Raw genomic sequence first — 115,067 nt, 5'->3', positions numbered from 1 at the left:
ACGATGACCGGCCCGACATCGGTACCCGCCGCACGCTGCGCGTCCAGCAGCAGTTGCCCATACGCGTCGCCGCCGACCCGCGCCAGCAGCGCGGTGCGCCCGCCGAGCCGGGCGGCGGCGGCCGCCTGGTTGGCGCCCTTGCCGCCGGCCGATTCGACCAGGTCGGTGCCGAGCACGGTCTCCCCCGCTCCGGGCCGCCGTTCCACCCGTACCGTCAGATCCGCGTTGGCCGAGCCGACCACCAGGACGTCATACATGCGCCGCTCTCCCATGTCCGTTCATCTCACCCTTCAGTGCCCGGTGGCCCCGGCGGAGCCGGACCGGGCCGCTGGTCTCAGCCGTCGAACTTCGCGGCGTTGTGCGGTGTCACGAGAACCACCGGCACCTTGATCTGTTGCGGCAGCTTCTCACCGCGCGACGCCTTCAGCGCCTGGTCCACCGCCTGCTTGCCCAGGAGTTTCGGCTGCTGGGCGACGGTCGCGGTCAGCGTGCCGTTGCGGACCGCGGTGATCCCGTCCGGCGTGCCGTCGAACGCCACCACCTTCACGTCCTTGCCGGACCTGCCACCGAGCGCCTTGGACGCGCCGAGGGCCATCTCGTCGTTGGCGGCGAACACCCCGCCGATGTCGCGATGCGCCTGGAGCATGTTGGACATCACGTCCATGCCCTTGGTGCGGTCGAAGTCGGCGGGCTGCCGGGCGACGACCTTGATGCCCGGGTACTTCTTGATGCCCTCCTCGAAGCCCTGGCCGCGCTCGCGGGCCGCGGAGGTGCCGGCCTGGCCCTCCAGGAACGCCACCTTGCCCTTGCCGTCCATCGATTCGGCCAGGGTCTTCGCGGCGAGCCGGCCGCCGGCGACATTGTCGGAGGCGATGGTCGAGCCGACCGTGCCGCCGTTGACGCCGCGGTCGATGGAGATCACCGGCACCTTCGCCCGGTTGGCGACGCCGACGGCCGGTACGGCGGCCTCGGAGTCGACCGGGTTGATGATGGCGGCCTTGACGTCCTGGCTGGTGAACGTCTCCATCTGGTTGATCTGCTGGGTGGGGTCGTTCTGCGCGTCGGTGATGTTGATGTTCAGGCCGCGGGCATCCGCCTCGGCCTGAGCGCCTTCCTTGATGCCGACGAAGAACGGGTTGTTCATCGTGGACAGCGCGAGCCCCAGGTCGGTGTCGCCGCCGCGGTCGCAGCCGGCCAGCCCGAGGGCCGCGGTCGCGGCGAGCCCGGCCGCCAGCGGCATCCTGACCCGGGCGCTCCACCGGATCGTCCGCCGGGCGCTCATCGCGTGCTCCGGCGGCGGAGCGTGTCCAGGAGCACCGCCAGCGCGATGACCAGACCGGTGGCGACCTGCTGCCAGAACGCCGAGACGCTCAGCAGGTTGAGGCCGTTGCGCAGCACCGCGAGGATCAGCGCGCCGATGAGGGTGCCGGAGGCCTTGCCGGAACCGCCGGAGAGGCTGGCGCCGCCGATGACGACCGCGGCGATGGCGTCCAGTTCGTAACCACCGGCGGCCTGCGGCTGGGCGGAGGTGAGCCGGGCCGCCAGCACGATGCCGGCGACCGCGGCGAACAGGCCGGACATCGCGTAGATGACGAGCTTGCGGCGCTTGACGTTGATGCCGGAGAGGCGGGCGGCCTCCTCGTTGCCCCCGATGGCGAACATCGCGCGGCCGGAGTACGTGCGGGCCAGGATCAGCGCGGCGATCAGCCCCATCGCGATCATGACGAGTACGGGGACCGGCAGCCAGCCGCCGAGGGTGTCGCCGAGCTTGCTGACGGAGCCGGGGAAGGGGATCGGCGAACCGCCGGAGATGACCAGGGCCAGGCCGCGGCCGATCGAGAGCATCGCCAACGTGGCGATGAAGGCGGGCAGTTTGCCGTACGCGACCAGGGCACCGGAGACCAGTCCGGCCGCTATGCCGACCGCGAGGCCGAGCAGTACCGCGATCCAGACGGGCAGGCCCTCGCCGGTGGCCGCCCAGGCGACGACCGTGGCGGAGAGGGCGGCGACCGAGCCGACGGACAGGTCGATACCGGCGGAGACGATCACGAAGGTGACGCCGAAGGCGAGGATCGCGGTGACCGACGCCTGGACGCCGACGTTGAGGAGGTTCTGCCCGTTGAGGAAGTCCTTGGACAGCACCGCCATGACGACGACGAGGGCGATCAGGCCGCCCAGCGGTCCGTTCTTGAGGACGGCCCTGGTGAACCACTGCCCGAGTTCGTGCTCCCGGCCCGGGGCCGCCGGCGTGTCGGCGGGGGTTTTCAGCAGATCAGTCATCGGAGCCCTCCATCGCGCTCTGACCGGGGGTGTTCTTGTGAAGGGCGGGTGGGGCGCCCTCGTTCGGGGATCGGACGGCCAGTTCCATCACCGCGTCCTGGGTGGCCGCTTCGGCCGGGAGTTCGCCGGCCAGCCGGCCCTGTGCCATCACCAGCACCCGGTCGCTCATACCGAGCACCTCCGGGAGGTCGCTGGAGATCATCAGCACCGCGCAGCCCGCCGCCGTCAGCTCGTTGATCAATTGGTAGATCTCGACCTTGGCGCCGACGTCGATACCGCGCGTCGGCTCGTCGAGGATCAGCAGCCTGGTCTCGGTCAGCAGCCATTTGCCGATGACGATCTTCTGCTGGTTGCCGCCGGACAGGGTGCGGGCACTCTGGCCCAGACCGCTCATCCGGACCTTCAACTGCGCGGCGACGGCGGCCGCTTCGCGCCGCTGGCCGCGCCGGTCCACCAGCCCGCCGCGGGTGTCCCGGTCCAGCCGGGCCAGCGTCAGGTTGTCCTGCAACGAGGCGTCCAGGACCAGGCCCTGGCCCTTGCGGTCCTCGGGCACCAGGCCGAGCCCGGCCCGCATCGCGGCGCGCACATCGCCGCGCGCCAGGCCCTTGCCGTCGACCTCGACGGTGCCGGAGTCGTAGCGGTCCACGCCGAAGATCGCCCGCGCGATCTCCGTACGGCCGGCGCCGACCAGCCCGGCCAGACCGACGACCTCACCGGCCCGCACCTCGAAGTCGATGCCCGCGAAGACGGGTTTGGCGGGTGCGCCCTTCGCGCCCTTGGCGCCGTGCCGGGTCAGGCCGCGCACCCGCAGCAGCGGCGCGCCCGGCGCGTCGGGGCGCTCGCGCGGGTACTGCTCGGCGATGTCCCGGCCGACCATCAGCCGGATCAGCTCGTCCTCGTCGGTGGACGCGGGCACCTCGGCGACCGAGCGGCCGTCGCGCAGGACGGTGACACGGTCGCCGAGGGCGCCGATCTCGTCGAGGTGATGGGTGATGAAGATGATGCCGACGCCGGACTCGCGCAGCTCGCGGACGATCCCGAAGAGGGTCTGCACCTCCTCGGAGGTGAGCACCGCGGTCGGCTCATCCATGATCAGCACGCGGGCGTCCAGACTGAGCGCCTTGGCGATCTCCACCATCTGCAGCCGGGCGATGCCGAGTTCGGCGACCGGGGTGTTCGGGGAGACGTCCAGGCGGACCCGGCGCAGCAGTGCGGCGGCGCGGGCGCGCATCGTCTTCCTGTCGACGAGACCGAGCGCGGTGCGCGGCTGCCGCCCCAGGAAGATGTTCTCGGCGACCGTCAGACCGGGGACGAGGTTGAACTCCTGGTAGATGGTGGCGATGCCGAGGCGTTCGGCGTCCTGCGCGGAGCGGATGTGCACCTCGCTCGGTGCGCCGGCCGCGGCATCCGGTCCGCCGGCCGGGGAGGCGGCTGAGGCGGGGGCGGGGGCGGCCAGGATGCGTCCCGAGTCGGGGCGGTGGGCACCGGAGAGCATCTTGATGAGCGTGCTCTTGCCCGCGCCGTTCTCACCGAGCAGGACGTGCACCTCGCCGGCGCGCAGACTCAGGTCCACGCCGTCCAGCGCGCGTACGCCCGGGAACGACTTCGTCACCCCCTCCACGCGCAGCAGTTCGCGGCCGCCCGGTACGTCGTCTTTGACGCCGGTCATGCGCTGCCCCTCTCTTCCTGGAAGTCGTTCTCGGGTCTCGGGTCTCGGATCTCGTTCATGGGCACGGATCTCGCTCGCGGCAGGGGTCTCGTTGACGGGCACGGGTCTCCTTGCGGTCTGCGTCCGGTCCGCCGCGGATGCCGTGCGGGGTCTGCGTCAGGTCTGCGTCAGGTCTGCTGTCCGGTGGGGCGGGGGCCTGCCCGGTGGGGCGCGGCGTACGGGGCGGTGGCGGCGGCCGGTTCGCCGCAGGAGCGGCGCGGGACGAGATGGGCCGGCAGCAGCACCGACTCGGGGTGACGGCCCTCGATCCGCTCCAGCAGGGTGTGCACGGCGGCCCGGCCCAGTTCGCGGGTGGGCTGCGCGATGGCGGTCAGCGGCGGGTCGGTGTGGGTGAACCACGGCACGTCGTCGTAGACCACCAGCGCCACGTCGTCGGGCACCCGCAGCCCCCGCGCCCGGAGTTCGTCCATCGCGCCGAGCGCCATCAGGTTGTCGGTGGCGAGCACCGCGTCCGGCGGCTCCGGCAGATCGAGAAAGCCGCTCATCACCCGCCGTCCGCCGGTGTGCTGAAGATCGGGGGTGGCGCCGACCCGCTCGTCGGGCAGGGCGATGCCGTGCGCGGCCAGCGCCGTACGGAACTGGTCGAGGCGTTCGTCGCCGGTGGGGGTGCCCGCCGGGGCGACGATGATCGCGGGGCGGCGGCGGCCGAGGGCGGCGAGGTGGGCGGCGAGGTCGGTGAGCGCGGCCAGGCCGTCGGCGCGTACACAGGGTGCGTCGATACCGGGCACCACCCGGTCCAGCAGGACCAGCGGTGTACCGGAGTCGACGACCTCGCCGATCATCGCGGATCCGGTGCCCGCGGAGCTGACCAGCAGGCCGTCGATCCGCCGGTCCAGCAGGGTGCGGATGTAGTCGTCCTGCTGCTCGGGGCGTTCGCCGGCGTTGCCGATCACGAGGCTGTAGCCGAGGCTGCGGGCCTCGTCCTCGACGGCGTCCGCCAGCTCGGTGAAGAAGGGGTTGGTGAGATCGCTGATGATCAGGCCGAGGGCGCCGGTACGTGCGGTGCGCAGCGCGCGGGCGACGTTGTTGGGGCGGTAGCCCAGCTCGCGCACGGCGGCGAGCACCCGCTCGCGGGTCTCGGCGACGGGGCTGTTGCCGTTGAGGACCCGCGAGACGGTGGCGACGGAGACCCCCGCCCGTTCTGCCACGTCCTTGATGTTCGCCATGGCGCCGTTGCCATCCTGTTCCTGCGATCGGTCGGGTCACGGCGGATGCGTGATGCGTCCGTGCTGCCCCGGTGCTTCCGGACGCGACCCGGTGCTTGCGGGTATGTCCGGCCCGCGGGACCGCGGGGGCCGCATTCGCCGTGTAATCGATTTCGTGGGGGATACGTAATCGATTACACGGCGGGCGCGTCAAGACCTCGCACACGTAGCCTGCGTCACATCGGGGCCGCCCCCGTCGCCGGCCGGGGACACGGCGGTCGGGGAACGGGCAACGGAGGACGGGGCAGCGCCGGGGGCACGACGGCCGGGGAGCAGGACGGCCAGGGACACGACAGCCAGGGGCGTGACCGTTGAAGCACACGACGGCCGGGGACACCGCGCCCGGGAACGCGACGACCGGGGGACGTGACGGCCGGGGGACGTGACGGCCGGGGGACGTGACGGCCGGGGACGCCGCAGCCGAGGACGCGACAGCCGGACGGCGTGACGGCTGAAGCACACAACGGCCGGGGACACCGCGCCCGGGCGACGCGACGACCGCGGGACGTGACGGCCGGGGACGCCACAGCCGAGGACGCGACAGCCGGACGGCGTGACGGCTGAAGCACACGACGGCCGGGGACACCGCGCCCGGGACGCGACGACCGCGGGACGCGACGGCCGGGGACGCCACAGCCGAGGACGCGACAGCCGGACGGCGTGACCGCTGAAGCACACAACGGCCGAGGGCCGCACCCCGGGTGGGGTGCGGCCCTCGGCTGGGTCTCGGCGGCGGAAGCGCCTCAGACGACGGTCAGCGTGACCTCGATGTTGCCGCGGGTCGCGCTGGAGTACGGGCACACCTGGTGCGCCTTCTCCACGAGGTCCTTGGCGGTGGCCGCGTCGACGTTCGGAATCGACGCGGAGATCTCGACCTTGAGGCCGAAACCGCCGGCCGGGGTCTTGCCGATGCCGACATGGGCGGTCACCCGGGAGCCGGAGACGTCCGCCTTCTCCTGGCGGGCGACGACGCTGAGCGCGCCCTGGAAGCACGCGCTGTAGCCGGCGGCGAAGAGCTGCTCCGGGTTGGTCCCGGCGCCGCTTCCGCCCTGCTCCTTGGGCGGATTGACGACGACGTCGAGCTTGCCGTCGTCGCTGGCGACGCGGCCGTCACGGCCGTTCTCAGCGGTGGCGACGGCGGTGTAGACGACGTCGACGGTCTGGATGGACATACAGAATCCTCCTGTGGTTCGCCGCGACTCGCGCCCACGGATCGCGACGGCTTACCGCTGAGCCTAACCGTCCGCCACGGACGTCAGTCGTCGAGGCTCACGATCATCTTGCCGGTGTTCTCGCCGCGCAGCAGGCCGAGGAACGCCTCGGCGCCGTTCTCGATCCCGGAGACCTTGGTCTCGGCGTACTTCAGCTCGCCGGAGCGGACCCAGGCGGAGACCTCCTCCACGAACTGCGGCTGCAGCGCGGAGTGGTCGCTCACCAGCAGGCCCTCCAGACGCAGCCGCTTGCCGATCACCATCGCGAGGTTGCGCGGGGCGGGGCTGGGCTCGGTGGAGTTGTACATCGAGATCATGCCGCAGATGGTGGCGCGGCCGTGCACCTTGAGGGAGCTGATGGCCGCTTCGAGGTGGTCGCCGCCGACGTTGTCGAAGTAGACGTCGATGCCGTCGGGAGCGGCCTCCTTGAGCTGCTTGGCGACATCGCCGTTCTTGTAGTTGAACGCGGCGTCGAAGCCGTACTCCTCGACCAGGAGCTTGACCTTCTCGTCGGAGCCGGCCGAGCCGATGACGCGGGAGGCGCCCTTGAGCTTGGCGATCTGGCCGACCTCGCTGCCGACCGCACCGGCCGCGCCGGACACGAAGACGGCGTCGCCCTCCTTGAAGGAGGCGACCTCCAGCAGGCCGGCGTAGGCGGTCAGGCCCGGCATGCCGAGCACGCCGAGGTAGGAGGTGAGGGGGGCCAGCGACGGGTCGACCTTGGCGGCGCGCTTGGCGTCCAGCACCGCGTACTCCCGCCAGCCGAGGCCGTGCAGGACGTGGTCGCCGACGGCTACGGAATCGGCGCGCGAGGCGATGACCTCACCGACCGCACCGCCGTCCATCGGCTCGTCCAGCTGGAACGGCGGGACGTAGGACTTCACGTCGTTCATCCGGCCGCGCATGTACGGGTCCACGGAGAAGTGGAGGTTGCGGACGAGGATCTGGCCTTCGCCGACCTCGGGGAGCGGGGCCTCGCGCAGGGCGAAGTCCTCCGGGGTGGGCCAGCCGTGCGGGCGGGCGACGAGGTGCCATTCACGGCCGGTCGTGGGCAGTGCGGACATAGCGCGATCCTCCAAAAGCTTCAGGTGCTGAAACAACCATGCGCCTCGATATTTCATGTTGTCAAGTAAATGGGTATCCTGGTGTGTATGAATCCGCGCGCAGACCCCCTGACCGTCGAGGTGGTGGACCTCATCGGCACCGTCGTCTCCCGTTACTACGAGGAGTACGAGCAGGCCGCGGCGGATCACTCCCTCACCGGCGCGCAGGCCCGGGTCCTGAGCCTGCTGTCCGTGGAGCCGCTGCCCATGCGGCGGATCGCCAACCGCCTCAAGTGCGAGCCGTCCAACATCACGGGCATCGTCGACCGCCTGGAGGCCCGGGGCCTCGTCGAGCGCCGCCCGGATCCGGCCGACCGCCGGGTCAAGCTGGCGGCCCCGACCGATGAGGGGGCGCGTACGGCCGAGCGGCTGCGCACCTCGCTCGACTTCGCCCGCGAGCCCCTCGGCCGGCTGACCGCCGCCGAGCGCACCCTGCTCAAGGAACTGCTCCAGCGGATGCTGGGCCTCGCGCCCGAGTGACGGCGGGCGCAGGCGGCGGGCGCAGGACGGCGGCCCCGGTGAGCCCGCCGCGGCACCCGCCCCCGTGAACAGCTGCTCCATCAGGCGGCGTTGGAGTCGCAGTCGCTCACCGGCCTGACGGGCGGCGGCCTCGGCGTAGCCGCGTACGGATTCGGCCACCAGCCCGTCGAGGTACTCGAAGCCGGATTCGGCGAGTTCGCACATCGCGGGGGCCGGGATGGCGACCTGCTGGCCGATCTCTGCGAGCCGCCGCCAGGCCAGCCGTACGCCCAGCCGGTACATGGCCTGGAGGGCGTTCAGGCTGCGGCCCTGGACGCCCTCGCCGCGGCCGAACTCCTGGAAGACCCGCGGGTGCACCTGCGGACGGTCCAGGCCGGCCGTCATGTGCTCGACGAAGTGCTCCAGCGACTGCCGGATACCGACCAGCGCCCGTTGTTTCGCCGAAGTCGTCCGGAACGAGAGGTAGTTGGGGGAACACCCGGCAGATCTCGCGCAGGATGTCCTGGGCCAGGGCCGGAACCTCCGCCAGGGCCAGGGGGCTGCCGCCGGACGGCCGGGGCGACCGCGGGGTCTCCTCGCTCGTACGCCGCGAACTGCACGGCGCCACCCTGGAGGTGCCCTGCCTCCCCCTGGACACACTGGAGTTGACCGAGTCACCCTCATCAAGATCGATGTGGACGGCGGGGAGCCGGCGGTGCTGCGCGGCGCCGCACACACCATCGAGCGTGAACTCCCGGCGCTCTTCATCGAGTTGGAGACCCGCATCCAGCCGCTGGCGCCCGTCCTGGACTGGACGGCCGCCCGCGGCTATCGCGGCTGGGTCCTGCCGCACGACCGCTGGACGCCGCTGGGTGACTTCGATCTGCCCGCCCACCAGTCCCGCGCCGCCCACGTCGCCGAGCACGGCCTGCTCCGCCGCTCCCTCACCCCGGGCCGCCGCTACGTCAGCTCCGGGCTGTTCCTCCCCGCCGGCCGGCGCCCCGCGTCCCTCGCGCCACCCACCGTCCACGACCATGTCCCTCATGAACCGCACCCCTGACCACGACCCGCCCGGCAGCTCCGGCACGCCGCCCGGCGGGGGCCGCGGCACCCCGTCCGACCTGCCGGGACCCGTCGCCTTCCAGCTCGTTCTGCTGCGCCGGATGGCCGACCACCACCCGGGTCTCGTCGAGGACGCCCTGCGCGAACTGGGTGTCTCCCGCGCACAGATGCGCGAGGCCAACCGCCGCTGGCAGGCGCGGATGCACGCCCCGCGGGCGCGCGGCGGTCTCCAGCCCTACCGCGGCTTGCTCGGCGCCCCGGAGGCCGTCACCCCCAAGCGCCTCGGTGACCTGACCTGCGAGGCCCTGACGTGGCCGGTGCCGCTCTGGCCCGAACTGCGGTTCGAGGTGCTCACCGCCGACCGCGGCGCCGTCTGGAACGCCTGGCTGGTCCGCGCCCCCGGCGCCACCGCCCCCGCACTGCACACGACCGCGGACCTCACCCCCTGGTCCTGCACCGTCGACGAGGCCGCCCGCGCCTACGCCCCGGCCCGCCCGATGGAAGGCAGCGCCCCCACCCGCTGGCGGCTGGCCTGCACCGCCCCCGACCCCGACGGCGCCCCGCACGACATCGTGCTGGAATTCACCTGGGGCCTGTTCCAGCGCCGGGTGGACTGACCGCCCCACCCGCAACACCTTCCCCGCCCCGCGCTCCGCACCGTGTCCTGCCCCTGCGCCCGTCCCCCGACCGGACCTCTCAACAGGCGGGCGCCGGGTCCTGCCCGCAGGATGGCGCACGAGCGGTCCCTCGCGAGCGCTCGCCCCATACCGGCCCATCGGGGAGGAACCTCCATGATCATCAGCCTCGCCCAACTCCGGCGCTGCTCGGTCGCCGTCGACCTCGGCGCGGCCCGGACCAGGGTGTATGTCAAGAATCAGGGCCTGGTCGTCGATGAGCCGACCGTCGCCGCCGTCAATATCCGCACCGGCGCGCTGATCGCCGTCGGCGCGCAGGCCGAGGTGATGGACGGGCGCACCCCCGACTACATCCGCGTCGTACGCCCGGTCTCCGGCGGCACCATCGTCGACATCGACATGGCCCAGCGGCTGCTGCGCTATCTGGTCGGTGACAAGCTCCGCAAGGCCTGGCGGCGCCGGCCCACGATGCGCGCCGCCGTCTGCCTGCCGCACGGCAGTGAGCCGCTGGCGCAGCGGGCCGCCGTGGAGACGCTCACCGGACTCGGTGCCCGCCGCGTCGAGCTGGTCGACACGCTGATCGCCGCGGCCGTCGGCTGCGGGCTCCCGGTGGAGCACCCCGAAGCGACCATGATCGTGGTGTGCGGGTCCGGAACCACGCAGGTCGCGGTGCTGTCCCTGGGGTCGATCGTGGCCGCCGAAACGGTTCCCGTCGGCGGCAACGCCATCGATCACGCCGTCGTCCAGCATCTGCGGCTGCACCACGCACTGATGCTGCCCGGTCAGGCCGTACGCCCGCTGCATCTGATGCTCTCCAGCAGCGGCGGGCTCACCCCGGGCTCGACGGAGGTGCACGGCCGGGACGTGGTCAGCGGCCTGGCGCGGTCCGTACTCGTCGACACCGAGCGGGTCCGGCACGCGATCACCACTCCCCTGACGTCGATCCTCGACGGCATCGGGGCGGTGCTGCGCCGCTGCCCGCCGGACCTGGTGGCGGACCTCGGGGAGCGCGGCATCATGCTCGCGGGCGGCAGCGCCCTGATCCCCGGCCTGGAGCCGATGATCCGTCAGGCCACCAACATGCCCGTGCACATCGCCGACCGGCCCGACACCTGCGCCGTCCAGGGCCTGGGCGCCATGATCGAGGGCAAGGTGGAACCCCTGCACCTCGACCCGATGGCCCCGTAGCCACCCGAGCGAGGACACCGCCGCCACCGGCGGACGGCACCACGGCCACCGGCGGACGGCACCACGGCCACCGGCGGCCGACGCGCCCGGCCCGACACATCAGACAGGCCGTCAGCCACGGGTGCCAGGTACGGACGTCCGATACGAGCGTCCGACCCGGAGCCGGGGCGGTCCGCCGGCCCACGACACACAGCAGGTCAGCTCGGGCATACGACAACGGGTGCCCGAGCCTGGCTCGGGCACCCGAAGGCGGAAAGCAGCACGCCCCCACTGCCCGGAGCCGCCCGGACTCCGGGCGCACCGGAGCAGGGCGCGACAGAATCCGGGCGCTACCGGCTCCGGGCGCTACCGGCTCCGGGCGCTACGGGCTTGGGTCCTCACAGGCTCCGGGCGTTCCAGGCGACCACCGCGGGGCGGCCGTGTTCGGTCCCGAGGACGCCGACCGCCCCGGTCTCGAAGGTGAACATCGCGCCCGCCGCGGCCGGCAGGCCGAGCCTGCGGGCGGTCAGCACCCGCAGGTAGTGCGCATGCGCCACCAGCGCCACATCGCCCTCATCCGCCTCAAGCCGGGAGGCGATGCGCGCCAGCACCCGGTCGGCGCGCGCCCCGACCTGCTCGGGCGACTCCCCCGGGTGCTCGGCGGGACCGGAGGCCGCACCGTCCCGGAAGAGAAACCAGTCAGGTGCGCTGCGGTGGATCTCGGCGGTGGAGATGCCCTCATAGCCGCCGTAGTCCCATTCCCGCAGGTCGTCGTCGATCTGCGGCTGCGCGAGGCCCGCCAGCTCGGCGGTGCGCAGCGCCCGCGTCATCGGGCTGGCGAAGACCTGCCCGATCTTCCGGCCGGAGAGCAGCGGGCGCAGTGCGCGCGCCTGCTGCTCTCCATTGGCGGTGAGCGGCAGGTCGGTCCAGCTGGTGTGCCGGCCGTCCCTGCTCCACTCCGTCTCGCCGTGCCGGATCAGCAGCAGCTCGCTCACTAGCCCTGCGCCTGCTGTCCCTGCTCGGCCTGCTCCTGCTCCTGGGCCTCGGTGACCGAGGACCGGACCTCGTCCATGTCCAGGCCACGGGCCTGGCCGATGACGTCCTCCAGGGCGGCCTCCGGCAGCGCACCCGGCTGGGCGAACACGGCGATGTTCTCCCGGACGATCATCAGCGTCGGGATGGACTGGATCTGGAAGGCGGAGGCCAGCTCGGGCTGCGCCTCGGTGTCGACCTTCGCGAAGATCAGGTCGTCGTGCTTGTCGGACGACCGCTCGAAGACCGGGCCGAACTGCTTGCACGGGCCGCACCACTCGGCCCAGAAGTCGATCAGGACGAAATCGTTGCCGGAGACGATCTCGTCGAAGTTTTCCTTGGTGAGCTCTACCGTGCTCATGCGTGCTTCCCTGCTTCCGGTCTGTCGTGGATGTCGATCCGTATCCAGCTGCGGTAACGGGTACAACCCGTGACGTATTCCGCGTGCCGGACCGTCCCGCTCCCCTGCCCACCGAATCCTGTCCTAGACATACGAATCTCGTGGGAATCCGCACGCCCCCCGCACGCCGCCCCTCCGGGCACCCGCGCCGACCATGTTCTCGACGATCCACCCCACGGCGGAGCCGGTGCCGCCCCCCTGAACACACAGGTCACTCACCCCCGACAGGACCCCACGAACCGCCTCACCGATCCCCCGATCGGCGCCCACACCGCGAGCCCGGCGACCCGCCACTCCTCCCCCGTTTCCCTCCCCCCTCGCGCCTCTTCACTCCTCAGACTTCACTCCTCAGTCCTTCGCCCGGCCGTAGTCCGTGGCCATGGCGCCGGCGAAGTCGTACACGATGACCTGCTCGTCACCCACGACCCAGGCCTCATGCCCGGGATCGCAGACGAAGACATCGCCGGGCCCTATTTCGGCCTCCGGGCCGTCGTTCATCCTGACGCGCATGCGCCCCTGGACCACCAGGCCGTTGTGGTGCACCTCGCAGGTTTCCGTCCCCGCGAGCGGACCGATCGACTCCGACCAGCGCCAGCCGGGCTCGAACGTGGCGACGGCGAAGTCCAGCCCGCTCATGTGCAGGGCTTCGAGGTGACCGCGCGGAAAATCGCGCCGCTCATCCGGCTTGTCGAGAGTCTTGACTTCCAACATGAGACTGCCTCCAGTCACCCCCCGGCCCCCGCCCTTCCATGGTGCGCCCGTACGGACCGGGCGACCACCAGGAAAGCCCCACCGGCCCTGCCGTCGACGTGGCAGCGTTCACCGCGATGCCCGACACCCCAACGGCCGCTCCCCACCCGCCCGCGGACGCTTCCCTTCGTCCCTCGCCCCGGGCGGCGAACAGATCCACCACCGCCGTGCACTCCACCTCAACACCCCCACCCCGCACGGCAATTGGGAGGCGCACGCGCCGTACGAGGAGGCGACCTGTGCCCCACCGCGACCGGATGACCCCATCAGTGGAGCCGCCGTCCGCGCAGACCACGACGTCGGCCCTACTGCGAACCCGGGGAGGGCGGCCGACCCCACGGTCCCTCCAGCGCCGCCCGCAGTGCGTCGACCGCCTCCGGGCCGATCCGCTCGGCGAGCCGTTCCTCCAGCCCTTCGAGGATGAGCCCGGCCTGGCGGTGCGCCCGCTCCCCTTCCCCGGTACGCCGGATCAGCCGCCGGCGGGCAGAGGTGGGGTCGGGGACCTGCTCGAGCAGACCGGCGCCCACCAGGCCGTGCACGGCCTGGTGGGCCGTCTGCCGGGTGACGCCCATGCGCCGCGCCAGTTCGGACACCGTGGAGCCCTGGTCGTCGAGTACGGCGAAGAGCTGGACCTGGGGTGGGGACACCAGCGTGGCTCCGGCCGCTTCCAGGGATGCCACCAGCCCTTCGTCGAACCAGCGTCGGGCGTCACCGAGCAACTGGGCGAGGTTGCGGTGGGTGGGCTGCATCTGGTCCTCACGACGACAGGGCGGGAAAGCCAGGATCGTATCCAGTGGCTTGCCTCCTCATGAACCCCTATGTCAGGCTACCTGACATTCGGAAGCGACCCACGGAGACCGCATGACCATCGAGTACGCCACCCGTTACCGGCAGGCCTCGCGCATTCCCGCGGCGCCCGGCAAGCCCTACTTCATCGAGAAGGGCGAGGGGGACCGCGCCCACCTGTTCGGCGACCTGATCACCATCTACGCGGGCGGCGAGCAGACCGAGAACACCTTCAACTTCTTCACCGTCGAAGGCCCCAAGGGCGACGTCATCCCGGCCCATCTGCACACCGACACCCACGAGGTCTTCTACATCACCCAGGGCGCCGTCCGGCTGTTCGTCGAGGACACCGAGGGAGAGCAGCAGGAGAAGCTGCTGACCCCGGGCGATTTCGGCTTCGTCCCCAAGAACTGCCGGCACGCCTACCGCATGGAACGCCACCACAGCCAGGTCGTCGGCGTCGCGGCCGGCCCCGGCGGCACCTTCGAGCGGTTCTTCGAGAACCTCGGCGCGCCCGCCGAACAGCTCGGCCTGCCACGCGAGCCCCTCGTCCCGGAACCCCATAAGTTCGCGAGCGTCCCCGAGCAGTACGACGTGCGCTTCCTGCCCGACCACCAGTGGCACACCCGATGACAGCACCCCGCCCCTCGGTGCGGGAACTGATCGCCGCACCCCACCCCGACCACGCTCCACTGCCGCCCGGCGCACCGAACGGATCCGGCGTGCGCGCGGTGCGCGGCGTCCCCTACGCAAACGTCGAGGGCAGCCGTCCACTGGAGCTCGACCTGTGGCTGCCCGGAAGCCGCCGGGCGGAGCCTGCTCCGCTGGTGCTGTTCGTGCACGGCGGCGCATGGCGAAGAGGGCGGCGCGATGACATGGGACTGCGGACCCGCGACTGGGACCCCGGGCCCTTCGCGCGCATCGCGGCGGCGGGCTTCGCCGTCGCCTGCGCCGACTACCGGCTCAGCGGCGAGGCCACCTTCCCCGCCCCGCTCGACGACCTGCGCGCCGCACTGCGCTGGCTCACCCTCCGCTCCGCCGAACTCGGTATCGACACCGGGAGGACGGTGGTGTGGGGAGAGTCCGCCGGCGGACACCTCGCCTCCCTCCTCGCCCTCACCCGCACCGACCCCGCACCGGTCGGCGCCGTGATCTGGTACGCACCGAGCGACCTGACCAGCGCCCGAGGCCGCTTCGCCCCGGAAGACCCCGCCACGCCTGAGGCGCTCCTGCTGGGAGCTGCCCCGGCAGCGGTCCCGGAGCGCGCCCGAGCGGCCGGCCCACTGGCCCAAGTCCACCCTGCCGCCCCGCCGTTCCTTCTCGTCCACGGCACGGAGGACACCATGGTGGCGTGCTCACACAGCGAATCCCTCGCCGCGGCACTGGAGAAGGCCGGGACCCCGGTCGAGCTGTGGACCGTCCCGGGTGCCGATCACGGCTGGTACGGGCTGCCCGACGCCCAGGTGCAGAAGATCTTCACCCGCTCCCTGACCTTCAGCCGCCAACACGTCGACGGACCGCGCCCGGGGACGCGGCCGTAGGTACGGCTCGGTGACGCGGCCGCGACACATCGGCAGCACGGGGGTCGCCGCCGCCGTCGCCGCCGAACCCGGCCGTCGGCCCCAAGACCCTGGAGGTCAGTCGCGGTAGTCCGGAGCCACCCGGTTCAGCAGCCGCAGCATGGCCGCCCACGCCAGGTCGTACGCGACATCGTCCTGAAAGTCCGCGTCGGCGCCGCCCGCGAGCTGCCGGGCGGTGTACTCGCACGTCTCGGCCGGCGGAACGGTCAGCGGTCCGCCGCCGGCCTGGGCGGTGACCTGGATCTCGCAGGCCTTCTCGAGGTAGTACATGCGCAGGAAGGCCTGGGCCGCGCTCTCGCCCACCGTCAGCAGACCGTGATTGCGCAGGATCAGCGCGGGGTGGTCGCCGATGTCGTCGACCAGACGCTTCTGCTCGTCGAGGTTGAGGGCCACGCCCTCGTAATCGTGGTAGCCCACCCGGTCATAGAACTCCATCGACATCTGGTTCAGCGGCAGCAGCCCGTCGCGCTGGGCGGCGACCGCGCAGCCCGCCCGGGTGTGGGTGTGCAGGACGCAGTGCGCGTCCGCGCGTGCGGCGTGGATCGCACTGTGGATGACGAAGCCCGCGGGGTTGACCGGGTGGGGGGTGGGCCCGACGGGATTTCCGGACAGGTCGATCTTGACCAGGTTCGAAGCGGTGATCTCCTCGAAGAGGAGACCGTAGGGGTTGATCAGGAAGTGGTGGTCGGGTCCCGGGAGTCGCAGCGAGATGTGGGTGAAGATCAGGTCCGTCATCCGGAAGTGCGCCACGAGCCGGTAGACGGCGGCGAGTTCGCGGCGCAGCCGGGTCTCTTCCTCCCGGTCCGGGTCGGGGGCGGACGGCGCTTCGGTCATGAGGAGGCTCCTTCGGATGCCGGTTGGACCACGGGGGTCAGCGGGCGCCCGGTCCGGTGCCAGGCGATGACGTTCTCGGCGGGCGCGCACACATAGGCCCGCCGGGAGGTATCGGACAGGTAGGCGCTGTGCGGGGAGAGCTGGATGCGCGGGTGGGTGCGCAACGGGTCGTCCGGCGCCGGAGGCTCCACCGGGAACACATCCAGGGACGCCGCCCGGAGCCGTCCACCCTCCAGTGCGGCCAGCAGCGCGGCGGCGTCGACGAGTTCGCCGCGGGCGACGTTCACCAGGTAGCTCCCTGCCCGCATATGGGACAGCAGCTCCGTATCGACCATGCCGCGGGTCTGCTCGGTCAGCGGGGTGTGCAGCGAGAGGATGTCGCAGGCGGCGACCAGCTCGTCCCTGCCCATCCGCTCGACGTCGGACGGCCACCCGGCCTCTGCGGCGTGCGGGTCGTACGCGGCGACGCGGCCGAAGACGGGGCCCGCGATCCTGGCCAGGACCCTCGCGATGCGCCCGAATCCCATGAGGCCGAGCGTCAGCTCACCTGCCCTGCGCGGCAGTTCGGCGAAATCGGCGTTCCAGCCGCCGCCGCGCACGGTGGCGTCGGCCTGGGGAAGGGCGCGTACGAGCCCGAGCGCGGAGGCCAGCGCGTGTACCGCGACGTCCTCGGTCGCGGCATGCGGGAGGTTGCTCACCCACACACCGCGCCGACGCGCGTGCGCGGTGTCGATCATGTCGTATCCCGCGGACATGGTGGCCAGCATCCGCACGCCGGGGAGGCGGTCGAGCAGCGCGGCATCCACCGGGGCGTAGCCGACGATCAGCGCCACTGCGTCCTGTGCGGCCGCAGCGATCGCGTCCGGGTCGCGACTGCCCACGACCCGGGTGGCGAATCCCGCCTCGGTCAACAGCCGGGCCCCCGGGCCCACGTCCAGTTCCTCGGGGTCCGTGAACACCACCATGGGCCGACTCATCCCATCCTCCTTGAGCTCCTCAAGCCCCTCAAGACCTTCAGCGGTAGCGAAATGACGATTCGACCGTACGGGCCGCGCTGAACTTACGTTTCATTCAGTAAAATTGTCCAGAGGCGGCGATGCGTATGCCAGTGAGGCGTGCCACCCGGCCCGTACCCCGGAGCCCCGGCGCTCCGGTGGTCAAGAATGGACCCCGCCCGGGTGCGCCCGCGCCCGGACGACCGAGCCGAGGGGAAACGCCAGGTGGATCTGGACCCGACCGATCTGACCGTCGTCCGTGAACTGCAGTCGGACGGCCGCCTGACGTACGAGACGCTGGCCCAACGCGTCGGACTCTCCCGCCCCGCCACCCGCACCCGCGTGCAGCGGCTGCTCGCCGGAGGCGGCGTCCGCGTGGTGGCCGTCGTTCATCCCGCCGTACGGGGCCTGACCGCCTCGGCCCATCTGTCGATCGGCGTGCGCGGCCCGGCCGAACCGGTGGCCCGCGCGGTCGCCGCCATGCCGCAGGCGCCTTTCGTCACCCTCACCGCGGGCAGGCACGCGATCATGGCGGAGCTGCGCACCGCGGGGCTGGCGGAGCTGGACCGGGCCATCGAGTCGATCAGATCCCTGAAGGGCGTTGACGCGGTGGACCCGCTGATCTCCCTCCAGCACCTCAAGGATCCGTACCTGCCGGCAGGCCGGCCCGATATGCCGGAACCGGACGCGACGGACCGGCTGATACTCGACGAACTGGAGCGCGACGGGCGGCTCCCCTTCGCCGAACTCGCCGAACGCGTGGGGATCTCACCCGGCGCCGCCCGCGCACGCACCCTGCGCCTCCTCGACGGTGGCGTCGCCAAGGTGCTCGCCCTGGTCCGCCCGGAGCTGCTGGGGCTGGGCTTCCTGTGCGGATTCGCCGTGCGCCTGGACGGCGAACGGGACGAGGTCGCGCGGCGCATCGGCGAGTGGGACCGGGTCTCCTTCCTGTCCGCCTGCATGGGGCGCGCGGAACTCGTCGGAACGATCAGCGCGGAGTCCCTCGGGGCGGTGCGCGACACGCTGGAGGACATGCGGGCGTGCGCGGGCGCCCGCGGCGTGGAGAGCTGGGTCCATCTGGAGCTGGTCAAGGAGCGGTACGACCTCACCGCCCCCAGCCCCTGAGCGCCACGTCAGACGATACGTAAGTCAAAGCCGTCATAACTTTCCGAAACATTCGCAAGTCAGAGGTCTAGGCAAGACATCGTCTGCTGCATATCGTCCATGCGAACGAATCAGCCGTCACGGGCTCTCCGTACGCACGGCTCCCTCATGGACGCCCAGGTCGAAAGCAGGCCCCCTCATGCACCACCCCCTCGACGGCATCGGCCGCACGCTCCTGGTGACCGGCGCTGCCGTCGCCGCCCCCGGGACCCCCGATCGAGCCGAGGCACTGGCCGTCCGCGGCGGTCGGGTCGTCCATATCGGGACCACGGCCGACGCCCGCGCCGCACTCGGCGGCCGGGCCGACGACACCCTCCACCTCGACGGCGGCCTCGTCCACCCCGGCTTCGTCGACGCCCACTGCCACCCCGTGATGTACGGGCAGGCACTCGCCTGGGTGGACTGCCGCCCTGAGCGCGTACCGGACATCGAGACGCTCGTCGCGGTCCTCACCGAAGCAGCCCGCGAACTGCCCGCCGGGGTCCCGGTGCGCGGCTTCGGTTACGAGCACCGCCGCCTCGCCGAGCGCCGCCACCCCACGTGCCACGACCTCGACCGCGTCGCCACCGACCGCGAGGTGTACGTGATGAACGCCTCCGGCCACGGCGGCGTCGTCAACTCCCATGCCCTGCGCACCTGCGGCGTCACCGCGGGCACCCACGACCCCGAGGGCGGCAGCATCGGCCGCTCCGCCTCCGGCGAGCCCGACGGCCGGCTCTGGGACGCCGCATGCGACCTGCTCACGGGGCCCGGCGGCGTGAAGATCGGCAATCACGGCCCGAACTTCCATCTCTCCGAGCCCGACGCCATCATGGCCGACCACCTCCAGCGCGCCCAGGAGGTCTTCCTCGCCGCCGGGGTCACCACCGTCGGCGACGCCCAGGCATCCCGCCGCGAGATGGAAACGTACCTGCGCGCCCGCGCCGACGGCTCACTGCGCCTGCGCGTCTCCGCCTACCTCACCTCCGCGCTCCTGGACACCGCCCTCGAACTGGGCATCGTGCACGGCTTCGGCGACGACCATTTCCGCGTGCAGGGCGTCAAGTTCTACGCCGACGGCACCCTCGGTGGCTGGACCGCGTACTTCCCCGACGGGTACGCCGCCGACTGCTGCCACCACGGGCAGCTCTACCACTCCGCCGAGGAGTACGCCGAGCTCGTCGGCCGCGCCCACCGCGCCGGGCTGCAGACCGCCACCCACGCCCAGTCCCCGTACGCCATCGGCATGGTCCTCGACGCCGTCGAGAAGGCCCAGGCCGACCGGGAACGCCCCGGGATCCGCCACCGCATCGAGCACTCCGGCCTGCCCACCGACGAACAGATCGCCCGCATGGACCGGTTGGGCGTCATCCCGGTCATGCAGCCCCAGCACCACCTGCGCACCGGCGACGGCACCCTGACCGCCGTGGGCGACCTCGGCCACCGCTACAACCCGGCCGGCAGCTGCCTGGCCGCGGGCGTCCCCGTCGTCTTCAGCTCGGATGCGCCCGTCGCCCCGCCGGCCCCGCTGGAGGCCGTCTCCGCCGCGGCGACCCGGCGCACCGTGCTGGGCACCGTCCTCGGCGACGCCTCCCTCCGGATGCCGGTGGCGGACGGGCTGCAGGCACACACCGCCTCGGCCGCCCGCGCCCTGCACCGCGAACACGACGTCGGCGCCCTGGCCCCCGGCATGCTCGCCGACTTCGTCGTCCTGGCCGACGACCCGCTCACCGCCGACCCGGCCGAGCTCTCCTCCATCGACGTACGCGAAACCTGGATCGGCGGCACCCGCGCCTGGGCAGCCCCCGGCCGCTGACCACCGCCCCTCGCCCCTCCCCTGACAAGCCCCCGGAGGCCCCGTGTCCCCCTCCTCTTCCCCGCAGCCCGCCGCCGGGCCGAGCCCGTACAGAGCCGCCGTCGCGGCGCTGGCCGGCACCTCCATCGAGTGGTACGACTTCTACGCGTTCGCCACCGCCGCGGCGATCGTCTTCAACGACGTGTTCTTCCCACCGGACATGTCGCCGTACCTCAGGACCCTGTCCGCCTTCGCGACGTTCGCCGTGGGCTTTCTGCTGCGCCCGCTCGGGGGCATCATCTTCGGGCACATCGGTGACCGGGTCGGGCGCAAGAAGACTCTGGTCATCACGTTGGTGATGATGGGAGCCGCCTCGTTCGCCATCGGTCTGCTGCCCACCTACGCCCAGGTCGGCGCGCTCGCCCCGATCCTGCTGATCGTGCTGCGCCTGGTCCAGGGCATCGCGATCGGCGGGGAGTGGGGCGGCGCGGTACTGATCGCCGTCGAGAACGCCCCGCGGGGCAGGGCTGCCTTCTTCGGCTCGTTCGCCCAACTCGGCTCCTCGGTCGGCGCGTTGCTGTCGACCGGCGCCTTCAGCCTGATGAACCTCTTCGGTCACGACACGTTCATGAGCTGGGGCTGGCGCGTGCCGTTCCTGGCCTCCGCCGTGCTCGTGATCGTGGGCCTGGTCGTCCGGGTCACGCTGGAGGAGTCCCCGGTCATGGAAGAGATGCGCAAGGAACAGCAGATGACGGACGGCACGGTGGCCGAACTGCCCGTCATCGAGGTCTTCCAGAAAGCCTGGCGCACGGTCCTCATCGGCGTCTTCGCCCTGGCCACGGCGACCGGCGGCTACTACGTCGTGACCAGCTTCCTGCTCTCGTACGGCACCGGCAACCTCCACCTGTCGGAGTCGATGCTGCTCAACGGCCTCACCCTGGCCGCCTTCCTGGAACTCGCCGTCACGCCCGGGCTGTCATGGCTCGCCGACCGCGTGGGATCGCACAAGGTCGTCATCGCCGGCCTCGCGGGCGTCATCGTCCTGGCCGTGCCGCAGTTCATGGTGCTGGGCACCGGCAGCGTCTTCCTCATCTGGCTGATGATGCTGGCCATGCGCCTGGTCATGTCCGCGCTGTACGGGCCGATCGCATCGATTCTCGTCGAGGGCTTCGCACCACACGTCCGCTACACCGGCATCTCCCTCTCCTACCAGGTCTGCAACATGGTCTTCGGCGGCCTCGCCCCCCTCGCCGCGGTCTCGCTCACGGCTGCCGCGGGCGGTCACTACTGGCCGTCGGCCGCCGGCCTGATGCTCATCTCCGCGATCGGCATCGTGTGCACGGCCCGCCTCCACCGCATCGGCACAGCGCAGGCGTACGACGGACGAACCGAGGGCCCGGCAGCACAGAAGGCGGTGCCAACCGCCTCGTAGCAACGGCTGTCGGGCACAGCTCGTGGAGCTACCACCGGGCGCCCCGGACCCAGCCATTCGTCCACGGCACCTCGCCGCCACTGCCCCTGCTCGCCGGCACCGATCTCAGGGTGGTCCGGTCGAGAACGTCAACGACCGCTACCCGGAGGGTGACAACCGCACTTCTCACCCGTCCGCTTCATGATCGCCCGCCCTGGAGCTCCGGGCGTCGAAGGGTGGGAGCTACCGCCAGGCTGTCGCCCGGGACGAGGTGGGGCGCCGGCAGAGCCGCAACACCCGTTCGAAGGCGGCCCGGGTTCCCCCGCGCCCCGACCCCGTCGCCCGTGTCCCCTGTGTGTCCCCTGGATCTTGGTCTGAACGGATGAACGGGGGCCGCCGCGCTGACGCGGTGGCCCCCGTTCTCACGTTTCCCCAGGTAGAAAGGGGCTTCGCCCTGGGCGGTGCGGTGGGGCGGGTGGGACTCGAACCCACGGCCGACGGATTATGAGTCCGCTGCTCTAACCGGCTGAGCTACCGCCCCCTGACGGCGCGCCGCGTACATTTGTGCGCGCCGTCTGCCGCAGCATAGCCGCTCATACGATCTGTTGCCTGTGAGGGCCATCGTCGTGCGACCTTGCCTGTCCAAGAGGACTTCGATCACCGGCGGTTCGGTTCCCTGGCACAAGAAATTCGGTTCCCTGGCACAAGAAAAAGGACCCCTTGCGGGGTCCTCGTTCCTTCTGCTCCCCCGACTGGACTCGAACCAGTAACCCTCCGGTTAACAGCCGAATGCTCTGCCAATTGAGCTACAGGGGACCGAGCTCCCCCGACTGGACTCGAACCAGTAACCTGCCGGTTAACAGCCGGCTGCTCTGCCAATTGAGCTACAGGGGAATGCTCTGTGTGCCTCGAATGCACTCCTGTCCGGGCTTCCGGACGGCGCGCGTTCGCTGCGACACATACATTAGCGCAAGCAGGGGGGTGCTCCGCCAATCGGTATCGCCTCGGTGATCTCCGGCCCGGCTGGGTAGGCGAGGTGCACAGCCCGGCGGTCCGGTGCGTAGGGGCATCGGGCGGGATCGTGTCCGGGAGGGAGCGGCTTCGGTGCGAACCGGGGCGGCACTCCCGGTACCGACGAGCGGGACCGACGAAGAGGGAAGGCGGAGCGATGCGCTACCGGCTCACGTTCATCTTGGGACTGGCCACCGGATATGTGCTCGGCACCCGGGCAGGCCGGGAGCGGTATGAGCAGCTGCGCAAGGCCGCTCAGCGGGTCGCGCAGAATCCGGCGGTGCGCAATACCGCCGAGTCGGCGGCGCTGAGCGGGCGGGAGGCCGCCTCGAAGGCGTTCGGGACGGTGTCGGCGAAGGTCGGTGACCGGCTGCCGGACTCGGTCACCTCCCGGGTGCGCTCGCTGCGCGAGCAGCGCTCGCCCGACGCGGACGACTGGGGCACCAGCAACACCTGAGCCGCGCCGGCCGCCCTCACCCGTGTGCGCCGTGCCGGGCAAACCCTGACTCTCCTCCTATGCGTCGCATGGGGCATCATCTGGGGCCATGGGGATAGTCGCCGGGTTGGACAGTTCGTCCGAGAGCACACGGATCGTGGTCTGCGATGCGGACACGGGTGCCGTCATCAGGCAGGGGTATGCGCCACACCCTGTCGAGAAGGGCCCCGAGGTCGATCCGCAGGCGTGGCTGATGTCGCTGGGCGAGGCCGCGGGCAGCGGGCTGCTCGAAGGGGTCCAGGCCATCGGGGTGTCGGCGCAGCAGCACGGTCTGGTGCCGCTGGACGCCGACGGCAATCTCGTACGGCCCGCGCTGGTCGGCAATGACCGGCGCGCGCAGAGCGCCGCCGCGGATCTGGTGGATTCGCTGGGCGGGCGTACGGCGTGGGCGCAGTCGGTCGGGGCGGTGCCGCAGGCGGCCCATCCGGTGACCAAGCTGCGCTGGCTGGCGCGTACCGAGCCGGCGAATGCCGCCCGGATCGCCGAGGTCATGCAGCCGCACGACTGGCTGGCGTGGCAGTTGCTGGGCCGGCCGGCGCGGCGTACGACGGACCGGGGCGGCGCGTCGGCGACCGGGTTCTGGTCGGCGGCGACCGAGTCGTACCGCCCGGAGCTGGTGGAGCTGGCGCTGGGCCATCAGGTGCGACTGCCGGAGGTGCTGGGTCCGTCCGGGACCGCCGGGTTCACCCCTGAGGGGCTGCTGATCTCCGCGGGTACGGGCGAGACCATGGCGGCCGCCTTCGGGCTGGGTGTCGGGGAGGGCGATGCCGTGGTGTCGCTCGGGGCCTCGGGGTCCGTCTTCGGCATCCACCATGAGGCGCTGGCCGACCCGACGGGGACGATCACCTCGTTCGCCGATGCGACGGGGATGCATCTGCCGGTCGTGCACACGACCAACGCGGTGCGGGTGCTGCGGGGTGCCGCGGAGCTGCTCGGGACGGATCTGGCGGGTGTCTCGGAGCTGGCGCTGAAGTCGTCGCCGGGTGCGTACGGCATGGTGATGCTGCCGTATCTGGAGGGTGAGCGGACGCCGCATCTGCCGCACACCGCCGGGTCGTTGCACGGTATGCGGCGCGAGAGCATGAAGCCGGAGCATCTGGCGCGGGCGGCCGTCGAGGGCATGCTCTGCGGGCTCGCGGACGCGCTGGACGTGCTGCGCGCGCGGGGGGTGGCGGTGCGCCGGGTGTTCCTGCTGGGCGGGGCTGCCGAGCTGGGTGCGGTGCAGGCGGTGGCCCCCGGGCTGTTCGGGGTGCAGATCGTGGTGCCCCAGCCGGCGGATTACGCGGCGCTGGGTGCGGCGCGGCAGGCGGCCTGGGCGCTGGGGGTGGCACACGGCACGCTGGCGCCGGCCGCCGGCGCCGAGCCAGGACACGGCGGCGGATCGGGATGGGTCGACCCGCCGGTGTGGCCGGCGGCGGCGAGTCAGGTGTTCGAGCCGGGCGAGGAGCTACCGGTGGGGCAGGCCGTGCGCCAGCAGTACACGACCGTGCGGGACGAGGCCTATCCGGGGGCGTTCCACCGGGAGGGTTGAGCGGCCCGCCGCAGGGGCGGGCCCGGTGAGTGTGTCAGTCGAGGTAGCCGCGGAGCTGGTCGGCGAAGGCGTGGTCGCGGAGTTTGTTGAGGGTCTTGGACTCGATCTGCCGTATGCGTTCGCGGGTGACGCCGAAGATGCGGCCTATCTCCTCCAGGGTGCGGGGCCGGCCGTCGGCGAGGCCGTAGCGCAGCTGGACGACCTTGCGTTCGCGTTCGCCGAGGGTGGACAGGACGGCTTCGAGGTGTTCGCGCAGCAGCAGGAACGCGGCCGATTCGGCGGGTGAGGCGGCGTCGCCGTCCTCGATGAGGTCGCCGAGGGAGACCTCGTCCTCCTCGCCCACGGGGGCGTGCAGGGAGACCGGCTCCTGGGCGAGCCGCAGCACCTCGCTGACGCGTTCCGGGGTGAGGTCGAGGTGAGCGGCGACTTCTTCGGGGGTCGGTTCGTAGCCGCGTTCCTGGAGCATCCGGCGCTGGACGCGGATCACGCGGTTGATCAGTTCGACGACGTGGACCGGGACGCGGATGGTCCTGGCCTGGTCGGCGAGCGCGCGGGACATCGCCTGGCGGATCCACCAGGTGGCGTAGGTGGAGAATTTGTAGCCGCGGGCGTAGTCGAATTTCTCGACGGCGCGGATCAGGCCGAGGTTCCCCTCCTGGACGAGGTCGAGCATGGTCAGGCCGCGGCCGACGTAGCGCTTGGCGACGGAGACCACGAGCCGGAGGTTGGCCTCGATGAGGCGGCGTTTGGCGATCCGGCCGAGCACCACCAACTTGTCGAGATCAGAGGCGAGTTGGGTGGCGAGGTCGGGGGTGCTGGTGAGTTTCTCCTCGGCGAAGAGACCGGCTTCGACGCGTCGTGCGAGGTCGACCTCCTCGACGGCGGTGAGCAGCGGGATGCGGCCGATCTCGCGGAGGTACTGACGGAAGAGGTCGGAGGAGGGGCTGCCCGTTTCGGGGCGGGGCGGCGGCTCCGGGGTGATCTCCTCAATGATCATCTCGGCGTCAGGTGCGTCGCCCTGCTGCGGCACCACGGCCGCCTCCGGGGGCACCGGATCGAGCGTGGCGGGCGCGGGCGGGGCCGTCTCGGGCAGGGCCGGTGCGCCGGCCGGCGGCGCGTCGGGGAGGGTCTGGGTCTGCACGGGGGCGACCTCCAGGGTGATCGCAGCTGAGGCGGCAGAAGGGTCGGGAACGGCTGCGGCCGAGCCGCTGTCCGTCCCGTACGTCACGAGCGGCTGCGCGGGGGATTCGCGGTCCGTACAACCGGACCCGCCGCGCTCCGAGGACTCAGGCACCGCTTCTCAGTGTGGAGTACGACACATGCCCGCCACGAGGGGCGTGCGTCCACTTTTTGAGTCCGTTCCGTGACCGGACGGCTACGGCGGGGTGGGATCCGCTGTGCGGGGCCGCGCGCTACAGCGCGGCGTAGCCGCGTTCGCGGAGCGACTGGCCGTACTGCTGGAGGACCCAGAGTTCGTTCTGCACCGCGGCGAGGTGCTCGGGGTCGGCGGCCGGGCCGAGGCGCTGGAGGGTGCCGCGGACCTCGGAGACGCGGTGGTTGACGGCGGCGAGGCGGACGGCGACCAGTTGGACTCCGGCGTAGGCGTCGTCGGGGTCGCGGCGGGTGTGCAACGGCTCGACGGTCAGCTCGGTGACCATGGCGCGGACGGTGTCGTCAGGGGCGGCCTCCCGGACCCGGGCGACATATTCGCCGTCCGAGGCGCCTGCCGCGGCGCCGCCGGCGTCCTCGATGCACTGGCGGACCGTGGCGTAGGGCGGGGCGGTGAACTCGTCGGCTCCGTAGGCGTCGAAGGCCGGGGAGACCAGGTCGGGGCGCTGCAGGGCGAGCTTGAGCAGCTCCCGCTCGACGCGGTGGGCGGGGCTGCGGAGATTCAGGGCGGGGCCGCGCGGGCCGGGGGCGGGGCGGCTCTGCTCGGGGCCGGGGGCCGGGCCGGGGCGCTGCCTGCGGCCCTGGTCGGGGCCGCCGTCGCGGCCGCGGTCGCGGGCCCAGCGGGCGAGCTGGCCGACGCGGCGGACCACGAACTGGGTGTCCAGGATGCCGAGCATGCCGGCCAGCGAGACGGCGGATTCGTGCTGGATGGAGCTGTTCTTGATGTTCGCGACGATGGGCGCCGCCTCGTCCAGGGCGGCGGCGCGGCCGACGGTGGTGTCGAGGTTGTGCTGGGAGATCACGTGGCGCAGGGCGAACTCGAAGAGCGGGGTGCGGGAGTCGACGAGGCCGGCGACGGCGGCGTCGCCCTTGGCGAGCCGCAGGTCGCAGGGGTCCATGCCGCCGGGGGTGATGGCGATGGAGGTCTCGGCGGCGAACTTCTGGTCGTCCTCGAAGGCACGCAGGGCGGCCTTCTGGCCGGCGGCGTCGCCGTCGAAGGTGAAGACGACCTCGGAGCGGGCGTTGTCCATCAGGAGCCGGCGGAGGATCTTGATGTGGCCCTCGCCGAAGGAGGTGCCGCAGGTGGCGATGGCGGTGGTGACGCCCGCCAGATGGCAGGCCATCACGTCGGTGTACCCCTCGACGACCACGGCGCGGCTGGTCTTGGCGATCTCCTTCTTGGCGAGGTCGATGCCGTACAGGACCTGGGACTTGCGGTAGATGGGGGTCTCGGGGGTGTTGAGGTACTTGGGGCCGTTGTCGTCGTCGCGGAGCTTGCGGGCGCCGAAGCCGACGACCTCCCCGGAGATGTCGCGGATCGGCCACATCAGACGGCCCCGGAAGCGGTCGATGGGACCGCGGCGGCCTTCCTGGGAGAGGCCGGACAGGACCAGCTCCTTGTCGGTGAAGCCGCGGCCGCGCAGGAAACGGGTGAGGTGGTCCCAGCCCGCCGGGCTGTAGCCGACGCCGAAATGCTGGGCGGCGGACTGCTCGAAGCCGCGCTCGGCGAGGAACTTGCGGCCGATCTCCGCCTCGGGGCCGTCCAGCTGCTCGGCGTAGAACTGGGCGGCGACCTTGTGGGCCTCCACCAGGCGGGTGCGCTCGCCCTGCTGCCGGCCGGGGGCGTAGCCGCCCTCTTCGTAGCGCAGGGTGATGCCGGCCTGGGAGGCGAGCCGCTCGATGGTCTCGGCGAAGGAGAGGTGGTCGATCTTCATGATGAAGTCGACGGTGTCGCCGCCCTCCTGGCAGCCGAAGCAGTGGTAGAGCCCCTTGGCGGTGCTGACGTGGAAGGACGGGGACTTCTCGTCGTGGAAGGGGCACAGGCCCTTGAGGTTTCCGCCGCCGGCGTTGCGGAGCTGGAGGTATTCGGACACGACGGCGTCGATCGGGACCGCGTCCCGAACCGCCTTCACATCGTCATCGTTGATCCTGCCTGCCACGCGTGAATTCTACGGCCGGGGTCGGACACTCCCCGCCGCGGCTGCCCGCAACGCCCCGGCCGGCGCCGAGAACGCGCCGGAGGGGCCCTGCCGGATGCCCTAGGGAAGCAGCGATTCGAGCGGGATGTCCGGGTTGGCCAGTGCGTCGGCGTCCAGCTGCCGCCCGGAGCGGATCAGCTGCTGGAGGGGTTCGGCGACGTCCCAGACGTTGACGTTCATCCCGGCCAGCAGCCGGCCCTCGCTCAGCCAGCAGGCGATGAACTCCCGCTTGCCGACGTCGCCACGGCAGACGACCTGGTCGTACGAGCCGGGCGGGGCGTAGCCGGAGTACTCCAGGCCGACGTCGTACTGGTCGGAGAAGAAGTACGGGATGCGGTCGTAGGCGATGTCCTGGCCGAGCATGGCGCGGGCCGCGGCCGGGCCGCCGTTGAGGGCGTTGGCCCAGTGTTCGACGCGGACCCGGGTGTCCAGCAGGGGGTGATCGGCGGCCGCGACATCGCCGGCGGCGTAGATGTACGGGTCGGAGGTGCGCAGCGCGGCGTCCACGGCCACGCCTCCCCCGGCGGAGGGCTCGACGAGGTCCAGTCCGGCCTGTTCGGCGAGGCCGGTGCGCGGGGCGGCGCCGATCGCGGCGAGGACGTCGTGGGCGAGGTGTTCCTCGCCGTCGTCGGTGCGCACGGCGAGCACCATGCCGTCCTGGCCGATGATCTCGGTGAAGCGGGCGCCGAAGTGGAAGCGGACGCCGTGTTCGCTGTGCAGGTCGGTGAAGAGACCGCCCAGCTCCGGGCCCAGGACGCCGTGCAGGGGTGTCGGGGCGGCCTCGACGACGGTGACCTCGGCGCCGTAGGAGCGGGCCGCCGCCGCGACCTCCAGGCCGATCCAGCCGGCGCCGGCGATGACGAGATGGCCGTTGTCCCGGCCGAGGGAGGCCAGGACGCCGCGCAGCCGCTCGGCGTGGGCGAGGCGGCGCAGGTGGTGGACGCCCGCGAGGCCGGTGCCGGGGATGTCCAGGCGGCGCGGTTCGGCTCCGGTGGCCAGCAGCAGCTTGTCGTAGACGATCAGGGTGCCGTCGCCGAGGCGTACGGTCCTGGCCTCGGGGTCCAGATGGACCGCCGGCTGGCCGAGATGCAGCTCGATGTGCGCCTTGGCGTACCAGGCGGGTTCGTGGACGAAGACGCTGTCCCGCTCCTCCTTGCCGAGCAGGTACCCCTTGGAGAGCGGGGGCCGCTCGTACGGGTGGTCGCGCTCGTCACAGATGAGGATGACCCGGCCGGTGAAGCCCTCCGAGCGGAGAGTCTCGGCGGCCTTCGCCCCGGCCAGGCCACCCCCGACGATGACGAACGTCTGGTGTGCGTCGACCACTTGCTTCCTCCTCGTTGCGGTGCCGTACGTCGGCTTTCGCGTCCGTGAACGCCCCCGGTGGTGCCCCGTCAGATATGCCCGCGCCGGTGTGCTCTTTCCCGCTCCTGGCCTGGGGGGTCGGTCCCCCGGCGGAACGGTGGTGTGAGTCGTGGTGCGGAACAGTCGTGTTCGAGCGTCCCGCACGGAGCGTGATGGGGGAAGGGGGTCTTTCCCCTTGGTGACCTCCGGGGTCCCCCTCAGGGTTCACCCTCGGTTGCCCCGGGTTCTGCCCGGTGGCCGGGTGAGCCGGGCGTGCAGGGAGCGGGCCGAGGTGTCCGTGAGGGCCGCGATCTGGTCGATGACGGCACGCATCCGGGCGGTGTCGTCAGCGGCGGTGTCGAACAGTGAACGGAACTGCGGGTCAAGGCCGTCGGGGGCGCGGGCGAGCAGCGCCTCGGCCAGTTCGGCGATCACCACGCGCTGGTCGGCGCGGAGCGCTTCCTGGTCGGGCCGCTGCATGACGTATCGGTCGGCGACGGCTTTCAAAACGGCGCATTCCAGCCGGGTTTCGGCCGGAACCACTAGCTCCGCTGCGTAACGGGTGAGCCGCCCGGTGCCCCATGCGGCGCGTGTGGCGACCTCGGCCGCCTGGCAGAAGCGGCCGATCAACTGACTGGTGGCGTCCTTGAGGCGGGCCTGGGCGAGTGCGGAACCGTCGTAGCCGTGCGGCCACCACTCCTGCTCCAGGAGGCGGTCCAGCGCCTCGGCCAGCTCCTGCGGCCCGGCGCCCGCCGCGTAGCGCTCGCCGGCGACCGCGAAGATCTCGGCGCGTTCGGCGTCGGCCAGCAGGAGATTGGGGTCGAGGTGCCCGGCGTGCAGCCCGTCCTCGACGTCGTGCACCGAATACGCCACGTCGTCGGACCAGTCCATGACCTGCGCCTCGAAGCTCCGTGCCGAGGCCGGCGCCTGGCGGCGGAACCACGCGAAGACCGGCAGGTCGTCCTCGTACACACCGAACTTCGGGGAGCCGGGGTCGGTGGGGTGCGCCCCGCGCGGCCACGGGTACTTGGTGGCGGCGTCGAGGGCGGCACGGGTGAGGTTGAGGCCGACGCTGACGTTCGAGCCGTCCGGGGCCGGGACGAACCGCTTGGGCTCCAGACGGGCCAGCAGCCGCAGCGACTGGGCGTTGCCCTCGAAACCGCCGCAGGACGCCGCGACCTGGTTGAGCGTCTGCTCGCCGTTGTGGCCGAAGGGCGGGTGGCCGAGATCGTGCGCCAGGCAGGCGGTCTCGACGAGGTCCGGATCGCAGCCGAGCGCGGCGCCGAGCTCGCGGCCGACCTGCGCGCACTCCAGGGAATGGGTCAGGCGGGTGCGCGGGCTGGCGTCCCAGGCCGGGGTGAGGGCGCCGGGCGTGACGACCTGGGTCTTGCCGGCGAGGCGACGCAGCGCGGCGGAGTGCAGCACCCGGGCACGGTCACGCTGGAAGGCGGTGCGGCCGGGGCGTTTGTCGGGTTCGGAAACCCAGCGTTCGGCGTCGGCGGCGGTGTAGCCGAGGGGGTGGGCGGGGGCGTGGCCAGGGGTGTGGCCTGAGGTGTGCGCCGTGCCGGAAGCGCGGGGGGAACCGTTGGCCCGGGTGGATCCGGTGGCGTCGTGGCCGGGGCCGGGGTCGCCCGCGTCCCGGTCGTCGGTCGGTGATGTGCCCGTCATACAGCGACGGTAGCCGCCCTGATGCCGTCCGGGTCGGATGCGGTACGCGCCAGGAGCACCTGGTCGAAGCGGTGCAGTACGAGACGTGCCAGCGCGGGGTGATCGCCCAGCGGCGCGGCGGCGATCCCGGGGGCGGCGTCCGCGCACTGGGCCGCGAAGCGTCCGGGCGCCGTGAAGCAGGAGGCGACGGCTATCCGGTCGTGGCCGCGGGCGGTCAGTACGCGGACGGCTTCGGCGACGGTGGGGGCCGCGGCGGAGGCGTACGCGGGCAGCACGGGGATGCCGCCGAGCCGCCCGGAGAGCAGCCGCGCGGTGCGCGCCGTGTCGTCGGCGGAGGGCGCCGACCGGGACCCGGCGGCGGCGAGGACGACGGCGGGGCGGGAGGGGGCCGGGGCATGGGAGCAGGAGGTGCGGGAGGAGTGGCTGGTGGGGGCGGTGAGGGCGTGGGGACGGTGGGGGTGGCGGGTCGCTGGGGCGTGGTCCGCCGGATCGCCGCCGGCCCGGAATCCCGCCTCCTCCAGGCGGCCGTGCAAGGCCTCCGCCAGGAGGGCGTGCGGGCCGAGGGGCGGGGCGATCCGGCCGGTCAGGTGGGGTGCGGCGGCGAGCGCCGCGGGCAGATCGCGGGTGACGTGGTGCCCGCGGCCGAAAAGCAGCGGTACGAGGACCACCTCACCCGTCAGTGCGTCCAGGGTGTCGGCGAGCAGCGGCCGGTTCAGCTCGATATGGCCGAGCCGTACGGGCAGGCCGGGGCGCAGCGCGCGTACCCGGTCCAGCAGCGCCCGGATGGTGCGTACGGCGCGCGGATCGCGACTGCCGTGGGCGACGGCGACCAGCGTGGGACCGCCGGGGGCCACGGGGTCCGCACCGGGGTGCGGGGCGGCGCTGCCGGGTCGGGGCGCGGCGCCGGGGCGGGCGGCGGTCGGCCGGTGGAAGGTGCGCAGGCGGACGCTGCCCAGCTGGGTGGCCAGCTGGGCGGTGATCTCGGTGGCGAGCCCGGCCGCGGTCGGGGCCGGCGCCGCGGCGCAGGCGGGATCGTCGCAGGGCCGTCCCCGAGGGGCTCCGCGCACCTCGCCGGCACGACGGCCGGTGGTGGGCGGGGCCGCCGGGGCGGGGGTGCGCGGGCCGGCCGGGGCGGGGCCGCCGGGGCCTGTCGCGGGCAGGTCGACCGTGGCCGGGGTGGGCAGGTGCGGTATCGACTCCGTCATGAGCAGAGCGTGGCAGCCGGGCGTTGCGGTGCCGTTTCGGCGCGGGGAACTCCGTGTGCCGTCGGACCTCCGCCGCCCCGCGCTCCGGTGGGAGGTGTCCGCCCCGCGCCCGAAACAGCGGCGATCCGTGCACGTAACACCGGCGTACCACGGTGGCAGCCATGAACGCCGCGACGGTCGACACCCACTGCCCCTACTGCGCTCTCCAATGCGGCATGGGGCTGCGGCCCACGGAACGCGCGGTCACGCAGGCCGGGAGGGCGGGCCCGGAGGCCCGCACGGCAAGGGGCGGCACCGCAGGGGACGACACGGCGGAGGGCGGCACGGCAGGCGCCGGGCAGCCGCCCGGCCCCCTGGTGGAGGTCGTCGAACGCCCGGCGTTCCCGGTGAACCGGGGGGCGCTGTGCGGCAAGGGACGGACGGCGGCCGAGGTCCTCGCGCCCGGTGCACGGCTGACCACTCCCCTGGTGCGCGACGCCGCCACCGGGACCCTCGAACCGGCCACCTGGGACACCGCCCTGGCCCGGGTCGCGGAAGGGCTGCGAAGCACCGGCACCGCATACGGCAAGGACGCCGTCGGCGTCTTCGGCGGCGGCGGGCTGACCAACGAGAAGGCCTACACCCTGGGGAAGTTCGCCCGGGTCGCACTCGGCACCTCACAGATCGACTACAACGGCCGCTTCTGCATGTCGTCGGCCGCGGCGGCGCACGGCCGGGCGTTCGGACTGGACCGGGGCCTGCCGTTCCCGCTGGCGGATGTGGCACGGACCGGCTGCGTCATCCTGGTCGGCTCCAACCTGGCCGAGACGATGCCACCGGCGCTGCGCTATCTCACCGAGCTGCGGGAGAACGGCGGCCGGCTGATCGTCATCGACCCGCGCCGCACCCGCACCGCCGAGCAGGCGGATCTGCATCTCGCGCCCCGGCCCGGCACGGATCTGGCGCTGGCGCTGGGGCTGCTCCACCTGGTGGTGGCCCAGGGGCGTACGGACGAGGAGTTCATCGCCGCGCGCACCAGCGGCTGGGAGGAGGCGCGGGCGGCGGCGATGGCGCACTGGCCGGAAATGGTCGAGCGCATCACGGGAGTGCCGGTGCCCCAACTCCGTGCGGCAGTCGGGATGTTCTGTGACGCGGAGTCCTCGATGGTGCTGACGGCGCGCGGGCCCGAGCAGCAGGCGAAGGGCACGGACACCGTCGGCGCCTGGATCAACCTGTGCCTGGCGACCGGCCGGGCGGGCCGGGAACTGTCCGGCTACGGCTGCCTGACCGGCCAGGGCAACGGCCAGGGGGGCCGCGAACACGGCCAGAAGGCCGACCAGTTGCCCGGCTACCGCAAACTCGACGACCCGGCCGCCCGCCGGCACATCGCGCAGGTGTGGGGCGTCGACCCGGACACGCTCCCGGGCCCCGGACGCAGCGCGTACGAGCTGCTGGACGCGCTGGGCGGCGAGGTCCGCGCCCTGCTCCTGATGGGTTCCAATCCGGTCGTCTCCGCGCCGCGCGCCGCCCATGTGGAGGCGCGCATACGGTCGTTGGACTTCCTGGCCGTGGCGGATGTGGTGCTGTCCGAGACGGCGGCGCTGGCTGATGTGGTGCTGCCGGTCGCCCAGTGGGCGGAGGAGACCGGGACGACGACGAACCTGGAGGGCCGGGTGCTGCTGCGGCGCCGCGCGCTGGAGCCGCCGCCCGGCGTCCGCACGGATCTGGAGGTGCTGAGCGGGCTGGCGGCGCTTCTGGGGTGGGAGAAGGGTTTCCCGACCGCCCCCGAAGAGGTCTTCGACGAGCTGCGCCGGGCCTCGGCCGGCGGCCCCGCCGACTACTCGGGCATCACCTACGCGCGGATCGCGGCGGAGGACGGGGTGTTCTGGCCCTGCCCCGAGAGCGGAGAGGACGGCGGGAAGGCGGAGAGGGAGGAGAGGGAGGAGACAGGCGGGAAGGAGGAGATGAGGGGGACCGGGAACATCGGGGAGACGTGGGAGGACGAGCATCCGGAGCGCCACGGACAGAGCGCGGGGGAGGCGGGGAGCTCGGGCAGCGCCGGGAACGGTGCCGTCAACCCGCCGCATCCGGGGACGCCCCGCCTCTTCCTGGACCGCTTCGCCACGCCCGACGGCCGGGCCAGGTTCGTCCCCGTCACGTACCGGCCGTCGGCCGAGGAGACCGATGGCGCCTACCCGGTGGTGCTGACGACGGGTCGGGTGCTGGCCCAGTACCAATCGGGCGCGCAGACCCGCCGGGTCGCCGAACTGAACGCCGCCGAGCCGGGCCCGTTCGTCCAGCTCCACCCACGGCTGGCGGACCGGCTCGGCATCGCGGACGGCGAGCCGGTCGCGGTGACCTCGCGGCGTGGCCGGGCGGTCGCCCCGGCACGGGTGAGCGCCGCGATCCGCCCGGACACCGTCTTCATGCCGTTCCACTGGCCCGGTGAGGGCCGCGCCAACACCCTGACCAACCCCGCGCTCGATCCGACGTCCCGGATGCCCGAGTTCAAGGTGTGCGCGGTACACGTGGAAGCGGCGGGACGGGAAGAGCAGGGGGGCTTGGAGGAGCAGAGGGACGTGGAGGAGCAGGCGAGCCGGGCGGGCCTACCGGCGGGGTGACGGGGTGAGGAGCGGGGTGACGGGTGACGGGTGACGGGCAAGGTGACCGGCCGGGTTCGCCGTCTGCGTGGTTCTCCACCTGCTGACGAAGTGACGTCCTGGCGCCGACGGCGCCCGATTGGCGCGACGTCCGACTCCACGGCGCGCCCGACTCCACGGCGCCCGACTCCGCGCGGCCTCGCCGCCGCGCGGTGACGAGCCCCGCCCCGCGAACTACGCCTGGTGCGCGTCCACTTCCTTCAGGTACTTCTCGCGCGTCGCCTCGTCGAGGAATGACGCACGGAAGGAATTGCGGGCCAGCCGGCGCAGCGTCTCCGCGTCGAGCCCGAGGGCGTCCCGAACGGCGGTGAAGTTGTCGTCCGCGTAGCCGCCGAAGTAGGCGGGGTCATCCGAATTGACGGTGACCAGCAGTCCGGCGTCCAGCATCGCGGGCAGCGGGTGATCGGCGAGGTCGTCGATGACCCGGAGCCGGACGTTGGACAGCGGGCAGACGGTGAGCGGCACCTGGTCCGCCACCAGGCGGGCCACCAGCTTCTCGTCCTCCAGGGAGCGCACTCCGTGGTCGATCCGGTCCACCCCGAGGATGTCCAGGGCTTCCCACACGTAGGCGGCGGGGCCTTCCTCGCCCGCGTGGGCCACGCACTTGAGCCCGGCCTCCCGCGCCAGCGCGTAGACCTCCTTGAACTTCGACGGCGGGTGCCCGACCTCGGCCGAGTCCAGGCCGACGGCGGTGATCCGGTCGAGGTGCGGACGAGCCGCCTCGAAGGTCGCCAGGGCCGATTCGGCGCTCTCGTCGCGCAGGAAGCACATGATCAGGCGGGTGCTGATGCCGTACTTCTGCGGGGCGGCGTCCAGGGCGCGGGCCAGACCGCCGATGACGGTGCCGATGGGGATGCCGCGTGCGGTGTGCGCCTGCGGGTCGAAGAAGATCTCGGCGTGCCGGACTCCCTGCTCCCGGGCGCGCGCCAGGTAGGCGTCCGCGAGATCGGCGAAGTCGTCCTCGGTGCGCAGCACGGCCATCAGCGCGTAGTAGAGGTTGAGGAACGACTGCAGGTCGGCGAAGGAGTAGGCGCGGCGCAGCTCGTCCTCGGTGGCGTACGGCAGCTGTACGCCGTTGCGTTCGGCGAGCGCGAACGCCAGCTCGGGCTCCAAGGTGCCCTCGATGTGAAGGTGCAGCTCCGCCTTGGGCAGCGGGGTCTGGGGAGCGGATGCGGCGGAGGAGGAGGAAGGCACGCGGGTCACACCTGTTCTGCGGTACGGGATGGGGACAGGGGATGGGGATGGGGATAGGGGTGGGGATGGGGAAGCGGAGGCCTTGAGCGGCCATGGGCTGGTCAGTTACGGGTTACGGGGTCCCGGAGCGGGGCTCTCGATGCGGGTTTCGGTTTCGGTTTCGGTTTCGGGTCAAGTCGTCCAGGTTAGCCGGGGCATGATCGCGTGCGGCGGCGGCCGAGCCGACCGGGCGCCCGGCGCGTTCCGCCGCCTCGGGGCGCAGCCAGTCGCCGCCGGCGATGACGGTGCCGGTGGCGCGTAGCCGGGCGGCGAGCGATTCGGCCGCCAGATAGACCCAGGCCCGTACGGCCGTGCCGTCCGGACGGACGGCCACGGTGGGCACCCGCTCGTAGACGTTCGCCGGGTCGTTGGGGGTGTAGCTCTCCAACCGGTCGAGCACCGCGCGCACCTCGGCGTAGTCGGCGTCCCGCGGGCGGATGAGCGTGCCGTGGATCTCGGCGTCCGGGGGGCCGGCGACGGCGTACGGGTATCCCGGACCGTCGTAGAGCAGGGCGCCGGTGATCCGGGCCGGCTCTTCGGAGGTGGTTCGGCCGCGCAGGGTCCAGGCGTGGTTGGCCTCACCGGGGCGCAGGGTTCCGTAGACGAAGAACGGGAGGCGCTCGGTATCGGGCTCCCACCTGGTGCGCGGCTCGGGTTCGCGCGGGAGCGGGCGCTCGGGCTCGATGATCATGTGCGCGGACTCCTCTCCGGACTCCTTGGAGACTGCCGGGACGGGCCTGCGGCCGACCCGGCTGCCCACCCGGCACCGGCTCCCACTGTGGCCCTCACTGCAACCATGCCAGGCCCCACGGCGTCGCTTCCTCCGAGGTCGATCACCGTCGATCACCGTCAACCCCATCGATCACGTCGATCACGTCGATTCACGTCGGGTGGCCGCCTCCGTAGTCGGCGTCGGCGGTCGGGACCCATCGAGACGCCGTCGGGAGGATCGAGACAGGTGACAGCGGGACGGCGCGTCGGCAGGACGGCGGGACGACGAGTCGGCAGGACGGCGGGAAGAGGCGGGGCAGCGGGCTGTGACGGCGCAGGCTCGCCGAAGGGCACCGGGCCCGGATCGCCCGGGTCACCCGGATCGCCCGGATAAGGCACCACCCAGGTCAGGGGGCTCCCAGGCCAGGCAGCACCGAGGTCAGGACGCCAGGCCCAGGGGCGGCCAGGGGCAGAAGAGGGGGAGTACGGATGCGAGGGCTGCGGTGTGCGCGGCGGATACGGCGGCTGTGGCCATGGCTACGGCCGCGGCTCCGGCTGCCGAGGACCCGGCGAGGGTGGCGCCGTGCCTACCAGGCGGTCATCGTGCTGACGGTGCTCGCGCTCGCCCCCGCGACGTGGATGAACGCGACGGCCGGCCCCCGCGTCCGCACCGTCGCCGACGCCCCCGGCGCACCGGTCGCGGTGGTCTTCGGCGCGGGTCTGTGGAACGGCGGGCCGTCCCCGTATCTCGCCCACCGGCTGGACACGGCCGCCGAGCTGTACACCCGGGGAACGGTCCGCGCGATCCTGGTCTCCGGCGACAACAGCCGGCACGACTACGACGAGCCGGACGCGATGCGTGGCTATCTGCTGCACCACGGCGTCCCCGCCCGGAAGATCGTCAGCGACTACGCGGGCTTCGACACCTGGGATTCCTGCAGCCGCGCCCACCGGATCTTCGGCGTGGACCGGGCGGTGCTGGTCAGCCAGAGCTTCCACATCCGGCGCGCACTGGCCCTGTGCGCGGCGGCGGGAGTCGAGTCGTACGGCGTCGGGGCCCCCGAGCCGCACGACGTGACCTGGGCGTACGGCGGCGTCCGGGAGATCTTCGCAGCCGGCAAGGCCGCGGCGGACGCCCTGCTGCGGCCCGACCCGCACTTCCTGGGCCCGCGGGAGAAGGGGCTGGCGCGGGCGTTGCGCTAGGCGGGGGCACGACGGTGGGGCAGCGGAGACGCGTCAGGCCACGGCAAGCGTCGGGTGCTCGGGCGTTGGGAGTTTCGGGGTGTTGGGGTGTTTCGGGCGTTGGGCGTTGGGCGTTTCGGACGTTGGGCGTTTCGGGCGTTGGGCGTTTCGGGCGTTGGGCGTCCCCGCCGTCACGCCTGCGTGGCACGTCCGTAGAGGGTGAAGACCTCCGTGCCGAAGTACGGGCTGTAGGAGATCCGGTCGCTGTGCGGGCCACTCGGCCCACCGCCGTTCAGGCCGCCGATGACGCCGATGACATGGCCGGTCCCGGTCCGCTCGTCGAAGCCGGTCAGCCAGGGGCCTCCCGAGGTGCCGCCGTAGAACCCGCCGCACTCCATCCGCAGTTGGCGAGTGCCGGCGAGCCGGGTGGTGCTGGTGGCGCAGCGTACGGCCCGGTCCTTCGGGTCGTTGCGGACGCTCGGATAGCCGATGACGGTGACCTTGTTGGTGTAACCGGGCGTCGGGGCGAGGATGTTGCCGCCGACGACCGCCTCGATCTCATGGCCCTGGGCGTCCGGCTCGACGGTGGCGAAGGCGAAGTCGAGGTCGGAACCGGCGCCGGTGGTGCCGTGCCCCGGGTAGGTGAAGGTCTCGTCGATCGCCCAGACCCCGTGCGGCTGAGTGGCCGCTCCCGACCGGTACTGCGGCACGAAGGCCGCTCGCGTGCCCGGTTTGCAGTGCCCTGCGGTCAGGATGACGTTGCGCTGCGGGCTGCGCACCACACTGGCCGTGCAGTGGTGCGCCCGCGCGTCGCCGTCGACGGAGAACAGCACACCGACGGATGGAATGCCGTCGAAGTGCTCTGCGTTCGGGGCCTGTTGGGCTGCCGTCACGGCGGTGGCCTCGGGGGTGGGAGTGAGCGCGGGGGAACGGGTTGCAGTCGGGGTGGAGGTGGGAGTGGTGGTGGGCGTGGGAGTGGCGGTGGGGGCCGTCGGGGTCGGGGTCGGAACCGCAGTGGCAACCGGGGCCGGGACCCGGGTGGGGGCAGGCTTGGTCTCGGATCGTGCGGTTGTGGGCCGCGCGGTTGTCGGCCGTGAGGTTGGGGGCCGCACGGTGTCGGGGGACGGCGGAATGGGGGCGGCGGCGGCCATCCGGTCCGCCGTCCAGTAGGCGGCGGCATCACGGCTGGTCCATTGCGTGTCCGTGTCCGGGACGGCGTCGGGGGAGCCGGCCGCTCGGCTCAAGGGCGGCGCCAGGGCGAGGAAGATCGTCACCCCCAGTACCGGAACGGCCCCCCTCCCCCATCGCCGCCATCGTGCCCACCGCCGTCGGACGCCCGCTCGCCGCAGGCCGCCCACCCGTGGTCCGCTGCCCGGCGGCTTCAGCTCACCGGCTCGCCGCCCCGCGTCGTCCCTCAGGTCACCGGCTGACCGCCGCATGCCGTCCCCCGTATCGCCGTTTGGCCGCCGCGTGTCGTCCCGCCGCGCACCGCCTCGCCACCGCATGTCGTCCCGCTGCGCACCGGCTCGCCGCCGCATGCCGTCCCGCCGCTGCCTTGCGCCTCGCCGCCCCACGTCAGCTCGTCTCCTCTGCCACCCAGGCCAGATACCCCGCGCCACCGTGGGTGATCGGCGTGGCGATGATCTCGGGGGTGTCGTAGTCGTGCGCGCCGAGGAGGTAGGCCTCCAGCGCCTCGTACCGCGCGGTGGCCGTCTTGAACAGAACCTGCCACTCCTGATTCGTCTCGACGGCACTCTCCCAACGGAACACCGAGGTCACAGGCGCACTGACCTGCGCACACGCCGCGAGCCTGCCCTCGATCGCACCACGCGCCAGCCGCTCGGCCTTCTGTTCGCTGTCGGTGGTCGTCATGACGGTCAGGAACCGGGTCCCCCGCCCGCCGGAGGGGTCGGCAGGGCCCGACGGGCCGGGCAGACCGGACAGCTCGGCCGGGCCGGGAAGGTCGGAGGGGACGGCCGGGGCGGCTGTTACGGGCGGGACGTTCGGGGAGGTCGGGTCGACCACGGTGCGCACCCTTCGGTGAGTGGGTCTGATCGATCAGCTCGCATCGTACGGATGGCGTTGATCATCGCCATCATGCCCGGCCGCCCGCTCCCCGCACCGACCCCTCGTCCCGGCACTCGCGCCCCGGTTGCATCCCTGCGGGCACCGGCAAGGATGGAAGTGGATCCCCGCCATCGGTACGCACCGAAAGGCCCGCCCCATGGACGACCTCAATGCCCTCACCCGAGACCAGCTGGACGACGCCAGGGCCTCCGCGCACGGGCGCAGCGCTCACCTCTTTCTGCACGACGGCCCGCTACGCCAGACCGTCATCGCCCTGACGGCGGGCTCCGCGCTGGACGAGCACAACGCACCCCCGGCCGCGAGCCTCCAGGTGCTGCGGGGCCGGGTGCGGCTGACCGCGGCCAGCGGAAACCGCGAGTTGATCGCCGGTCAGGTCACCGTCATCCCCCACGAGCGGCACGGACTGCACGCCGTCGAGGACGCGGCGGTCCTGCTGACGGCGGTCACGGCGGTGCCCGAACGGATGCGCGGCGCGGCTCTCGCAGCGGTCCAGCGCGGGTGAGACCGCCCGCCATCGACGACAGCAACAGCAACAGCGACAGCGACAGCGACAGCACGGACCTTTCCGAGCCGCTCCCCCCTCTTCGCGGTAGGCGGGGCGGGCTCTTGAGTCGGTGAGTTCTTGAGCACGGAGGGTTCTTGAGCGCGGAGGGTTCTTGAGCACGGAGGGTTCTTGACCGCGGTGGGCGGGGCGGAGGCCTGAGCGCCGCGGGCGGGGCCCGGATGCTGGAGCGCCGAGGGCGCCTCGAAGGCGAGGGCGGGTGCCCCGAGCACCCCGAGCACCCCGAGCGCCATGGCGTAGCGCCTGCTGCCCGCCGTCGGCCGAGGGCGCCCGGCCGGTTGCGCAGACACCACCCCGGCGGGCCCGGCACAACCCTTTCCCGGTTCGCCGGTCACATCTGCCGAGACGAACGCCTCGCGCACGGCTCATCCGAGGCGCCGCACAAGACCCCTCACTCCAACCTTCACATTTTTATGAATGTTCTGTAGTCTCTACACATGACCACGGCCAACCCGAAACCGAAGGTGCACCTGACCAAGGAGAAGGAAACCCTTCTCGCGACGCTCTACGGCCGCGCGGTGGACAGCCGCGCGAAGCATCCGATCCTCGGCGACACCATGGCCGCCGAGACCGTCCGGCGACTCGACTACGACTTCAAGAGAATGCGGCTGGGGCCGGGCGATTCAGCCGGGGTCGCCCTGCGAGCAAAGCAGTTGGACGACTGGACGGCGCGCTTCCTCGCCACCCATGAGGAGGCCACGGTGGTCCATCTGGGCTGCGGCCTGGACACCCGCGTCCACCGCCTCGACCCCGGCCCCGGCGTGCGGTGGTTCGACGTCGACTATCCCGAGGTCATCGACCTCCGGCGACAGCTCTATCCCGAGCGCGACGGCTACACCACCATTCCCTCGTCCGTCACCGACCCGGCATGGATAGCGCAACTGCCGTCGGACCGGCCGACGATGATCGTGGCCGAGGGGCTGCTGATGTATCTGACCGAGGAGGACGGCACGGCGACGCTGCGACGCCTGATGGCGCATGTGCCGAGCGGCGAGCTGGCGTTCGACGCCTTCAGCAAGTTCGCGATCCGCAGCCAGCGGATCCAGCGCGTCGTGGTGAAAGCCGGCGCGACGCTGCACTGGGGCACGGACAGCGCAGGAATCAGGGCGCTCAGCCCGAGGCTGCACATTGTCGAGAACATCAGCGCGGTGGAGATAGCCGGCATGGACAATCTGCCGCCTGCCTACCGGCTGGCGGTCCGGCTGACGGCGCGGGTGCCCGGGGTGCGGGACATGGCTCGGATGTACAACTGCCGCTTCTGACATCCGGCGTCAGGCGCGGACACCCGACGGCGCTCTCGCGCGGGTGACGGCGGGCGGTTCAGACCGCCAGCCACTGGTCGAACGCCAGCTTGCACAGCAGCGCGACGACCACGACCACCAGCACTCCTCGCACGAACCCGACACCGCGCTTGAGGGCCATCCTGGCCCCCACCAGGCCGCCGGCGAGATTGAACAGTGCCAGCAGAGCACCGAGTTGCCACAACACCGTGCCCTGGATGGCGAACATCGTCAGCGCGCCGATGTTGGTGCAGACGTTGACGACCTTCGCGGTGGCGGAAGAGGCGACCAGGTCCATGTGCAGCACTGCGGCGAGGGCGATGACGAGGAAGGCGCCGGTCCCCGGGCCGATCAAGCCGTCATAGAACCCGATCCCCAGACCGGCGATGAGGATCGCGGCCAGCACCCGCTGCCGAGTGACGGGCCCCGAGGGCGCGGGGGCCGTCCCGAAGGCGGGCCGGAAAAGGACGAAGGCGAGGACCGCGACGAGCACAGCCATGATCAGCGGGCGCAGCACCTCGCTGTTGATACCGGCCGCGAAGAAGGCCCCGACCGTCGAGCCGACGAGCGCGGCGAGCCCGATGCGCAGCGCGTTCCGCACGTCGATCGGGGACTTGCGGACAAAGGTGACGGCGGCAGCGGTGGTGCCGACGATGGCGGTGGACTTATTGGTGCCGAGGACGTACGCGGCGGGTGTGTGCGGAAGGCCCACGAGCAGGGCGGGAAGCAACAGCAGTCCACCGCCGCCCACGACGGCATCGATCCAGCCCGCGGCGAGAGCCGCGAGACAGAGAAGAGTCAGGGTGAACAGCGATATGTCAGGAGGCACCGACTGATCTTATGAGGGGTACCACCAGCCTGCGGCACGGATGTTGATCGTGCGCGGACGGAGGGTGACCGTTGCCCGGAAGTCGGCAGTCGGCAGTCGGCAGTCGGCAGTCGGCAGCGTCAGCTTTGACTGCCGATGCCGGAGGTCCTCCACGGGCCGCCCTCTAGGCTCCGGTTCCATGACTACGGAAACTCACTTTCCGCTCGGCGGAAACCTTCCGGTCCGGCGGCTGGGCTTCGGGACCGGAGGTCTCGCAGGGCCCGGCTACTGGGGCCGACGGCACGACGATGCCCGGGTCTCCGTCTCGGTGCTCCGGCGAGCCGTCGAACGCGGAGTCACGCTGATCGACACCGCGGACAACTACGGCCCCGATGTGGCCGAGGAGCTGGTGGCACAGGCCCTGCATCCGTATACCGAAGGGCTGGTGATCGCGACGAAGGGCGGGGTGGTCCGCACCGGCCCTGACATCTGGCACATCGCGGGGCGCCCGGAGCAGTTGCGTGCCATGTGCGAGGCCAGCCTGCGCCGGCTGCGCACCGAGACCATCGACCTCTACCAGCTGCACCGGCTGGACCCGGAGGTGCCGATGGCCGACCAGATCGGCACGTTGGCGGAGCTGCGACAGGCCGGGAAGATCCGGCACATCGGGCTGGACAGCATCAGCGCCGAGGAGTTGGAGCGAGCGCAGGACATCGCCCCGATCGCATCCGTACAGAACCGCTACAACCTGCTGGACCGTGGATCGGAGGAGCTGCTGCAACTGTGCGAGAAGCGGGGGACGGCCTTCCTGCCGTGGTTTCCCCTGGGGAACGGCGCCCTGACCAGCCGTCGCGACACCGCCGGCGGTGACCACTCGGAAAACTCCCGCGGTTCCGCTGGCGCAGGCGGCTTCGCGGGCTCGGAGGACTCCAGACACCCGGGCGGCGCGGACAGGTCGGATAGGTCGGATAGGCCAGACGGATCGGACAGGCCCAACAGGAAAGGGGACCCCAACGACTCAGGAGGGGCTCTCGCCGCGATTGCCGCTCGGCACGGTGCGACCACCGGGCAGATCGCCCTGTCCTGGCTGCTGCACCGCTCCCCCGTCCTGCTGCCCACCCCCGGTACGGGCTCGACCGCCCACCTGGACGAGAACCTCGACGCGGCACGGATCGCCCTCACGGGGGAGGACATGGCACAGCTCAACTCGGCGGCATAGAGGCGGTGCGAGAGGGAGGGGTGTAGGGAGCAAGGGATGTAGGTAGCGAGGGATGTAGGGAGCGGGAGTTGTAAGCCCATCGGCGTAGGCGCGAAGAGGTAGCTCAGGCACCGGAGGCACGGTGCAGGGGAGGCAGGGTGCAGGGGAGGCAGGGGAGGTACCGGCGGACCGGAGGCACCGACGCGCGCCAAGGGGCTGCCACCGCAGGGCTACAGATGCCGGTAGGGGGAGGCGGCGACGGTAAAACGGTAAAGGTGTCGGGGTGCTGCGAGTGGTGCGCGTGCTGCCGATACTGCTTGGTGGGCGAGGGAGTTACGGGGCCGCCTGCGGCTCCGGGAGAGTGCGGCCCGTCGGTGCCCGGTCGGGAGCGGGCGGGGCGGTGGGGGTGACCGTCAACGACAGCAGGGTCGCCGTGAGGGCACTCGCCCCCACCAGGCAGCTCGCGAGCTGACGACGGGCCCGGAGAGTGGCGGCCGGGATGGCGTGCGGTTTGCGATGTCTGGCCATGGCGCGGCAGGTCCTTGATGAGTTGGGGCCGAGTTTCGGGTCCGGGGTTCGGGTTCCGGGCTCGGGAGTCGGGTTCGGAGTTCGGAGTCGGGTTCGAGGCTCGGAGTCGGGCTCGGGATTCGGGGGTACTGAGTCGGGTCGTGGAGCCGGAGTCGCGACATCGGAGGTGCCGACACGGAGTGCGACGCCGGCAATCCGCGTCGGGATCCTGGGCGGGGCTTGCTGCGTTGGAGGTGCGACGGCGGGTTGGCGAACTCCGGCTCCTGGGCCTGTTTTTGGAGTGCGGGTGGGTGGGGGGCGGGGGCGGGGCGGGGGCGGGTAAGAGGCCAGGACAGCGGAAGCCGGCCCCGCTTCGCTCTCGTATCGCTCCCGCCTCGCTCTCGTATCGCTCCCGCATCTCCCCCGCCTCGCGACGTGCGCAGCTCAGCCGCCCCTCCGCGCCCGGCGGTTCGTCCTCATGGCGGGGTCGGGTCACTCCCACCGGTCTCTCCTCCCCCCTCCCGCGGCACCCCCCGCCGCGCCCCAGCGCCGCCCAAGGTCGCCCCCAATCCCCCGACCTACCACCCCTCCCCACCACCCCCCTCCAGCAGCACCCCGACCTCCCACCCAGCCGCGAATGTGCCGCAGTGCCGCCATCAGAAAGCAAAGTGCTCGGTGTGGATATGGGAGCCCGGGACCCCGGCTCGTTTCAGGGCGCCGGCTGCGGCGCTGGACATGCCGGGCGGGCCGCACAGGTAGACGTCGTGCTCGTCCAGATCGGGGACGAGCCGGCGCAGAGCGTGCGGGGCCAGCGGGTCGAAGGGGTCGTCGGAGGGGCCGAGGAGGTAGTGCAGGGCCGCGCCGCGCGAATCGGCGATGGCTTCCAGCTCCTCGCGCAGCACCAACTGGGCGGCGTCGCCGGCCCGGTAGAGGAGCGTGAGGTCACCGGGGTTGCCCGGCAGCGTCTCGAAGAGGGCCCGCAGCGGGGTGATGCCGACCCCGCCGGCGAGCAGCAGCACCTTGCGCCGGGTGCGGCGGTGGGCGGTCAGCGCACCGAACGGTCCGGTCGCCAACACCCGTACGCCGGGCCGTAGTCGGCGAATGCGGCGGGTGTGGTCGCCGCACGCCTTGACGGTGATCCGCAGTGTGTCGTCCCGCACCGGCGCGGAGAGGGAGAACGGCAGGGACGTACGCCAGAGCCGGCGGTGCAGGAACCGCCAGCGGAAGAACTGTCCGGGTTCGGCCCGCAGCGCGTCCAGGCCGAGGCCCTGCATGACGACGGAGACGACGCCCGGCCCCTCGGTGCGGACCTCGATGACGCGCAGGCTGTGCCGCAGTGCTTGCCGTACCGGGACGACCAAGCGGTACCAGACCAGCAGCACGCCGACGGTGCTGTGCAGCATCGTCCACAGCCAGGCCGCGAGCGGGCCACCGGCCAGGTCGGGCCCGGAGAGCTGGTGGGCGAAGGCGAGGCCGGCGCCCAGGTAGGTGAGCAGATGGAGGGCGCGCCAGGTCTCGTGGCGTACCCGGCGGCGCACAGCTCGGGCCGATGAGGCGCCGACGGCGGTCAGCAGGGCGGTGCCGGCGGCGGCCGCGGCCAGGCCGGGGTAGCGCATCAGGTCGAGGGTCGTGGTGAGGATGTCCGTACCGGTGTGGGCGGCGTAGCCGCAGAGCGCGAGGGCGGCGTGGGCGAAGCAGAGGCCGAGGACGTAGCGGCCGCCGAGAGCGTGCCATCGGGCCAGCCGGTCGGCGCCGACGCCGTGCTCGATGGCCGGTACGCGTGCCATCAGCAGCAGCATGGTCAGGATGCCGTAGCCCGCCAGCAGGCCGCTGAGGTGCGCGAGGGTGGCGAAGAGCGCGTCGAGCCGGAGCGAAGGCTCGGCCTGCACCAGCCAGAGCGTGACGGTGAGCGCCCCGCCGGCCGCCAGCCCGGTCACCAGGGCGCGCGGTGAGGTCCGTAGCGGGGGCGCGGGGGCCGGAGGTATGCGTGGGGCGCGGGTCGGCCGCGGCGGCACCGCCTGCGGGGTGATCCGCGAGTAGAGCGGGTGCGCGGGGAAGGAGCGGGTGGGGGTGTCGGCCGGGCTGGTCACAGCGTCGAAGCTACGGGCATGAGCGCGGCCGAAACAGCAGGTCAGCCCGTAATTCCCGTTCCTTAAGGCGCCCTTGAGGAACGGCTGATCGAGGGTTAAGGCAGACCGCCGGGAGTCGCGCGGCGGCGCGGAAGCGGGTCCGGGGTGGCGCGGGAAACGACTCCGGCGGGCGGCGTGGGACACGGGTCCGGGGCGGCGTGCGAAACGGATCACGGGGGCGGCGCAGGAAACGAGTCCGGGCGGCGCGGGGAAACGTGTCCAGCGCGGCGCGGGAAACAGGTCCGGGGGGCAGCGCAGGAAAACGGGCCCGGACCGCTGCTGGGGCGGAGGGGGCGGCTCAGCCCCGTACGCCCGCCCACGGGTCCACCGGGACCGCGCCCGCCGACCGGCCGCGGTCGTCCAGCACCCGCCCCATCAGTTTGGTCTGGCGGAGCACGATCGAACGGTCCTTGAGCCGGAGCTGCGGCAGCCGCTCGCCGAGCTGGGTCTCCAGTCGCTGGACGTCCTGGATGGTGTGCAGCCACACCGTGAAGAGCAGGTTCTGCGGCCCGGTCACCGACGCGCACAGCCGCACCTCGGGGAGGGTGAGCAGGACCCGCACGGCCTCCGCCAGCCGGTCGGCGGGAACGCCCGCCCAGAGCGTCGCCGACACCGGCCATTCGGTCAGCTCCCGGGCCACCTCGCAGCGCAGTGCCAGATCGTGGTCGGCGATCAGCCGGCCCACCCGGCGGCGGACCGTGGGAGCGCTCAGCCCGACGGCCCGGCCCAGCTCGATGGCGCTTCCCCGGCCGTTGCGGGACAGTTCCGGCAGCAGGGCCCGGTCCGGCCCGTCGAGCCCGCCCGCCCCCGTGCGGGGCGGTGGCGAGGTGAGCCGCAGCCGCTCGCTCTGCAGGGTGTTCAGGGCGCGCAGCCGCCATCGGCTGCCTTCCCCGTAGAGGCGGGTGCCGATGGAGGCGCGGGTGGCGGTGACGCCCGGCAGCGCGGCGATCCGGCGCAGCAGCAGCTCGGACAGCTCGCCGAGTCCGGGCACGAACACGGTGATCAAGAGGTCGCGGCCGCCCGCCATGTGCTCGATGGTGGCGACCTGCGGCAGCTCGACGAGGGTGTCGGCGACGGATTCCACGCTGCCTGCCCGGCAGTCGATCTCGACGAAGGCGATGCACAGCCGCTCGATGAGGCGGCGGCCCGGGTAGCCGGTCACCCAGGCGAGACCGGCGGTTTCCAGCCCCTTCCAGCGACGGGCGGCGGTGACGGGGTCGATACCGAGGACGGGGGCGAGGGTTTGCCAGGACGCGCGCGGGGCGATCTGCAAGGCGTGCACCAGCTGCGCGTCGAGACCCCCGATGACACCGGATTCCTGCATGACGTCCGTCCTGCTGAGGTTTTCCTGCGGCCCAAGGGTATTTCGTTTGCCCCGGTCGCGCCGCTGAGCAGCATGTCCTCCCATCCAGGCACCGCCGGAAACCGGGCGTTCCCCGGGCACCATCGGAAGAGGTTGGTTGGCGATGACTTCAGCGGTCTCAGGCAGCGCGGCGGACGACGCCCGCGGCGCGCGCCCCGGCACAAGAACCGGCACGGATGCGGGTACGGATACGGGTGCCGGCACGGGTACAGGTACAGGTACAGGTGCCGCGCCGGGTGCGGGAGCAGAGGCAGGAGCAGGCATCAGCACGGATACGGGCACGGGCAGGGGCACCGGCGTGGGCACCCACACCGGAGCAGGCCGCACGAACGGCCGCAAGGCGCTCCTCGCCGCCACCGTCGGCGGTGTCGTCGAATCCTTCGACTGGACGATCTACGCGGTCCTCGCGCCGTTCTTCGCCGCCCAGCTGTTCCCGGGCGACGATCCGGTCACCGCGCTGATCGGCGCGTATCTCGGCTTCGCCGTCGGGTTCGTCGTCCGGCCCTTCGGCTCGTACGTCATGGGCCGGCTCAGTGACGCGCGGGGCCGCCGCTTCGGGCTGACGCTGAGCATGACGATCATCTCGGCGGCGAGCGTACTGATCGCGGTGCTGCCCACGGCCGGCGTGATCGGGGTCGCCGCGCCCGTGCTGCTGGTGGTCCTGCGGCTGGTGCAGGGACTGTCGATGGGCGGTGAGAATCCCAGTGCCGCCGCGTACGTGACCGAGACCGCGCCGCGCGGGCTGCGCTTCCTCTACAGCTCGATCTCGTACTCCGGTGTCGTCATCGGCAACATCCTGTCGTTCGGCGTGCTGACGCTGCTGCTGGCCACGTTCGGCAAGGACGGGGTGACCGGTGGCGGCTGGCGGATCGGGTTCCTGGTGGCGGCGGCGCTCGGGCTGCTCGCGCTGTGGATCCGGCGCAGCGCCGAGGAGAGCGAGGAGTTCGCCGAGCAGGCCGCGGCCGGGCCCGGCACGGCCACCGACCGGCGCGCGCTCTACCGGGCGAGTGCGCGCAATATCGGCGCGGTGTTCCTCATCTCGGTCGGCGCGACCATCGGCTACTACTTCGGCACCACCTACCTCCCGCAGTACGCCGCCCAGTTGGGCGTCGCCTCGGACACCGAATCGGCGGCGACGATGCTGCTGCCGCTGCTCCTGCTGATCGCGGCGATGGTCGGCGTCGGCCGGCTCGCCGACCGGCTGGGTGCGCTGCGCACCCTGCGGGCGGGGCTGGGACTGCTGGCCCTGGCCACGGTGCCGCTGATGACGGCGCTGGCGCACCGCGCGCTGCCGATGTGGGCGGTCACGGTGGTCTATCTGGTGCTGATCGCGGCGCCCATCGGGCTGGCGAACGTGCTGTTCGCGCAGCTGTTCCCGGTGGCGGTACGGGTGGTGGCGATGGGGGTGCCGTTCACCATTGCCACCGGCCTCTTCGGTGGCACGTTCCCGCTGCTCGCGCAGGCGCTCGGCAAGGCCGGTCATCTGACGGTGGTGCCCTGGTGGGCCGCCGGCGCCGCGACCGTTTCCTTCCTCGGCACGTTCCTGATCCGCCGCCCGGCGGGCAGAACACGCGGGGAGGGCAAGGAAGCGCCGGAATCCCCCGACGCCGGAGCGGGCACCTCTCGGACGGACGACCCCGGGGTGGACACCCCTCGGGTGGGCACCGCCTGGACGGACACCACTCAGGCAGGCACCGCTCGGACGGACACCACCCAGGCGGACACCGCTCGGCCGGCCAACCCCGGCACGGCCGTTCCGGCTGCCGCCTCCTCCCTACCTCCGCGCAATCCATCCCACCTCTCCAAGGAGCTTTGATGAACCTGCGAGACGATGCCCGCGCCCTGTCCGACGACCTCGTACGGATGCGCCGCTCGCTGCACCGCATACCCGAGGTCGGACTCGAACTGCCGCGCACGCAGGAGGCGGTCCTCGCCGAACTGGACGGCCTTCCCCTGGAGATCGGCACGGGTGACGGGCTGAGTTCGGTGACAGCCGTGCTGCGCGGCGGGCAGCCGGGCCCGACCGTGCTGCTGCGCGGCGACATGGACGCGCTGCCGGTCGCCGAACGCACCGGTCTGGACTTCGCCGCCGACACCGGCCGGATGCACGCCTGCGGCCATGACCTGCACACCACGATGCTGGCCGGCGCCGCCAAACTCCTCTCGGCGCACCGCGAACGGCTGGCCGGCGATGTGCTGTTCATGTTCCAGCCCGGCGAGGAGGGCTTCGACGGGGCACGCCACATGATCGCCGAGGGGCTGCTGGACGCGGCCGGGCAGCGCCCCGATGCCGCGTACGCGATCCATGTGATGTCCGCGGGCCTGCCGAGCGGCGTCTTCGGCACCCGCGGCGGCCCCGCGCTCGCCGCGTCGAACGTGCTGCGGGTGACCGTACGGGGCGAGGGCGGGCACGGTTCGATGCCGCACCGCGCGAAGGACCCCATCCAGGCCGCGTGTGCGATGGTCAGCGCCCTGCAGACATGGATCACCCGGACGTTCGACGTCTTCGACCCGGTGATCCTCTCGGTGGGCACCTTCCACGCCGGCACCAAGCAGAACGTCATCCCGGAGACCGCGGTCTTCGAGGCCACCGTCCGCAGCTTCTCGCCTGCGGCGCAGTCCCGGGTCAAGGACGGCACGGTGGAGGTGTGCCGGGGCATCGCGGCGGCGTACGGAGTGGGCGTGGAAGCGGACTTCGCCGAGCTGTACCCGGTGACCATCAACGACCACGCGGAGGCGGACTTTGTCGCGGATGTCGTCCGCGATGCCATGGGCGAGGAACGGTACGAGCCACTGGCGCAGCCGCTGCACGGTTCCGAGGACTTCTCCCGCGTACTGGCCGAGATCCCCGGCGCCATGCTGACGCTGGGCGCCCCGCCCGCCGGCGCGGACCCCGAGCGCAGCCCCAACAACCATTCGCCGCTGGCCGAGTTCGACGACGCCGTACTGGCCGATGGCGCCGCGGTGTACGCGGAACTGGCGGCGAGGCGACTCACGGCGGCCGGCGTCGGTGGCGTGGGCGCGATGGCGTAGGCGGGTGGCCTGAGCGCGGTGGCCTGAGCGCGGTGGCGTAGGGGCCGTGGCGTAGGGGCGGTGGCGTAGGGGCGGTGGCGTAGGCGCACCGCCTCCCGGCCGGTGAGTGGTGGCCTGCTCGCCGGAACTGCCAGCGGCAAGGCGGTTCCGGCGGGCGGCCACTGCCGGCGGCCATGGATGGCAGCCACGGACAGCGACCTTGGGGGCGGCCTTGGAGGACGGCCTTGGAGGGCCGCCTTGGATGTCAGTTGGCGCCACGCCCCGGTCGGTTGCCGCCCGCGTGCGCACACGGGCGGCGTCCCCTCGGCACGCGGCGTCGGCACACGGGCTGGGTCACGTCGGCACACGGGCTGCGTCACTTCGGCACTCGGCCTGCGTCATGTCAGCACTTGGTCGGCACCCTCGTCCGGCCTGTGCCTTAGAAAGTTCTTAGACCTGGTGACTATTCACATCACCATGGAATCCACGATGGCAGCCGGGGCCGTGCCCGGCAGTTCACCGGCAGGCCGCCACCGCCCCCGCCCGGCCACACGGGTGCTCGCCGCCTCCCTCGCCCTGACTGCCACCACACTCGGGGTCGCCGGATGCGACAGCGCCTCGGCCGGGACCACGCTGCGGGGCAACCGGCTCGAACTCCCCGTGACCGGCGGCACGGCCGTGGTCGACACCCACTCGCTCGCGGTGACCGCGCGGACCGGCGACGGCCAGAAACTGGTGCTGTCGGGACCCGCAGCCGGCGGGCTCGGCAAGCCGGGACGCGTGACCCGTACCGCCGACGGGGCCCGCTGGAGCTACCCCGCCAAACAACTGACCGTGAGCGCCCATTCGGAAGACGGCCGACTGCGTTTCGCGATCCGCGCGGACCGCAAGCAATCCGTCAACTGGCCGGTCACCGGCACCGATCCGGCCGCGTCAAGCCTCCAGCTCCCACGCGGCGAGGGCCTGGACATCCCCGTACGTGACCCCTTCTGGAACTCCGGGAAGAACGGCCTCGCAGGGAGCACGGTCGATGTAGGCGCCGACCTGACACTCCCCCTGTGGGGCTACCGCACGACGGGCGACAGGGCGGCCGGCAGCCCGGCTACCGGCAGCAAAGCCACCTCAGCCAGCAGCTCCAACTCCAGCTCGGAGCCAGGGCCCGGGGGCGAACCCGGGTCCAGGTCCGGGTCAGGGTCAGGGTCCGGGTCCGGTGGTTCCCGTCACGGCGTCAGCTACCTCACCCCCACCGGCCTGGGCACCTCTCTCCATTTCGTGTCCACCGGCGGACGACTCCGCACCACGGCCACCCACGCCTTCGACGCCGGCGAGGGCACCCGTGACTACTCCGTCTCCTTCGCCCTCACCGACGGCAACCCGGTCGCCCCGGCAGCCGACTACCGCTCCTATCTCTCCGAACACGGCCAACTCGGCAGCCTGCGCGAAAAGATCAGGAAGAACCCCGCCAACGGCAAGCTGCTCGGCGCCTTCCACGCGTACCTCTGGGGCGACGCACGCACCGCCGCAGGCGTCGGCAAACTGAAACAACTCGGCATCGACCGGATGTGGCTCGGCTACGACTCCGGCCCCGGCCCGATGGGCGCCGCGGCCGTGAAGACCGCCAAGCGCGCGGGCTATCTCGTCGGCCCGTACGACTCCTTCGCCAACGGCCAGGACCCCAAAACGTCCGACAGTCCCACCTCGACCTGGCCGGGCCGCGTCTACCCCGATTTCTGCGTACGGAAGGCGGACGGCACACCGGAAGCCGGTTTCCATGACCGCGGCTGCTACCTCAGCTCGCGCGCCTTCGAGAAGGCGGAACCGCAACACCACTACCTCGCCGACCGCACCCGCTCCATGGTCGCCAACGGGGCGGACAGCTACTTCCTCGACGTCGATGCGACCGGCGAGCTGTTCCGGGACCACTCCGCAGGCCACGAGATGACCAAGGCCGGCGACCGCAAGAGCAGGCTCGCCCGTATGCAGCGGCTGTCCCAGCACCTCGTGCTCGGCTCGGAAACCGCCCAGCCCTGGGCCAACGAGGTACTCGCCTTCAACCACGGCGCCGGCACCCCCGTCGCCGACGACCTGTGGAAGCTGGAACGCGACAAGCCCAACTGGGGCGGCTACTACCCGGAGAAGGCCCCGAAGATCTTCTTCAAGCCGGTGCAGCTCCCCGCTGACGTCGCGACCGCGATGTACGACCCGAAGTACCGCGTCCCCCTCTACGAGACCGCGCTGCACAGCTCGCTGGTCAATGCGGAACGCTGGGAGCTGCCCTTCGACAAGCTGCCGGAGCAGAAAACGGCGCGCGCCCTGCTCGCCATGCTCTACAACACTCCCCTCAATTACGTTCTCGACGGCCCCACACTGGCCAAGAACGGACCCGAACTCGCCTCCCTCCAGGGCTACTTCTCTCCTCTGCACCGTGCCGCAGGCACCGAGAAGATGACCTCCTTCCGATGGCTGACCGCCGACCGCAGCGTCCAGCGCACGGTCTTCGGCGACGGCACCCTGACCGTCACCGCCAATTTCGGCGCCAAGCCCCACGACGGCCTCCCGGGCGGCTGCGTCGACGCGAAGCTGCATACCGACACCAAGCCCCGCCGCCTCTGCCCGACCCAGGCGAACGGCTAGCAGGCACCGGGAAGCGGGCGGATGGCACCGGGCGGCGGACGACGGACGACGGGCAGCCAGCGCCTGCACACGCCGGGCAGCGAGGGATAGCCGGGTGAGGCGGCCGGCCGGACCGGGCGAGTGCAGCCCGGCCGTTCGGCAGCCGCCGGCCGCCCGGCAGTCCCGCGGCAAGGCGGCTATGCGGCACGGCGATCCGGCAGTTCCCGCGGCCCGCTGGTCCGGCGACCCGGCCGTTTTCGCGCCCCCCTGGCCCGGCGGGCGCCCTGAGCCCGGTTGGCCAGTTGTGCCCGGCGGGCCCGGTGGCCCGTCGGGCCCCTCGGGCCGGATGCGGATCCACACAGTTCCGCACGAGGATCCCTCATCCACCAGGGTCCCCTCATGCACCAGGATCCCCTCATGCGCCAGGGTCCCCTTATGAGGGATGCGCATAAGGGCTCCCCCCATAAGGGCTCCCCTAAGTGCTCCCATAAGGACTCCGCTGACTACACCATCCGCTGTCCCCCGGTCTCCAGATAGCGCAGCACGGCCAGGACCCGGCGGTGGCCCGTGTCGGAGGGCGGGAGGTCGAGCTTGCCGAAGATGTTCGCGATGTGCTTCTCGACCGCCCGCTCCGAGACCGACAAGGACGCCGCGATGGACTGGTTGGTGCGCCCCTGCGCCATCAGCGACAACACCTCGCGCTCGCGCGGGGTGAGGGAGTCCAGTGCCCGCGCCCGCCGGCTCGCCCCGAACATCTGGGAGACCACATCCGGGTCCAGCGCGGTGCCACCGGCCGCGACCCGCTCCAACGCGTCCACGAACTCGCCGATGTCCACCACCCGTTCCTTGAGCAGATAGCCGACCCCGGCGAACCCGTCGCCGAAGAGCCGATCGGCGTACTTCGTCTCCACATACTGGGAGAAGATCAGCACGCCGGTGCCTGGATGCTCCCTGCGCAGCGTGACGGCTGCCCGCAATCCCTCGTCGGTGTGGCCGGGCGGCAGCCGGATATCGACCACCGCGGCATCCGGGCGGTGTTCCGCCACGGAGGCGAGCAGCGCCTCGGCATCCTCGACGGCCGCGGCGACCTCCACCCCGCGCAGCTCCAGAAGTTGGACGAGTCCATCGCGCAGGATCGCGGAGTCCTCGGCAATCACGACACGCATGGCATGGCCCCTGTCTCGTCTCTACTCATGTGGTGGGTAGGGGAGTCGGACGGCGACCACCGTAGGCCCTCCTACGGGGCTGTCGCAGGTCAGCGTGCCATCGACGGTACGGATCCGGGCGAGCAGTCCGGTGAGACCACTCCCCGCACCGATCTCCGCGCCGCCTCGTCCGTCATCCCACACGGACAGCCACAGCGCATCGTCCGCACAGTCGTCGCCGGCAGTCCACGCACCCCGGCCGCCGCCACCGCTGCCGGTCGCGCCTCCGTCACCCTTGCCGCCTCGGTCACGGGCCTCGCCCCCGCCCCCCTCCCCCAGCCCTGCCTGCCCCACCACCTCTGCCGTCCCTCCCTCCCCCTCCCTCCCCGCCCTCCCGCCTCTCCCTGCCTTCTCCCTCTCGGCGTTCTCCTGCTCCGCCTTCTCCCTCTCGGCGTTCTCCTTCGCCTTCGCCCGTGCTCTGTTGGCCCGCTTCCCCCTGTCCGTGACCACGTCGATGGTCGCGCGGGAGGCCCCGCTGTGTTTGACCACGTTCGCGAGCAACTCGGCGGCGCAGAAGTACGCGATCGTCTCCAGAGCCGGGGACGGGCGCCGGCCGATCTCCGTGCCGACCATGACGGGCAGTGGGGCATCGGCGGCGAGGGTGGCCAGTGCGGTGTTCAATCCCTGGTCCAGGACGGGTGGATGAATGCCGCGGACCAGATCCCGGAGATCGGCGACTGCCTGCTTGGCGTTGCCCTGTGCGGTCTCGACCACGGCCAGCAGCCGGTCCTGCTCGGCTCCCTTGGTGATCAGCTCCCGGATCAGCGTGAGATGCATGCCGAGTCCGACGAGCCGGGCCTGGGTGCCGTCGTGCAGATCGCGCTCGATACGGCGAAGCGTGGCGGCGGCGTCATCGACGGCTTGTGCGCGGGTCACCTCCAAGGTTCGTATACGTGTGGCCGCGGCATTCGGCCCGAGCAGGCCGCGGAGCAGCAACAGGTGCGGTACGCCCGCCTTGCGCATCAGCCACGGGGCGAGCGTCAGGAGCAGCACCCCGGCGACCACCACCACGATCCAGCGTGGCCAACTGTCGAACTGCACATCGGCTATCTGAAGCGAGACCCGCCGCACGGAGCCGTCGCGGTCATGAAGAGTCAGGAAGTTCCAGTGCTTGAGGACGGGGTGCAGGAACAGGAGCAGGCCATAGACATACGCGACGACGGCAGCGGCCAGCGGCAGGACCGCGGTCAGCGGTGCGAACAGCGCACAGGCGACGGCGCGCCAGCCGGCCCGGTCGCCGAGCACCGCCCGACGCCAGCCGAACGCGCCCGGCCCTCTCCGCCGCGCAGCCGGCTCGATGCGCACTCCCAACAGGGCACGTGCCAGGGCCCGTTGGAGGTCCCCCAGGAGGAGCGCGCCCCGTACGGTCAATGCGATCAGCCACGGCCCGAGCGTCGTCCACGACAGCACCGCGCCCAGCGCCAGCCCCGCAGGCACCAGCACCAGGCCGAGGACGGCCAGCGGCAACACCAGCAGCGCGTGCAGCAACGCGGCGAGGCTGCGCGGGCCGAAGGGCGCGGTGGGACCAGCGGCGAGGGGCGAGGACAAGATGCGGGTGCGGAGCGTGTGCGGACGCTGCGGCGAGCGGGCCATGCGGGTCAATTTAGGGCGGCCTCCCGGTCGGATGGGCGGGTAAGGGGGATGAGGTCCCTGACGTGGGTTCGGCGCGTGCGGTTCCTGGCGTGGGTTCGGCGCGTGATGTGCCTGGGTGATGTCCATGAGGTGATTTCCGTGCGATCAGTTCCGTGAGACGTCTGCGGGCGGCTCCGGCTCGCCGGGTCTCCATGGCTGTTCTCCTTGCTCGATGCGTCTCCACGGCTGTTCGCCTCGCTCGATGCGTCTCCACGGCTGTTCGCCTCGCTCGGTGTGGCTCCATGCTCGCGTCCTTTCATGAACCCCTTGGCTCCGCACGTCTCTCAGCGGCTCTCCCTGGGATCTCGGTTGCCCTCGGATGCCCTCGGTCGCCCTCCGTCGCCTCGGCTGCTCTCCGTCCTCTCGGCTGCTCTCCGTCTCCTCGGTCGCTCTCCGTCGCCTCGGTCGCTCTCGGTGACTTAAGAATCTCGGCTGCGCGCCCGCGCCGCGAGGGTGCCAGTACGGAAATCGGGGGTTCGGTTTACCCCACCCCCATGCCTCGCGGGCGCCGCCGGCCCCTCACACAGCGGCCGTCGCCTCGCTGAGGGCAGCGTTCCGCACGGGAAACAGTGGGGATGCGGGCGGGTAACAGCCGGACCGCAGGCTTACCACCATGACCTCGACAATGCGTGTGGTGGTGATCGGCGGCGGGATGGCCGGCGCCCGGCTCGCCCGCCAGCTGACCGCAGCGCCCGCCACCACGGCCGGCGCCGGCCCCGTCGACGTCACCGTCATCGGCGAGGAGCCGCACCCGCCCTACAACCGCGTGCTGCTCGCGGAGGTCCTCGCCGGCCGGTACGCACCGCAGGTCATCGCGCTGCCCGCGCCGGGCAGTGACGTGCGCTGGCTCGGCGGAGTACGGGCCATGCGCATCGACCGGGACGCGCGGCGGGTGCTGTGTGATGACGGCCAGGACATTCCGTACGACGCGCTCGTGCTGGCCACCGGCGCCAACCCCGTACTGCCCCCACTGCGCGGCCTGTTCGCTCCCGGCCGGGGAGATCTTCCCGACGGCGTGCACCCCTTCCGCACCATGGACGACTGCCAGGCGCTGGCCGCCGCCGCGCGTCCCGGTGCGCCGGCCGTGGTGATCGGCGGCGGACTGCTCGGCGTTTCCGCGGCCCGCGCACTGGCCGCGCGCGGCGTACAGGTGGTCCTCGCCCACCAGGGCGAGCACCTCATGGAGCGGCACCTCGACAGGGACGCGGCGGCATTGCTCGGCAGGCACCTGACCGCGCTCGGCATCGAGGTGCACAACGAGTGCCGCGTGCGGGGCATCGAGACCGGGGCGCCGACCGCGTCGGACGGCTCCGCCGCACGCGCCGTACGGGCCGTTGAACTCGCCGACGGCTTCCGGCTCGACGCGGAGCTGGTCGTTCTCGCCTGCGGCGTCCGGCCGCGCACCGGTCTCGCCGGCGCCGCCGGCCTGGACCTCGGCCGGGGCATCCGCGTGGACGACGCGCTGCGTACCAGCGATCCGTACATCTACGCCATCGGGGACTGCGCCGAACACAACGGCACGGTGTACGGCCTGGCGGGCGCCGCCCAGGAACAGGCCGACGCGGTCTGCGGCGTCCTGACCGCAACCGCCGCCGCATTCTCGACCGCACCCGGCGCACCAGGCACACCCGGCATGTCTGGCACACCCGGCGCACCAGCCACCCCGCAGGCAGCGCGCCCCGGGCAGCCGGCACCGGCTGGACAGGCGGCACCGGCCGGACAGGCGGCGCAGGCCGGCCTGCAGGGCCCTCCCGCCCCGTACACCGGCACCCGCGCGCTGACCCGCCTGACCCTGGCCGCCCCGGAGGCAGCCAAGGGCGCCCCTCCCCCGGACCGGCCCTCCGACGGCGGCACCCCCGCCGCCCCCGTCGGCCCCGCCACCCCCGGCCTCTCCGTCCCCTCCGGCCCGCACCTCGCCGGCGCCCCCCTCGACCTCTCGGCCTTCGATCTCGCCTCCTTCGGCGAGACCACTCCGCTTCCCGGCGACGACGTCGTCCGCCTCTCCGATGCCACCCGGACGTCGTACCGCAAGGTCGTCGTCCGCGGAGACCGGCTGGTCGGCGGCATCCTGCTCGGCGATCTCGGCACCGTCGGCGCGCTCGCCAGCACCTGGGAGGGCGACGAGCCGCTCCCCGCAGCCCCGCTGCTCCACCTGCTCACCACCGATGGAGGCTTCTGACCATGGCCGCAGCCGCCACCCCGCCCCAGCCCCACCCCCAGAACACAGGCACCCCCGGGGACACGCCTACGGGCACGCCCACGGAATCGCCCGCCCCGGGTGCCGCCCCCACCATCGTGCTCGTAGGACACGGCATGGTCGGACAGCGCTTCCTGGAGGAGCTCGCCGACCGCGGCGTCACCGAGCGGGCCCGGGTGGTCGTGCTCTGTGAGGAGCCCCGCCCCGCCTACGACCGTGTACAGCTGACGTCGTACTTCGCCGGCCGCACTCCGGAGGACCTGAGCCTCGTCGAGTCGGACTTCATGACCCGGCACGGCATCGAACTGCACCTCGGCGATCCGGCCACCGCGATCGACCGCGCCACCCGCACCGTCACCGCCCGCTCAGGTCTGACGGTCACCTACGACACCCTGGTGCTGGCGACCGGCTCGTATCCGTTCGTGCCGCCGGTCCCGGGCAAGGACAGCACGGGCTGTTTCGTCTATCGCACGATCGAGGACCTGCTCGCCATTGAGGAGTACGCGAAGAGCGCCGGCACCGGTGTGGTTGTCGGCGGCGGACTGCTCGGGCTGGAGGCAGCCGGCGCCCTCAAGGGGCTCGGACTGCACACCCACATCGTGGAGTTCAACCCGCGGTTGATGGCCCTCCAGGTGGACGAGGGGGGCGGCGGCGCACTGCGCCGTACCGTCGAGGACATGGGCCTGGAGGTGCACACCGGCGTCGGCGGCAAGGAGATCGTGGCTGACGACGGCGGCACGGTCAGCGCCATGGACCTCTCCGACGGCTCCCGCATCGACACCGATCTGGTGATCTTCTCCGCCGGCGTGCGCCCTCGTGACCAACTGGCCCGCGACTGCGGCCTGTCCGTCGGCGAACGAGGCGGCATCGGCGTCGACGAACAGTGCCGGACCAGCGATCCCGATGTCTACGCGATCGGTGAATGCGCGCTCGCCAGCGACGGCCGTGTCTACGGCCTGGTCGCGCCGGGCTACGACATGGCCCGTACCGCCGCCGACACCATCGCCGGCCGGACCGGCACCGCCTTCACCGGCGCCGATCTCTCCACCAAGCTCAAGCTGCTCGGTGTGGACGTGGCGTCCTTCGGGGACGCACACGGGACCACCGAGGGCTGCCTGGACGTCGTCTACGCCGATTCGCGCAGTGGTGTCTACAAGAAGCTCGTCATCGGCTCAGAAGGCGAACTGCTCGGTGGCGTACTCGTCGGCGACGCCGAGGCGTACGGCATGCTTCGGCCGCTGACCGGCAGCATTCCCCCGCTGGCACCGGAACAGCTGGTCCTGCCGGCCGGGTTCGCGTCCGATGGCGGCGGTGCCGCGCTCGGCCCGTCCGCGCTCCCCGACAGCGCCGTGCTGTGCAACTGCCACAACGTCACCAAGGGGACGGTACGCGCCGCCGTCACCGAGCACTCCTGCACCACCCTCCCCGAGGTCAAGAAGTGCACCAAGGCCGGTACCGGGTGCGGCAGTTGCGTCAAGATGCTGACGGCCGTCGTCAATGACGAGCTGGCCGCGTCCGGCGCCACCATCGACTCGGGCCTGTGCGGCTGCTTCCCGCACACCCGCGCCGAGCTGTACGAGATCGTCCGTACGCTGCGGCTGACGACCTACGCCGAGCTGCTGGACTCGCACGGCCGCCCCGAAGCCAGGGACGGCGACGGGTGCGAGATCTGCAAGCCCACCGTCGGTTCGATCATCGCCTCCCTCGCACCGGCCGTCGGAGCCGACGGCTACGTCCTCGACGGCGAGCAGGCCGCCCTCCAGGACACCAACGATCACTTCCTCGCCAACCTCCAGCGCAACGGGTCGTATTCGATCGTGCCGCGCATCCCCGGTGGCGAGATCACCCCCGAGAAGCTGATCGTCATTGGTGAGGTGGCCCGCGACTTCGGCCTCTACACCAAGATCACCGGCGGTCAGCGGATCGACCTGTTCGGCGCCCGCGTCGACCAGCTCCCCCAGGTGTGGGCCAGATTGGTGGACGCCGGCTTCGAATCGGGGCACGCGTACGGCAAGGCGCTGCGCACCGTGAAGTCCTGCGTCGGCCAGACCTGGTGCCGCTACGGCGTCCAGGACTCCGTCCGTATGGCCATCGATCTGGAGCTTCGCTACCGGGGGCTCAGGTCTCCGCACAAGCTCAAGTCCGCCGTCTCCGGTTGTGCGCGCGAGTGCGCGGAGGCGCGCGGCAAGGACTTCGGTGTCATCGCCACGTCCAATGGCTGGAATCTCTATGTCGGCGGCAACGGCGGCGCCGACCCCCGGCACGCCGATCTGCTCGCGCAGGATCTCTCGGACGCCGAACTGGTCCGCCTCATCGACCGGTTCCTGATGTTCTACATCCGCACCGCCGACCGGTTGGAGCGCACCTCCGCCTGGCTGGAAAGGATCGACGGCGGCCTCGACCACGTACGCGACGTCGTCGTCCACGACTCCCTGGGCCTGTGCGACGAACTGGAGACCCTGATGGCGGCGCACGTTTCCCACTACCGCGACGAATGGGCCGAGACCCTCGACGACCCCGAGCGGCTGGCCCGCTTCGTCTCCTTCGTCAACGCGCCGGACGCCCCGGACCCGTCGGTCCAGTTCGTCCCGGAGCGCGACCAGGTCAAGCCGGACCTGACGCTCCTCGCCGGCCCGACCCTCCCCGTACGCACCCTGGAAGGGACCTCCGCCTGATGGCCACCGCACCGATCACCGCACCGATCGCCATGCCGACCACGCCGCCCGTATCCGACTCCGGCGCCGCGACCGCGGCAACCACGGTCGAGGTGCTCTGCCCGCAGGGCTGGTTCGCGGTCTGCGCGCTCGACGACCTCACCCCGGGCCGGGGCGTCGCAGCCCTGCTCCCCGACGGCGCCCAGATCGCCCTCTTCCAGGACCGCGCGGGTCAGGCGTACGCCATCGACAACCGCGATCCGTTCACCGGCGCCTACGTCCTCTCGCGCGGCCTGACCGGATCGGCCGCCGACCGGCCGTTCGTCGCGTCGCCCCTGCTCAAGCAGCGTTTCGATCTCGCCTCCGGCAGCTGCCTGGACGACCCCGACGTCTCGGTTCCGGCCTACCCCGTCCGCACCCGGAGCGCGCCCCGCGCCCACTGAGCGGCCACCGGACCACCGCACCACCCTCCCCCCATGCGCAACCTGCCGGTTGCATCATTCGCCGCTACGTGCAACCATCGAGTAGCACGTAGCGGAAAGAGTGCGCGCCTGGCGCACCTGCCGAGAAACGCGCGCACCTGAATGATCAGGAATGCGCACGGGCAGACAGCAACAACTGGCGGGAGGTCTCACCCATGAGCAAGGACCGCATCGAACGCGACATCACCATCGCAGCGCCCGTGGAGCGCGTCTGGGCGGTGCTGACGGAGCCCGAACACGTCGGCAAGTGGTTCGGGCAGGGCGCGCCGACCCCGGTCGACCTGCGACCGGGCGGCGTCATGCACCTCGACCACGGGGAGTACGGCCAGTTCCCCACCACGATCGTGAAGGTCGACCCGCCGCACTTCTTCTCCTACCGGTGGGCGAGCGCCTTCCCCGGCGAAGTGGCCGTCGAAGGCAACTCCACCCTGGTGGAGTTCACCCTCACCCCGGAGGGCGACGGCACCCACCTGCGCGTGGTCGAGACCGGCTTCGCCGCCCTCACCATCCCCGAGGACAGGCAGGCCACCGCGTCGTACGAGAGCCACTCCGGAGGCTGGACCGGTCAGGTCGACAACATCCGGCAGTACGCGGAGCAGCTCGCGGCATGACGGAGAGAGAGCAGCGGCGCGGGGCGAAGGGGGGCCCGGACGGGCCCGGACGGGGGCGCCGCCATGGGCTCGGCGACAAGGAGGTAACGGGGCAGCCGGCAGGGCAGGGGGCGGCCGGTCACGAGGCCGGGGGCGACGACCAGGAAGCCTTGGCGGAGGTGCTGTCCGCGCTGGCGGATCCGACCCGCCGCCGGATACTCGACGCCCTCGCCGCGCACGGCGAGGCCACCGCCACGGTCCTGGCCGCGGAGCTGCCGGTCAGCCGCCAGGCCATCGTCAAACACCTGGGCGTCCTCGACCGGGCCGGTCTCGTCGCCGGCCACCGGGAAGGACGCGAGGCGCGGTACCACGTCATACCGGAACGGCTCGGAGTCACCGCCCGGTGGATGGACCGGGTCGCCGCCCGTTGGGACACCCGCCTGACGGCCATCAAACGCCTCGCCGAAGGCGACTGACAGGCGCCTCGGGCGTCGTCATCCTTCCGGCGGCCGACCTTTGCGACGGGTGCGACCGGTGCGACCGACGCAAAGGTCACCCAGAGGCCGCCGGAGGGCCGACGGAAGTCCGACGACGACAGGCAGCGGCCCCTTCCCGCAACCACCCCCGCTGTCCGCCCCCCTCAAGTCCACCCACCATCGAATTCACGCCAAACCCTGGGCGTACCCTGATGCTCCCCCTACGGAGGAGTACAGCTGTGACCCGGTGGAACACCAGCCACATCCCCGACCAGACAGGCCGCTCAGCCGTCGTCACGGGCGCCAACAGCGGCATCGGCTACGTCGCGGCACGCGAACTGGCACGGCGCGGCGCCCGCGTACTCCTGGCCTGCCGCAACGAAGCCCGCGGCATCGCCGCCTTGGAGCGGCTGCGCTCCGAAGTCCCCGACGCCAAGGTCGAGTTCCGGCCACTCGACCTGGCCGACCTCTCCTCCGTACGCCGCTTCGCCGCCGGCCTCGACGACTTCGACGGCGACCGGCTGGACCTGCTCATCAACAACGCAGGGGTGATGGCGCTGCCGTACCGCACGACGGCGGACGGCTTCGAGATGCAGTTCGGCACCAACCACCTCGGCCATTTCGCCCTGACCGGAATGCTGCTGCCCAAGCTGCTCGCCACCCCGGGGGCCCGCGTCGTCAGCGTCTCCAGCATGCTGCACACCCTCGCCGACGTGGATCTCAACGACCTCAACAGCGAGCGCAAATACGGCCGTTGGATTGCCTACGGCCGGTCGAAGAGCGCCAACCTGCTGTTCGTCCACGAACTGTCCCGGCGTCTGGCCACGGCCGGTTCGCAGGTCATCGCCGCCGCCGCGCACCCCGGCTACGCCTCCACCAACCTGCAGACCGCGGGCGCCCGGATGGAGGGCCGCAGGTCCGCCGAACGGCTCATCGAGCTGGGCAACCAGGCCATCGGGCAGTCCCCCGACGGCGGCGCGCTGGGCACGCTCTGCGCGGCCACCGCCCCGCACATGAAGCCGGACTCCTTCATCGGCCCCCGCAACGGGCTGCGCGGCGCCCCGGCCCCGTCCTTCCGCGCCCCGTGGACCAGGAACGACTCGACCTCCGAGCGCCTGTGGACCACCTCGGAACAACTCACCGGCGTCCGCTACGACTTCTCACCGGATGCGACGCGCTGACCTGCCACATCGTGAAAAGATCCGCACCCATGTACGACCACTCCATCCCGCAGCAGCCCCCTCCACCACAGCCGTACGGGCAGCAGCCCCCTTACGGACAGTCCGCGTACGGACAGCCCCCGTACGGAGAGTCGCACGGACACCCCGGCGCGCAACGGGACCAGCCGCACCACCAACCGCAGCAGCAGCACTACCAACAACCGCCGCAGCACCCCTATCAGCAGCAGCCGGCGCCTCCGTACCAGCAACAGCCGCCGTACCACCAGCACCCCTACGCTCAGCCGGGCTACACAACCCCCGCGCCCATCCCACGGCACGCCAACGACCTGCGACGCATCGGCGCCTTCCTCCTCGACGGAGTGCTGGCCCTACTCGTCTGCGTGATCGCCCTGCGCGCCGCTTCCCGCGCCGATCTCCCGTTCGCGAAGGAGCTGCTCACCGTCGCCGGCTGCGGCTTCGGTTTCTCCTTCCTCAACCACGTCGTCCTGACCCGCCTCACCGGTGCGAGCATCGCCAAGTTCGCCACCCGCACCCGCGTGATCCTGGAGAAGACCGGTGCCCGCCCCCGCATGCCCCGGCTGTTCAAGCGCTGGCTGGGCGGCTACCTCGTCGTCGTGATCTGGCTGATCGCCGCGCTCTTCGACTCCGCGGACGACGACGGCCCGGACGACTTCTGCGGCATCCGCCTGGTACGCCGCCGCGACCTCCAACAGCCCGCCAGGACGTACTGACCGCCACAGCGGACCGACCGCGCGGTGAGCGACAGAACCGCAGCCGGCAACGCCATCCCGCTCACCTCCGGGAGCTGACGGTGTCACCGTCGCTCACCCGCGTCGCGCACCGGCATGGTCAGTGGTGCCGGCGAGACCGTCACCGTCCCCAACTTCCCGACGGAGTCCGCCATCGCCCGCTACCGGCAGCAGCGCGAAACGCCCCCGTAGAGCGGGATACGCACACGTAGCAGGTCCGGGGTCTGGAAGGCGCGAGCCCGGGGGCTCAGGAGCGGGACGGCCCGGTCCTGAGGGGGCGCCGGGAAGATGCGTACGGCGGCTCGGCGGACGGCCGCCCGTGCAGGTGCCCGGCCGGATTCGTCAGGGTGCAATGCGCTTGTCACGCTGGTGCGGCAAAGTGGTCGGGCGCACCGTGCGGTGATCGACGATCACCGCGGAGCTACGACCCTGGGGGGCGACCAGCCATGACCGGTATGGGGAACGGCATCAACAGGCGGCGGCTGTTCGCCGCCTCCGGCGGCATCGCGCTCACCGGTGCGCTGGCGGGTGCACTCGCCGCCTGCGGCTCCAACACCGGTCGTGGTGGCGGGGGTTCGGGAGCCGGGATCAGCCAGTGGTATCACCAGTACGGGGAGCCCGGTGTCCAGACGGCGGTGAAGCGGTATGCCGCCGCGTACGAGAAGGCCGACGTGCGTGTGCAGTGGCGGCCGGGGGACTACGACCGGCAGACCGCGGCGGCGTTGCTGACCGATTCCGGGCCGGACGTCTTCGAGGTCAACGGGCCGCTGCTGGACCAGATCCGTGGCGGTCAGGTGGTCGATCTCACCGCTGAGGTCGAGCCGGTCAAGGACGACTTCAACCAGGCCGTGCTCGCGCCGAAGATCTGGCAGGACAAGATCTGGGGCATTCCGCAGGCCGTCGACACGCAGTTGCTGTACTACCGGAAGAGCATGCTGCGGGACGCGGGCGTCGAACCCCCGCAAACACTGGACGAGTTGGTCGACGGGGCGAAGAAGCTGACGGGCAAGAAGACGAAGGGGCTGTTCCTGGGGAACGACGGCGGGGTGGGGGTGCTCGGCGGTACGCCGCTGTTCGCCGCCGGGCTGAGTCTGATCGGGGAGGACGGGAAGGTGGGGTTCGACGATCCGGCCGCCGCCCGCACGCTCGGGAAGATCCGGCAGCTGTACGCAGACAAGTCGCTGCTGCTGGGGGCGCCCGCCGACTGGTCGGATCCGTCCGCGTTCATTCAGGGGCTCACCGCCATCCAGTGGTCGGGGCTGTGGGCGCTGCCGCAGGTCAAGAAGGCGCTGGGGGACGACTTCGGGGTGTTGCCGTTCCCGAAGGACGGGGCGGCCGGCAAACCGTCCGTTCCCGTGGGCGCGTACGGATCGGCCGTCAGTGCCCGGAGCAAGCGCCCGGCGGAGGCGAAGGCGTTCGCGAAGTGGCTGTGGATCGACCGCAGCGACTACCAACGGGACTTCGCGCTGTCGTACGGGTTCCACATCCCGGCTCGGATCTCCCTTGCGAGGAAGGCCGGGCAGCTCCGGTCGGGGGCCGCGGCGGATGCGGTGCGCTTCGCGACCGATCACGGCTACGCCGAGCCGCTGTTGTGGACGACCGCCGACCGTACCGCCTACCAGGACGCGCTGAGCCGGATCATCAAGGACGGCGCCAACCCGGAGAGTGAGTTGAAGACCGTCGTGCGCAAGGTGAATGCCGAGCTTCAGCGGGTCAAGAAGAAGTGACCGACAGGACCACGGCAAGGACCACCGCCCAGAACGCGGCCGGGACCACGGCCGAGCCCGCGCCGGCCTCCCGGACCGAGCCGGTGCCCCGGCCGGCGGAGGGGCCGCGTCCGCGCGCCTCGCTCTCCTCCCGGCTGCTCGGTCCGCAGCGCCGCAACCTCTGGTTCTGGGTGTTCGTCGGGCCCTTCGCGATCGGGCTGGGGCTGTTCACGTACGTGCCGTTGGCGTGGAGCGTGTACCTCAGTTTCTTCGACGCGCACAACACCGTGAACCCCACGGACTTCGTCGGGCTGGACAACTACGGGGCGATGCTGTCCGATGACGCGTTCCTCGGCAGTCTGGGGACGTTCGCGCTGTTCAGCGCGTTCATCGTGCCGGCGACGTACGCGCTCTCGCTCGCCCTGGCGCTGATGGTCAACCGGCTGCGGTTCGCCCAGGCGTTCTTCCGCTCGGTCTTCTTCCTGCCCACCGCCTGCTCGTATGTGGTCGCGTCGCTGATCTGGAAGCTGTCGATCTTCAACGGCGTGCGGTTCGGGCTGGCGAACACCGTCCTGGGATGGTTCGGGACGGATCAGACAGCGTGGCTGTCGACGACCGACCCGCCGTGGTACTGGCTGGTCATCGTGACGGTGCGGCTGTGGTTGCAGGCCGGGTTCTACATGATCCTTTTCCTGGCGGGACTGCAGCGGATCTCACCGCAGTTGTACGAGGCGGCGGCGGTGGACGGGGCCAGGCCGGGCTGGCAGACGTTCCGCTTCATCACGTTCCCGCAGTTGCGGGCCACGTCCGTGGCGGTGGTGCTGCTTCTGGTCATCAACGCGTTCCAGGCGTTCGACGAGTTCTACAACCTGCTGAGCGATGCGCGGGGCTATCCCCCGTACGGCAGACCGCCGTTGGTCTATCTCTATTACACGGCGCTGGGCCGCGAGCAGAACCTCGGGCTGGGCAGTGCGGGCGCCGTGATCCTGGCGCTGATCATCGCGGTGGCGACGATCGTCCAGGCCCGCTGGTTCGGCCTCGGCCGCAAGGAGGATTGAGCATGGTGCGCGCGAGGGCCGACGGGGATGCTCTGACCAGGGCGGGGCGCGGGTTGCGGGTGGTGCTGCTGATCGCGCTCGCGCTGCTGTTCCTGATCCCGTTCTATCTGCTGGTGCGCAACGGACTGGCGACGGAGCAGGACATCACGGCGCCCGACTGGACGTTCTTTCCGCACGACGTCCGGTGGTCGAATCTGACCGAGGTGTTCCGGGACCCGAATCTGCCGATGGGCCGGGCCCTGCTCAACTCCACGCTGATCGCGGTCTCGACGACGGTCGGCACGGTATTGCTGGCCTCGCTCGCCGGCTACGGCCTGGCGCGGATCCCCTACCGCCACGCCCCTCTCGTCTTCTACGCGATCCTCGGCACCCTGATGGTTCCGGCCGCCGTCACCTTCGTGCCGAGCTTCGTGCTGGTCTCGTCGCTGGGCTGGATCTCCACGCTGCGCGGCCTGGTCATCCCGACGCTCTTCAGCGCGTTCGCCTGCTTCATCTTCCGGCAGTACTTTCTGGGCTTCCCCAAGGAGCTGGAGGACGCGGCCCGGGTGGACGGGCTCGGCTACTGGCGGACGTACTGGCGCATCGTCGTCCCCAATGCCCGGCCGGTCTTCGCGGCTGTGGGCACCATCGTCTTCATCGGTGCCTGGAACGCGTTCCTGTGGCCGCTGGTGATCGGGCAGGACCAGGAGGCCTGGACGGTACAGGTGGCGCTGTCGACCTTCACCACGGCGCAGAACGTCAACCTGCACGCGCTGTTCGTCGCGGCGGCCGTGTCGATCGCACCGCTGGTGATCGTCTTCCTGTTGCTGCAGCGGTACATCGTGGCGGGGGTGGAGCGGAGCGGGATCGACGACTGACGGGCAGGTCCTGGCCGGCGCCCGAGGCCCCGGTGACGGCTGTTGTGCGATGCGGTACGGTGCGAAGCATGACCACGCACCAGAATCCCCGTGAGGCGGCGCCGCGACACCGCGGCCCCCACGGCGTGTGCGTACCCCGCGGCATGAGCTTCCTGCGCCGCCGCGGCCGGGTGGGGTCTCCCCCGGCCGGCATTCTCACGTCCTGTCGCTGACCCGACCGCGCCGACCGTGCGCACACCCGATCACCGCCGGTCATAGCCGCTGACCGGGTCGCCTCGGCCGCGCCGGATTCCGTCGGAACCCTCGCCTCGGCCGATCGCCTCCCTCACGCCGGATTCCCTCGGATACCGGCAGACACCGGCAGCGGTGAGCGTTTCGTCGGCCGGTGACGTCGCCGGGCGACGGCTCTCGGCTCAGCCCTCAGGACGCACCCTCGGTACGCCCCTCCCCCGCCCGCGCCATCCCCCGTTCCAGGAGGACCCGTTGACCGTCATCGCCGATTCCACCCCCGCAGCCGCATCCGTGGCACCCGGCTCGCCCGCCCCCGCCGACGCCCCCGTCCTGCGCCCGCACCGCATCCCCGCCGACGGGCTGTACGAGGGTCACCGCATCCTGCGCCGGACGCCCGACGACTGGGACGGGCGTCCGTACGAACTCTTCGAGGTGGTGCCGCAGGCCGCCACGATCGGGGCCGAAATCCGCGGTCTTGACCTGTCCCGGCCGCTGTCCGCCGCGCTGCGCGCGGAGCTCAACCGTGCCCTGCTGGAGTGGAAGGTGCTGTTCTTCCGGGCCCAGCATCTGACGTCCACCGCGCAGCGTGAATTCGCTTCCCATTGGGGCGAGTTGGAGACGAATCCGCTTCTCGCGCGGGGCGATTCGAAGGATGTGGTGCGGTTCGACAAGGCGGTCGGCGGGGTGCCGACGTTCGAGAACGTATGGCATACGGACGTGACGTTCCGCGAACGGCCCGCGCTGGGCGCGGTGTTGCAGCTGCGCGAGGTTCCGCCGTCGGGCGGGGACACGATGTGGGCCGATATGGCGGCGGCGTACGACAATTTGCCGCTGGAAATCCGGGAGCGGATCGATGGGGCGCGGGCGGTGCACGACTATCTCCCGGGCTTCGCGCGCTTTTACTCAGCCGCTCAACTGGCCCCGTTCCAGGGTGAGTTCCCTGCCATTGAGCATCCGGTGGTACGGCGGCATCCGGAGACCGGGCGGCGGATGCTGTTCGTCAACGCGTCCTTCACCACCCGGATCGTGGGGCTGGACGAGGCGGCGAGCGACCGGCTGCTGCGCCTGCTGTTCCAGCAGGCGCAGGTGCCCGAGTTCCAGGTGCGGTGGCGCTGGCAGGCCGGGGACGTCGCCTTCTGGGACAACCGCGCCACCCAGCACTACGCGGTGAACGACTACGGCTCCCACCGGCGGGTCGCCGAGCGCGTCGCCATCGCGGGCGACCGCCCCTACTGAGCCGCCCCCTCCCGCACCGTGGCCGCTCCCTCACCCCAGCCGCTCGTACGCGTCCGCCTCCTCCTCCGCCTCCGCCGGGCGGGTGCCCCTCAGCAGGGCCGCGCCCAGCGGGGTGAGGGTGTGGAGTACGGCGTTGCCCTGGCGCAGGGTGACCAGCAGACCGGCCTCGCGGAGGACGGTCGCGTGCTGACTCGCGGAGGCGAGGGAGACGTCGACGCGGCGGGCGAGTTCGCTGGTGGTGCAGCCGACACCGACGCCGTGCAGGATCGCGGAGCGGGTCTGCCCGACGAGCCGCCCCAGGGAGCGTTGCAGCGAGGGGGGCGGCGCCAGGCGGGCGGGGTGGTGCTCCACGGGGTAGACCAGGACGGGCGTCAGATCCGGGTTGTGGAAGGTGACCGGGGTGCGGCGGCAGAAGTAGGACGGCAGCAGGAGCAGGCCCCGGCCGCCCAGATGGAGGTCGCGGTCCACCGGATAGTCGGCCTCCAGCACCGGGGCGCGCCAGCGCATCATCGGCGGCAGCGAGCTGAGCAGCCGGTCGGCCCCGCCGTCCAGGAGTGCCCGGCCGCGGGCGGCCCGGTCGGCCTCTATTCGGCTCTGCACGCGCGGCCAGTGCGGGGCGACGGCGACCTCGTAATAGCGCTGAAGCGTTCCTGCGAGCCGGCCGAGCGGTCGGGTCTCGCCCTCCGCCATGGCCCGTATCCACGGCGGGAGCGGGCGGGCGACGGAGAGCCGGGACAGCTCGTCGTGGAGCCGGGCGGCGGGTGTCTCGCGCAGCGCGGACAGCGCCTCGTCCATGCCGAGGAGCCCTTCGGCGGGCGTCAGGAAATCGGGAAAATAGCCACGGGTGGGAACGAGCGGCGCCAGCAGCCGCGATTCGCCATTCAACTTTCCGCGTGTTTCCGTTCGCCATTTCCCGAACGCCGATTCGTCACGCCGGTCGCGCAGCCGGTGAAGGCTGAGGACCGTCTCCCACAGTGCGTCCGGGCGTGCCGCAATGCGCACACGGGCCAGATCGGGTCCACTGAAATGGACGCGTAACACCGAACCCCCACCCTTGGTTACCTCGCTCGACCCCCGGCACGCCTGAGTATGCACGCCAACACGCGCGGTCACCATGCCCTTTTGGCCACAGTTGAAAAGGGTCGCGCGCCCCCACGGGCTGCAGGAATGCTGTAGTCAATTCAACGGCGGCGCGCACGGAACGGATTGCTCGATCCCGTGGGGGGTGATGAGCAAAGGCCGGCCGCTCAGCGCTCCGTTGAAGGCCGCCTTCCCGCGCCGACTGGGGTGGCGGCAGCTCCCGAGGGGGGAGTCCGGAGAAAGGCGAGGGCGGCACCTCCGCACAGGTGCCGCCCTCGTTGGGTTCCGGAGCCGTCAGCGAGGCTGAGGGTTGGGGGCCGGGCCACCGGCTCCGGGTGGTTCGTCAGCGGCTGTCGCTGCCCTTGGACTCGGCCGCCGCACGGCCCGCTTCCAGCCGTGCGACCGGGATGCGGAACGGCGAGCAGGAGACGTAGTCCAGGCCCACCTCGTGGAAGAAGTGCACCGACTCCGGGTCGCCGCCGTGCTCACCGCAGACGCCGAGCTTGAGGTCGGGGCGGGTGGCCCGGCCGGCCGCCGCGGCGTTGCGGACCAGGGCGCCCACGCCGTCCTTGTCGATGGTCTCGAACGGGCTGACGCCGAAGATGCCCTTCTCCAGGTAGGCGGTGAAGAAGCTGGCCTCGACGTCGTCGCGGCTGAAGCCCCAGACCGTCTGCGTCAGGTCGTTCGTGCCGAAGGAGAAGAAGTCGGCAGACTCGGCGATCTGCCCGGCCGTGAGGGCGGCACGGGGCAGCTCGATCATGGTGCCGAGGGTGAGCTTGAGGCTGACGCCGCGGGCCTTCTCGACCTCGGCGATGACCCGCTCGGCCTCCTCGCGGACGATCTCCAGCTCCTGGACGGTGCCCACCAGCGGAATCATGATCTCCGCACGCGGGTCGCCCTTGGCGTTCTTCCGCTCGGCCGCCGCCTCCGCGATGGCCCGCACCTGCATGGCGAACAGACCGGGGATGACCAGGCCGAGGCGTACGCCGCGCAGGCCCAGCATCGGGTTCTGCTCGTGCAGCTTGTGCACGGCCTGCAGCAGGCGCAGGTCGTTCTCGTTGGCGTCCTTGCGGGCCTCGGCGAGCGCGACCCGTACCGACAGCTCGGTGATGTCGGGGAGGAACTCGTGCAGCGGCGGGTCCAGCAGGCGGACGGTGACCGGCAGGCCGTCCATCGACTCGAACAGCTCGGTGAAGTCGGCCTTCTGCAGCGGCAGCAGCTCGTGCAGGGCTGCGTCCCGGTCGGTCTCGGTGTCGGCCAGGATGAGGCGCTCGACCATCTCCCGGCGCTCACCGAGGAACATGTGCTCGGTGCGGCACAGGCCGATGCCCTGGGCGCCGAACCGGCGGGCGCGGGCGGCGTCCTCGGCGTTGTCGGCATTGGCCCGCACGCGCAGCCGGCGGACCCGGTCGGCGTACGCCATGATCCGGTGGACGGCCTTGACCAGCTCGTCGGCGTCGTCGGCGCCGGCGTGCATCCGGCCCTCGAAGTACTCCACGACGGGGGACGGTACGACCGGCACCTCGCCGATGTAGACCTTGCCGGAGGAGCCGTCGATGGAGACGACGTCGCCCTCCTCGATGACGGTCCCTTCCCGGGTCGTCATCCGGCGGGCCTTGGTGTCGACCTCCAGCTCCTCGGCGCCGCAGACACAGGTCTTGCCCATGCCGCGCGCGACGACGGCGGCGTGCGAGGTCTTGCCGCCGCGGGAGGTGAGGATGCCCTCGGCGGCGATCATGCCGTTGAGGTCGTCGGGGTTGGTCTCCCGGCGGATGAGGATGACCTTCTCGCCCGAACGCGACCACTTGACGGCGGTGTACGAGTCGAAGACGGCCTTGCCGACCGCGGCACCCGGCGAGGCGGCGATGCCGCGGCCGATCATCTCGGACTGCGCGCCCAGGTCGAAGCGGGGGAACATCAGCTGGGCCAGCTGCGCGCCATTGACCCGCTGGAGGGCCTCGGCCTCGTCGATCAGGCCCTGGTCGACGAGCTGGGTGGCGATCCGGAAAGCGGCACCGGCGGTGCGCTTGCCGACGCGGGTCTGCAGCATCCACAGCTTGCCGCTCTCGATGGTGAACTCGATGTCGCACAGGTCCTTGTAGTGCGTTTCGAGCGTTTCCATGATCTGCATCAGCTCGTCGTACGACGACTTGTCGATGCCTTCGAGGTCGGCGAGCGGCACGGTGTTGCGGATACCGGCGACGACGTCCTCACCCTGCGCGTTCTGCAGGTAGTCGCCGTAGACGCCCTGGTGGCCGCTGGCCGGGTCGCGGGTGAAGGCGACGCCGGTGCCCGAGTCGGGGCCGAGGTTGCCGAAGACCATGGAGCAGATGTTGACCGCGGTGCCGAGGTCGCCGGGGATGCGCTCCTGGCGGCGGTAGAGCTTGGCGCGGTCGGTGTTCCACGAGTCGAAGACCGCGCGCACGGCGAGGTCCATCTGCTCGCGGGGCTCTTGCGGGAAGTCGCGCCCGGTCTCCTTGGCGACGATCTGCTTGAACTGGTCGACCAGCGACTGGAGATCGGCGGCGTCCAGATCGACGTCGACGCTGACACCCTTGGCCTGCTTGGCCTCTTCGAGCGCCTCCTCGAAGAGCTCGCCGTCGACGTCCAGCACGGTCTTGCCGAACATCTGGATGAGGCGGCGGTAGGAGTCCCAGGCGAATCGCTCGTCGCCGGCCTGCGTGGCGAGGCCGGAAACCGACGCGTCGGAGAGCCCGATGTTGAGGACGGTGTCCATCATGCCGGGCATGGAGAACTTCGCTCCGGAACGCACCGATACGAGCAGCGGGTCGTCGGCCTGGCCGAGCTTCTTGCCCATCTTCTGCTCAAGCGCGTCGAGGTGCTGGGAGACCTCGGCACGCAGTGCCTTCGGCTCCGTGCCGCTGTCGAGGTAGACCTTGCAGGCTTCAGTGGTGATCGTGAAGCCGGGAGGGACGGGGAGTCCCAGGTTGGTCATCTCGGCGAGGTTCGCTCCCTTGCCACCGAGGAGGTCCTTGAGGTCCCTGTTGCCCTCGGTGAAGTCGTAGACGAACTTCGCAGTGGTCTCGTGCTGGGTTACGTGGGGATCTTGTGTTTCCGACACGGAACTGGACTCCTCGCGGACGGCTGCCCTGACGGCGAGGAACATACCCAGATCGAAGGCTCATGGGTACGTCCACTTGGTCGACATGCCTGCGTAACCAGCCGTCCGCCAGCGGATCGAAAGAGGCGTGCCGTTGGAGGGTGAATTTAACAAGTGAAGACATGGTTGCGGAGAGCGATGAATATAACGCTTATCGCTACGCAGAGCAGGGAAAGTCCTTCATGATTCGAAGGCGTGTCGCGTGGCACCCAGTGCCACCGTTGGAGAGATGGAATCGCCACGGAACGCTCATCTGAGCGGTACCCCTATCAGGGGTGGCGAGAATCACGCGCTCGGAAGGGCTCCAGTCCCATCATTCGAGCGGGCGCGGGGGTGACGGAGACCTCACCCGGTGCCGTCCTCAGCCCGGGGCGGACACCTGGCCGAGGATGCCCAGGAGGGCGCCCCGGCCCCGTGGGCACCGCGGAGCGGGCGCCGCTCGGCCTCGATCCAGCCATTCACCCGGCCGACCGGCCACGGGGCGCCCGAGAGGCGGGATCAGGTCATAGTTGCCACACGGCAGGACGGTGGCGTCGGCATCCGGGCCCGTAGGGCACCGGGGGCGGGGCGGGCGGGCGAAGGATTCGCCTGCGGACGGGAGCCGCCGCGCGGCGCGGCGACGGCATCGCCGTTGCCGGTCGAGATCGCCGGTCGAGATCGCTGGTCGAGGTGCCCCTCGCCTGCCCGGCCCGGCCCCCGGCCGCCCCGGGCAGGGCCCGCCTCAGCCGCCCGAGGTGTCGAGTTCCGCTTCCTCGCTGATGCCGGCGCAGTCGTTCGGGTCCTTCAGCCAGCCGTCCGGGAGCACCACGCGGTTATTGCCGGACGTACGGCCGCGCGGCCCGTCGGCCCCCTGCGGCCACTCCTGGTCGAGTTCCAACTCGCCGAGCCCGTCCTCAAGTTCGGCCAGCGAGGAGGTGATCGCCAGCCGCTTGCGCATCTCGGAGCCGACCGCGAAGCCCTTGAGGTACCAGGCCACGTGCTTACGGAAGTCGATGACGCCGCGCGTCTCGTCGCCGATCCACTCGCCGAGCAGGGTCGCGTGCCGGAGCATGACGGCGGCGACCTCGCGGAGGCCGGGAGCCTTGGGTGCGCCGTTGCCCTCGAAGGCGGCCACCAGGTCGGCGAAGAGCCACGGGCGGCCCAGGCAGCCACGTCCGACGACGACGCCGTCGCAGCCGGTCTCGCGCATCATCCGCACCGCGTCGTCCGCCGACCAGATGTCGCCGTTGCCGAGCACCGGGATCTCCGGGACGTGCTCCTTGAGGCGGGCGATGGCGTCCCAGTCGGCGGTGCCGCCGTAGTGCTGGGCCGCGGTACGCCCGTGCAGCGCGATGGAGGTCACGCCCTCCTCGACGGCGATCCGGCCCGCGTCGAGGAAGGTGAGGTGATCGTCGTCGATGCCCTTGCGCATCTTGATCGTCACGGGCAGGTCCCCGGCGCCGCTGACCGCCTCACGCAGGATCGCGCGCAGCAGCGGGCGCTTGTACGGGAGGGCGGAGCCGCCGCCCTTGCGCGTGACCTTGGGGACCGGGCAGCCGAAGTTGAGGTCGATGTGGTCGGCGAGGTCCTCTTCCGCGATCATGCGGACGGCCTTGCCGACGGTGGCCGGGTCCACGCCGTACAGCTGGATCGAGCGCGGCTTCTCGGTCGCGTCGAAGTGGATCAGCTGCATGGTCTTCTCGTTGCGCTCGACCAGCGCCCGCGTCGTGATCATTTCGCTGACGAACAGGCCCTTGCCCCCGCTGAACTCGCGGCACAGCGTCCGGAACGGGGCGTTGGTGATCCCGGCCATCGGCGCGAGCACGACGGGCGGCTGCACCGCGTGCGGGCCGATCTGCAGCAAAGTCATGGGAGCGGGTTCCTTCGACGGCGGATGGCGGACGGGCGGTCGCCGCACGGGCCGGGCTGGACCACCGGCCGCGTACGACCTCCCATTGTCCCGCATCGCGCGACCGGCCCCGCCAGGGCCGGAGGTCCCGAATCGTTGTAGCGTTCAACCATGCCTGAGCTGAGCCACCGGCGGCGCCTGCTGGTCCTGGCGATCTGCTGTATGAGCCTGCTGATCGTCAGCCTCGACAACACCGTCCTGAACGTCGCCCTGCCGTCGATGCAGAAGGAATTCCATGCCTCGGTCTCCGGCATGCAGTGGACGATCGACGCCTACACGCTCGTCCTCGCGGCGCTGCTGATGCTCTCGGGCTCGACCGCCGACCGCCTGGGACGACGCCGGATCTTTCTGACCGGGCTGGTCGTCTTCGCGGGCGGCTCACTGCTGTGCAGCCTGGCGCCCAGCCTGGAGTGGCTGGTGATCTTCCGTATGGTGCAGGCCGTCGGCGGTTCGATGCTCAACCCCGTCGCGATGTCGATCATCACCAACACCTTCACCGAGCCCCGCGAACGGGCCCGCGCCATCGGGGTGTGGGGCGGCGTCGTCGGCATCAGCATGGCGGCCGGTCCGGTCGTCGGCGGGCTGCTGGTGCAGACCGTCGGGTGGCGCTCGATCTTCTGGATCAACGTCCCGATCGGTGCCCTCGCGCTCTTCCTCACGCTGCGCTACGTGCCGGAATCGCGCGCGCCGAAGCCGCGCCGCGTCGACCCGGTGGGGCAGCTGCTGGTGATCGCGCTGCTCGGCTCGCTGACGTACGCGATCATCGAGGCCCCCGAGGCGGGCTGGACCTCAGCGACGATCCTGGCGTTCGTGCTGGTGGCGCTGGCCTCTCTGGTGGGCTTGATCGGCTACGAGCGGCGCCGCAGGGAACCGCTGATCGATCTGCGCTTCTTCCACAGCGCGCCCTTCAGCGGGGCGACGGTGATCGCGGTCTGCGCGTTCGCCGCACTCAGCGGCTTCCTCTTCATCAACACCCTCTACCTGCAGAACATCCGCGGCCTCTCCGCCCTGGACGCCGGGCTCTACATGCTGCCGATGGCGAGTATGACGCTGATCTTCGCGCCGCTGTCCGGGCGGCTCGTCGGCAGCCGCGGCCCCCGGCTCTCGCTGCTGCTCGCGGGGGCGGCGATGGGCGCGAGCGGACTGCTGTTCGCGGCGTTCGACGCCGAGTCGGCCAACCCGCTGCTGTTCACCGGCTACGTCCTGTTCGGCATCGGCTTCGGCCTGGTCAACGCCCCGATCACCAACACCGCCGTGTCCGGTATGCCGCGTGCCCAGGCGGGTGTGGCGGCCGCGGTCGCCTCCACCAGCCGGCAGGTCGGGCAGTCGCTCGGCGTCGCGGTGATCGGCGCGGTGCTGGCCGCCGGGGCGGGGGCGGGAGCGGGCAGCGCGGAATTCATCGCGGCGGGCCGCCCGGCCTATTGGATCATCGCCGGCTGCGGCGCCGCCGTGCTCGTCCTGGGCGCGCTGACCTCCGGCCGCTGGGCACGGGCCACCGCACGCCGCACCGCGGCCCTCTTCGAGGAGGGAACGCCGCGCGGCCACGCCCCGGCGACGAACGCCGGGCCCTGACCAGGGCGCCTGGGGCGGCGCCCAGAGGATGTCGGCGTCGGGGCCCCCTTGAGGGACCACCCCGGGGCCTCACGCCATACAGCCCTCACGCCCTGCGGGCCCTCGCGCCTTTGGCCCCCTCATGCCTGTGGCTTCCGCTCACGCCTTGGCGAGCGCGATCTTCTCCAGCTCCGCCAGCCGCTCCCGGGACATCTCGTCCATGGGGGTGTAGGCCAGTACCTTCGGCCCCGGGTTCGGTCCTGCCCAGAGATTGGTGGCCGTGAGCTGCAGCGTTCCCACCCGCGGGTGCCGGAAGACCTTGACGGCGCTGACGGGGCGGACGACCTCGTGCTGCGCCCAGATCTCGCGGAACTCCGGCGACGCCTCCGTCAGCCGCGCGACCAGGGCCTTCCAGGTCGGCTCCGCGACATGCTCGGCCATCGAGGCGCGGAACTTGGCGGCCATGATGCGCACCGTGGCGTCCAGATCGACCATGCTCGCCCGCCACTCGGGGTGGGTGAACGCCAGCCACATGCAGTTGCGGTCCTCCTCCGGCAGCGCGTCGAGGTCGCACATCAGCTGCCCGTAGGTGCGGTTGTAGGCGAGGATGTCGAACCGGCTGTTCTGGACGACCGCGGGGAACGGCGCGAGCTGGTCAAGGATCGCCCGCAGCGCCGGCGAGACGCCCGTGCACTCCGTATTGGGCAGCGGGTCGGCCGCCCCGGCCAGCGCGAACAGATGACTGCGCTCGGCACGGTCGAGCAGCAGGGCGCGGGCGACGGCGTCCAGGACCTGCGGGGAGACGTGGATGTCCCGGGCCTGTTCGAGCCAGGTGTACCAGGTGACGCCGACCGCCGAGAGGTGCGCCACCTCCTCACGGCGCAGCCCGGGGGTGCGGCGCCGGGCGCCGCGCGGCAGCCCGACCTGCTCGGGCGTGATCCGCTCCCGGCGGCTGCGCAGAAAGGCGGCGAGCTCGGCCCGGCGGACGGCGGCGTCGCCACGCGGGGCGGCGGGGGCCGCAGCTGTGCGCGGCCCGTCCGCCTCCCCCTTGCGTGCCGTGCGAGCCGGGGTCTTGTGCGTCGTGGCTGCCTGCGTCATGGTCACGTCCACGGTCATGACTCCAGGGTGCCGGACTTCCCATCCGGTTGCCAGGTAGCACGGGTACCAGGATAAGAAGACTCTGGTACCCGTCTGAGCTTCGGACGATCGTCGTCCCTGTGAGCGATACCCGAGTACCGACCGCCGCCCCCACCACCCCGTACGAAGCGGCCACCACCGCATCGGCCGCATCCGTGCCGGGCGCCTCCGCACGCCCTGCCGGCGCCTCCCCGATGCTGACCCCGCTGGGCCTGCTGACCGTCCTGCTCGGCGCGGCTCTCCCCATGATCGACTTCTTCATCGTGAATGTCGCGCTGCCCACCATCGATCGTGATCTGCACGCCGGACCGGCCATGCTGGAGATGGTGGTGGCGGGCTACGGCGTCGCCTACGCCACCCTCCTGGTGCTCGGCGGACGACTCGGCGACATGGTCGGCCGCCGCCGGCTCTTCCTGTGGGGTCTGGCCGCTTTCGGCGTGACCTCGCTCGCCTGCGGACTGGCCCCGGACGCCTGGACGCTGGTGATCGCCCGGGTCGCCCAGGGCGCGGCATCCGCACTGCTCCTGCCGCAGGTGCTGGCCACCATCCAGGCCACGACCACCGGCAAGCGACGCGCGAAGGCCGTCAGCCTGTACGGCGGTACGGCGGGCGTGTCCAGCGCCGTCGGCCAGGTGCTCGGCGGGCTGCTGGTCTCCGTCAACCTGGCGGGAACCGGATGGCGCGCGGTCTTCCTGGTCAACGTACCGATCGCCGTCGCCGCCTGGCTGCTGGCCGCGCGTACGGTCCCCGAGACCCGCTCCCCGCACCCCACCCGGGTCGACGGCCCCGGCACCGCGCTGCTCGCCGCGACGCTGATCACCCTGCTGCTGCCGTTGACCGAGGGCCGGGCGGCCGGCTGGCCGCTGTGGTCCTGGCTGCTGCTCGCCGTCTTCCCGTTCGTGGCGGCCGCGTTCGCCGTCGTCGAGCGCCGGGCCGAACGCGCGGGCCGTACACCCCTGGTCCCGCCGTCCCTGCTGCGCATCCCCTCCGTGCACAGCGGCCTGTCGATGATCGTGCCGTTCTCGGTCGGCTTCGGCGGCTTCATGTTCGTGGTGGCCGTGGCGCTCCAGACCGGCCTCCACTACGGGCCGTTCGCCGCCGGGCTGTCCCTGGCGCCGCTCTGCGCGACCTTCTTCATCGCCTCACTGGCCGGTCCGCGCCTGGTGGCCCGCTTCGGTCGCCGGGTGGTGGTGACCGGTTCGCTGATCCAGGGCGTGGGGCTGGTGGCTCTGACGCTGACGGTCGGGGCCGGTTGGCCGGACGTGTCGGTGGCGTCTCTCGCACCGAGCATGGCGGTGCTGGGCATCGGTCAGGGCATGGTGCTGCCGGTGCTGCTCCGCATCGTGCTGAGCGAACTGCCGGTGACGCAGGCGGGGGTGGGTGGCGGCGTCATGGTCACCACCCAGCAGTCGGGCCTCGCGCTCGGCGTCGCCACCCTCGGCACCCTCTTCCTCTCCCTCCTCCCCTCCCTCGGCATCCGCGACGCGCTCCTCGCCGCCCTGCTGGCACAACTGGCGATCGTCCTGTTCACCACCACGCTCGCCTTCCGCCTGCCCCGAACGGTGCGCTGACCTGCGGTGACCTGTGCTGTGACCTACGCCGATCTGTACTGACCTGCGGTGACCTGCCCGGCGGACTCCGACCTGCACGGGACGGCCCGGGGGCTGGCTTCGGGGGTTGAGGGCTTGGGGGTTGGGGGCTTGGGGTGGCCCGTCATGGCGGGCTTGAGGGACAGGGTCATCATGACGGATGACAGATATTGAAATCTGTCATCCGTCATGCCATAGTTCTTACATCACCTTTCCCGGCCCTCCCCCTTCACTCCCCTCCGCCCCGCTCTCCCCGCCTCCACCTCTCATTGAGGAGCACCCCGTGCAGACGCGCACCCTGGGCACCACCGGCCCGCAGACCTCCACCCTCGGCCTCGGCTGTATGGGTATGTCCGCCCTCTACGGCGACGCCGACCGCGCCGAGTCCATCGCCACCCTCCACGCCGCCCTCGACGCGGGCATCACCCTGCTCGACACCGGCGACTTCTACGGCATGGGCCACAACGAGCTGCTGATCGGCGAAGCCCTGCGCTCGGCCCCCGCCGCCGCCCGCGAAAAGGCGCAGACCAGCGTGAAGTTCGGCGCGCTGCGCACCGTCGAGGGCGCCTTCACCGGCTATGACGGCAGGCCCGCCGCGGTCAAGAACTTCGCCGCGTACTCCCTCCAGCGCCTGGGCCTGGACCACATCGACATCTACCGCATCGCCCGCATCGACCCCGCCGTCCCGGTCGAGGAGACGGTCGGCGCCATCGCCGAGCTGGTCGAGGCCGGACACGTCCGCCATATCGGCATGTCCGAGGTCGGCGCGGAGACCCTGCGCCGGGCCGCCGCCGTCGCCCCGATCTCCGACCTCCAGATCGAGTACTCCCTCATCTCCCGCGGCATCGAGGACCGGATCCTGCCCACCGCCCGCGAGCTGGGCATCGGCATCACCGCCTATGGAGTGCTGTCCCGCGGCCTGATCAGCGGCCACTTCACCCGGGACCGCAAGCTCGCGGCGAACGACTTCCGCGGGATGAGTCCGCGCTTCCAGGGCGAGAATCTCGACCGCAACCTCGATCTGGTGGACGCCCTGCGCAAGATCGCCGAGCAGAAGGGCGTCTCGGTCGCCCAGACCGCCATCGCCTGGGTGCTCGCCCAGGGCGAGGACATCGTCCCGCTCGTCGGTGCCCGTCGCCGCGACCGCCTGACGGAGGCGCTCGGCGCCGCGCAGGTCACGCTGGACGCCGACGACCTCTCCGCGATCGAGCGTGCGGTGCCGGCCGGTGCCGCCGCGGGCGACCGTTACCCCGCCGACCAGATGGCCCACCTGGACAGCGAGCACTGACCGCCGGAGCGGGCGAGCGGCCCGCCAGGTACCGTCCCTGGGTGGCGGCGTACGACCGGCATGTGCCGCGCCCCCGCAAGGCGTTCAGCGCGGCGTGCCCCGTGCGTGCGGCCTCGCCCCGCATGCCTGTCCGCTCTGCCCGCCCCGTCCGCTCCGATCCGAAAGGCCGCCCGCCCCATGGCCCCCGAGACGTTGACCCCCGAGCGCATCCTCGAAGCCACCGAGGAGGTGCTGCGCCGCTACGGCCCCGCCAAGGCCACGGTCGTCGATGTGGCGCGTGCTCTGGGCGTCAGCCACGGCAGCGTCTACCGCCACTTCCGTACGAAGGCGGCGCTGCGCGAGGCCGTCACGGAGCGGTGGCTGGACCGTACGAGCGAGCAGCTCCAGGTCATCGTCGCGGAGCAGGGCCCGGCCCCGGAGCGCCTGGACCGCTGGCTGACCGCCCTCTTCGAGGCCAAGCGCCACAAGGCGGGCGACGACCCCGAGCTGTTCGCCACCTATATGACCCTGATCCGTGAGAGCGGCGGCGTGGTCGACCGCCACATCACCGACCTGGAGTCGCAGCTCGCCAGCATCATCGAAGCGGGCGTCACCCAGGGCGACTTCGACACCCCCTCCCCCGCGACGGCCGCCCGCGCCGTCTTCGACGCCACGGGCCGATTCCACGACCCCTGCTACGCCCCCGAGTGGTCCCGCCCCACCATCACCACCGACTTCGACGCCGTGCGCGCCCTGGTCCTGCGCGGGCTGCGCGGCTAGGGCCTGTCGCCGCGCTCCCGTCGGCTCGCCCGCAGGGGGCCGGGGCCAGCGGGCGCCCGAGGCGTCGTGCCCTCGCACGACGGAAGGCAGTCCCCCGCACCCAGCCGTACCGGGGAGATCACGAGCCCGACCCTGCCCGCCCGGCTGCGCGATCTGCACGACCGGCGCGAGGCGGCCCTGGCCGAGGTGCCGGCCACCGCTTCGGGCGGGCCCGGCGACATCACCCCGCGCGCCGCCGCCGCACTGCTCGGCACGGCTCATCGCGCCCTGTTCCCGCGCATCCAGGAACTCACCCCCGACGGCCGGGACAACGCCGAGATCGCCACCGTCGTGCCCGAGGAGGCCGCCCGCGCCTTCGACCTGCTGGAACCCTCCCTGGCCGACTACGCGGCGGCCACCGCGTAGTCACCGACACTGACACCGACGCCGATACCCACGCCGCACCCCGCCCGCGGCACCGACGCCCGGGGCACCCGCGCCGCCCCTCCTCGGCCCTGAACCCCGCCCACGGCCATGCCCTCTACCCAGTCCCCGTCCCGCCCCTCTCCACCTCCCCCTCCACCCCTCCCCTCGGGGTTTGAAGGGCACGCCCGCGGCCGATTCTTCTCTTGACGGCCTACCGACCGGACGGTACGCATGGCATCGTCGAAGGTCACCGCCACAGCCCCCGGGAGCGTAAGTGAGCTTCAATCTCGCCACCATGCTGGACGAATCGGCGCAAGCCACCCCGGACAAACGCTGCGCCATCGTGCACGACACGGCCCTGAGCTACGCCGAGGTCGAGCACCGCGCGGGCCTGGTGGCCGGCAATCTGCTCGCGCTAGGGCTCGAACGCGGCGCGAAGGTCGCGGTCCACCTGCCCAACATCCCCGAGTTCCTGTACGCGTACTTCGGGGCGATGCGGGCGGGGCTGGTCATGGTGCCGCTGAACCCGCTGCTGCGCGGCCCGGAGATCGCCTATCACCTGGAGAATTCCGACGCCCAGGTGCTGATCACGTTCGAGGCGTTCGCCGAGGAGGCGCGGCGCGGTGTAAGCGCGGTCCCGGGCGTGGCCCCCTATGTGGTGGGCGGACCGTCGGGCGGGGACCCGTCCTCCTGGGCCGGGGCCTTCGAGACGCTGCTCGCTCCGGTGGAGATCCCGGAGATCGTGCCCACCGACGCGGACGAGACCGCCGTCCTGCTCTATACGAGCGGCACCACCGGCAAGCCGAAAGGCGCCGAACTCACGCACTTCCAGCTGTACATGAACTGCACCGTCGCCGGTGAGCTGATGGAGTTCGAGGACGACGACGTCTCGGTGGCGGTGCTGCCGCTGTTCCATGTGTTCGGGCTCTCCAGCGTCCTGAACGCCACCGTCCGCTTCGGCGGCACGATGGTGCTGGTGCCGCGCTTCGAGGCGAGCGCGGTCCTCGACGCCGTCCAGCGGCACCGGGCCACGATCTTCCCGGGCGTGCCGACGATGTATGTGGCGCTGCTGGCGGCGGCCACCGACGCGTGGGATGTGTCGTCGCTGCGGGTGGGCATCTCGGGCGGCGCCCCCATGCCGGGCGAGGTCATACGGGCCTTCGAGGAGCGCTTCCCCGGCGTGGTGATCCTGGAGGGCTACGGGCTGTCGGAGTCGGCGAGCACGACCACGTTCAACATCAGCGCCGAGCAGCGCAAGGTGCTGTCGGCGGGCAAGCCCGTGTGGGGCGTGCAGGTGCGCGTCGTCGACGCGGACGACAAACCGCTGCCGCGCGGCGCGGACAGCGTCGGCGAGGTCGTGATCCGCGGCCACAACATCCTCAAGGGCTACTACAAGAACCCGGAGGCGACCGCCGAGGCGATGCGGGGCGGCTGGTTCCACACCGGTGACCTGGGCTATCTCGACGAGGACGGCTATCTCTTCATCGTCGACCGGACCAAGGACCTCGTCATACGCGGCGGCTACAACGTCTATCCGCGGGAGGTGGAGGAGGTGCTGTACGACCACCCGGCCATCGCCGAGGCCGCGGTCATCGGACGGCCCGACGAGCGGCTCGGCGAGGAGGTCGTCGCGGTGGTCAGCTTCAAGGAGGGGATGACCGCCGGGCCACCGGAGCTGATCGCGTTCTGCAAGGAGCGGATGGCCGCCTACAAGTACCCCCGCGAGATACGGGTGCGGTCCGAGCTGCCGAAGGGACCGACCGGGAAGATCCTCAAGAAGGAGCTGCGCTGATGGGAGCGGTGGAGACCGTGCGGGGCCGGGTCGACACGGCCGCCCTGGGCCGTACGTACATGCACGAGCACATCTTCGTGCTGACGCCCGAGGTACAGCAGAACTATCCGGACCATCCCGGTGGTTGGGGCAGTGACGATGTCCGGGTGGCCGAGGCCGTGCAGAAGCTGGGGGCGCTGAGCGGTCAGGGGGTGTGCACCATCGTGGATCCGACGGTGATCGGTCTGGGGCGCTACATCCCGCGGATCCAGCGGGTCGCGGAGCAGCTTCCCGACCTCAACATCGTGGTGGCGACGGGCTGTTACACGTACTCCGATGTGCCGTTCTACTTCCACTACCGGGGTCCCGCGCTGAACGAGATCACGGGGACCGAGGCGCCCGACCCGATGGTGGACATGTTCGTCGGGGACATCGAGGGCGGTATCGCCGGCACGGGCGTCAAGGCGGGGCTGCTCAAGTGCGCCATCGACCAGCAGGGGCTCACACCGGGGGTGGAGCGGGTGATGCGGGCGGTGGCCCGCGCGCATCTGCGGACCGGCACCCCGGTCACCGTCCACACCCACCCCGATTCGCGTTCGGGGCCCGTGGTCAAGCGGGTGCTGTGTGATGAGGAGGGGGTGGATCCGCGGCGGGTGGTCCTCGGGCACAGCGGGGACACCACCGATGTGGATCACCTCAGCGAGCTGGCCGAGGCGGGGTTCGTCCTCGGCATGGACCGCTTCGGGATCAATGTGGAGACGACCTTCGAGGCCCGCGCCGACACCGTGGTGGAGATGTGCCGCCGGGGATACGCGGGGCAGATGGTGCTCTCGCAGGACGCGTCCTGCTATATCGACTGGATCGATCCGGAGGTGCTGCCACTCCTGCCGCAGTGGCACTACCTGCACATCGAGGAGGACGTGCTGCCGTATCTCCGGGAGCACGGGGTCACCGAGGAGCAGATCACGACCATGCTGGTCGACGTCCCCCGGCGGTATTTCGAGGCCGGGCCCACGACGTCCTGACGGAGCCCGCGGGCAGGCGGACGCGGGCGCGCGCGGCGGACCCACCGAGCGCGGCGGACGCACCGCACACGAAAGCGCCGGCCGGGCCCGCCTCGCAGCGGGTCCGGCCGGCGCCCGTGGTCCGAGGAGACCGGGAGCGTTACCGGGTCAGCAGCCGAGCAGCCGCGCGCCCAGGTACGCCTGGATCTGGTCCAGCGACACCCGCTCCTGCTTCATGGTGTCGCGCTCGCGCACCGTGACGGCATTGTCGTCGAGGGTGTCGAAGTCGACGGTGACGCAGAACGGGGTGCCGATCTCGTCCTGGCGGCGGTAGCGGCGGCCGATGGCGCCCGCGTCGTCGAACTCGATGTTCCAGTTCTTGCGCAGGTCCGTGGCCAGGCCCTTGGCCTTCGGCGACAGGTCAGGGTTACGGGACAGCGGCAGCACCGCGACCTTGACCGGCGCCAGGCGCGGGTCAAGGCGCATGACCGTGCGCTTCTCCATCTTGCCCTTGGCGTTGGGCGCCTCGTCCTCGATGTACGCGTCGAGCATGAAGGCGAGCATGGCGCGGTTCACACCGGCCGCGGGCTCGATGACGTACGGAGTCCAGCGCTCGCCGGCCTCCTGGTCGAAGTAGGACAGGTCCTGGCCGGACGCCTTGGAGTGCGCGGTCAGGTCGTAGTCGGTGCGGTTGGCCACGCCCTCCAGCTCGGAGAACTCGGTGCCGCCGAAGTTGAAGCGGTACTCGATGTCAGCCGTGCGCTTGGAGTAGTGGGAGAGCTTCTCCGCAGGGTGCTCGAACCAGCGGATGTTCTCCTCGCGGATGCCGAGGTCGCGGTACCAGTTCCACCGCTGCTCCATCCAGTATTCCTGCCACTGCTCGTCCTCGCCCGGCTTGACGAAGAACTCCATCTCCATCTGCTCGAACTCGCGCGTGCGGAAGATGAAGTTGCCCGGAGTGATCTCGTTCCGGAAGGACTTGCCCATCTGCGCGATGCCGAACGGCGGCTTCTTGCGCGAAGTCTGCTGGACCTGGGCGAAGTTGGTGAAAATACCCTGGGCGGTCTCGGGGCGCAGGTAGGCGACCGAGGCGGTGTCCTGGGACGGGCCGAGGTGGGTGGAGAGCAGGCCGGAGAACTGCTTGGGCTCGGTGAAGCCGCCCTTGTTGCCGCAGTGCGGGCAGTTGATGTCGGCCATGCCGTTCTCGGGCAGCTTGCCGTGCTTGGCCTCGTACGCCTCTTCCAGATGGTCCGCGCGGAACCGCTTGTGGCAGGAGGTGCACTCGGTCAGGGGGTCGGTGAAGGTGGCGACGTGGCCGGAGGCCTGCCAGACCTCGGGGGCCAGGATCACCGACGAGTCGAGACCGACGACATCTTCGCGCGAGGTGACCATGGCGCGCCACCACTGGCGCTTGATGTTCTCCTTGAGCTCAACACCGAGGGGACCGTAATCCCAGGCAGCCCGGGAGCCGCCGTAGATCTCACTGCAGGGGTAGACGAAGCCACGGCGCTTGCTCAGGCTGACGATGGTATCGATCTTGTCGGCGGCCACGGTGCTCTCTTCATTACGACGACGAACGATGGATAGGAGCGGCGCCCTCACGTCTCATGAGGGGTGGTGGTCGGGAGACGGGCGGGCGAATGGCTCAGGGTACCGGCGGCCGTACCCCCTGGATCAAATCGGTTCCGGCTCCCCGTCTTCCGCTCTTTCGTCGGAGGTCCCCTCCGAGGCCCCTCCAGTGTGCGCCCCGCCACCTTTGTTGACAATCGTTTCCAACTTTGTTGAAAATGACTGTCATGAACATACGCCGTCACATATCCCTCGTGGCCGTCGCCGGAGCCTCGGCGCTCGGCCTGCTCGCCCTTTCGGCCTGCTCCCCCGACGCCGGGGGCAGCGAAAACGGCAAGCTGAAGGTGACGGCGTCCTTCTATCCCATGGAGTTCCTCGCCAAGCAGATCGGCGGCAAGCACGTCGAGGTCTCCGACCTCACCCGGCCCGGCGTCGAACCGCACGACCTCGACCTCACCCCGCAGCAGATCGGCAAGCTCGGCGAATCCGGCGCGATCGTCTACCTCAAGGGCCTGCAGCCCGCCGTGGACAGCGCCGTCGAACAGTCCGGCGTCGAGAACGTCGCCGACGCGGCCTCCCTGACCGGCCTGGAGAAGCACGGCACCGAGGTCGACGGCCACCACCACACCACCGGCGACAACCACTCGCACTCCGACGCCGAGGGCGGCAGCGATCCGCACATCTGGCTGGACCCCGTGAAATACGCCGAGGTCGCCAAGGGCGTGAACAAGACCCTCGCCAAGGCCGACCCCGACCACAGGGCCGACTTCCAGAAGAACACCGACGCCCTGGTCAAGAAGCTGGACGGGCTGAACACCGCCTTCGAGGACGGCCTGAAGAAGCGGTCGTCGGACACCTTCCTCACCACCCACGCGGCCTTCGGCTACCTCGCCGAGCGCTACGGCCTGACCGAGGAGGCCATCAGCGGCCTCGACCCCGAGTCGGAGCCCAGCGCCAACCGCATCAAGAACCTGCACGACCTCGCCGGGAAGCACCACGTCTCCACGGTCTTCTTCGAGACGATCGCCAACCCCGCCACCGCCAAGTCGCTGGCCGGCGACCTCCACCTGAAGACCGATGTCCTCGACCCGCTCGAAGGGATCACGGGCAAGTCCCGCGGCAGGGACTACTTCGGCGTGATGCACTCCAACCTCGCCGCGCTCCAGAAGGCGCTCGGCGCCAAGTGACCGGCAGGCCGGGCGACCGCGCGAGCAGCCAGACTTTCGAGCAATCCAGTCCGCACGTGACGGAGGTCACCATGAACAAGCCGCCGGCCGAAGCGTCCGCACCGCCGGTCATCGACCTGCGCGGGGCCACTGCCGCGCTGGGCGGACGCCCCGTGCTGCGCGGCGTCGACCTCGTGGTGCGCTCCGGCGAGGTCGTCGCGCTGCTCGGCGCCAACGGCTCGGGGAAGTCCACCGCCGTCCGCTCGGTGATCGGCCAGGTACCGCTGAGCGGCGGCGAGCTGTCGCTGTTCGGCACGGAGTTCCGCCGCTTCAGGGATTGGGCCCGCATCGGCTACGTCCCGCAGCGCACCACCGCGGCGGGCGGCGTCCCCGCCACCGTCAGCGAGGTCGTCACGGCCGGGCGGCTGGCCCGGACGAAGCTCGGGTGGCTGCGCAAGGCCGACCGGGCCGCGGTGCGCCGCGCGCTGGAGCTGGTGGGCATGGCCGACCGCGCCAAGGACTCCGTCAACGCGCTCTCCGGCGGGCAGCACCAGCGGGTGCTGATCGCCCGCGCGCTGGCCGGCGAACCGGAACTGCTGATCATGGACGAGCCGATGGCCGGCGTCGACCTGGCCAGCCAGGAAGTGCTGGCCGGAGCGCTGCGCGAGCAGGTCGCCGCCGGCACCACCGTGCTGCTGGTGCTGCACGAACTGGGCCCGCTGGAGCCGCTGATCGACCGCGCCGTGGTCCTGCGGGACGGCTGCGTCGTGCACGACGGCCCGCCTCCGGAGGCCGTCGGCCAGCATGCGCTGCCCGGCCACGACCATGTCCACCCGCACGCCGACGCGGCCGCGGAACCGATCCGGACGGGGCTGCTCACCTGATGGAACTCCTCACCTACCCCTTCATGCAGCGGGCCCTGATCGCCGCCCTGATCGTCGGGATCACCGCCCCCGCCATCGGCATCTACCTCGTCCAGCGCCGGCAGGCCCTGATGGGCGACGGCATCGGCCATGTCGCCCTCACCGGCGTCGGCCTCGGCTTCCTGCTGAACACCAGCCCGGTCTGGGTCGCCACCGCCGTCGCCGTGCTCGGCTCCGTCGTCATGGAACTGATCCGCTGGTACGGCAAGACGCGCGGCGATCTCGCGCTGGCCATGCTGTTCTACGGCGGTATGGCGGGCGGCGTGATGCTGATGAACCTGTCCGACGCCGGGTCCAACGCCAACCTCGGCACGTACCTCTTCGGGTCGATCACGACGGTCTCGCCGCAGGACATGACGACGATCTATGTGCTGGCCGCCCTGGTGCTGGTGATCACGGTCGGGCTGCGCCGCCAGCTGTTCGCGGTCTGCCAGGACGAGGAGTTCGCCCGCGTCACCGGGCTGCCGGTGCGGCTGCTGAACCTGCTGGTCGCGATCACCGCCGCGGTCACCGTCACCGTCGCCATGCGCGTCGTGGGGCTGCTGCTGGTCAGCGCCCTGATGGTGATCCCGGTCGCGGCCGCCCAGCAGATCAGCCGCAGCTTCAAGCTGACCTTCGCGCTGGCCATCGGGATCGGCGTCGCGGTCACCCTGACCGGCACCACCACCTCGTACTACGTCGACGTACCGTCCGGCGCGACCATCGTGCTGTTCGCCATCGCACTGTTCGTGATCTTCACGGGACTGGCGGCGCCGCTGGCGAAAAGGCGCGCGAGGGCTGCCGCGGACCCGGCCGACGGGTGCACTCTGGAAGTACCCGGCAGCCGCACCCCGGCGGACGACGTCCGGGTCTGACACACGGGTATCGCGGCGTGACACACCTGTAGCTGTATGTGTAAGCGTCCAACCAGGGTTCCGGCCATCACCTGGCACAATGGCCGGACTCCCCCGTCCTCCAGGACGCGGGAGCTGCCCCCACCTGCCAGGGGGAGACCTGACGTCCTAGGGAGGCAACGGTGGCGACGAGCGCGGGATCTCCGGTACGCGGCCGGTCGACGCGGCAGCGGACCGCCGTTTCGGCCGCACTCGACGAGGTGGACGAGTTCCGCAGCGCGCAGGAACTCCACGACATGCTCAAGCACCGGGGCGACTCGGTCGGACTGACCACCGTCTACCGGACGCTGCAGTCCCTCGCCGACGCCGGTGAGGTCGATGTGCTGCGCACCAACGACGGCGAGGCGGTCTACCGCCGGTGCAGCACCGACGATCACCACCACCATCTGGTGTGCCGGGCCTGCGGCAAGGCCGTCGAGGTCGAGGGCCCCGCGGTCGAGAAGTGGGCCGACCAGATCGCCGCCGAACACGGCTTCCGTGACGTCGGCCACACCATCGAGATCTTCGGCACCTGCGGCGACTGCGCGGAGCAGCCCGGCAAGCAGTAGCGCCGACCGCACACAGCGAACAGCGGACGGGCCGCCTCCCACCGGAGGCGGCCCGTCCGCTGTCATCCGCTGCCGGCTACTTCGCCGACTGCGCGTCCGGCTCCGGAGCGGCCCCGAAGCGGCGGTCGCGCCGCGCGTACTCATGGCAGGCGTCCCACAGATTCCGGCGGTCGAAGTCCGGCCACAGAATGTCCTGGAACACCATCTCGGCATACGCGCTCTGCCAGATCAGGTAATTCGACGTCCGCTGCTCACCGGACGGCCGGACGAAGAGGTCCACATCCGGCATGTCCGGGTAGTACATGTATTTCGCGACGGTCTTCTCGTTCACCTTCGACGGGTCCAGCTTTCCGGCCCGCACATCCGCCGCGATCGCCGCCGCCGCGTCCGCGATCTCCGCGCGACCGCCGTAATTCACGCAGAAATACAGCGTCATCGCGTCATTGTCCTTGGTCTGCTCCTGGGCGATCTGGAGCTCCTGCACCACGGACTTCCACAGCTTCGGCATCCGCCCGACCCAGCGGATACGAATGCCCAGCGCGTCCATCTCGTCACGCCGCCGACGGATGACATCGCGGTTGAAGTTCATCAGGAAACGCACCTCGTCGGGCGAGCGCTTCCAGTTCTCCGTCGAAAAGGCATAGAGCGAGAGGTTCTTCACGCCCATTTCGATGCAGCCCTTGAGGACGTCCATGACGACGCCCTCACCGACCTTGTGGCCCTCGGTGCGGGGCAGCCCGCGCTCCTTGGCCCACCGGCCGTTGCCGTCCATGACGACCGCGACGTGGTTCGGGACGAGCTCCCCGGGGATCTTCGGCGGACGCGCACCGGACGGGTGCGGCTCGGGCGTCTCGTAGTCACGTCGATTACGGCCCAGAATCCCGCGTCGTGCCATGCGCCCCACGTCTCCCATGTCTCGTATATCTCGTACTTCTGGTGCTTGTCGTATGCCTGGCGGGGCTACTTCTCCACGTACCGGAGGGAGCGCAGGCCCCGCTCCAGGTGCCAGTGCAGATACGCCGCTACGAGCCCGCTGCCCTCCCGGACATGCCGCGCCTCGCAGGCGTCCGCCGTCTCCCAGTCGCCGGTCAGCAGCGCACTCAGGAGACCGATGGCCTCAGAGGAGGGTACGACGCTCCCCGGCACCCGGCAGTCGCCGCATATGACGCCGCCCGACCCCACCGAGAAGAACCGGTGGGGACCGGGCAGACCGCACTTCGCACATGCGTCGAAACTGGGCGCGTAGCCGTTCACCGCGAGCGAGCGCAGCAGGAAGGCGTCCAGCACCAGATGCGGTTCGTGCTCGCCGTTGGCGAGCGTCCGCAGCCCGCCGACCAGCAGCAGATACTGCTGCACGGCCGGCTCGCCCTCATGGTCGGTGAACCGCTCGGCGGTCTCCAGCATCGCGGTGCCGGCGGTGTAGCGCGCGTAGTCGGTGACGATCCCGCCGCCGTACGCCGCGATCGTCTCGCTCTGGGTGCACAGCGGCAGCCCGCGCCCGATCAGCTCGCCGCCGCGCGCAAAGAACTGCACATCGACATGCGAGAACGGCTCCAGCCGCGCCCCGAACTTCGATTTCGTCCGCCGCACCCCACGGGCCACGGCCCGGACCCGCCCGTGCCCACGGGTGAGCAGCGTGATGATCCGGTCCGCCTCACCCAGCTTCTGGGTGCGCAGCACGATGCCGTCTTCGCGGAACAGACTCATGGGGGCCATTGTCCCGCATGCCGACGACCCGCCGTCCCCGCCGGGTGCGACCGCTCCGGGATGCGTTCATGACATCCCGCTGCACTCAGGGCCGGCCGGGGCAGCGGCCGGGCCGTCGGCGCTCCCGGGGCAGCGCGGAGGGGTGGAGCACGACGCCGGCCGGCGTCGGCGGCTTCAGCACCGCCCTCCGGCCGTCCGTGGTGCCGCCCGGCAGACGGCCGCGGCCCGAGCCGCGCGGGGTGCCGCCGCGGCCGATCGGCGCCGGGCGGAGGCGTGCGCCGGGCGGAGGCGGTGTCCGCCGGAAGCGGCGACCGGCCGACGCGGTCGGTGCGGACATCCATGACGAAACGGTCCCAGCGGCGGCGGATCTCCTGCGGGGCACAGCAGTGGAGTACCCCATGCCCAACAGACAACCGGACCATGGACGCCGGACAACTCCGATGCACGACTCCCCACGGTCAACGGCAGGCCGCTTGGGCGTTCTTCGGGCCGGAGCCGGAGCGGTGCCGGGAGGGCGCCGGGCCAACCCGGGGTCTGTGGCGGCGAGTCGGCGATCGTGCCCGGGCTGTCGCAGACATCCGCCTGCGCATGGGCGTTGCCGCACGGGGGCGGCCCGCTCGCTGCTGACGCGTACGGCGACACTCACGGCGGCAACCGCGTCGAGGGCGCAGGGGGCAGATTGCAGGGCGCCGACGGATTCCCCGGCGTCGTCCCGGTCGGGACAGCAAGGCCCCGCAGCGGCCCGTGCCGGTCGTCCCGGCAGCAGGCCGGACCTCGTTCATCGCCGGCCTCAAGGGAACCGGTTCGCTGCCTGTCTGATACGCCCTCACCCTTCACAAAGGCCCCGCCATTTGCACGTTTGACGGGGCCACATCACGTCATCGACCCGGTCATCCCGCGCGGAACGTGATCTTCCGTACTTCTCGCTCGGGCGTGCGATCGGACCCTTACAGGACGTCAGCTCACCGGTAGCATCCGGGGATGATCGGCAGCACAGTGCCGTGTCGGCCGGCCGCTCGCCCCAGTACCCCACTCAAGGATCTCGATGACATCCATACCGGAGGCACTGTTGTGGTGCCTCAGCGCAGGTACGGCCGCCGCCGTGGTCCTGGCGGCGCTCCTGATCCGTGCGCGCACGACGCGACTTGATCTGCACAAGCGCCTCGCCGCCGCTGAGGAACAGAACAGTGCCACGCTGCACAGCAATACGGAGCTGACGGCCCGGCTGCGGGCCACCGAGGCGGAGATCCGGCATCTGGCCGGCGCCCGGGTTCCCGATCTCACGACGGCGCTCGCCCACCCGCACGTGCCCGTACGCGGACTGCTGGACTCGCGGTTCGCGGGCAGTGAGACCGATCACGCGCTGACCGCCGTACTGGAGCAGATCAGCGACGCGGTCACCAAGGAGCGGCAGCGCGTCGACGCCGCCGCGCAGTCCACGCTGCGGGGTGCGACCACCACCATCCAGGCGCTGCTCTACCAGCTCCAGACGTCGCTGCAGGAGATGCAGCACCGCTACGACGACCCGGACGTCGCGCAGGACCTGCTGGCCGCCGACTTCCTCAACGAGCAGGCGCTGCGGCGTATCCAGGCCACCGGCGTGGTGTGCGGCGCCTGGCCGGGTCTGACCCGTGAGGACTCCTACCTCGCCGAACTGGTCGTCGGCGCCACCTCCCGGCTGCGCGGCTACGAGCGCGTCCAGGTCAGCAATCAGCTGCGCGACCCGGTCGCCGTCGTGGCGCGGGCCGTCGAGCCGATCGCGATCACCGTCACCGAGCTGCTGGCCAACGCGCTGCACCACTCGCACCACGAACTGCCCGTCGTCGTCACGCTCCAGCAGGGCAACCGCGGCGCCTCGGTCATCGTCGACGACTACGGCGTCGGCATGCATGCCGACGAGATCAAGCTCGCCACGGAGCTGCTGTCCGGTACGGACGACGTGCTGCTGACCCAGCTCGGCGACCCGCCGCGGTCCGGTTTCGCGGCGGCCGGTCAGCTGGTGCGCCAGTACGGCTACGGCGTGCACGTCGAGCCGTCCCCGTACGGCGGTGTGCGCGCCGTCGTGTACATCCCCGGCGACCCCCTTCTCACCGTCCTCGACGAGAGCGCCCAGCCCATGTCCGTGATGGCTCCGCTGCCGCACCGCTCCGGGGCGCAGGACCGGCCCTCGACCGTCCTGCCGACCGGCACCCGGGCCGCGGCCCCGGCCGAGGCGCCCGCCGCCCCCGCCCACGCCGCACCGGCCCATGCCGCTCCGGCCCACGCCGCCCCCGCGCCCGACCCCGCCGACCGCCTCGGCGCGGCGTCCGAGCCGCCGGTTGACGGTGAACTCCCGCGCCGGCGACGCCGCCGGCCCGTATCCGAGCCCGACGAGAGCGTGCCGCGCACCGAATCGGTCCGCGAGCGCTCCCCGGAGGAGACCGGCTCCCTGTGGGCCGCGCTCCAGCAAGGCACCGAATCCGGCCGGGCGGCAGCCCAGCCCGACCCCCCGCGCAGTCCTGAAGGGAACGCCCACTCATGAACAGCCCAGCCCGCCGCCGAGTCGCCGAGGACAAGTCCTGGGTGCTGGCCCCGCTCCTGGAGCTGCCGCACGTCAAGCACGCGGCCGTCATCTCCGGAGACGGGTTCATCGAGGGCTGCTCGCCCGGCCTGGAGCGGGATTCCGCCGAGGGCGTCGCCGCCATGATGTCCGCGCTCCAGGGCGCGGGGCGCGCGGTCACCGCGGCGTTCGCCGGCACGGACGACGCCAAACTGCGGCAGACCGTCATCGAGTCCGAAGAAGGCTGGGTCTTCGCGATCCCCGCCGGCCAGAACACCTGCCTGGCGGTCTTCGCGGCACCGGAGGTGAACATGGGCGTGGTGGCCCACCACATGCAGGTCCAGGTCACGACCCTGGGCAGCAAGGTCATGAACAGCCCGACTCGGGACCTCGGCAGCCCGGCATGACCCCGCGCCAGAGCAACAGGCGCCTCGTACCGGCCTATCTGGCGACCGGCGGACGCGCCCGACCCAGCCGCAACACGTTGGACCGGCTCTCCCTGCTGCACAGCTCGGGGATGCCGGTCACCAGTGATGTACGCCCGGAAGAGCACCGGATCCTGGAGCTTCTCCAGCCCGGGGCGTTGTCTCTGGCCGAGGTCGCAGCCCATCTGCACCTGCCCGTCAGCGTGGTGAAGGTGCTGGTGGCCGACCTTGTCGACGCCGGACGTCTGCACGCCCGTGTCCCCATTCCCGAAGCCGAGCAATTCGACCGGCAGATCCTGGAGAGGGTTCTCGATGGACTCCGCTCTCTCAAGTCCTAGCCCCGGCAACGGACCCAGCGCCGGCAGCGCTCCCGCCACCGGCAACATGTACCTCTCGGGCGCCGACCAGACGCTGGTCAAACTCCTGGTCGCGGGGCCGTTCGGGGTCGGCAAGACCACGCTCATCCGTGCGTTGTCCGAAACCCCGCCGCTGCACACCGAAGAGGTCATGACGCAGACCGGCGCGATCGTCGACGATCTCGCCGGGGTCCGGGACAAGACCACCACCACCGTCGCCATCGACTTCGGGCGGCTCACCCTCCCCGGCGACCTGGTGCTCTACCTGTTCGGCACGCCCGGACAGAAGCGCTTCCGGCCGCTGTGGCAGGACATCGCCCGCGGCGCGCTGGGCGCCCTCGTCCTCGCCGACACCCGCCGGCTGGCGGACTCCTTCGAGGTGATGGACATCGTCGAGGAGGCCGGGCTGCGCTACGCCGTCGCCGTCAACACCTTCCCCGACGCGCCCCAGTACGACGTCGAAAAGCTCCGCGACGCACTCGACCTGCACCCCGAGACGCCGCTCGTGCTGTGCGACGCCCGCGACCGGGAACAGTCCGTCGACGCGCTGATCGCGCTCGTCGGCCACGTCCTGGCCCACACGCCCGAGGAGAACCCGTGACCTCCCCGCACCAGCCCGCCGGCAGCCCGCCACCGGGCTGCCCGGCACACGCCGGGGCCCCGCCCCACACCAAGCCGCCGGCCACCGAGCCCGACGCGTACGCGCCCCTCAAGCTGTACGGGCCGGAGTACGCGGCCGAACCGGAGCGCTTCTTCCGGCACCTGCGCCAGTTCGGGGCGCTCGCGCCCGTCGAGATCGCGCCCGACGTGACCGCGCTGCTGGTCACCGACTACCGGGCCGCGCTGGACCTGCTGCACGACGACACCACCTGGTCCAAGGACTCCCGCGCCTGGATGGAGACCGTCCCGGCGGACTCCCCCGTCATGCCGATGCTGATGTGGCGGCCCAACGTCTTCTACAGCGACGGCCCGGCGCACGACCGCTACCGCCAGGTCATCACCGACAGCTTCCGGCTCGTCGAACCGCACGAACTGCGCGCCCGCGTGCACCACGCCGCGGACACCCTCATCCAGCGGTTCGGCGCGCACGGCCGGGTGGACCTGATCGCGGAGTACGCCCGGCTCATCCCGCTGCTGATGTTCAACAACCTCTTCGGGCTGCCCGACTCCTACAGCGAGCAGCTCATCGCGGCCATCGCCGGGATGCTGGACGGCAATTCGCCCGAGGAGGCGGCCGCCGCCAACGCCGCGTACGAGTCGTACATCATGGAGCTGGTCGGCGCGAAGAAGGCGCAGCGCGGGGCAGACCTCACCTCGTGGTTCATGGACCACCCCAACGACCTGACCGACGAGGAACTGATCCACCAGATCATCCTCACCATGGGCGCGGGCAACGAACCGCTCGCCAACCTCATCGGCAACGCGCTCTCCCGGATGCTCTCCGACGACCGCTACTACAACACCCTGTCGGGTGGCGCGCTGACCGCGCGGGACGCGATCAACGAGGTGCTGTGGAACGACCCGCCGCTCCTGAACTACTCCGCGCACTTCCCGGTCCGTGACGTCTTCTTCCACGGCACCTGGGTGCGGGCGGGCCAGCTGGTGATGGTGTCGTACGCGGCCGCCAACAGCCAGTTCGACACCACGTCCCAGCAGGGGCCCAGCTCCGGCAGCGGTTCGCACCTCTCCTGGGCCGCGGGCCCGCACGCCTGCCCCGTACAACGGCATGCGCTGCTGATCGCCACCACCGCGATCGAGCGGCTCACCGCATGGCTCTCCGACATCGAACTCGCGGTGGAGCACGAGCAGTTGGAATGGCGCAACGGCGCCTTCCACCGGGCGCTGGTCGCCCTCCCCGCCCGCTTCACCCCCATCACCCCCGACCAGGCAGGAGCCACGCCATGGGACAGCAGCCCCTCGTCATCGACCCCGTCGGAGCCGATATCCACGGCGAGGCAGCGCGCCTCCGCGCCATAGGCCCGGCGGCGCGCGTCGAGCTGCCCGGTGGCATCGAGGCCTGGTCCGTCACCGGCCACGCCCTGCTCAAGGAGCTGCTGACCGATCCGCGCGTCTCCAAGAACCCGCGCGAGCACTGGCCGGAGTGGCAGCGCGAGGAGATCCGCGGCAGCTGGCTCCAGTCGTGGATCGGCGTCACCAACATGTTCACCGCGTACGGGCCCGACCACCGGCGGCTGCGCAAGCTGATCGCCCCGGCGTTCACCGCCCGCCGCACCGACGCGATGCTGCCCAGCGTCGAGCGGGTCACGAAGTCCCTCATCGACTCTCTCGCGGCAGTCCCCGCGGGCGAGGTCGTGGACCTGCGCGAGGCCTTCAACCACCCGCTGCCGATGGCGGTCATCTGCGAGCTGTTCGGCTTCCCCGAGGGCGAGCGTCGCGGCGAGCTGGCCCGGCTGGTCGCGGCCATCATGGACACCACCGCCACCCCCGAGCAGGCCACCGCCACCGGAGTGGCGGTCTACACGCTGCTCAGCGGCCTGGTCCAGGAGAAGCGGGAGAATCCCGCCGAGGACCTCACCAGCCTCCTGGTGTCCGCGCGGGACGACGAGGGCGAGCGGATGACCGAACAGGAGCTGCTCGACACGCTCCTCCTGGTCATCGGGGCCGGTCACGAGACCACCGTCGACCTGCTCGGCAACGCCGTGCACGCGCTGCTCAGCCACCCCGACCAGCTCGAACTGGTCCGCTCCGGGGCCTCCTCCTGGAACGACGTCATCGAGGAGACGCTGCGCTGGCGCCCCAGCATCGCCAACCTCCCGCTGCGGTTCGCCGTCGAGGACATCGAGATCCCCGGCGGCCCCACCATCCGCAAGGGCGAGGCGATCCTGCCGTCCTACGGTGGCGCGGGCCGCGATCCGGAGCAACACGGCCCGAGCGCAGCCGAGTTCGACATCCAGCGCTCCGGCCAGGAGCACCTCGCCTTCGGCCACGGCGTCCACCACTGCCTCGGCGCCCCCCTGGCCCGCATGGAGGCCCGCACCGCCCTCCCGGCCCTCTTCGACCGCTTCCCGGACATGCAACTCGCGGTCCCCGCCGACTCCCTGGAGCCGGCCGGCGGCTTCATCGCCGGCGGCTTCCGCAGCCTGCCGGTACGCCTCACACGGGGCTGAGGCCGACGTTCCGTACGGCCGCTCCGCTCACCCGGGGCGGCCGTAGCGGGCCCGTGGGCGTGGTCCCGGCCCCTCAGGACGGCGTACGCGCCGCCGCCAGCAGCCGGTTGGTGTCGGTCGGCGGAAGGGAGAGGGCGGCGCCGACGGTGGTGAGGACCTCGCGTTCGGGGGTGCTGTAGGAGCCGTCGGCGAGGGCGATGCGGGCGCCTTGGAGGAGCAGCGATTCGCGGCCCGTGGGGGCGAGGTGCGGGGCCAGTGGCTCCAGGGACTCGTGGAGCTCTATGGCCAGCGCCGTGCCGCACGGGTCCAGACCGTCGTGGCCGCAGCCACCCGTCACCGCGTCGTAGGTACCGGTGAGGCGTCCCGTGTCGGCGGCCAGCGCCGCGAGGAGGGTCAGCAGCTGGTCCTCGGAGCAGTCGGTGTACCCGGCCGCGCGGACCGCGCTGACGGCCGTGTCGCGGACCGCGCGGGAGGAGGTGCCGCCGGCGGCCAGGACCGCGAGCGTGATGGTGTGGACGGCGTCCCGCAGCATCGCGGAGAAGCGGACGGTGGTGGGGTGGTCCAGCGCGTCCAGCCCGAAGTGGCCGCGGCAGGCCGAACACTCCAGGACCGGGCCCGCGGAACCGCGGGAGAGCAGCGGAACACCGAGGACGGTCAGCCGGCGGCGGCCGTCCTGGCGGAGGTAGTTGCGGTCACCGCCGCAGTCGGGGCAGTAGAACTCGCCGTCGGCGACGGTACGCCAGGACGTGCGCACTCCCATCCCACACATCTTGTGCATCACGCCAGCCCTCCGAACCACGCGGCTCCGTTGCCGTATGGGACGTGATGTTAGCCACATGCTTGATGTGGCGTCAGCACCTCGTACCGGACAGTTGGCCGGATGACGCGGGGCCCCGCGCCTCCCGGGGGAGGATCACGGGGCCCTTCGGCACCTTGCGGGGCAGGTCAGCGCCCCGGTGGAAGATCGACTCAGCGGCCGGCGCGGTTGACCGCGGAAACCACGGCCTTGATCGAGGCACGGACGATGTTCGCGTCGATGCCGACGCCCCACAGCACCTTGTCGCCGATCGCGCACTCGATGTACGCGGCGGCCTGGGCGCCGGCGCCCTCGCTCAGGGTGTGCTCGCTGTAGTCCAGCAGGCGCACGTCCACGTCGATCGCGTGCAGCGCGTCGAAGAACGCGGCCAGCGGGCCGTTGCCGGTGCCGGTCAGCACCGTGTCGGCGCCGTCGACGACGGCCTCGACGGTCAGCGCGTCGGTGCCCTCGCTCGTCGACGAGGTCTGCGCGGAGCGCAGCGCGATACGGCCCCAGGCGTTCTCCGGGGTGGGCAGGTACTCGTCCTGGAAGGTCGACCAGATGGCGGTCGGGGTGACCTCGCCGCCGTCGCTGTCGGTCTTCTCCTGGATGGTGCGCGAGAACTCGATCTGCATCCGGCGCGGCAGGTCCAGCTTGTGGTCGTTCTTCAGGACGTAGGCGATACCGCCCTTGCCGGACTGGGAGTTGACGCGGATGACGGCCTCGTAGGACCGGCCGACGTCCTTGGGGTCGATGGGCAGGTACGGAACCGACCACTCGATGTCGTCCACGGTCTTCCCGGCGGCGGCCGCCTCGGCCTGCATCGCGTCGAAGCCCTTCTTGATGGCGTCCTGGTGGGAGCCGGAGAAGGCGGTGTAGACCAGGTCGCCCGCGTAGGGGTGGCGCGGGTGGACCTCCATCTGGTTGCAGTACTCGCTGGTGCGGCGGATCTCGTCGATCTGCGAGAAGTCGATCTGCGGGTCGACACCCTGGGAGAACAGGTTCATGCCCAGCGTGACCAGGTCGACGTTGCCGGTGCGCTCGCCCTGCCCGAACAGGCAGCCCTCGATACGGTCCGCGCCGGCCATGATCGCCAGTTCGGCTGCGGCGACGGCGGTGCCGCGGTCGTTGTGCGGGTGCACCGACAGGCATACGTGCTCGCGGCGGGTCAGGTGGCGGGACATCCACTCGAAGCGGTCGGCGTGCGTGGAGGGCGTCGAGCGCTCGACGGTGGCGGGCAGGTTCAGGATGATCTCCCGGCCCTCCTCGGGCTGCCAGACGTCACAGACCGCCTCGCAGACCTCCAGCGCGAAGTCCAGCTCGGTGTCGGTGAAGATCTCCGGGCTGTACTGGTAGCCGAAGATCGTCTCGTCGCCCAGGATCTTGTCGGCGTACTCCATGACCAGCCGGGTGCCGTCCACCGCGATCTGCTTGACCTGCTCCTTCGAGCCGCGGAAGACGACCCGGCGGAAGGTGGGGGCGGTGGCGTTGTACAGGTGCACGGTGGCGCGGTGGGCGCCGCGCAGCGATTCGACGGTCCGCTCGATCAGTTCCTCACGGGCCTGCGTCAGGACGGAGATCGTCACGTCCTCGGGGATCGCGCCCTCTTCGATGATGGAGCGGACGAACGCGAAGTCGGTCTCACCGGAGGACGGGAAGCCGACCTCGATCTCCTTGTAGCCCATGCGCACCAGCAGGTCGAACATCTCGCGCTTGCGGGCCGGCGACATCGGGTCGATCAGCGCCTGGTTGCCGTCCCGCAGGTCCGTGGACAGCCAGCGGGGCGCGACGGTGATGCGGTTGTCGGGCCAGGTGCGGTCGGGGATCTCGACGGCTTCGTAGCGGCCGTACTTGTGGACCGGCATCCCGGAGGGCTTCTGCAGCGCGGTGGCGTTGGTGACCGGGGTACGGCGACCGACGGCGTTCTCGGCGTGGCTCGACGGATTCGTCATGATGCGTAGGGCTCCTCGTGTGTCCGCTGGACCGGCCGACGGGGCGAAAGATCGCAACACCGAACTCCGCGGGGAGGGGGTCGGCCTACGACTACAGGCCCTCGCCGCGGCAGCTAAGGAGAAGCAGCCCGAAACGCATGATGCACAGCACCTTAGCCGAGGTCCGCCGTCGTCGGCGGTCGCGTATCAGTATGCGGGACCGGTCGGACGTATGGGTTCAACTGCGATGAACCACACGTTTTCAGGAATCTGGGCGGCAGGCAGTGACACATGGGTTACACAGTGCGACCGTTTGTCCATGGACCTCATCAAGAAGCCGGTCACCCCGGCCACCCCGGTCTTCTGCACCATCGTCCCTCCGCACATCCTCAACAAACTCGCCGAGTCCGACGACGCGGACCGCCAGGAGCGGACCCAGCGCACCCTGGAACACGACCACGTCCAGCGCACCCGCCGCCTCGGAGTCGTCGCCCGCGGCCTGACGCCGTCGGAGCCGAGCGCCGGCGCGGACAAGCCGAACCGCACCATCTACGACGCCGGGCACACCGAGAACCTGCCCGGCAAGAAGGTCCACGCCGAGTCGGCCCCGGCGTCCAAGGACGCCTCCGTCAACCGCGCGCACGCCGGCCTCGGCGCCACCTTCGAGCTCTACCTGAAGGTCTACGGCCGCAGGTCGATCGACAACGCGGGCCTGCCTCTCGACGCGACGGTCCACTACGGCGAGAAGTACGACAACGCCTTCTGGGACGGCGAGCGGATGGTCTTCGGGGACGGGGACAACGACCTGTTCCTGGACTTCACCATCCCCGTCGACGTCATCGGCCACGAGCTCACCCACGGCGTCACGCAGTACACCGCGAATCTCGACTACTCCGGCCAGTCCGGGGCCCTGAACGAATCGGTCTCGGATGTCTTCGGCGCCCTGATCAAGCAGTACGCCCTGGGCCAGAACACCGAGGAGGCCGACTGGCTGATCGGCAAGGGCCTGCTCGGCCCGAACGTCACCGGTGAGGCGCTGCGCTCGATGAAGGCTCCCGGCACCGCGTACGACGACGACGTCCTGGGCAAGGACCCGCAGCCCGCGAGGATGAAGGACTTCGTGGAGACCGAGGAGGACAACGGCGGGGTGCACATCAACTCCGGCATCCCCAACCACGCCTTCTACCTGGCCGCCACCGCGCTCGGCGGCAACGCCTGGGAGCGGGCGGGCCAGGTCTGGTACGACGTGCTGACCGGCGGGAAGCTCGCCAAGGACGCCACCTTCGCCGACTTCGCCGCGCTCACCATCAAGGCGGCGAGCGCCCGCTACGGCGCCGGCGACGAACACGAGGCACTGGTCAAGGCCTGGTCCCAGGTCGGGGTGACCGGGAAGTAACGCGCACGCGCCGCGGGGCGGGAGCGGGCGGCGGCCGCTCCCGCCCCGCGGCGTTCCTCCTCGCGCCATCCGTCCGGCGGCGAGTAGGCCCCCTCCACCGGGTAGGAGACAACCATGCGTATTCAGATTCGCCGTACCGGCGGCTTCGCGGGCATCGCGCGCCAGGCCGAGGTCGAGACCTCCGGGCGCGCCGACGCCGGCGACTGGCACTCGCTGGCCGACCAGGCCGTCGCCGCCGCCCACAGCGCGCCTCCCGCCGGGGCGCCGGACGGCTTCAGCTACCGGATCACCGTCGACGGGCGCACGGTCTACTGCTCCGACCCGCGGCTGACCGAGGAGCAGCGGAAGCTGATCACCCGGGTGCTGAAGGAAGGCGCTTAGGGAAGGAAGGCGCTCAGGGGCTGTTGTGCGGATCGGGGCGGATGTGCGGGCCCGGTCCACGCCACCGGCCCAGGGTCCGCGTGCCCCTCCTCCGGGCCACGCTCAACTCCCTTCGTTCGCCTGCCTCTTGACAGTGTTACCGGCGGTTAAGAAGATCCGGGCCATGACAACGGCGCCGGCGTCACCCCTCCCCCGCTTCCCCCGCGACTTCCTGTGGGGCGTGTCCACCTCGGCCGCGCAGATCGAGGGCGCGGTGGACGAGGACGGGCGGGGGCGCTCCGCGTGGGACGTGTTCGCCGAGGGGCCGGGGCGGATCAAGGACGGCTCCGACGCGCGTACGGCGACCGACCACTACCACCGCTACCGCGAGGACGTCGCGCTGATCAAGGAGCTCGGGGTCGGCGCCTACCGCTTCTCGGTGGCCTGGCCGCGGGTCGTGCCGGACGGCAGCGGGGCGGTCAACGCGGCGGGGCTGGACTTCTACGACCGGCTGGTGGACGCGCTGCTTGCGGCGGGCGTCAAGCCGGTGCCGACCCTCTTCCACTGGGACACCCCGCAGGCCCTGGAGTCGGCCGGCGGCTGGCTCGTACGGGACACCGCCGAGCACTTCGCGGCGTACGCGGATGCCGTCGCCGCCCGGCTCGGGGACCGCGTCGACCGCTGGATCACCCTCAACGAACCCGCCGAACTGACGCTGCTCGGCTACGGGTTGGGCCAGCACGCACCCGGCAGGCAGCTGGTCTTCGACGCACTGCCCGCCGCCCACCACCAGCTGCTGGGCCACGGTCTGGCCGTCCAGGCGCTGCGGGCCCGGGGCGCCACCGGCATCGGCATCGCCAACTCGCACGGGCCCACCTGGACGGCGTCCCCCGCCGAGGCCGACACCGCCGCCGCCGACCTCTACGACCTGCTGCTCAACCGGCTCTTCGCGGACCCGCTGCTGCTCGGCCGCTATCCCGACGACGGGCTGGCCGCGCTGCTGCCGGGGCCCGTCGCGGACGACCTGAAGATCATCTCCCAGCCGCTGGACTGGTACGGGATCAACTACTACCAGCCGACCCTGGTCGGCGCCCCGGACCCGGCGGCCACCGCCCCCGCCGATTTCGCCGGCATCCGGCTGCCGCCCGAACTCCCCTTCGCGCCACGGGAGATCGCCGGCTACCCGCGCACCGACTTCGGCTGGCCGGTGGTCCCCGGAGCGCTCGCCGAACTCCTGCGCTCCTTCCGCGAGCGGTACGGCGCGAGCCTGCCGCCGCTGGTCATCACGGAGAACGGCTGCTCCTACGACGGCGTCGACGACACCGAACGGATCGCCTTCCTCGACGGTCATCTACGGGCGCTGCACGACGCCATGGACGCCGGGGCCGATGTCCGCGGCTACTTCGTCTGGTCCCTGATGGACAACTTCGAGTGGGCGGAGGGCTACGCGCGGCGGTTCGGCCTCGTGCACATCGACTACGCCACCCTCGCCCGCACCCCGAAGGCCTCCTACCACTGGCTGCGGGACGCGCTGCGCGACCAGGAAGCACCGCGGGAGGGGGCCCGGGGATGACGGCCGCCGCGCGGCCGGCGGGCCTGACGGAGCCCGTCGAGCCGGTCGGCCGCGGCTGGACCGCCTCGCTGTCGCTGGCCAACGGCGCGATATGGGTCGGCTGGTACGGCCCGATCCAGCTGCTGCTGGCCCTCCAGGCCGCCGAACTCGCGCCGGCCGGCACCTCCAAGGAATCCGTACTGGCCTGGGTGACCGGCCTGGGCGCCGCGGTCTCGCTGGTCGCCAACCCGCTCTTCGGCGCCCTCTCGGACCGTACGACCTCGCGTTTCGGGCGCCGTACGCCGTGGATCCTGGCGGGCGTGCTGGGCGGCGCCGCGGCCCTCGCGCTGCTGGCCGGGGCACGGACCGTCCCGGTGATGGCGCTCGGCTGGTGCCTGGTGCAGCTGACCCTGAACGCGGCGTTCGCGGCGGTCACCGCCGCCGTCCCCGACCGGGTGCCGCGGGACCAGCGCGGGGCGGTCGGCGGCCGGCTGGGCGCCGCGCAGATCCTCGGCGTGGTCGTCGGCACGGGCCTGGCGACGCTGGCCGGCGGGGTCACCGCGGGCTACCTCGCCTGCGCGGCCTTCACCGTGCTGGCCACCGCACCGTATCTGCTGCTGCACAAGGACCCGGTGCTGGCGGCCGCCGACCGCCCGGCGTTCACCTGGCGGAGCTTCCTCGCCGGATTCTGGATCGGCCCGCGCCGCCATCCCGATCTCGCCTGGGCCTGGCTGACCCGCTTCCTGATCAACCTCGGCAACGCGCTGGCGCTGCTGTATCTCCTGTACTACCTGCGGGACGTGCTGCACCGGTCCGACCCGGACGGCGGGGTGCTGATCCTGACCGCGGTCAACGGCGTCACGCTGCTCGGCACGGTCGTCGTCGGCGGGATCTGGTCGGACCGGGCCGGGCGCCGGCAGCCGTTCGTGCTGTGGTCAGGGGTGATCATGGCGGTGGCCACCGCGCTGCTCGCCGGCTGGCAGACCTGGACCGGGGCGCTGTGCGCCGCGGCCCTGCTCGGCGTCGGCTTCGGCGTCTTCACCGCCGTCGACTTCGCGCTGATGACGCAGGTCCTGCCGGCCGCCGCACACCGCGGCAAGGACCTGGGCGTCATCAACATCGCCAACTCGCTGCCGCAGGTGGCCGCGCCCGCGCTGGCCGCGCCGATCGTGAGCCACCTCGGCGGCTACCGGGTGCTCTATCTCGCCGCGGCCGGCATCGGCCTGCTGGGGGCGCTGCTGGTGCGCCGGATCCGCTCGGTGCCGTGAGCGGGGCCGGCGGCCTAGAAGCCGAGCTTGCGCAGCTGCTTGGGGTCGCGCTGCCAGTCCTTGGCCACCTTGACGTGCAGGTCGAGGAAGACGGGCGTGCCGAGCAGCGCCTCGATGTGCTTGCGCGACTTCATGCCGACCTCCTTGAGCCGCTTGCCCTTCGGGCCGATGATGATGCCCTTCTGGCTGGGACGCTCGATGTAGACGTTGGCGTGGATGTCCAGCAGCGGCTTCTCGGCCGGGCGGTCCTCGCGCGGCAGCATCTCCTCGACGACGACGGCGATGGAGTGCGGCAGCTCGTCGCGTACGCCCTCCAGCGCGGCCTCGCGGATCAGCTCGGCGACCATGACCTGCTCGGGCTCGTCGGTGAGGTCGCCCTCGGGGTAGAGCGGCGGGCTCTCCGGGAGGAGCGGCACGAGCAGATCGGCGAGCAGGGAAACCTGCTGGTCACCGACTGCCGACACCGGGATGATCTCGGTCCACTCGATGCCGAGTTCCCTGCCGAGCTGATCGATGGCGATCAGCTGAGCGGCCAGTGCCTTGGAGTCGACCAGGTCGGTCTTGGTGACGATGGCGACCTTGGGGGTCTTCTTGATGCCGGCGAGTTCGGCGGCGATGTAGCGGTCGCCGGGGCCGAGCTTCTGGTCGGCAGGGAGGCAGAAGCCGATCACATCGACCTCGGACCAGGTGGTGCGCACCACGTCGTTCAGCCGCTCGCCGAGCAGCGTACGGGGCTTGTGCAGGCCCGGGGTGTCCACCAGGACCAGCTGCGCCTCGGGGCGGTGCACGATCCCGCGCACCGTGTGGCGGGTGGTCTGCGGGCGGTTGGAGGTGATGGCCACCTTCGTGCCGACGAGAGCGTTCGTGAGGGTGGACTTGCCCGCGTTCGGGCGGCCGACGAAGCACGCGAAGCCGGCGCGGTGCGGGGCGGAGGAGTCTGTACGAGCGCTCATGGCGCCCATTCTCCCCGATCCCCGGGCCCACTCCGACCACCCGGCCGCCCCGGCACCGCGGCCGCCTCAGTCCTGCGGCTCGCCCGCCGGCACGGTGACGCGCAGCGCGCCGTCGAGGCCCGCGACCAGGACGGGCGTCCCGGGGCCGCCGAGGTCGCGTACGGCGGCGCGGTCGGCATCGGCGGCGCTCTCGGCCGCGGTGACCACGGCGGCGGCCTCCAGGGACGTGGCCCCGCTGGCCACGGCCATCGCCACGGCCGTCTGCAGCGCGCTGAGCCGCAGCGACTCCAGGGCGACGGTGCCGGCGACGTAGGTGCGGCCGGTCTCATCGCGTACGGCGGCGCCCTCGGGCACGCCGTTACGGGCCCGCGCCGAACGCGCGAGCGTGATGATCTTGCGGTCTTCCGGGTCCAGGGGGGCTGCTTCGCTCATACCGGCGAGCATATGCGGGGCGGCCGGCCTCCCCCACCCTGCCCCGGGCTCCCGCGTTCCGCTGTCCCGCCGCCCTCACACCGCCGTCCCGCTGTCGCGCTGTCCCGCCACCGAATACATCCCGCCGCGGCGGCCCTCCGGCGAGGTGAGCCACTCCAGCTTCGCCGCGGTCTCCGTCTCCGGGCGCGGGTTGTGCAGCACGACCGTCAGATCCGGGCGGACCGGGACGTGCAGCTGCGTGGTCTCGAAGAGCAGCGCGCCGACCAGCGGGTGGTCCAGCTCCTTGTGCAGCTGGCCGCCGTCCTGCACATCGGCCAGCGCCCACAGCGCCGCGAACTCCTCGCTCGCCCCGGCCGTCTCCCGGACCACCTCGTCGAAGCCCTCGTCGCCGGGCCGCCCCGAGCACGCGGCCCGGAACTGCGCCACGACCAGCGGGGCGTTCGCCTCCCAACTCGCGGCGCGGGCGCGGTAGACGGGGTCGGTGAAGAACGCGATCAGGCAGTTGAGCGCGACGCCGGGACGGCCGTGGCCGAGCACCAGATGCGCCGCGTCGTTGTAGGCGATGGTGTTCCAGTACGGGTCCATGATGTGCGCCGGGAACGGCATCCAGGCATCGATCAGCCGCTGCAGGCCCGCACCGACATCGTTCCTCCCCAGCTCCTCGGAGTCCTGCCGCCGGGGCGGGTTGAGGCCCGCGAGGACGTACAGATGCCGCCGCTCGGCGCCGCTGAGCCGCAGGACCCGGGCCACCGCGTCCAGCACCTGCGGTGAGACGGTGATGTCGCGGCCCTGCTCCAGCCACTGGTACCAGGACGCGCCGACCCCGGCGAGCACGGCGACCTCCTCGCGGCGCAGGCCCGGGGTACGGCGGCGGCCGCCGTCGGGCAGGCCCGCGTCGGCCGGGCTGACCCGGGCCCGGCGGCTCATCAGGAACTCGCGCAACTCCTGGCGCCGGCGGGCATCACCGGACGCGGGCGCGGGCGCAGTGGCGGATGCCGCTGCGGATACGGCAGCGGATGGGGTGGTGGCCACGTTTCTCCCCCTGTCGGCGTGGCTGGTGGTGCGGGACCCCACGATAAGTGCCCGCTCCCCACTGCCCCTTCCAGGGCCGCACGCTCCTGGCATACCGACCGACACCCGTTCCGTCCCGACGGGCGGCCGGTCGCCGCGGCCCAGCTCCACGTAGGCCGCGACGGCCGCCTCCGCCCCGGCGCGGATGCCCCCCGGCCGAGCTGGTCCTGCTGCTGCTCTGCGCGATCCTGGTGGCGGTGGTCGCCGTGCTGGTCACGGCCGGGCCTCGCACGGTCCGCTCCCGGCGGGGCCGGTTCATCGCGCCCGGGAAGCACGAAGGCGGCGCCCCGGCCGATCGGGCCGGGGCGCCGCCTTTCGCGCGGGTCTGAGCCGTCCCCCGCACGGCTCGGTCCGCACGCACCCTCACGTCCGGCGCCGCTGCGCGCGGCGGATGAACGGGAGGTGTCCGGCCGAATTCCCGGCGCAATGCCGTTACGGCAGCGCCTCGTCAGGTGGAATTCGCCGGAGCGGCCGCCGTCAACTTCCCCCGTGGAATGTGCCATTGACGTGCTCTTCGGTAACCGCGCAACCGATCTTTCCATGGCCGTACCGGAGGAATCCAGCTCCCCCGGACATGGAAGTCAGAACATTTCCACTGCACTGGGGATCAGGAACAGGTCAGGACGGTTCAGGAACGGATCAGAACAGGTCAGGCGCAGGTCAGGGGTGGGTCAGGGGCAGGTCAGGGACCCGCCAGCGCATTCCGGGGAGAAACGGGGGGAGGGAAACGGGAGGGAAACGGGAGGGAGAAAGGCCAGGGCGCGGACGGTGCGGAAATCAGCGCCGCCGCTCAGCCCTCGGCGCGGTCCGCCGTCCGCTGCGCGTCGGCACGGTCCTCGCCGCCCGACGGGCCGATCGGCTCGCACAGCACCGTGATGATCTTGTTGCGGCGGCCCGCGGGGGACTCGGCGGTCAGCCGCAGCGCCTTCAGGGAGGGATCAACGGCATCGCCCGACAGGTCCACCTCGGCGGTGGCACCGGCGATCGGGACCCGGCCCAGGAGCTTGGCCAGCAGCCCGCCGACCGTCTCGACGTCCTCGTCGTCCAGCTCGGCCAGGCCGTACAGCTCGCCGAGGTCGCCGATGTCCAGCCGGGCGGTGACGCGATAGCGGCCGCCACCGAGGTCCTCGACGGGCGGCAGCTCACGGTCGTATTCGTCGGTGATCTCCCCGACGATCTCCTCCAGGATGTCCTCGATCGTGACGATGCCGGCCGTGCCGCCGTATTCGTCGATGACCACCGCGACGTGATTGCGGTCCTGCTGCATCTCGCGCAGCAGGTCACCGGCGTTCTTGGTATCGGGCACGAACACCGCGGGCCGCATCGCCGTGGAGACCAGCTCGCTCTCCGCGTCGCGGTTGATGTGCACCTTGCGGGCGAGGTCCTTGAGATAGACCACGCCGACGATGTCGTCCTCGTTCTCGCCGGTCACCGGGATACGCGAGAAACCGGAGCGCAGCGCCAGGGTCAGCGCCTGCCGGATGGTCTTGTAGCGCTCGACGGCGACCAGGTCCGTACGCGGCACCATCACCTCCCGCACCAGGGTGTCGCCGAGCTGGAAGACGGAGTGCACCATCCGGCGCTCCTCGTCCTCGATCAGCGACTCCTTCTCGGCGAGGTCGACCAGCGAACGCAGCTCCGCCTCGGAGGCGAACGGGCCCTTGCGGAAGCCCTTGCCGGGCGTCAGGGCGTTGCCGAGGAGGATCAGCAGCTGCGGGATCGGGCCCATGATGCGGGCCAGGGGCAGCAGGACGTACGCGGCGGCGGTCGCGGTGTTGAGGGGGTGCTGGCGGCCGATGGTGCGGGGCGAGACGCCGACGGCGACGTAGGAGACGAGCACCATCACGGCGATCGCGACGGTCAGCGCCTCCCAGGTCTCGTCGAAGGATTGCAGGCAGGTGTAGGTGACGAGGACGCCGGCGGCCATCTCGCAGCCGACCCGCACCAGCAGCGCGACGTTGAGGTAGCGGGTGGGGTCGGCGGCGACGGCGGCGAGCTTGGCGCTGCCGCGGCGGCCGGATCTGACGGCTTCCTCGGCGCGGAAGCTCGTCGTCCGGGCCAGGCCCGCCTCGGCGCTGGCCGCGAGCCAGGCGATCACGACGAGCAGGACCGCGACCGCGATCAGCTGGGTGGTCATCGGGGCCCGCCCGTCAGGTCACGGTCGGGGCGGGAGAGGGGCCGGTCAGGCCCTGCTCGGCGCGCCAGCCATCGATGATGGCCGCCTGGAGGCCGAACATCTCGGCCTTCTCGTCGGGCTCCTCGTGGTCGTAGCCGAGCAGGTGCAGCACGCCGTGGACGGTGAGCAGCTGCAGCTCTTCGTCCATGGAATGCCCGGTCGGGGCGTCCTCGCCCTGCTTCTTGGCGACCTCGGGGCACAGCACGATGTCACCGAGGAGCCCCTGCGGGGGCTCCTCGTCGTCCTTGGCCGGCGGACGGAGTTCGTCCATCGGGAAGGACATGACATCGGTCGGGCCGGGGAGGTCCATCCACTGGATGTGGAGCTGCTCCATGGCCTCGGCGTCCACGACGATCACGGACAGCTCGGACAGCGGGTGGATGCGCATCCGGGCGACGGCGTAGCGGGCGACGTCCAGGACGGCCTGCTCGTCGATGTCCGTACCGGACTCGTTGTTGACGTCGATCGACATGGGGGAGTGACTTCTCGCTTCTTGAGGCTTTGCCGGCCGTGAGGCACTGCCCGGGAACTGCCGGGCGGTGGCTCACTTGCCGTTGCGGCTGTCGTACTTCTCGTAGGCGTCGACGATACGGCCGACGAGCTTGTGCCGGACGACGTCCTGACTGGTGAGGCGGGAGAAATGCACGTCGTCGAGGCCCTCCAGGATCTCCTGGACCTGGCGCAGACCGCTCGTCGTGCCGCCCGGGAGGTCGACCTGGGTGACGTCACCGGTGATGACGATCTTCGATTCGAAGCCGAGGCGGGTGAGGAACATCTTCATCTGCTCGGGGCTGGTGTTCTGCGCCTCGTCGAGAATGATGAACGCGTCATTGAGGGTGCGACCACGCATATAGGCCAGCGGCGCGACCTCGATGGTGCCCGCGGCCATCAGGCGCGGAATCGAATCGGGGTCGAGCATGTCGTGCAGTGCGTCGTAGAGCGGGCGCAGATACGGGTCGATCTTTTCGTAGAGGGTGCCGGGCAGGAAGCCGAGGCGTTCGCCCGCCTCGACCGCGGGGCGGGTCAGGATGATGCGGTTGACCTGCTTTGCCTGCAGCGCCTGCACGGCCTTGGCCATCGCGAGATAGGTCTTGCCGGTGCCGGCCGGGCCGATGCCGAAGACGACCGTGTGCTGATCGATGGCGTCGACGTAGCGCTTCTGGTTGAGGGTCTTGGGGCGGATCGTGCGGCCCCGGTTCGACAGGATGTTCTGGGTGAGCACCTCGGCGGGTGTCTCGCCGTCCACGCCCTCGCCGTCCTCCGCCGAGCGCAGCATGGCGATGGAGCGTTCCACGGCGTCCTCCGTCATCGGTTGTCCGGTGCGGAGCACCAGCATCATCTCGTCGAACAGGCGCTGGATCAGGGCGACTTCCTCGGCGTCACCGACCGCGCTGACCTCATTGCCACGGACATGGATGTCGGTCGCGGGGAAGGCCTTCTCGATCACACGCAGGAGCGAGTCCCCGGATCCCAGAACCGTGACCATGGGGTGCTTGGCCGGGACGGTGAACTGGGCGTGCGCCTGCGGTTGCGTGGGTGTCTGCGTCATGGGCCGGCTCTGTGGCCTGGTCAACCCTCTCTCGTCAGCTCGACTCCTTGGGTTACCAGCCTACGACGGTGCACCGACAAGCCCGGGGTCTTTTACGGGGCGCGGGGAGCCGCCCCGGGCCCGGGGGCCGCTCAGGCGGGCCGGCGGAAGCCGATGGTGGGGACCGCGCGGGCCAGCGGAGCGGGGCGGTAGGCGGCGGGCAGCACCGCGTCCAGGAAGGCGTACTGGCGGCGCAGCGCGGCCGGCGCCCCCGCTTCATACGTGCGCACCTGCTGCCACCAGGCGGCGATCTCCGCCCAGCCGGGCGCGGACAGCGAGCCGCCGAATTCCTGCACGGACAGCGCGGCGCTGAGCCCCGCGAAGGCCAGCCGGTCGGCGAGCGGCCAGTCGGCGAGGGTGCCGGTGACGAAACCGGCCACGAAGACGTCGCCGGCGCCCGTCGGGTCCATCGCCTCCACGGCGATGGCGGGCACCTCGGCCTCCTCCCCGGTCCGCCCGTCCACCGCGCAGGCGCCCTCCGCGCCCATGGTGACCACGGCGAGCGGGACCCGCTCGGCGAGCTTGCGGGCGGCGGCACGCGGGCAGCTGGTGCGGGTGTAGCGCATCGCTTCCTCGGCGTTGGGCAGGAAGGCCTCGCAGTGTTCGAGGTCGGCGAGGTCGGCCGGGTCCCAGCGGCCGCTGTCGTCCCAGCCCACGTCCGCGAAGATGCGGCTGCCGCGGTCGGCCGCGCAGCCCAGCCAGCCCTCCCGCCTGCCGGGGACCAGCGAGGCGACGCAGGCGCGGGACGGCGGCGGGCAGCCCGGGGCGTGCCGGCCGTCGAAGGCGGATTCGGTGGGGGGCGCCTCGTGGCCGTGCGAGACCATCGTGCGTTCGCCCTCGTACGCCATGGAGACGGTGACCGGGGAGTGCCAGCCGGGGACGGTGCGGGAGAGCGCCAGATCGATGCCCTCGCCCTGGGAGAGCGCCTCCCAGCAGTACTCTCCGTACATGTCGTCGCCGAACGCGGCGGCCAGCGAGGTGCGCAGTCCGAGCCGGGCGAGCGCGGTGGCCATGTTGGCGACGCCGCCGGGGCTGGAGCCCATGCCGCGGGCCCAGGACTCGGTGCCGCGGACCGGGGCGGAATCCAGGCCGGTGAAGATGATGTCCAGGAAGACCGTGCCGGTGAGGTAGACGTCGGTGCCCGGGTCGCCCTCGGCGCGCACCGCGGCCAGCGGGTCGACCGCCGGCTGCCGGTCGCCCGGGAGCGCGGACGGTGGGATGTCGGCTCGGCCTGTGCTCACCGTGCTCGCCCCTCTCGTATCGGCACGTGCGGCCAGTGTGCCTGATGCTGCGGTACGTTCCGCCCCATGAGGCTCACGATTCTCGGCGGTGGCGGCTTCCGGGTGCCGCTGGTCTACCGCGCGCTGCTCGACGACCCGGCACGCTCCGTGTCCGAAGTGACGCTGTACGACACCGATCCACGCCGGCTCAAGGTGATCGCCGACGTCCTGGCGCGGCTGGCGCAGGGGCGTCACCGGCCGGTCCGGGTGCGGCTGGCCGAAGGCCTGGACGACGCGCTGACCGGCGCCGACTTCGTCTTCTCGGCGATCCGGGTGGGCGGCACGGCGGGGCGGATCAGCGACGAGCGGATCCCGCTGTCGGAGGGGGTGCTCGGCCAGGAGACGGTCGGCGCGGGCGGCGTCCTCTACGGGCTGCGCACGATCCCGGTGGCGCTGCACATCGCCGAACGGGTCGCCGCCCTCGCGCCGCGTGCCTGGGTCATCAATTTCACGAATCCGGCGGGCATGGTCACCGAGGCGATGGCCCAGGTGCTGGGCGACCGCGTCATCGGCATCTGCGACTCACCGGTGGGGCTGGTGCGCCGGGCGGCCCGCGCGCTGGGCACGGATCCGGCGGCCTTCGAGGACGCGGGCCGGGTCGCGTACGACTATGTGGGGCTCAACCACCTCGGCTGGCTGCGGTCGTTGACCGTCGACGGGACGGAGGTGCTGCCGCGGCTGCTGGCCGACGACGCGGCGCTGGGTTCCTTCGAGGAGGGCCGGCTCTTCGGCGCCGACTGGCTGCGGACGCTCGGTGCGCTGCCGAACGAGTATCTGCACTACTACTACTTCCGGCGCGAGACCCTGCACTCCATACGGGAGACGTCCCAGACCCGGGGCGAGTTCCTCGACCGTCAGCAGGGCGGTTTCTTCGAGCGGGCCTCGGCGGCCGGCGCTCCGGACGCGGCGTACGCGCTGTGGGAGCGGACCCGGCTGGAGCGCGAGGAGACGTACATGGCGCACAGCCGGGAGGCGAGCGGCGGCTGGCAGCGCGATGCGCACGATCTGGAGGGCGGCGGCTACGACCGGGTCGCGCTGGCCCTGATGCACGCCATCGTGGGGGACAGCGGCACCCGGCTGATCCTCAATGTCCGCAACGGGACGACGGTGCCGCAGCTGGCGCCGGACGCGATCGTGGAGACCGTCTGCGAGGTGACCTCCAAGGGGGCCCGCCCGCTGCCCTGCGCGCCGCTGCGCGAGGACCAGTTGGGGCTGATGCTCCAGGTCAAGGCGGTGGAGAAGGCGGCTGTCGAGGCCGCGACGTTCAAGGACCGGGGTGCGGCGCTGCGCGCGCTGGCGCTGCATCCGCTGGTGGACTCCCCCGCGGTGGCCGCCCGCATCCTGGAGCGGGCGGCCACCGGGGCGTGAGGGCGGGCCGGTCGACCGTCGGCGGTTGGCCGGTCACGGCAGGTGCGTGCCGGTGCCGCTGCCTGTCAGTGCCCCTGCTTGACCCATTCCTCCAGGTGGGGAGCCTCGTCGCCGATGGTGGTCGGATCGCCGTGGCCGGTGCGGACGGTGGTCTGCGGGGGCAGGGTCAGCAGCCGGTCCCGGATGGAGTCGATGATCGTCGGGAAGTCGGAGAAGGACCGGCCGGTGGCGCCGGGCCCGCCCTGGAAGAGGGTGTCGCCGGTGAAGACGGTG

95 protein-coding genes, 3 tRNA genes and 2 pseudogenes (2 of these 100 cut by a window edge) are annotated in these 115,067 nt (G+C 71.5%); 52 read left to right on the top strand and 48 right to left on the bottom strand.

What is annotated here, in order from left to right; all coding sequences use genetic code 11:
* The 7 genes and pseudogenes from rbsK to ACIRQ7_RS14200 form a co-directional block, all read right to left on the bottom strand.
* A protein-coding gene (rbsK, locus tag ACIRQ7_RS14230; protein ID WP_404263132.1) for a ribokinase crosses the window boundary here: on the bottom strand, positions 1-257 show its start. It extends 643 nt beyond the left edge of the window; only the first 257 of its 900 coding nucleotides appear in the window; it begins with the start codon at positions 255-257; its stop codon lies off the left edge, out of view.
* A 77-nt stretch (positions 258-334) separates the two neighbouring features.
* A complete protein-coding gene (locus ACIRQ7_RS14225) occupies positions 335-1,282 on the bottom strand; it encodes a D-ribose ABC transporter substrate-binding protein (protein ID WP_403670435.1) in 948 nt (315 codons plus the stop codon).
* A pseudogene (locus ACIRQ7_RS14220) lies at positions 1,282-2,280 on the bottom strand (ABC transporter permease); the annotation flags it as partial. The gene ACIRQ7_RS14225 and the pseudogene ACIRQ7_RS14220, both read right to left, overlap by 1 nt.
* A complete protein-coding gene (locus ACIRQ7_RS14215) occupies positions 2,273-3,949 on the bottom strand; it encodes a sugar ABC transporter ATP-binding protein (protein ID WP_404262473.1) in 1,677 nt (558 codons plus the stop codon). The gene ACIRQ7_RS14215 and the pseudogene ACIRQ7_RS14220, both read right to left, overlap by 8 nt.
* A gap of 167 nt (positions 3,950-4,116) precedes the next feature.
* The gene (locus tag ACIRQ7_RS14210; RefSeq protein WP_404262472.1) at positions 4,117-5,175 is read right to left on the bottom strand and encodes a LacI family DNA-binding transcriptional regulator; all 1,059 of its coding nucleotides are present in this window, start codon (positions 5,173-5,175) and stop codon (positions 4,117-4,119) included.
* A gap of 782 nt (positions 5,176-5,957) precedes the next feature.
* A complete protein-coding gene (locus ACIRQ7_RS14205) occupies positions 5,958-6,386 on the bottom strand; it encodes an organic hydroperoxide resistance protein (RefSeq protein WP_401471900.1) in 429 nt (142 codons plus the stop codon).
* Positions 6,387-6,469: 83 nt separating this feature from the next.
* Positions 6,470-7,489: an NADP-dependent oxidoreductase gene (locus ACIRQ7_RS14200; protein ID WP_401471897.1), complete on the bottom strand. Its 1,020-nt coding sequence runs from the start codon at positions 7,487-7,489 to the stop codon at positions 6,470-6,472.
* Positions 7,490-7,576: 87 nt separating this feature from the next.
* Here ACIRQ7_RS14200 and ACIRQ7_RS14195 point away from each other — a divergent pair, with 87 nt between their 5' ends.
* The 4 genes from ACIRQ7_RS14195 (at position 7,577) to ACIRQ7_RS14180 (ending at position 10,872) form a co-directional block, all read left to right on the top strand.
* Positions 7,577-8,008, top strand: coding sequence for a MarR family winged helix-turn-helix transcriptional regulator (locus ACIRQ7_RS14195; RefSeq protein ID WP_401471894.1), 432 nt, complete (start codon positions 7,577-7,579; stop codon positions 8,006-8,008).
* Positions 8,009-8,681: 673 nt separating this feature from the next.
* Positions 8,682-9,047 (top strand): hypothetical protein, encoded by a 366-nt coding sequence (locus ACIRQ7_RS14190; RefSeq protein WP_404262470.1) that lies wholly within the window; start codon positions 8,682-8,684, stop codon positions 9,045-9,047.
* Positions 9,031-9,666: a hypothetical protein gene (locus ACIRQ7_RS14185; protein ID WP_404262468.1), complete on the top strand. Its 636-nt coding sequence runs from the start codon at positions 9,031-9,033 to the stop codon at positions 9,664-9,666. Before ACIRQ7_RS14190 ends, ACIRQ7_RS14185 begins: the two co-directional genes overlap by 17 nt.
* Positions 9,667-9,840: 174 nt before the next feature.
* The gene (locus tag ACIRQ7_RS14180) at positions 9,841-10,872 is read left to right on the top strand and encodes a rod shape-determining protein (RefSeq protein ID WP_404262467.1); all 1,032 of its coding nucleotides are present in this window, start codon (positions 9,841-9,843) and stop codon (positions 10,870-10,872) included.
* Positions 10,873-11,249: 377 nt separating this feature from the next.
* On the opposite strand, the gene ACIRQ7_RS14175 is transcribed toward ACIRQ7_RS14180, so the two are convergent.
* From ACIRQ7_RS14175 to ACIRQ7_RS14160, 4 genes are all read right to left on the bottom strand, one after another.
* On the bottom strand, positions 11,250-11,846 hold the full coding sequence (locus tag ACIRQ7_RS14175; RefSeq protein ID WP_404262465.1) for a histidine phosphatase family protein: 597 nt from the start codon (positions 11,844-11,846) through the stop codon (positions 11,250-11,252).
* On the bottom strand, positions 11,846-12,244 hold the full coding sequence (gene trxA, locus ACIRQ7_RS14170) for a thioredoxin (RefSeq protein WP_404262463.1): 399 nt from the start codon (positions 12,242-12,244) through the stop codon (positions 11,846-11,848). The genes ACIRQ7_RS14175 and trxA overlap by 1 nt, the downstream gene beginning before the upstream one ends.
* 387 nt (positions 12,245-12,631) lie before the next feature.
* Positions 12,632-12,994, bottom strand: coding sequence for a cupin domain-containing protein (locus ACIRQ7_RS14165; protein ID WP_404262461.1), 363 nt, complete (start codon positions 12,992-12,994; stop codon positions 12,632-12,634).
* A 344-nt stretch (positions 12,995-13,338) separates the two neighbouring features.
* A complete protein-coding gene (locus tag ACIRQ7_RS14160) occupies positions 13,339-13,782 on the bottom strand; it encodes a MarR family winged helix-turn-helix transcriptional regulator (protein WP_404262460.1) in 444 nt (147 codons plus the stop codon).
* Between the two features lie 112 nt (positions 13,783-13,894).
* On the opposite strand from ACIRQ7_RS14160, the gene ACIRQ7_RS14155 reads away from it, so the two are divergent.
* Positions 13,895-14,452: a quercetin 2,3-dioxygenase gene (locus ACIRQ7_RS14155; RefSeq protein WP_403670394.1), complete on the top strand. Its 558-nt coding sequence runs from the start codon at positions 13,895-13,897 to the stop codon at positions 14,450-14,452.
* Positions 14,449-15,360, top strand: a complete 912-nt coding sequence (locus ACIRQ7_RS14150) for an alpha/beta hydrolase fold domain-containing protein (RefSeq protein WP_404262458.1) — start codon at positions 14,449-14,451, stop codon at positions 15,358-15,360. The genes ACIRQ7_RS14155 and ACIRQ7_RS14150 overlap by 4 nt, the downstream gene beginning before the upstream one ends.
* A gap of 96 nt (positions 15,361-15,456) precedes the next feature.
* Here the strand turns inward: ACIRQ7_RS14150 and ACIRQ7_RS14145 are convergent, their stop codons facing one another.
* Positions 15,457-16,233, bottom strand: a complete 777-nt coding sequence (locus ACIRQ7_RS14145; RefSeq protein WP_404262456.1) for a class II aldolase/adducin family protein — start codon at positions 16,231-16,233, stop codon at positions 15,457-15,459.
* A complete protein-coding gene (locus ACIRQ7_RS14140) occupies positions 16,230-17,210 on the bottom strand; it encodes a C-terminal binding protein (protein ID WP_404262455.1) in 981 nt (326 codons plus the stop codon). The genes ACIRQ7_RS14145 and ACIRQ7_RS14140 overlap by 4 nt, the downstream gene beginning before the upstream one ends.
* Before the next feature lie 243 nt (positions 17,211-17,453).
* On the opposite strand from ACIRQ7_RS14140, the gene ACIRQ7_RS14135 reads away from it, so the two are divergent.
* From ACIRQ7_RS14135 to ACIRQ7_RS14125, 3 genes are all read left to right on the top strand, one after another.
* A complete protein-coding gene (locus ACIRQ7_RS14135) occupies positions 17,454-18,353 on the top strand; it encodes an Lrp/AsnC family transcriptional regulator (protein ID WP_404262453.1) in 900 nt (299 codons plus the stop codon).
* A gap of 178 nt (positions 18,354-18,531) precedes the next feature.
* Positions 18,532-20,187 carry an amidohydrolase gene (locus ACIRQ7_RS14130; protein WP_404262451.1) on the top strand — a complete coding sequence of 552 codons (1,656 nt, stop codon included), beginning with the start codon at positions 18,532-18,534 and terminating at the stop codon, positions 20,185-20,187.
* Positions 20,188-20,230: 43 nt separating this feature from the next.
* Positions 20,231-21,598 carry an MFS transporter gene (locus ACIRQ7_RS14125; protein WP_404262449.1) on the top strand — a complete coding sequence of 456 codons (1,368 nt, stop codon included), beginning with the start codon at positions 20,231-20,233 and terminating at the stop codon, positions 21,596-21,598.
* Positions 21,599-22,044: 446 nt separating this feature from the next.
* Here the strand turns inward: ACIRQ7_RS14125 and ACIRQ7_RS14120 are convergent.
* The 3 genes from ACIRQ7_RS14120 to ACIRQ7_RS14110 all read right to left on the bottom strand — a co-directional run bounded on the left by ACIRQ7_RS14120 (position 22,045) and on the right by ACIRQ7_RS14110 (position 22,471).
* Positions 22,045-22,118, bottom strand: a tRNA-Ile gene (locus ACIRQ7_RS14120).
* A gap of 202 nt (positions 22,119-22,320) precedes the next feature.
* Positions 22,321-22,393: transfer RNA gene (locus tag ACIRQ7_RS14115), tRNA-Asn, on the bottom strand.
* Positions 22,394-22,398: 5 nt separating this feature from the next.
* Positions 22,399-22,471, bottom strand: a tRNA-Asn gene (locus ACIRQ7_RS14110).
* A gap of 274 nt (positions 22,472-22,745) precedes the next feature.
* Here ACIRQ7_RS14110 and ACIRQ7_RS14105 point away from each other — a divergent pair.
* Together ACIRQ7_RS14105 and ACIRQ7_RS14100 are read left to right on the top strand one after the other, a co-directional pair.
* Positions 22,746-23,045, top strand: coding sequence for a YtxH domain-containing protein (locus tag ACIRQ7_RS14105; protein WP_401471834.1), 300 nt, complete (start codon positions 22,746-22,748; stop codon positions 23,043-23,045).
* Positions 23,046-23,133: 88 nt separating this feature from the next.
* Positions 23,134-24,615, top strand: coding sequence for an FGGY family carbohydrate kinase (locus ACIRQ7_RS14100; protein ID WP_404262447.1), 1,482 nt, complete (start codon positions 23,134-23,136; stop codon positions 24,613-24,615).
* 34 nt (positions 24,616-24,649) lie between these two features.
* Here ACIRQ7_RS14100 and ACIRQ7_RS14095 read toward each other — a convergent pair whose 3' ends face one another.
* The 5 genes from ACIRQ7_RS14095 to ACIRQ7_RS14075 all read right to left on the bottom strand — a co-directional run bounded on the left by ACIRQ7_RS14095 (position 24,650) and on the right by ACIRQ7_RS14075 (position 32,197).
* Complete coding sequence (locus ACIRQ7_RS14095; protein ID WP_404262445.1) at positions 24,650-25,909, bottom strand: RNA polymerase sigma factor; 1,260 nt, start codon at positions 25,907-25,909, stop codon at positions 24,650-24,652.
* A gap of 118 nt (positions 25,910-26,027) precedes the next feature.
* Positions 26,028-27,944, bottom strand: a complete 1,917-nt coding sequence (gene dnaG, locus ACIRQ7_RS14090; protein WP_401471825.1) for a DNA primase — start codon at positions 27,942-27,944, stop codon at positions 26,028-26,030.
* Between the two features lie 99 nt (positions 27,945-28,043).
* Complete coding sequence (locus ACIRQ7_RS14085; RefSeq protein ID WP_401471822.1) at positions 28,044-29,306, bottom strand: NAD(P)/FAD-dependent oxidoreductase; 1,263 nt, start codon at positions 29,304-29,306, stop codon at positions 28,044-28,046.
* Positions 29,307-29,549: 243 nt separating this feature from the next.
* The gene (locus ACIRQ7_RS14080) at positions 29,550-30,992 is read right to left on the bottom strand and encodes a deoxyguanosinetriphosphate triphosphohydrolase (protein WP_404262442.1); all 1,443 of its coding nucleotides are present in this window, start codon (positions 30,990-30,992) and stop codon (positions 29,550-29,552) included.
* Positions 30,989-32,197, bottom strand: coding sequence for a sirohydrochlorin chelatase (locus tag ACIRQ7_RS14075; RefSeq protein ID WP_404262440.1), 1,209 nt, complete (start codon positions 32,195-32,197; stop codon positions 30,989-30,991). Before ACIRQ7_RS14075 ends, ACIRQ7_RS14080 begins: the two co-directional genes overlap by 4 nt.
* Before the next feature lie 161 nt (positions 32,198-32,358).
* On the opposite strand from ACIRQ7_RS14075, the gene ACIRQ7_RS14070 reads away from it, so the two are divergent.
* Positions 32,359-34,797 (top strand): molybdopterin oxidoreductase family protein, encoded by a 2,439-nt coding sequence (locus tag ACIRQ7_RS14070; RefSeq protein ID WP_404262439.1) that lies wholly within the window; start codon positions 32,359-32,361, stop codon positions 34,795-34,797.
* Between the two features lie 213 nt (positions 34,798-35,010).
* Here ACIRQ7_RS14070 and ACIRQ7_RS14065 read toward each other — a convergent pair whose 3' ends face one another.
* Entirely contained in the window at positions 35,011-36,039 is a 1,029-nt protein-coding gene (locus ACIRQ7_RS14065) for an adenosine deaminase (protein ID WP_404262437.1), read from the bottom strand.
* Between the two features lie 250 nt (positions 36,040-36,289).
* A pseudogene (locus ACIRQ7_RS14060) lies at positions 36,290-36,661 on the bottom strand (gamma-glutamylcyclotransferase family protein); the annotation flags it as partial.
* A gap of 608 nt (positions 36,662-37,269) precedes the next feature.
* Here ACIRQ7_RS14060 and ACIRQ7_RS14055 point away from each other — a divergent pair.
* Entirely contained in the window at positions 37,270-37,983 is a 714-nt protein-coding gene (locus ACIRQ7_RS14055) for a vancomycin high temperature exclusion protein (RefSeq protein WP_404262436.1), read from the top strand.
* A 170-nt stretch (positions 37,984-38,153) separates the two neighbouring features.
* On the opposite strand, the gene ACIRQ7_RS14050 is transcribed toward ACIRQ7_RS14055, so the two are convergent.
* Positions 38,154-38,855, bottom strand: coding sequence for a trypsin-like serine peptidase (locus tag ACIRQ7_RS14050; RefSeq protein WP_404262435.1), 702 nt, complete (start codon positions 38,853-38,855; stop codon positions 38,154-38,156).
* Between the two features lie 682 nt (positions 38,856-39,537).
* Positions 39,538-39,834: a divalent-cation tolerance protein CutA gene (cutA, locus tag ACIRQ7_RS14045; protein ID WP_403671059.1), complete on the bottom strand. Its 297-nt coding sequence runs from the start codon at positions 39,832-39,834 to the stop codon at positions 39,538-39,540.
* A 352-nt stretch (positions 39,835-40,186) separates the two neighbouring features.
* On the opposite strand from cutA, the gene ACIRQ7_RS14040 reads away from it, so the two are divergent.
* Both ACIRQ7_RS14040 and ACIRQ7_RS14035 read left to right on the top strand, forming a co-directional pair.
* Positions 40,187-40,552 (top strand): cupin, encoded by a 366-nt coding sequence (locus tag ACIRQ7_RS14040; RefSeq protein ID WP_404262434.1) that lies wholly within the window; start codon positions 40,187-40,189, stop codon positions 40,550-40,552.
* A gap of 497 nt (positions 40,553-41,049) precedes the next feature.
* Positions 41,050-41,874 (top strand): class I SAM-dependent methyltransferase, encoded by an 825-nt coding sequence (locus ACIRQ7_RS14035; RefSeq protein WP_404262433.1) that lies wholly within the window; start codon positions 41,050-41,052, stop codon positions 41,872-41,874.
* 58 nt (positions 41,875-41,932) lie between these two features.
* On the opposite strand, the gene ACIRQ7_RS14030 is transcribed toward ACIRQ7_RS14035, so the two are convergent.
* The gene (locus ACIRQ7_RS14030) at positions 41,933-42,721 is read right to left on the bottom strand and encodes a sulfite exporter TauE/SafE family protein (RefSeq protein WP_403670366.1); all 789 of its coding nucleotides are present in this window, start codon (positions 42,719-42,721) and stop codon (positions 41,933-41,935) included.
* A 178-nt stretch (positions 42,722-42,899) separates the two neighbouring features.
* Here ACIRQ7_RS14030 and ACIRQ7_RS14025 point away from each other — a divergent pair, with 178 nt between their 5' ends.
* Positions 42,900-43,919 carry an aldo/keto reductase gene (locus ACIRQ7_RS14025; protein ID WP_404262431.1) on the top strand — a complete coding sequence of 340 codons (1,020 nt, stop codon included), beginning with the start codon at positions 42,900-42,902 and terminating at the stop codon, positions 43,917-43,919.
* A gap of 312 nt (positions 43,920-44,231) precedes the next feature.
* On the opposite strand, the gene ACIRQ7_RS14020 is transcribed toward ACIRQ7_RS14025, so the two are convergent.
* From ACIRQ7_RS14020 to ACIRQ7_RS14010, 3 genes are all read right to left on the bottom strand, one after another.
* Entirely contained in the window at positions 44,232-44,426 is a 195-nt protein-coding gene (locus ACIRQ7_RS14020) for a hypothetical protein (protein ID WP_401471787.1), read from the bottom strand.
* Positions 44,427-45,061: 635 nt separating this feature from the next.
* Entirely contained in the window at positions 45,062-46,495 is a 1,434-nt protein-coding gene (locus tag ACIRQ7_RS14015) for a ferric reductase-like transmembrane domain-containing protein (protein WP_404262430.1), read from the bottom strand.
* 337 nt (positions 46,496-46,832) lie between these two features.
* Positions 46,833-47,858, bottom strand: coding sequence for an Lrp/AsnC family transcriptional regulator (locus tag ACIRQ7_RS14010; RefSeq protein WP_404262429.1), 1,026 nt, complete (start codon positions 47,856-47,858; stop codon positions 46,833-46,835).
* Between the two features lie 337 nt (positions 47,859-48,195).
* On the opposite strand from ACIRQ7_RS14010, the gene ACIRQ7_RS14005 reads away from it, so the two are divergent.
* The 3 genes from ACIRQ7_RS14005 (at position 48,196) to ACIRQ7_RS13995 (ending at position 53,543) form a co-directional block, all read left to right on the top strand.
* Entirely contained in the window at positions 48,196-49,713 is a 1,518-nt protein-coding gene (locus ACIRQ7_RS14005; protein ID WP_404262428.1) for an MFS transporter, read from the top strand.
* Positions 49,713-50,930 (top strand): M20 family metallopeptidase, encoded by a 1,218-nt coding sequence (locus ACIRQ7_RS14000; protein WP_404262426.1) that lies wholly within the window; start codon positions 49,713-49,715, stop codon positions 50,928-50,930. Before ACIRQ7_RS14005 ends, ACIRQ7_RS14000 begins: the two co-directional genes overlap by 1 nt.
* Positions 50,931-51,398: 468 nt before the next feature.
* Entirely contained in the window at positions 51,399-53,543 is a 2,145-nt protein-coding gene (locus ACIRQ7_RS13995; protein ID WP_404263131.1) for a glycoside hydrolase, read from the top strand.
* Between the two features lie 482 nt (positions 53,544-54,025).
* Here ACIRQ7_RS13995 and ACIRQ7_RS13990 read toward each other — a convergent pair whose 3' ends face one another.
* Entirely contained in the window at positions 54,026-54,688 is a 663-nt protein-coding gene (locus ACIRQ7_RS13990; protein WP_404262425.1) for a LuxR C-terminal-related transcriptional regulator, read from the bottom strand.
* A gap of 21 nt (positions 54,689-54,709) precedes the next feature.
* Complete coding sequence (locus ACIRQ7_RS13985; protein ID WP_404262424.1) at positions 54,710-56,320, bottom strand: sensor histidine kinase; 1,611 nt, start codon at positions 56,318-56,320, stop codon at positions 54,710-54,712.
* A gap of 652 nt (positions 56,321-56,972) precedes the next feature.
* On the opposite strand from ACIRQ7_RS13985, the gene ACIRQ7_RS13980 reads away from it, so the two are divergent.
* The 11 genes from ACIRQ7_RS13980 (at position 56,973) to ACIRQ7_RS13930 (ending at position 69,776) form a co-directional block, all read left to right on the top strand.
* Complete coding sequence (locus ACIRQ7_RS13980; protein ID WP_404262422.1) at positions 56,973-58,538, top strand: NAD(P)/FAD-dependent oxidoreductase; 1,566 nt, start codon at positions 56,973-56,975, stop codon at positions 58,536-58,538.
* 134 nt (positions 58,539-58,672) lie between these two features.
* A complete protein-coding gene (nirB, locus tag ACIRQ7_RS13975) occupies positions 58,673-61,231 on the top strand; it encodes a nitrite reductase large subunit NirB (protein WP_404263129.1) in 2,559 nt (852 codons plus the stop codon).
* 32 nt (positions 61,232-61,263) lie between these two features.
* Entirely contained in the window at positions 61,264-61,653 is a 390-nt protein-coding gene (gene nirD / locus ACIRQ7_RS13970; protein ID WP_404263127.1) for a nitrite reductase small subunit NirD, read from the top strand.
* Between the two features lie 194 nt (positions 61,654-61,847).
* Positions 61,848-62,303 (top strand): SRPBCC family protein, encoded by a 456-nt coding sequence (locus tag ACIRQ7_RS13965; protein WP_404262421.1) that lies wholly within the window; start codon positions 61,848-61,850, stop codon positions 62,301-62,303.
* Positions 62,304-62,452: 149 nt separating this feature from the next.
* Positions 62,453-62,758 (top strand): ArsR/SmtB family transcription factor, encoded by a 306-nt coding sequence (locus ACIRQ7_RS13960; protein WP_401472342.1) that lies wholly within the window; start codon positions 62,453-62,455, stop codon positions 62,756-62,758.
* 239 nt (positions 62,759-62,997) lie between these two features.
* The gene (locus tag ACIRQ7_RS13955) at positions 62,998-63,939 is read left to right on the top strand and encodes an oxidoreductase (protein ID WP_404262419.1); all 942 of its coding nucleotides are present in this window, start codon (positions 62,998-63,000) and stop codon (positions 63,937-63,939) included.
* Positions 63,940-63,968: 29 nt separating this feature from the next.
* On the top strand, positions 63,969-64,670 hold the full coding sequence (locus ACIRQ7_RS13950; protein ID WP_404262417.1) for an RDD family protein: 702 nt from the start codon (positions 63,969-63,971) through the stop codon (positions 64,668-64,670).
* A gap of 464 nt (positions 64,671-65,134) precedes the next feature.
* Positions 65,135-66,415 (top strand): ABC transporter substrate-binding protein, encoded by a 1,281-nt coding sequence (locus tag ACIRQ7_RS13945; RefSeq protein WP_404262415.1) that lies wholly within the window; start codon positions 65,135-65,137, stop codon positions 66,413-66,415.
* Between the two features lie 83 nt (positions 66,416-66,498).
* Complete coding sequence (locus tag ACIRQ7_RS13940; RefSeq protein WP_404263126.1) at positions 66,499-67,452, top strand: carbohydrate ABC transporter permease; 954 nt, start codon at positions 66,499-66,501, stop codon at positions 67,450-67,452.
* A 2-nt stretch (positions 67,453-67,454) separates the two neighbouring features.
* On the top strand, positions 67,455-68,309 hold the full coding sequence (locus ACIRQ7_RS13935) for a carbohydrate ABC transporter permease (protein WP_401471739.1): 855 nt from the start codon (positions 67,455-67,457) through the stop codon (positions 68,307-68,309).
* A 522-nt stretch (positions 68,310-68,831) separates the two neighbouring features.
* Entirely contained in the window at positions 68,832-69,776 is a 945-nt protein-coding gene (locus ACIRQ7_RS13930; RefSeq protein WP_404263124.1) for a TauD/TfdA dioxygenase family protein, read from the top strand.
* Between the two features lie 30 nt (positions 69,777-69,806).
* Here ACIRQ7_RS13930 and ACIRQ7_RS13925 read toward each other — a convergent pair whose 3' ends face one another.
* From ACIRQ7_RS13925 to dusB, 3 genes are all read right to left on the bottom strand, one after another.
* Positions 69,807-70,661, bottom strand: coding sequence for an ArsR/SmtB family transcription factor (locus tag ACIRQ7_RS13925; RefSeq protein ID WP_404262413.1), 855 nt, complete (start codon positions 70,659-70,661; stop codon positions 69,807-69,809).
* Positions 70,662-71,199: 538 nt separating this feature from the next.
* Positions 71,200-73,983, bottom strand: coding sequence for a pyruvate, phosphate dikinase (gene ppdK, locus ACIRQ7_RS13920; protein WP_401471733.1), 2,784 nt, complete (start codon positions 73,981-73,983; stop codon positions 71,200-71,202).
* Positions 73,984-74,698: 715 nt separating this feature from the next.
* Positions 74,699-75,826 (bottom strand): tRNA dihydrouridine synthase DusB, encoded by a 1,128-nt coding sequence (dusB, locus tag ACIRQ7_RS13915; RefSeq protein WP_403670316.1) that lies wholly within the window; start codon positions 75,824-75,826, stop codon positions 74,699-74,701.
* Positions 75,827-75,976: 150 nt separating this feature from the next.
* Between dusB and ACIRQ7_RS13910 the strand changes: the two genes are divergently transcribed.
* Positions 75,977-77,437, top strand: coding sequence for an MFS transporter (locus ACIRQ7_RS13910; protein WP_404262411.1), 1,461 nt, complete (start codon positions 75,977-75,979; stop codon positions 77,435-77,437).
* A 138-nt stretch (positions 77,438-77,575) separates the two neighbouring features.
* Here the strand turns inward: ACIRQ7_RS13910 and ACIRQ7_RS13905 are convergent, their stop codons facing one another.
* Positions 77,576-78,532 carry a helix-turn-helix transcriptional regulator gene (locus tag ACIRQ7_RS13905; protein ID WP_404262409.1) on the bottom strand — a complete coding sequence of 319 codons (957 nt, stop codon included), beginning with the start codon at positions 78,530-78,532 and terminating at the stop codon, positions 77,576-77,578.
* Positions 78,533-78,747: 215 nt separating this feature from the next.
* Between ACIRQ7_RS13905 and ACIRQ7_RS13900 the strand changes: the two genes are divergently transcribed.
* From ACIRQ7_RS13900 to ACIRQ7_RS13875, 6 genes are all read left to right on the top strand, one after another.
* On the top strand, positions 78,748-80,124 hold the full coding sequence (locus ACIRQ7_RS13900) for an MFS transporter (RefSeq protein WP_404263122.1): 1,377 nt from the start codon (positions 78,748-78,750) through the stop codon (positions 80,122-80,124).
* A 301-nt stretch (positions 80,125-80,425) separates the two neighbouring features.
* Complete coding sequence (locus ACIRQ7_RS13895; protein ID WP_401471718.1) at positions 80,426-81,430, top strand: aldo/keto reductase; 1,005 nt, start codon at positions 80,426-80,428, stop codon at positions 81,428-81,430.
* Between the two features lie 177 nt (positions 81,431-81,607).
* Positions 81,608-82,189 (top strand): TetR family transcriptional regulator, encoded by a 582-nt coding sequence (locus tag ACIRQ7_RS13890; protein WP_403670302.1) that lies wholly within the window; start codon positions 81,608-81,610, stop codon positions 82,187-82,189.
* A gap of 66 nt (positions 82,190-82,255) precedes the next feature.
* Positions 82,256-82,594, top strand: coding sequence for a hypothetical protein (locus ACIRQ7_RS13885; RefSeq protein WP_404262406.1), 339 nt, complete (start codon positions 82,256-82,258; stop codon positions 82,592-82,594).
* A 274-nt stretch (positions 82,595-82,868) separates the two neighbouring features.
* Complete coding sequence (locus ACIRQ7_RS13880; RefSeq protein WP_404262405.1) at positions 82,869-84,386, top strand: long-chain fatty acid--CoA ligase; 1,518 nt, start codon at positions 82,869-82,871, stop codon at positions 84,384-84,386.
* Positions 84,386-85,390, top strand: coding sequence for a phosphotriesterase (locus ACIRQ7_RS13875; RefSeq protein ID WP_404262403.1), 1,005 nt, complete (start codon positions 84,386-84,388; stop codon positions 85,388-85,390). Before ACIRQ7_RS13880 ends, ACIRQ7_RS13875 begins: the two co-directional genes overlap by 1 nt.
* A 147-nt stretch (positions 85,391-85,537) precedes the next feature.
* Here the strand turns inward: ACIRQ7_RS13875 and ACIRQ7_RS13870 are convergent, their stop codons facing one another.
* Positions 85,538-86,920, bottom strand: a complete 1,383-nt coding sequence (locus ACIRQ7_RS13870) for a glycine--tRNA ligase (RefSeq protein WP_401471703.1) — start codon at positions 86,918-86,920, stop codon at positions 85,538-85,540.
* A 245-nt stretch (positions 86,921-87,165) separates the two neighbouring features.
* On the opposite strand from ACIRQ7_RS13870, the gene ACIRQ7_RS13865 reads away from it, so the two are divergent.
* The 4 genes from ACIRQ7_RS13865 to ACIRQ7_RS13850 all read left to right on the top strand — a co-directional run bounded on the left by ACIRQ7_RS13865 (position 87,166) and on the right by ACIRQ7_RS13850 (position 90,468).
* Positions 87,166-88,125, top strand: a complete 960-nt coding sequence (locus ACIRQ7_RS13865; protein WP_404262401.1) for a metal ABC transporter substrate-binding protein — start codon at positions 87,166-87,168, stop codon at positions 88,123-88,125.
* Positions 88,126-88,196: 71 nt separating this feature from the next.
* Positions 88,197-88,988 (top strand): metal ABC transporter ATP-binding protein, encoded by a 792-nt coding sequence (locus tag ACIRQ7_RS13860; protein WP_404262399.1) that lies wholly within the window; start codon positions 88,197-88,199, stop codon positions 88,986-88,988.
* Positions 88,988-89,881 (top strand): metal ABC transporter permease, encoded by an 894-nt coding sequence (locus ACIRQ7_RS13855; protein WP_404262398.1) that lies wholly within the window; start codon positions 88,988-88,990, stop codon positions 89,879-89,881. Before ACIRQ7_RS13860 ends, ACIRQ7_RS13855 begins: the two co-directional genes overlap by 1 nt.
* A 161-nt stretch (positions 89,882-90,042) precedes the next feature.
* The gene (locus ACIRQ7_RS13850) at positions 90,043-90,468 is read left to right on the top strand and encodes a Fur family transcriptional regulator (RefSeq protein WP_401471691.1); all 426 of its coding nucleotides are present in this window, start codon (positions 90,043-90,045) and stop codon (positions 90,466-90,468) included.
* Between the two features lie 76 nt (positions 90,469-90,544).
* Here ACIRQ7_RS13850 and ACIRQ7_RS13845 read toward each other — a convergent pair whose 3' ends face one another.
* Complete coding sequence (locus ACIRQ7_RS13845; RefSeq protein ID WP_401471688.1) at positions 90,545-91,363, bottom strand: isoprenyl transferase; 819 nt, start codon at positions 91,361-91,363, stop codon at positions 90,545-90,547.
* Between the two features lie 65 nt (positions 91,364-91,428).
* The gene (gene recO / locus ACIRQ7_RS13840; RefSeq protein ID WP_404262397.1) at positions 91,429-92,175 is read right to left on the bottom strand and encodes a DNA repair protein RecO; all 747 of its coding nucleotides are present in this window, start codon (positions 92,173-92,175) and stop codon (positions 91,429-91,431) included.
* Positions 92,176-93,220: 1,045 nt separating this feature from the next.
* Between recO and ACIRQ7_RS13835 the strand changes: the two genes are divergently transcribed.
* Genes ACIRQ7_RS13835 through ACIRQ7_RS13810 form a run of 6 tightly spaced genes read left to right on the top strand, consistent with a single transcriptional unit; the run spans position 93,221 to position 98,623 of the window.
* Positions 93,221-94,696: an ATP-binding protein gene (locus ACIRQ7_RS13835; RefSeq protein WP_404262395.1), complete on the top strand. Its 1,476-nt coding sequence runs from the start codon at positions 93,221-93,223 to the stop codon at positions 94,694-94,696.
* A complete protein-coding gene (locus ACIRQ7_RS13830; RefSeq protein WP_401471670.1) occupies positions 94,693-95,121 on the top strand; it encodes a roadblock/LC7 domain-containing protein in 429 nt (142 codons plus the stop codon). The genes ACIRQ7_RS13835 and ACIRQ7_RS13830 overlap by 4 nt, the downstream gene beginning before the upstream one ends.
* A complete protein-coding gene (locus ACIRQ7_RS13825) occupies positions 95,118-95,477 on the top strand; it encodes a DUF742 domain-containing protein (protein ID WP_393891895.1) in 360 nt (119 codons plus the stop codon). The genes ACIRQ7_RS13830 and ACIRQ7_RS13825 overlap by 4 nt, the downstream gene beginning before the upstream one ends.
* A gap of 46 nt (positions 95,478-95,523) precedes the next feature.
* Positions 95,524-96,096: a GTP-binding protein gene (locus tag ACIRQ7_RS13820; protein WP_401471666.1), complete on the top strand. Its 573-nt coding sequence runs from the start codon at positions 95,524-95,526 to the stop codon at positions 96,094-96,096.
* Entirely contained in the window at positions 96,093-97,472 is a 1,380-nt protein-coding gene (locus ACIRQ7_RS13815; RefSeq protein WP_404262393.1) for a cytochrome P450, read from the top strand. Before ACIRQ7_RS13820 ends, ACIRQ7_RS13815 begins: the two co-directional genes overlap by 4 nt.
* The gene (locus ACIRQ7_RS13810; protein ID WP_404262391.1) at positions 97,397-98,623 is read left to right on the top strand and encodes a cytochrome P450; all 1,227 of its coding nucleotides are present in this window, start codon (positions 97,397-97,399) and stop codon (positions 98,621-98,623) included. Before ACIRQ7_RS13815 ends, ACIRQ7_RS13810 begins: the two co-directional genes overlap by 76 nt.
* 73 nt (positions 98,624-98,696) lie before the next feature.
* Here the strand turns inward: ACIRQ7_RS13810 and ACIRQ7_RS13805 are convergent, their stop codons facing one another.
* Positions 98,697-99,401: a TerB family tellurite resistance protein gene (locus tag ACIRQ7_RS13805; protein WP_404262389.1), complete on the bottom strand. Its 705-nt coding sequence runs from the start codon at positions 99,399-99,401 to the stop codon at positions 98,697-98,699.
* A gap of 191 nt (positions 99,402-99,592) precedes the next feature.
* Positions 99,593-101,371, bottom strand: a complete 1,779-nt coding sequence (gene leuA, locus ACIRQ7_RS13800) for a 2-isopropylmalate synthase (protein WP_404262387.1) — start codon at positions 101,369-101,371, stop codon at positions 99,593-99,595.
* Between the two features lie 298 nt (positions 101,372-101,669).
* Here leuA and ACIRQ7_RS13795 point away from each other — a divergent pair, with 298 nt between their 5' ends.
* The 4 genes from ACIRQ7_RS13795 to ACIRQ7_RS13780 all read left to right on the top strand — a co-directional run bounded on the left by ACIRQ7_RS13795 (position 101,670) and on the right by ACIRQ7_RS13780 (position 105,926).
* Positions 101,670-102,746, top strand: coding sequence for a M4 family metallopeptidase (locus ACIRQ7_RS13795; protein ID WP_403670264.1), 1,077 nt, complete (start codon positions 101,670-101,672; stop codon positions 102,744-102,746).
* A gap of 114 nt (positions 102,747-102,860) precedes the next feature.
* Positions 102,861-103,127: a protealysin inhibitor emfourin gene (locus ACIRQ7_RS13790; RefSeq protein ID WP_401471647.1), complete on the top strand. Its 267-nt coding sequence runs from the start codon at positions 102,861-102,863 to the stop codon at positions 103,125-103,127.
* A 163-nt stretch (positions 103,128-103,290) separates the two neighbouring features.
* Entirely contained in the window at positions 103,291-104,679 is a 1,389-nt protein-coding gene (locus tag ACIRQ7_RS13785; RefSeq protein WP_404262385.1) for a GH1 family beta-glucosidase, read from the top strand.
* Positions 104,676-105,926, top strand: coding sequence for an MFS transporter (locus ACIRQ7_RS13780; protein WP_404262384.1), 1,251 nt, complete (start codon positions 104,676-104,678; stop codon positions 105,924-105,926). The genes ACIRQ7_RS13785 and ACIRQ7_RS13780 overlap by 4 nt, the downstream gene beginning before the upstream one ends.
* A 14-nt stretch (positions 105,927-105,940) precedes the next feature.
* Here the strand turns inward: ACIRQ7_RS13780 and era are convergent, their stop codons facing one another.
* The 7 genes from era to ACIRQ7_RS13745 form a co-directional block, all read right to left on the bottom strand.
* Entirely contained in the window at positions 105,941-106,879 is a 939-nt protein-coding gene (gene era, locus ACIRQ7_RS13775) for a GTPase Era (RefSeq protein ID WP_401471638.1), read from the bottom strand.
* A 66-nt stretch (positions 106,880-106,945) separates the two neighbouring features.
* Positions 106,946-107,311, bottom strand: a complete 366-nt coding sequence (locus tag ACIRQ7_RS13770; RefSeq protein ID WP_401471635.1) for a cytidine deaminase — start codon at positions 107,309-107,311, stop codon at positions 106,946-106,948.
* 75 nt (positions 107,312-107,386) lie between these two features.
* Positions 107,387-108,238, bottom strand: coding sequence for a helix-turn-helix transcriptional regulator (locus ACIRQ7_RS13765; protein WP_404263120.1), 852 nt, complete (start codon positions 108,236-108,238; stop codon positions 107,387-107,389).
* 934 nt (positions 108,239-109,172) lie between these two features.
* Positions 109,173-110,519: a hemolysin family protein gene (locus ACIRQ7_RS13760; protein WP_404262382.1), complete on the bottom strand. Its 1,347-nt coding sequence runs from the start codon at positions 110,517-110,519 to the stop codon at positions 109,173-109,175.
* 13 nt (positions 110,520-110,532) lie between these two features.
* Positions 110,533-111,030, bottom strand: coding sequence for an rRNA maturation RNase YbeY (gene ybeY / locus ACIRQ7_RS13755; RefSeq protein ID WP_401471629.1), 498 nt, complete (start codon positions 111,028-111,030; stop codon positions 110,533-110,535).
* Between the two features lie 72 nt (positions 111,031-111,102).
* Positions 111,103-112,107 (bottom strand): PhoH family protein, encoded by a 1,005-nt coding sequence (locus ACIRQ7_RS13750; RefSeq protein WP_404262380.1) that lies wholly within the window; start codon positions 112,105-112,107, stop codon positions 111,103-111,105.
* 131 nt (positions 112,108-112,238) lie between these two features.
* Complete coding sequence (locus tag ACIRQ7_RS13745; protein ID WP_401471623.1) at positions 112,239-113,387, bottom strand: carbohydrate kinase family protein; 1,149 nt, start codon at positions 113,385-113,387, stop codon at positions 112,239-112,241.
* Between the two features lie 66 nt (positions 113,388-113,453).
* On the opposite strand from ACIRQ7_RS13745, the gene ACIRQ7_RS13740 reads away from it, so the two are divergent.
* Positions 113,454-114,794 carry a 6-phospho-beta-glucosidase gene (locus ACIRQ7_RS13740; protein ID WP_404262378.1) on the top strand — a complete coding sequence of 447 codons (1,341 nt, stop codon included), beginning with the start codon at positions 113,454-113,456 and terminating at the stop codon, positions 114,792-114,794.
* A gap of 65 nt (positions 114,795-114,859) precedes the next feature.
* Here ACIRQ7_RS13740 and ACIRQ7_RS13735 read toward each other — a convergent pair whose 3' ends face one another.
* A protein-coding gene (locus ACIRQ7_RS13735) for an MBL fold metallo-hydrolase (RefSeq protein WP_404262377.1) crosses the window boundary here: on the bottom strand, positions 114,860-115,067 show its 3' end. 422 nt of this gene lie beyond the right edge of the window; only the last 208 of its 630 coding nucleotides appear in the window; the start codon falls outside the window, past its right edge — the gene reads right to left on this strand; its stop codon occupies positions 114,860-114,862.

Source organism: Streptomyces sp. NPDC101393 (genome assembly GCF_044767385.1).
Lineage (GTDB): Bacteria > Actinomycetota > Actinomycetes > Streptomycetales > Streptomycetaceae > Streptomyces.
Note: the sequence above shows the minus strand (reverse complement) of the source record. Positions and strands in the feature narration are given on the sequence as shown.

Bases quoted from the DNA above. Each gene is read 5' to 3' on its own strand.
- ACIRQ7_RS13990 (WP_404262425.1), bottom strand. From the start codon at position 54,688: ATGCGTGTCGTGATTGCCGAGGACTCCGCGATCCTGCGCGATGGACTC.
- recO (WP_404262397.1), bottom strand. From the start codon at position 92,175: ATGAGTCTGTTCCGCGAAGACGGCATCGTGCTGCGCACCCAGAAGCTG.
- ACIRQ7_RS13785 (WP_404262385.1), top strand. From the start codon at position 103,291: ATGACAACGGCGCCGGCGTCACCCCTCCCCCGCTTCCCCCGCGACTTC.
- ACIRQ7_RS13740 (WP_404262378.1), top strand. From the start codon at position 113,454: ATGAGGCTCACGATTCTCGGCGGTGGCGGCTTCCGGGTGCCGCTGGTC.
- ACIRQ7_RS13770 (WP_401471635.1), bottom strand. From the start codon at position 107,311: ATGAGCGAAGCAGCCCCCCTGGACCCGGAAGACCGCAAGATCATCACG.
- ACIRQ7_RS13765 (WP_404263120.1), bottom strand. From the start codon at position 108,238: ATGAGCCGCCGGGCCCGGGTCAGCCCGGCCGACGCGGGCCTGCCCGAC.
- ACIRQ7_RS14000 (WP_404262426.1), top strand. From the start codon at position 49,713: ATGAACCTGCGAGACGATGCCCGCGCCCTGTCCGACGACCTCGTACGG.
- nirD (WP_404263127.1), top strand. From the start codon at position 61,264: ATGCCGACCACGCCGCCCGTATCCGACTCCGGCGCCGCGACCGCGGCA.
- ACIRQ7_RS13900 (WP_404263122.1), top strand. From the start codon at position 78,748: ATGCTGACCCCGCTGGGCCTGCTGACCGTCCTGCTCGGCGCGGCTCTC.
- ACIRQ7_RS14210 (WP_404262472.1), bottom strand. From the start codon at position 5,175: ATGGCGAACATCAAGGACGTGGCAGAACGGGCGGGGGTCTCCGTCGCC.
- nirB (WP_404263129.1), top strand. From the start codon at position 58,673: ATGGTCGGACAGCGCTTCCTGGAGGAGCTCGCCGACCGCGGCGTCACC.
- ppdK (WP_401471733.1), bottom strand. From the start codon at position 73,983: ATGTTCCTCGCCGTCAGGGCAGCCGTCCGCGAGGAGTCCAGTTCCGTG.
- ACIRQ7_RS13985 (WP_404262424.1), bottom strand. From the start codon at position 56,320: ATGGCCCGCTCGCCGCAGCGTCCGCACACGCTCCGCACCCGCATCTTG.
- ACIRQ7_RS13910 (WP_404262411.1), top strand. From the start codon at position 75,977: ATGCCTGAGCTGAGCCACCGGCGGCGCCTGCTGGTCCTGGCGATCTGC.
- ACIRQ7_RS13855 (WP_404262398.1), top strand. From the start codon at position 88,988: ATGGAACTCCTCACCTACCCCTTCATGCAGCGGGCCCTGATCGCCGCC.
- ACIRQ7_RS13830 (WP_401471670.1), top strand. From the start codon at position 94,693: ATGAACAGCCCAGCCCGCCGCCGAGTCGCCGAGGACAAGTCCTGGGTG.
- ACIRQ7_RS14145 (WP_404262456.1), bottom strand. From the start codon at position 16,233: ATGACCGAAGCGCCGTCCGCCCCCGACCCGGACCGGGAGGAAGAGACC.
- ACIRQ7_RS13950 (WP_404262417.1), top strand. From the start codon at position 63,969: ATGTACGACCACTCCATCCCGCAGCAGCCCCCTCCACCACAGCCGTAC.
- trxA (WP_404262463.1), bottom strand. From the start codon at position 12,244: ATGAGCACGGTAGAGCTCACCAAGGAAAACTTCGACGAGATCGTCTCC.
- ACIRQ7_RS13865 (WP_404262401.1), top strand. From the start codon at position 87,166: ATGAACATACGCCGTCACATATCCCTCGTGGCCGTCGCCGGAGCCTCG.
- ACIRQ7_RS14035 (WP_404262433.1), top strand. From the start codon at position 41,050: ATGACCACGGCCAACCCGAAACCGAAGGTGCACCTGACCAAGGAGAAG.
- ACIRQ7_RS14200 (WP_401471897.1), bottom strand. From the start codon at position 7,489: ATGTCCGCACTGCCCACGACCGGCCGTGAATGGCACCTCGTCGCCCGC.
- dusB (WP_403670316.1), bottom strand. From the start codon at position 75,826: ATGACTTTGCTGCAGATCGGCCCGCACGCGGTGCAGCCGCCCGTCGTG.
- ACIRQ7_RS14010 (WP_404262429.1), bottom strand. From the start codon at position 47,858: ATGCAGGAATCCGGTGTCATCGGGGGTCTCGACGCGCAGCTGGTGCAC.
- ACIRQ7_RS13860 (WP_404262399.1), top strand. From the start codon at position 88,197: ATGAACAAGCCGCCGGCCGAAGCGTCCGCACCGCCGGTCATCGACCTG.
- ACIRQ7_RS13945 (WP_404262415.1), top strand. From the start codon at position 65,135: ATGACCGGTATGGGGAACGGCATCAACAGGCGGCGGCTGTTCGCCGCC.
- ACIRQ7_RS13875 (WP_404262403.1), top strand. From the start codon at position 84,386: ATGGGAGCGGTGGAGACCGTGCGGGGCCGGGTCGACACGGCCGCCCTG.
- ACIRQ7_RS13750 (WP_404262380.1), bottom strand. From the start codon at position 112,107: ATGACGCAGACACCCACGCAACCGCAGGCGCACGCCCAGTTCACCGTC.
- ACIRQ7_RS13790 (WP_401471647.1), top strand. From the start codon at position 102,861: ATGCGTATTCAGATTCGCCGTACCGGCGGCTTCGCGGGCATCGCGCGC.
- ACIRQ7_RS14195 (WP_401471894.1), top strand. From the start codon at position 7,577: ATGAATCCGCGCGCAGACCCCCTGACCGTCGAGGTGGTGGACCTCATC.
- ACIRQ7_RS13845 (WP_401471688.1), bottom strand. From the start codon at position 91,363: ATGGCACGACGCGGGATTCTGGGCCGTAATCGACGTGACTACGAGACG.
- ACIRQ7_RS14130 (WP_404262451.1), top strand. From the start codon at position 18,532: ATGCACCACCCCCTCGACGGCATCGGCCGCACGCTCCTGGTGACCGGC.
- leuA (WP_404262387.1), bottom strand. From the start codon at position 101,371: ATGACGAATCCGTCGAGCCACGCCGAGAACGCCGTCGGTCGCCGTACC.
- ACIRQ7_RS14180 (WP_404262467.1), top strand. From the start codon at position 9,841: ATGATCATCAGCCTCGCCCAACTCCGGCGCTGCTCGGTCGCCGTCGAC.
- ACIRQ7_RS14185 (WP_404262468.1), top strand. From the start codon at position 9,031: ATGAACCGCACCCCTGACCACGACCCGCCCGGCAGCTCCGGCACGCCG.
- ACIRQ7_RS14075 (WP_404262440.1), bottom strand. From the start codon at position 32,197: ATGACGGAGTCGATACCGCACCTGCCCACCCCGGCCACGGTCGACCTG.
- ACIRQ7_RS14040 (WP_404262434.1), top strand. From the start codon at position 40,187: ATGGACGACCTCAATGCCCTCACCCGAGACCAGCTGGACGACGCCAGG.
- ACIRQ7_RS14020 (WP_401471787.1), bottom strand. From the start codon at position 44,426: ATGGCCAGACATCGCAAACCGCACGCCATCCCGGCCGCCACTCTCCGG.
- ACIRQ7_RS13825 (WP_393891895.1), top strand. From the start codon at position 95,118: ATGACCCCGCGCCAGAGCAACAGGCGCCTCGTACCGGCCTATCTGGCG.
- ACIRQ7_RS14205 (WP_401471900.1), bottom strand. From the start codon at position 6,386: ATGTCCATCCAGACCGTCGACGTCGTCTACACCGCCGTCGCCACCGCT.
- ybeY (WP_401471629.1), bottom strand. From the start codon at position 111,030: ATGTCGATCGACGTCAACAACGAGTCCGGTACGGACATCGACGAGCAG.
- ACIRQ7_RS14160 (WP_404262460.1), bottom strand. From the start codon at position 13,782: ATGCAGCCCACCCACCGCAACCTCGCCCAGTTGCTCGGTGACGCCCGA.
- cutA (WP_403671059.1), bottom strand. From the start codon at position 39,834: ATGACGACCACCGACAGCGAACAGAAGGCCGAGCGGCTGGCGCGTGGT.
- ACIRQ7_RS13935 (WP_401471739.1), top strand. From the start codon at position 67,455: ATGGTGCGCGCGAGGGCCGACGGGGATGCTCTGACCAGGGCGGGGCGC.
- ACIRQ7_RS14155 (WP_403670394.1), top strand. From the start codon at position 13,895: ATGACCATCGAGTACGCCACCCGTTACCGGCAGGCCTCGCGCATTCCC.
- ACIRQ7_RS13965 (WP_404262421.1), top strand. From the start codon at position 61,848: ATGAGCAAGGACCGCATCGAACGCGACATCACCATCGCAGCGCCCGTG.
- era (WP_401471638.1), bottom strand. From the start codon at position 106,879: ATGAGCGCTCGTACAGACTCCTCCGCCCCGCACCGCGCCGGCTTCGCG.
- ACIRQ7_RS14025 (WP_404262431.1), top strand. From the start codon at position 42,900: ATGACTACGGAAACTCACTTTCCGCTCGGCGGAAACCTTCCGGTCCGG.
- ACIRQ7_RS13890 (WP_403670302.1), top strand. From the start codon at position 81,608: ATGGCCCCCGAGACGTTGACCCCCGAGCGCATCCTCGAAGCCACCGAG.
- ACIRQ7_RS13810 (WP_404262391.1), top strand. From the start codon at position 97,397: ATGGGACAGCAGCCCCTCGTCATCGACCCCGTCGGAGCCGATATCCAC.
- ACIRQ7_RS14225 (WP_403670435.1), bottom strand. From the start codon at position 1,282: ATGAGCGCCCGGCGGACGATCCGGTGGAGCGCCCGGGTCAGGATGCCG.
- ACIRQ7_RS14140 (WP_404262455.1), bottom strand. From the start codon at position 17,210: ATGAGTCGGCCCATGGTGGTGTTCACGGACCCCGAGGAACTGGACGTG.
- ACIRQ7_RS13905 (WP_404262409.1), bottom strand. From the start codon at position 78,532: ATGACCGTGGACGTGACCATGACGCAGGCAGCCACGACGCACAAGACC.
- ACIRQ7_RS13780 (WP_404262384.1), top strand. From the start codon at position 104,676: ATGACGGCCGCCGCGCGGCCGGCGGGCCTGACGGAGCCCGTCGAGCCG.
- ACIRQ7_RS14080 (WP_404262442.1), bottom strand. From the start codon at position 30,992: ATGACGGGCACATCACCGACCGACGACCGGGACGCGGGCGACCCCGGC.
- ACIRQ7_RS13835 (WP_404262395.1), top strand. From the start codon at position 93,221: ATGACATCCATACCGGAGGCACTGTTGTGGTGCCTCAGCGCAGGTACG.
- ACIRQ7_RS13760 (WP_404262382.1), bottom strand. From the start codon at position 110,519: ATGACCACCCAGCTGATCGCGGTCGCGGTCCTGCTCGTCGTGATCGCC.
- ACIRQ7_RS14055 (WP_404262436.1), top strand. From the start codon at position 37,270: ATGCGAGGGCTGCGGTGTGCGCGGCGGATACGGCGGCTGTGGCCATGG.
- ACIRQ7_RS13980 (WP_404262422.1), top strand. From the start codon at position 56,973: ATGACCTCGACAATGCGTGTGGTGGTGATCGGCGGCGGGATGGCCGGC.
- ACIRQ7_RS13805 (WP_404262389.1), bottom strand. From the start codon at position 99,401: ATGCACAAGATGTGTGGGATGGGAGTGCGCACGTCCTGGCGTACCGTC.
- ACIRQ7_RS14100 (WP_404262447.1), top strand. From the start codon at position 23,134: ATGGGGATAGTCGCCGGGTTGGACAGTTCGTCCGAGAGCACACGGATC.
- ACIRQ7_RS13795 (WP_403670264.1), top strand. From the start codon at position 101,670: ATGGACCTCATCAAGAAGCCGGTCACCCCGGCCACCCCGGTCTTCTGC.
- ACIRQ7_RS14165 (WP_404262461.1), bottom strand. From the start codon at position 12,994: ATGTTGGAAGTCAAGACTCTCGACAAGCCGGATGAGCGGCGCGATTTT.
- ACIRQ7_RS14105 (WP_401471834.1), top strand. From the start codon at position 22,746: ATGCGCTACCGGCTCACGTTCATCTTGGGACTGGCCACCGGATATGTG.
- ACIRQ7_RS14070 (WP_404262439.1), top strand. From the start codon at position 32,359: ATGAACGCCGCGACGGTCGACACCCACTGCCCCTACTGCGCTCTCCAA.
- ACIRQ7_RS14150 (WP_404262458.1), top strand. From the start codon at position 14,449: ATGACAGCACCCCGCCCCTCGGTGCGGGAACTGATCGCCGCACCCCAC.
- ACIRQ7_RS13995 (WP_404263131.1), top strand. From the start codon at position 51,399: ATGGCAGCCGGGGCCGTGCCCGGCAGTTCACCGGCAGGCCGCCACCGC.
- ACIRQ7_RS14215 (WP_404262473.1), bottom strand. From the start codon at position 3,949: ATGACCGGCGTCAAAGACGACGTACCGGGCGGCCGCGAACTGCTGCGC.
- ACIRQ7_RS13820 (WP_401471666.1), top strand. From the start codon at position 95,524: ATGTACCTCTCGGGCGCCGACCAGACGCTGGTCAAACTCCTGGTCGCG.